At 72.8% G+C, this 114,634-nt stretch carries 95 protein-coding genes and 1 tRNA gene (1 of these 96 cut by a window edge); 48 read left to right on the forward strand and 48 right to left on the reverse strand.

Features of this window, described 5'->3' with window-relative positions; translation table 11 throughout:
- Positions 1-794: 794 nt before the first annotated feature.
- The 4 genes from ACFWEE_RS01645 to ACFWEE_RS01660 all read left to right on the forward strand — a co-directional run bounded on the left by ACFWEE_RS01645 (position 795) and on the right by ACFWEE_RS01660 (position 4,639).
- A complete protein-coding gene (locus ACFWEE_RS01645) occupies positions 795-2,075 on the forward strand; it encodes an MFS transporter (protein ID WP_386885434.1) in 1,281 nt (426 codons plus the stop codon).
- Between the two features lie 66 nt (positions 2,076-2,141).
- Positions 2,142-2,498, forward strand: a complete 357-nt coding sequence (locus tag ACFWEE_RS01650) for an FmdB family zinc ribbon protein (RefSeq protein ID WP_386885435.1) — start codon at positions 2,142-2,144, stop codon at positions 2,496-2,498.
- Positions 2,499-2,781: 283 nt separating this feature from the next.
- The gene (locus tag ACFWEE_RS01655; protein WP_386885436.1) at positions 2,782-3,675 is read left to right on the forward strand and encodes an S-methyl-5'-thioadenosine phosphorylase; all 894 of its coding nucleotides are present in this window, start codon (positions 2,782-2,784) and stop codon (positions 3,673-3,675) included.
- Positions 3,676-4,003: 328 nt separating this feature from the next.
- Positions 4,004-4,639, forward strand: a complete 636-nt coding sequence (locus tag ACFWEE_RS01660; protein WP_386885437.1) for a hypothetical protein — start codon at positions 4,004-4,006, stop codon at positions 4,637-4,639.
- Positions 4,640-4,713: 74 nt separating this feature from the next.
- On the opposite strand, the gene ACFWEE_RS01665 is transcribed toward ACFWEE_RS01660, so the two are convergent.
- From ACFWEE_RS01665 to ACFWEE_RS01690, 6 genes are all read right to left on the reverse strand, one after another.
- Positions 4,714-4,947: a hypothetical protein gene (locus ACFWEE_RS01665; RefSeq protein WP_386885439.1), complete on the reverse strand. Its 234-nt coding sequence runs from the start codon at positions 4,945-4,947 to the stop codon at positions 4,714-4,716.
- 110 nt (positions 4,948-5,057) lie between these two features.
- Entirely contained in the window at positions 5,058-5,438 is a 381-nt protein-coding gene (locus ACFWEE_RS01670) for a hypothetical protein (protein ID WP_386885440.1), read from the reverse strand.
- Complete coding sequence (locus ACFWEE_RS01675) at positions 5,435-6,244, reverse strand: Rieske (2Fe-2S) protein (protein ID WP_386885442.1); 810 nt, start codon at positions 6,242-6,244, stop codon at positions 5,435-5,437. Before ACFWEE_RS01675 ends, ACFWEE_RS01670 begins: the two co-directional genes overlap by 4 nt.
- Entirely contained in the window at positions 6,241-6,843 is a 603-nt protein-coding gene (locus tag ACFWEE_RS01680) for a 4Fe-4S dicluster domain-containing protein (protein WP_386885443.1), read from the reverse strand. The genes ACFWEE_RS01675 and ACFWEE_RS01680 overlap by 4 nt, the downstream gene beginning before the upstream one ends.
- Before the next feature lie 6 nt (positions 6,844-6,849).
- Complete coding sequence (locus ACFWEE_RS01685) at positions 6,850-9,207, reverse strand: molybdopterin oxidoreductase family protein (RefSeq protein WP_386885445.1); 2,358 nt, start codon at positions 9,205-9,207, stop codon at positions 6,850-6,852.
- Positions 9,204-10,373, reverse strand: a complete 1,170-nt coding sequence (locus ACFWEE_RS01690; protein WP_386885446.1) for an MFS transporter — start codon at positions 10,371-10,373, stop codon at positions 9,204-9,206. The genes ACFWEE_RS01685 and ACFWEE_RS01690 overlap by 4 nt, the downstream gene beginning before the upstream one ends.
- Before the next feature lie 331 nt (positions 10,374-10,704).
- On the opposite strand from ACFWEE_RS01690, the gene ACFWEE_RS01695 reads away from it, so the two are divergent.
- A complete protein-coding gene (locus tag ACFWEE_RS01695) occupies positions 10,705-11,451 on the forward strand; it encodes a DUF6227 family protein (RefSeq protein WP_386885447.1) in 747 nt (248 codons plus the stop codon).
- Between the two features lie 256 nt (positions 11,452-11,707).
- Here the strand turns inward: ACFWEE_RS01695 and ACFWEE_RS01700 are convergent, their stop codons facing one another.
- On the reverse strand, positions 11,708-12,706 hold the full coding sequence (locus ACFWEE_RS01700; RefSeq protein ID WP_327177369.1) for a sigma-70 family RNA polymerase sigma factor: 999 nt from the start codon (positions 12,704-12,706) through the stop codon (positions 11,708-11,710).
- A 148-nt stretch (positions 12,707-12,854) separates the two neighbouring features.
- Here ACFWEE_RS01700 and ACFWEE_RS01705 point away from each other — a divergent pair, with 148 nt between their 5' ends.
- A complete protein-coding gene (locus tag ACFWEE_RS01705; RefSeq protein WP_386885449.1) occupies positions 12,855-13,397 on the forward strand; it encodes a GNAT family N-acetyltransferase in 543 nt (180 codons plus the stop codon).
- Positions 13,398-13,407: 10 nt separating this feature from the next.
- Here ACFWEE_RS01705 and ACFWEE_RS01710 read toward each other — a convergent pair whose 3' ends face one another.
- Positions 13,408-14,190, reverse strand: a complete 783-nt coding sequence (locus ACFWEE_RS01710; RefSeq protein ID WP_386885451.1) for a dioxygenase — start codon at positions 14,188-14,190, stop codon at positions 13,408-13,410.
- 92 nt (positions 14,191-14,282) lie between these two features.
- Between ACFWEE_RS01710 and ACFWEE_RS01715 the strand changes: the two genes are divergently transcribed.
- A complete protein-coding gene (locus ACFWEE_RS01715) occupies positions 14,283-14,786 on the forward strand; it encodes a MarR family winged helix-turn-helix transcriptional regulator (protein ID WP_386885452.1) in 504 nt (167 codons plus the stop codon).
- Between the two features lie 159 nt (positions 14,787-14,945).
- Here the strand turns inward: ACFWEE_RS01715 and ACFWEE_RS01720 are convergent, their stop codons facing one another.
- On the reverse strand, positions 14,946-16,481 hold the full coding sequence (locus tag ACFWEE_RS01720) for an MFS transporter (RefSeq protein WP_386885453.1): 1,536 nt from the start codon (positions 16,479-16,481) through the stop codon (positions 14,946-14,948).
- 484 nt (positions 16,482-16,965) lie between these two features.
- Positions 16,966-17,622 carry a TetR/AcrR family transcriptional regulator gene (locus tag ACFWEE_RS01725; protein ID WP_386885455.1) on the reverse strand — a complete coding sequence of 219 codons (657 nt, stop codon included), beginning with the start codon at positions 17,620-17,622 and terminating at the stop codon, positions 16,966-16,968.
- 265 nt (positions 17,623-17,887) lie between these two features.
- Between ACFWEE_RS01725 and ACFWEE_RS01730 the strand changes: the two genes are divergently transcribed.
- Positions 17,888-19,165 carry a M6 family metalloprotease domain-containing protein gene (locus tag ACFWEE_RS01730; RefSeq protein WP_386885457.1) on the forward strand — a complete coding sequence of 426 codons (1,278 nt, stop codon included), beginning with the start codon at positions 17,888-17,890 and terminating at the stop codon, positions 19,163-19,165.
- Between the two features lie 57 nt (positions 19,166-19,222).
- Here ACFWEE_RS01730 and ACFWEE_RS01735 read toward each other — a convergent pair whose 3' ends face one another.
- Positions 19,223-19,873 (reverse strand): GntR family transcriptional regulator, encoded by a 651-nt coding sequence (locus tag ACFWEE_RS01735; protein WP_386885458.1) that lies wholly within the window; start codon positions 19,871-19,873, stop codon positions 19,223-19,225.
- Positions 19,874-20,245: 372 nt separating this feature from the next.
- Here ACFWEE_RS01735 and ACFWEE_RS01740 point away from each other — a divergent pair, with 372 nt between their 5' ends.
- From ACFWEE_RS01740 to ACFWEE_RS01800, 13 genes are all read left to right on the forward strand, one after another.
- On the forward strand, positions 20,246-21,226 hold the full coding sequence (locus tag ACFWEE_RS01740; RefSeq protein WP_386885460.1) for an LLM class flavin-dependent oxidoreductase: 981 nt from the start codon (positions 20,246-20,248) through the stop codon (positions 21,224-21,226).
- Positions 21,219-22,388 carry a daptide biosynthesis RiPP recognition protein gene (mpaB, locus tag ACFWEE_RS01745; RefSeq protein ID WP_386885462.1) on the forward strand — a complete coding sequence of 390 codons (1,170 nt, stop codon included), beginning with the start codon at positions 21,219-21,221 and terminating at the stop codon, positions 22,386-22,388. The genes ACFWEE_RS01740 and mpaB overlap by 8 nt, the downstream gene beginning before the upstream one ends.
- Positions 22,385-23,215, forward strand: coding sequence for a daptide-type RiPP biosynthesis methyltransferase (gene mpaM, locus ACFWEE_RS01750; protein WP_386885464.1), 831 nt, complete (start codon positions 22,385-22,387; stop codon positions 23,213-23,215). The genes mpaB and mpaM overlap by 4 nt, the downstream gene beginning before the upstream one ends.
- Positions 23,215-24,510, forward strand: coding sequence for a daptide-type RiPP biosynthesis aminotransferase (mpaD, locus tag ACFWEE_RS01755; protein WP_386885466.1), 1,296 nt, complete (start codon positions 23,215-23,217; stop codon positions 24,508-24,510). The genes mpaM and mpaD overlap by 1 nt, the downstream gene beginning before the upstream one ends.
- The gene (gene mpaC / locus ACFWEE_RS01760; RefSeq protein WP_386885468.1) at positions 24,510-25,715 is read left to right on the forward strand and encodes a daptide-type RiPP biosynthesis dehydogenase; all 1,206 of its coding nucleotides are present in this window, start codon (positions 24,510-24,512) and stop codon (positions 25,713-25,715) included. Before mpaD ends, mpaC begins: the two co-directional genes overlap by 1 nt.
- 133 nt (positions 25,716-25,848) lie before the next feature.
- The gene (locus ACFWEE_RS01765; protein ID WP_266707782.1) at positions 25,849-26,037 is read left to right on the forward strand and encodes a daptide-type RiPP; all 189 of its coding nucleotides are present in this window, start codon (positions 25,849-25,851) and stop codon (positions 26,035-26,037) included.
- Positions 26,038-26,131: 94 nt separating this feature from the next.
- Positions 26,132-26,311 (forward strand): daptide-type RiPP, encoded by a 180-nt coding sequence (locus ACFWEE_RS01770; protein WP_266707780.1) that lies wholly within the window; start codon positions 26,132-26,134, stop codon positions 26,309-26,311.
- Positions 26,312-26,613: 302 nt separating this feature from the next.
- Positions 26,614-26,811, forward strand: coding sequence for a hypothetical protein (locus ACFWEE_RS01775; protein ID WP_386885469.1), 198 nt, complete (start codon positions 26,614-26,616; stop codon positions 26,809-26,811).
- A 2-nt stretch (positions 26,812-26,813) separates the two neighbouring features.
- On the forward strand, positions 26,814-27,545 hold the full coding sequence (locus ACFWEE_RS01780; protein WP_386885471.1) for an ABC transporter ATP-binding protein: 732 nt from the start codon (positions 26,814-26,816) through the stop codon (positions 27,543-27,545).
- The gene (locus ACFWEE_RS01785) at positions 27,538-28,284 is read left to right on the forward strand and encodes an ABC transporter permease (RefSeq protein ID WP_386885473.1); all 747 of its coding nucleotides are present in this window, start codon (positions 27,538-27,540) and stop codon (positions 28,282-28,284) included. Before ACFWEE_RS01780 ends, ACFWEE_RS01785 begins: the two co-directional genes overlap by 8 nt.
- The gene (gene mpaP, locus ACFWEE_RS01790; RefSeq protein ID WP_386885474.1) at positions 28,281-29,945 is read left to right on the forward strand and encodes a daptide biosynthesis intramembrane metalloprotease; all 1,665 of its coding nucleotides are present in this window, start codon (positions 28,281-28,283) and stop codon (positions 29,943-29,945) included. The genes ACFWEE_RS01785 and mpaP overlap by 4 nt, the downstream gene beginning before the upstream one ends.
- Before the next feature lie 197 nt (positions 29,946-30,142).
- The gene (lanKC, locus tag ACFWEE_RS01795; protein ID WP_386885476.1) at positions 30,143-32,698 is read left to right on the forward strand and encodes a class III lanthionine synthetase LanKC; all 2,556 of its coding nucleotides are present in this window, start codon (positions 30,143-30,145) and stop codon (positions 32,696-32,698) included.
- Positions 32,699-32,724: 26 nt separating this feature from the next.
- Positions 32,725-33,873, forward strand: coding sequence for a glycosyltransferase family 2 protein (locus tag ACFWEE_RS01800; protein ID WP_386885477.1), 1,149 nt, complete (start codon positions 32,725-32,727; stop codon positions 33,871-33,873).
- Between the two features lie 5 nt (positions 33,874-33,878).
- Here ACFWEE_RS01800 and ACFWEE_RS01805 read toward each other — a convergent pair whose 3' ends face one another.
- Complete coding sequence (locus tag ACFWEE_RS01805) at positions 33,879-34,868, reverse strand: helix-turn-helix transcriptional regulator (RefSeq protein WP_386885479.1); 990 nt, start codon at positions 34,866-34,868, stop codon at positions 33,879-33,881.
- Between the two features lie 358 nt (positions 34,869-35,226).
- Here ACFWEE_RS01805 and ACFWEE_RS01810 point away from each other — a divergent pair, with 358 nt between their 5' ends.
- Entirely contained in the window at positions 35,227-35,883 is a 657-nt protein-coding gene (locus ACFWEE_RS01810) for a GPP34 family phosphoprotein (protein ID WP_386885481.1), read from the forward strand.
- Between the two features lie 39 nt (positions 35,884-35,922).
- On the opposite strand, the gene ACFWEE_RS01815 is transcribed toward ACFWEE_RS01810, so the two are convergent.
- The gene (locus ACFWEE_RS01815) at positions 35,923-36,684 is read right to left on the reverse strand and encodes an SDR family oxidoreductase (protein WP_386885483.1); all 762 of its coding nucleotides are present in this window, start codon (positions 36,682-36,684) and stop codon (positions 35,923-35,925) included.
- 197 nt (positions 36,685-36,881) lie between these two features.
- Between ACFWEE_RS01815 and ACFWEE_RS01820 the strand changes: the two genes are divergently transcribed.
- Positions 36,882-37,757 carry a helix-turn-helix transcriptional regulator gene (locus ACFWEE_RS01820; RefSeq protein ID WP_386885485.1) on the forward strand — a complete coding sequence of 292 codons (876 nt, stop codon included), beginning with the start codon at positions 36,882-36,884 and terminating at the stop codon, positions 37,755-37,757.
- 31 nt (positions 37,758-37,788) lie between these two features.
- Here ACFWEE_RS01820 and ACFWEE_RS01825 read toward each other — a convergent pair whose 3' ends face one another.
- Positions 37,789-39,213 (reverse strand): MFS transporter, encoded by a 1,425-nt coding sequence (locus ACFWEE_RS01825; RefSeq protein WP_386885486.1) that lies wholly within the window; start codon positions 39,211-39,213, stop codon positions 37,789-37,791.
- Positions 39,214-39,385: 172 nt separating this feature from the next.
- On the opposite strand from ACFWEE_RS01825, the gene ACFWEE_RS01830 reads away from it, so the two are divergent.
- The 3 genes from ACFWEE_RS01830 (at position 39,386) to ACFWEE_RS01840 (ending at position 44,606) form a co-directional block, all read left to right on the forward strand.
- Positions 39,386-40,306 carry a helix-turn-helix transcriptional regulator gene (locus ACFWEE_RS01830; RefSeq protein ID WP_386885488.1) on the forward strand — a complete coding sequence of 307 codons (921 nt, stop codon included), beginning with the start codon at positions 39,386-39,388 and terminating at the stop codon, positions 40,304-40,306.
- 176 nt (positions 40,307-40,482) lie between these two features.
- Complete coding sequence (locus ACFWEE_RS01835; protein ID WP_386885490.1) at positions 40,483-44,100, forward strand: AAA family ATPase; 3,618 nt, start codon at positions 40,483-40,485, stop codon at positions 44,098-44,100.
- 155 nt (positions 44,101-44,255) lie between these two features.
- Entirely contained in the window at positions 44,256-44,606 is a 351-nt protein-coding gene (locus ACFWEE_RS01840; RefSeq protein ID WP_386885491.1) for a hypothetical protein, read from the forward strand.
- 97 nt (positions 44,607-44,703) lie between these two features.
- Here ACFWEE_RS01840 and ACFWEE_RS01845 read toward each other — a convergent pair whose 3' ends face one another.
- The 7 genes from ACFWEE_RS01845 to ACFWEE_RS01875 all read right to left on the reverse strand — a co-directional run bounded on the left by ACFWEE_RS01845 (position 44,704) and on the right by ACFWEE_RS01875 (position 53,742).
- Entirely contained in the window at positions 44,704-45,663 is a 960-nt protein-coding gene (locus ACFWEE_RS01845) for a GNAT family N-acetyltransferase (RefSeq protein ID WP_386885492.1), read from the reverse strand.
- Positions 45,650-46,984, reverse strand: coding sequence for an MFS transporter (locus ACFWEE_RS01850; RefSeq protein WP_386885494.1), 1,335 nt, complete (start codon positions 46,982-46,984; stop codon positions 45,650-45,652). The genes ACFWEE_RS01845 and ACFWEE_RS01850 overlap by 14 nt, the downstream gene beginning before the upstream one ends.
- Complete coding sequence (locus ACFWEE_RS01855) at positions 46,981-47,937, reverse strand: fatty acid desaturase family protein (RefSeq protein WP_386885496.1); 957 nt, start codon at positions 47,935-47,937, stop codon at positions 46,981-46,983. The genes ACFWEE_RS01850 and ACFWEE_RS01855 overlap by 4 nt, the downstream gene beginning before the upstream one ends.
- A gap of 78 nt (positions 47,938-48,015) precedes the next feature.
- Complete coding sequence (locus ACFWEE_RS01860) at positions 48,016-49,281, reverse strand: lysine N(6)-hydroxylase/L-ornithine N(5)-oxygenase family protein (protein ID WP_386885497.1); 1,266 nt, start codon at positions 49,279-49,281, stop codon at positions 48,016-48,018.
- 216 nt (positions 49,282-49,497) lie between these two features.
- A complete protein-coding gene (locus tag ACFWEE_RS01865) occupies positions 49,498-51,162 on the reverse strand; it encodes an acetyl-CoA carboxylase biotin carboxylase subunit family protein (protein ID WP_386885499.1) in 1,665 nt (554 codons plus the stop codon).
- Positions 51,156-52,415: an argininosuccinate synthase-related protein gene (locus tag ACFWEE_RS01870; protein WP_386885796.1), complete on the reverse strand. Its 1,260-nt coding sequence runs from the start codon at positions 52,413-52,415 to the stop codon at positions 51,156-51,158. The genes ACFWEE_RS01865 and ACFWEE_RS01870 overlap by 7 nt, the downstream gene beginning before the upstream one ends.
- Before the next feature lie 55 nt (positions 52,416-52,470).
- On the reverse strand, positions 52,471-53,742 hold the full coding sequence (locus ACFWEE_RS01875; RefSeq protein WP_386885501.1) for a hypothetical protein: 1,272 nt from the start codon (positions 53,740-53,742) through the stop codon (positions 52,471-52,473).
- Positions 53,743-54,408: 666 nt separating this feature from the next.
- On the opposite strand from ACFWEE_RS01875, the gene ACFWEE_RS01880 reads away from it, so the two are divergent.
- The 4 genes from ACFWEE_RS01880 to ACFWEE_RS01895 all read left to right on the forward strand — a co-directional run bounded on the left by ACFWEE_RS01880 (position 54,409) and on the right by ACFWEE_RS01895 (position 58,370).
- On the forward strand, positions 54,409-55,077 hold the full coding sequence (locus ACFWEE_RS01880) for a dTMP kinase (RefSeq protein ID WP_386885503.1): 669 nt from the start codon (positions 54,409-54,411) through the stop codon (positions 55,075-55,077).
- Between the two features lie 493 nt (positions 55,078-55,570).
- Positions 55,571-56,395 (forward strand): class II aldolase/adducin family protein, encoded by an 825-nt coding sequence (locus ACFWEE_RS01885; protein ID WP_386885504.1) that lies wholly within the window; start codon positions 55,571-55,573, stop codon positions 56,393-56,395.
- A gap of 77 nt (positions 56,396-56,472) precedes the next feature.
- The gene (locus tag ACFWEE_RS01890; RefSeq protein WP_386885506.1) at positions 56,473-57,570 is read left to right on the forward strand and encodes a histidinol-phosphate transaminase; all 1,098 of its coding nucleotides are present in this window, start codon (positions 56,473-56,475) and stop codon (positions 57,568-57,570) included.
- Positions 57,570-58,370, forward strand: a complete 801-nt coding sequence (locus ACFWEE_RS01895; RefSeq protein WP_386885508.1) for a nucleotidyltransferase domain-containing protein — start codon at positions 57,570-57,572, stop codon at positions 58,368-58,370. The genes ACFWEE_RS01890 and ACFWEE_RS01895 overlap by 1 nt, the downstream gene beginning before the upstream one ends.
- 125 nt (positions 58,371-58,495) lie before the next feature.
- Here the strand turns inward: ACFWEE_RS01895 and ACFWEE_RS01900 are convergent, their stop codons facing one another.
- A complete protein-coding gene (locus tag ACFWEE_RS01900) occupies positions 58,496-60,157 on the reverse strand; it encodes a hypothetical protein (protein WP_386885510.1) in 1,662 nt (553 codons plus the stop codon).
- A 377-nt stretch (positions 60,158-60,534) separates the two neighbouring features.
- Here ACFWEE_RS01900 and ACFWEE_RS01905 point away from each other — a divergent pair.
- From ACFWEE_RS01905 to cyaB, 3 genes are all read left to right on the forward strand, one after another.
- Positions 60,535-60,607, forward strand: a tRNA-Arg gene (locus ACFWEE_RS01905).
- A 511-nt stretch (positions 60,608-61,118) separates the two neighbouring features.
- Positions 61,119-61,934 carry a helix-turn-helix domain-containing protein gene (locus ACFWEE_RS01910; protein ID WP_386885512.1) on the forward strand — a complete coding sequence of 272 codons (816 nt, stop codon included), beginning with the start codon at positions 61,119-61,121 and terminating at the stop codon, positions 61,932-61,934.
- Positions 61,935-61,949: 15 nt separating this feature from the next.
- A complete protein-coding gene (gene cyaB / locus ACFWEE_RS01915) occupies positions 61,950-62,504 on the forward strand; it encodes a class IV adenylate cyclase (RefSeq protein WP_386885514.1) in 555 nt (184 codons plus the stop codon).
- A gap of 250 nt (positions 62,505-62,754) precedes the next feature.
- Here cyaB and ACFWEE_RS01920 read toward each other — a convergent pair whose 3' ends face one another.
- The 3 genes from ACFWEE_RS01920 to ACFWEE_RS01930 form a co-directional block, all read right to left on the reverse strand.
- Entirely contained in the window at positions 62,755-62,946 is a 192-nt protein-coding gene (locus ACFWEE_RS01920; protein ID WP_386885515.1) for a hypothetical protein, read from the reverse strand.
- Positions 62,947-63,289: 343 nt separating this feature from the next.
- Positions 63,290-63,916: a response regulator gene (locus tag ACFWEE_RS01925; RefSeq protein ID WP_386885798.1), complete on the reverse strand. Its 627-nt coding sequence runs from the start codon at positions 63,914-63,916 to the stop codon at positions 63,290-63,292.
- 44 nt (positions 63,917-63,960) lie between these two features.
- Complete coding sequence (locus ACFWEE_RS01930; protein ID WP_386885516.1) at positions 63,961-65,301, reverse strand: sensor histidine kinase; 1,341 nt, start codon at positions 65,299-65,301, stop codon at positions 63,961-63,963.
- A gap of 189 nt (positions 65,302-65,490) precedes the next feature.
- Between ACFWEE_RS01930 and ACFWEE_RS01935 the strand changes: the two genes are divergently transcribed.
- Positions 65,491-66,072, forward strand: coding sequence for a VanZ family protein (locus ACFWEE_RS01935; protein WP_386885517.1), 582 nt, complete (start codon positions 65,491-65,493; stop codon positions 66,070-66,072).
- A gap of 85 nt (positions 66,073-66,157) precedes the next feature.
- Here the strand turns inward: ACFWEE_RS01935 and ACFWEE_RS01940 are convergent, their stop codons facing one another.
- Positions 66,158-67,843: an MFS transporter gene (locus ACFWEE_RS01940; RefSeq protein ID WP_386885518.1), complete on the reverse strand. Its 1,686-nt coding sequence runs from the start codon at positions 67,841-67,843 to the stop codon at positions 66,158-66,160.
- 546 nt (positions 67,844-68,389) lie between these two features.
- Entirely contained in the window at positions 68,390-71,074 is a 2,685-nt protein-coding gene (locus tag ACFWEE_RS01945) for a serine hydrolase (RefSeq protein ID WP_386885519.1), read from the reverse strand.
- A 191-nt stretch (positions 71,075-71,265) separates the two neighbouring features.
- Between ACFWEE_RS01945 and ACFWEE_RS01950 the strand changes: the two genes are divergently transcribed.
- The 4 genes from ACFWEE_RS01950 to ACFWEE_RS01965 all read left to right on the forward strand — a co-directional run bounded on the left by ACFWEE_RS01950 (position 71,266) and on the right by ACFWEE_RS01965 (position 75,979).
- The gene (locus tag ACFWEE_RS01950; protein WP_327177326.1) at positions 71,266-71,979 is read left to right on the forward strand and encodes a GPP34 family phosphoprotein; all 714 of its coding nucleotides are present in this window, start codon (positions 71,266-71,268) and stop codon (positions 71,977-71,979) included.
- 290 nt (positions 71,980-72,269) lie between these two features.
- The gene (locus ACFWEE_RS01955) at positions 72,270-73,127 is read left to right on the forward strand and encodes a helix-turn-helix domain-containing protein (RefSeq protein WP_386885521.1); all 858 of its coding nucleotides are present in this window, start codon (positions 72,270-72,272) and stop codon (positions 73,125-73,127) included.
- Positions 73,128-73,400: 273 nt separating this feature from the next.
- Positions 73,401-73,607: a DUF397 domain-containing protein gene (locus ACFWEE_RS01960; RefSeq protein ID WP_386885523.1), complete on the forward strand. Its 207-nt coding sequence runs from the start codon at positions 73,401-73,403 to the stop codon at positions 73,605-73,607.
- Between the two features lie 806 nt (positions 73,608-74,413).
- Positions 74,414-75,979, forward strand: a complete 1,566-nt coding sequence (locus ACFWEE_RS01965) for a sodium:solute symporter family protein (protein WP_386885524.1) — start codon at positions 74,414-74,416, stop codon at positions 75,977-75,979.
- 121 nt (positions 75,980-76,100) lie between these two features.
- Here the strand turns inward: ACFWEE_RS01965 and ACFWEE_RS01970 are convergent, their stop codons facing one another.
- Entirely contained in the window at positions 76,101-76,835 is a 735-nt protein-coding gene (locus tag ACFWEE_RS01970) for an alpha/beta hydrolase (RefSeq protein ID WP_386885525.1), read from the reverse strand.
- Between the two features lie 589 nt (positions 76,836-77,424).
- Positions 77,425-78,042: a TetR/AcrR family transcriptional regulator gene (locus ACFWEE_RS01975; RefSeq protein WP_386885527.1), complete on the reverse strand. Its 618-nt coding sequence runs from the start codon at positions 78,040-78,042 to the stop codon at positions 77,425-77,427.
- A gap of 85 nt (positions 78,043-78,127) precedes the next feature.
- On the opposite strand from ACFWEE_RS01975, the gene ACFWEE_RS01980 reads away from it, so the two are divergent.
- Complete coding sequence (locus ACFWEE_RS01980) at positions 78,128-78,748, forward strand: RNA polymerase sigma factor (protein WP_386885528.1); 621 nt, start codon at positions 78,128-78,130, stop codon at positions 78,746-78,748.
- On the forward strand, positions 78,745-80,259 hold the full coding sequence (locus tag ACFWEE_RS01985) for a maleylpyruvate isomerase N-terminal domain-containing protein (protein ID WP_386885530.1): 1,515 nt from the start codon (positions 78,745-78,747) through the stop codon (positions 80,257-80,259). The genes ACFWEE_RS01980 and ACFWEE_RS01985 overlap by 4 nt, the downstream gene beginning before the upstream one ends.
- Positions 80,260-80,295: 36 nt before the next feature.
- On the opposite strand, the gene purU is transcribed toward ACFWEE_RS01985, so the two are convergent.
- Both purU and ACFWEE_RS01995 read right to left on the reverse strand, forming a co-directional pair.
- Positions 80,296-81,195, reverse strand: a complete 900-nt coding sequence (purU, locus tag ACFWEE_RS01990) for a formyltetrahydrofolate deformylase (protein WP_386885532.1) — start codon at positions 81,193-81,195, stop codon at positions 80,296-80,298.
- A 28-nt stretch (positions 81,196-81,223) separates the two neighbouring features.
- Positions 81,224-81,670, reverse strand: a complete 447-nt coding sequence (locus ACFWEE_RS01995) for a hypothetical protein (RefSeq protein ID WP_386885800.1) — start codon at positions 81,668-81,670, stop codon at positions 81,224-81,226.
- 174 nt (positions 81,671-81,844) lie between these two features.
- Between ACFWEE_RS01995 and ACFWEE_RS02000 the strand changes: the two genes are divergently transcribed.
- The gene (locus tag ACFWEE_RS02000) at positions 81,845-83,167 is read left to right on the forward strand and encodes an ABC transporter substrate-binding protein (RefSeq protein ID WP_386885534.1); all 1,323 of its coding nucleotides are present in this window, start codon (positions 81,845-81,847) and stop codon (positions 83,165-83,167) included.
- Between the two features lie 129 nt (positions 83,168-83,296).
- Here ACFWEE_RS02000 and ACFWEE_RS02005 read toward each other — a convergent pair whose 3' ends face one another.
- On the reverse strand, positions 83,297-84,781 hold the full coding sequence (locus ACFWEE_RS02005) for a hypothetical protein (RefSeq protein ID WP_386885536.1): 1,485 nt from the start codon (positions 84,779-84,781) through the stop codon (positions 83,297-83,299).
- Positions 84,782-85,175: 394 nt separating this feature from the next.
- On the reverse strand, positions 85,176-86,558 hold the full coding sequence (locus tag ACFWEE_RS02010) for a transcriptional regulator (RefSeq protein ID WP_386885537.1): 1,383 nt from the start codon (positions 86,556-86,558) through the stop codon (positions 85,176-85,178).
- A 352-nt stretch (positions 86,559-86,910) separates the two neighbouring features.
- Here ACFWEE_RS02010 and ACFWEE_RS02015 point away from each other — a divergent pair, with 352 nt between their 5' ends.
- The 3 genes from ACFWEE_RS02015 (at position 86,911) to ACFWEE_RS02025 (ending at position 90,155) form a co-directional block, all read left to right on the forward strand.
- Positions 86,911-87,597: a bifunctional DNA primase/polymerase gene (locus ACFWEE_RS02015; RefSeq protein ID WP_386885538.1), complete on the forward strand. Its 687-nt coding sequence runs from the start codon at positions 86,911-86,913 to the stop codon at positions 87,595-87,597.
- 96 nt (positions 87,598-87,693) lie between these two features.
- Positions 87,694-88,506, forward strand: a complete 813-nt coding sequence (locus ACFWEE_RS02020; RefSeq protein ID WP_386885539.1) for an ABC transporter ATP-binding protein — start codon at positions 87,694-87,696, stop codon at positions 88,504-88,506.
- Complete coding sequence (locus ACFWEE_RS02025; RefSeq protein WP_386885541.1) at positions 88,503-90,155, forward strand: transporter; 1,653 nt, start codon at positions 88,503-88,505, stop codon at positions 90,153-90,155. Before ACFWEE_RS02020 ends, ACFWEE_RS02025 begins: the two co-directional genes overlap by 4 nt.
- 36 nt (positions 90,156-90,191) lie before the next feature.
- Here ACFWEE_RS02025 and ACFWEE_RS02030 read toward each other — a convergent pair whose 3' ends face one another.
- Together ACFWEE_RS02030 and ACFWEE_RS02035 are read right to left on the reverse strand one after the other, a co-directional pair.
- Positions 90,192-91,076, reverse strand: coding sequence for an alpha/beta fold hydrolase (locus ACFWEE_RS02030; RefSeq protein ID WP_386885802.1), 885 nt, complete (start codon positions 91,074-91,076; stop codon positions 90,192-90,194).
- A 916-nt stretch (positions 91,077-91,992) separates the two neighbouring features.
- Positions 91,993-92,685 (reverse strand): metal-dependent transcriptional regulator, encoded by a 693-nt coding sequence (locus ACFWEE_RS02035; protein WP_328721153.1) that lies wholly within the window; start codon positions 92,683-92,685, stop codon positions 91,993-91,995.
- Positions 92,686-92,959: 274 nt separating this feature from the next.
- Here ACFWEE_RS02035 and ACFWEE_RS02040 point away from each other — a divergent pair, with 274 nt between their 5' ends.
- Positions 92,960-93,715, forward strand: a complete 756-nt coding sequence (locus tag ACFWEE_RS02040) for an SIS domain-containing protein (RefSeq protein ID WP_386885544.1) — start codon at positions 92,960-92,962, stop codon at positions 93,713-93,715.
- 61 nt (positions 93,716-93,776) lie between these two features.
- Here ACFWEE_RS02040 and ACFWEE_RS02045 read toward each other — a convergent pair whose 3' ends face one another.
- Both ACFWEE_RS02045 and pdxH read right to left on the reverse strand, forming a co-directional pair.
- Positions 93,777-95,138: a PAS domain-containing protein gene (locus tag ACFWEE_RS02045; protein ID WP_386885545.1), complete on the reverse strand. Its 1,362-nt coding sequence runs from the start codon at positions 95,136-95,138 to the stop codon at positions 93,777-93,779.
- Positions 95,139-95,557: 419 nt separating this feature from the next.
- On the reverse strand, positions 95,558-96,193 hold the full coding sequence (pdxH, locus tag ACFWEE_RS02050) for a pyridoxamine 5'-phosphate oxidase (RefSeq protein ID WP_386885804.1): 636 nt from the start codon (positions 96,191-96,193) through the stop codon (positions 95,558-95,560).
- Positions 96,194-96,533: 340 nt separating this feature from the next.
- Between pdxH and ACFWEE_RS02055 the strand changes: the two genes are divergently transcribed.
- A complete protein-coding gene (locus tag ACFWEE_RS02055) occupies positions 96,534-97,643 on the forward strand; it encodes a citrate synthase 2 (RefSeq protein WP_386885546.1) in 1,110 nt (369 codons plus the stop codon).
- A gap of 138 nt (positions 97,644-97,781) precedes the next feature.
- Here ACFWEE_RS02055 and ACFWEE_RS02060 read toward each other — a convergent pair whose 3' ends face one another.
- The 8 genes from ACFWEE_RS02060 to ACFWEE_RS02095 all read right to left on the reverse strand — a co-directional run bounded on the left by ACFWEE_RS02060 (position 97,782) and on the right by ACFWEE_RS02095 (position 108,573).
- Positions 97,782-98,411 (reverse strand): TetR/AcrR family transcriptional regulator, encoded by a 630-nt coding sequence (locus ACFWEE_RS02060; protein ID WP_386885547.1) that lies wholly within the window; start codon positions 98,409-98,411, stop codon positions 97,782-97,784.
- Entirely contained in the window at positions 98,399-99,175 is a 777-nt protein-coding gene (locus ACFWEE_RS02065; protein ID WP_386885548.1) for an enoyl-CoA hydratase family protein, read from the reverse strand. Before ACFWEE_RS02065 ends, ACFWEE_RS02060 begins: the two co-directional genes overlap by 13 nt.
- On the reverse strand, positions 99,172-100,821 hold the full coding sequence (locus ACFWEE_RS02070; RefSeq protein WP_386885549.1) for an AMP-binding protein: 1,650 nt from the start codon (positions 100,819-100,821) through the stop codon (positions 99,172-99,174). The genes ACFWEE_RS02065 and ACFWEE_RS02070 overlap by 4 nt, the downstream gene beginning before the upstream one ends.
- 68 nt (positions 100,822-100,889) lie before the next feature.
- Positions 100,890-102,050, reverse strand: a complete 1,161-nt coding sequence (locus ACFWEE_RS02075) for an acyl-CoA dehydrogenase family protein (RefSeq protein ID WP_386885550.1) — start codon at positions 102,048-102,050, stop codon at positions 100,890-100,892.
- Positions 102,047-104,104, reverse strand: a complete 2,058-nt coding sequence (locus ACFWEE_RS02080) for a biotin carboxylase N-terminal domain-containing protein (RefSeq protein WP_386885552.1) — start codon at positions 104,102-104,104, stop codon at positions 102,047-102,049. The genes ACFWEE_RS02075 and ACFWEE_RS02080 overlap by 4 nt, the downstream gene beginning before the upstream one ends.
- 53 nt (positions 104,105-104,157) lie before the next feature.
- The gene (locus ACFWEE_RS02085; protein ID WP_386885554.1) at positions 104,158-105,756 is read right to left on the reverse strand and encodes an acyl-CoA carboxylase subunit beta; all 1,599 of its coding nucleotides are present in this window, start codon (positions 105,754-105,756) and stop codon (positions 104,158-104,160) included.
- 76 nt (positions 105,757-105,832) lie between these two features.
- Positions 105,833-107,470, reverse strand: a complete 1,638-nt coding sequence (locus tag ACFWEE_RS02090; RefSeq protein ID WP_386885805.1) for an acyclic terpene utilization AtuA family protein — start codon at positions 107,468-107,470, stop codon at positions 105,833-105,835.
- 224 nt (positions 107,471-107,694) lie between these two features.
- Positions 107,695-108,573, reverse strand: coding sequence for a TIGR03084 family metal-binding protein (locus ACFWEE_RS02095; protein ID WP_386885556.1), 879 nt, complete (start codon positions 108,571-108,573; stop codon positions 107,695-107,697).
- Positions 108,574-108,713: 140 nt separating this feature from the next.
- Between ACFWEE_RS02095 and ACFWEE_RS02100 the strand changes: the two genes are divergently transcribed.
- Positions 108,714-109,187, forward strand: coding sequence for a GNAT family N-acetyltransferase (locus ACFWEE_RS02100; RefSeq protein ID WP_386885807.1), 474 nt, complete (start codon positions 108,714-108,716; stop codon positions 109,185-109,187).
- 102 nt (positions 109,188-109,289) lie between these two features.
- Here the strand turns inward: ACFWEE_RS02100 and ACFWEE_RS02105 are convergent, their stop codons facing one another.
- Positions 109,290-109,883: a hypothetical protein gene (locus ACFWEE_RS02105; protein WP_386885557.1), complete on the reverse strand. Its 594-nt coding sequence runs from the start codon at positions 109,881-109,883 to the stop codon at positions 109,290-109,292.
- A gap of 207 nt (positions 109,884-110,090) precedes the next feature.
- Positions 110,091-111,086, reverse strand: coding sequence for a DMT family transporter (locus ACFWEE_RS02110; protein WP_386885559.1), 996 nt, complete (start codon positions 111,084-111,086; stop codon positions 110,091-110,093).
- 142 nt (positions 111,087-111,228) lie between these two features.
- On the opposite strand from ACFWEE_RS02110, the gene ACFWEE_RS02115 reads away from it, so the two are divergent.
- Positions 111,229-112,245, forward strand: coding sequence for a LysR family transcriptional regulator (locus tag ACFWEE_RS02115; protein WP_386885809.1), 1,017 nt, complete (start codon positions 111,229-111,231; stop codon positions 112,243-112,245).
- A gap of 17 nt (positions 112,246-112,262) precedes the next feature.
- Here the strand turns inward: ACFWEE_RS02115 and ACFWEE_RS02120 are convergent, their stop codons facing one another.
- Positions 112,263-114,634, reverse strand: partial view of an FAD-binding and (Fe-S)-binding domain-containing protein gene (locus ACFWEE_RS02120; RefSeq protein WP_386885561.1) — the 3' portion only. 607 nt of this gene lie beyond the right edge of the window; only the last 2,372 of its 2,979 coding nucleotides appear in the window; its start codon lies beyond the right edge, outside the window; the stop codon is at positions 112,263-112,265.

Raw genomic sequence — 114,634 nt, forward strand, 5'->3', positions numbered from 1 at the left:
CGCGGCGGGCGCGGCCCGCGCGGCGGACGGGTCGCGGGCGGCGGACGGGTCGCGGGCCGGGGACGGCTCCCGGGCCACGGATGCGGCGGGGCGTACGGAGAAGGGCGGGCGTGCGGAGAGGAGCCCGCGGAGGGAGAAGGCGGGACGGCCGACGACGAGTGGGCGCTCCGCGAAAGCGGCGCCCGCGGCGAACGACCGCGAGAGCCCGGAACGCGGCCCGGTGCCTCCGGAGCGCGCGGTGCCTCGGGAGCGCCCGGTACCTCCGGAGCGCGCGGGGGGCCTGGACCGCGAAAACCGCCACGGGGGCGGGGAGCGGCCCGGGGATCTCTCGGACGGGCCGACCGCACGACGCTGACCGGTGCGGGCCTCGCTCCGGTCACTGGGCTGGGCCCGCTCGCGGGAGCGGGGCGTCCGTGGGCGCGGGGTGCGGGGGCTGACGGGGTGCGGGGGGCTCACGGGGTGCGGGGGGCTCACGGGGTGCGGGGGGGGCTCACGCGGTGCGCGGCGCCGGAACGTATACGACCGGGCGGGCCGCGTACGGCTTCCCGCCCGTCGCTCCCGCGCCCCGGACCGCCGCGCATTCCGGCTGTAACATGAAGTCGATCTGATCGACCAACTCTGTCTGATGCAGAGCTGGCGCGACCGTATGGCGGTCGTGGCGTCGCTCCGCACTCCTTGAGCGGGACGCCCGGCATCTACCGCAGTTCCGCGCGAAGAGGACAGCTCTCGGCAGCCCCCGTACGCCTCCACGGCGTCCCGGGCGCGGTGCCACCAGGCGGCAGAAAGGCACGGCCGTGGCGTCCACGGTCCCCGTCCGTCCCGGATACGGACAACTGCTGCGCACCCCCGGTGCGTGGACCTTCCTGCTCCCGGGCTTCGCCGCCCGGCAGCCCTTCGCGATGCTGACCATCGGCATCGTCCTGCTCGTCCAGCACACCACCGGCTCCTACGGCAGCGCGGGCGCCGTCGCGGCCGTCTCCGGCGTCTCGATGGCCCTGTTCGCCCCGCAGAGCGGCCGGCTGGCGGACCGGTTCGGGCAGCGGACCGTGCTGCTGCCCGGCGTACTGGTGCACGCGGTGTCGGTGGGCGCGCTCACGGCGCTCGCGCTGGCGCACGCGCCCCTGTGGGCGCTCTTCGCCGCCGCCGTACCGACCGGTGCCTCGATTCCGCAGATCGGCCCCATGGTGCGCGCCCGCTGGGCGGCACTGCTGGGGGCGGCACCCGGCCGCCCGGCCTCCCCGCTGATGGCGACCGCCGCCGCGTTCGAATCGGTGACCGACGAGTTCACCTTCGTGCTGGGGCCGGTGCTCACCACGGCGCTCTGCACCGGCGTGCACCCGGCGGCCGGTCTGGTCACCGAGGCCGCGCTGACCCTGCTCGGCGGGGTGCTCTTCGCCGCCCGGCGCTCCACCCAGCCCGCTCCGCACTCCCCCGCCGCGCACTCCGGCCCCCGCACCTCCGCCCTCGCCGTGCCCGGGGTCCGGGTGCTCGCGGTCACCTTCCTGGGCATCGGCGCGGTCTTCGGCGGCATGCAGGTCTCGCTGACCGCGTTCGCCGAGGAGATCGGCCACCCCGGGGTGAACGGCCTGCTGTACGGGGTCTTCGCCTCCGGCAACATGCTGGCCGGGATCGTCTGCGGTGCCGTCGCCTGGAAGCACGGCCCGCGCCGTCGGCTGCTCGTCGGGTACGCCGCCCTGACCCTCACCGCGTCGGCGCTCTGGGCGGTGCACTCCGCGCCGCTGATGGCCGGGCTCGGCTTCCTGGTCGGGCTCTCCATCGCCCCCGCGCTGATCAGCGGGTACACCCTGGTCGACGCGCTGGTCCCGGCCTCCGCCCGGACCGAGGCGTTCACCTGGCTGACCGGCGCGGTGGCCCTGGGGCAGGCGGCGGCCGTCACGGTGGCCGGACGGCTGGCCGACGCACGGGGTGCGAGCAGCGGATTCGTCGTACCGCTGGTGGCCACGGTGCTCGCTCTGGCGACCCTGCTGGCCCTGCGTTCGCGGCTTCTTCCGGCCGCGTCCGGACGGACCGTGGCACGTGGGATCGGTCACCGGGAGCCGGTCACGGTGGACTGATCCCACGGAATACGTCAGTATGGAACGTCGTTAGCACTCACTGAGTGAGAGTGCCAGGAGGAGCAAGTGCCGACCTATCAGTACCAGTGCACCGAATGTGGCGAAGGCCTTGAGGCGGTGCAGAAGTTCACCGATGACGCCTTGACCGTGTGCCCGAACTGCAATGGACGCCTCAAGAAGGTGTTCTCCGCGGTCGGCATCGTCTTCAAGGGTTCCGGTTTCTACCGGAACGACAGCCGTGGATCGTCGTCGAGCAGCACGCCTGCTTCGCCGTCCACGAAGTCGTCCGACTCCGCTTCGAAGTCGTCCTCGACGTCGGGCTCCGACTCGGGCTCGTCCTCGTCCTCGTCCTCCACCGCATCGGCCTCCTCGTCGGCCGGTTCGTCGTCCGCCTCGACCTCGTCGAGCGGCTCGGCCGCCTGAGGCAGCGGACCGTACCCCGCACCACCGCTTCACCGCGCGACAGCTTCACGCTGACAGAGCTTCACCGGGACTCCGCCGATCACCTCGGCGGAGTCCTTGTGCTGTCCCGGACGTAACTGTGCTGTCCCCGGAGGTACCTGTGCTGCCCCCGGTCGTAGCCGTGCTGTCCCCGCTGAAGGCCGTCCCGTCATTCCCGGCGGTACAGCCTTAGCCTGAACCGCATGGTGAACGCAGGCACGATCACGATCACGGACGCGGCCACGCACGGGACCGGGGGAACGTCATGAGCGCTGGTACGGCTACGGGTCCGGCGACAGCAGCGGCAGGTACGGGCGGGGCCTCCGGGGCCCGCGCGGAGATCGGTGTCATCGGGGGTTCGGGCCTCTACTCCTTCCTGGACGACGTCGCCGAAGTCCGGGTGAGAACGCCGTACGGGGACCCCAGCGACTCCGTGTTCCTCGGCGAGATCGCCGGGCGCCGGGTCGCCTTCCTGCCCCGGCACGGGCGCGGCCACCACCTTCCGCCGCACCGCATCAACTACCGCGCCAACCTGTGGGCGCTCCGTTCCCTCGGCGTGAGCCAGATCCTCGGCCCGTGCGCGGTGGGCGGGCTGCGGCCCGAGTACGGGCCCGGCACGCTGCTCGTCCCGGACCAGCTGGTCGACCGCACCAAGGCGCGCGCCCAGACCTACTACGACGGCGAACCGCTGCCCGACGGCACGGTGCCGAACGTCGTGCACCTCGGATTCGCCGACCCGTACTGCCCCCGGGGGCGTGCGGCGGCGCTCGCCGCCGCACGCGGGCGGGCCTGGGACGCGGTGGACGGCGGAACCCTGGTGGTGGTCGAGGGGCCGCGCTTCTCGACCCGCGCGGAATCGCGCTGGCACGCCGCGATGGGCTGGTCCGTGGTGGGGATGACGGGCCACCCCGAGGCCGTGCTCGCCCGCGAACTGGGCCTCTGCTACTCCACGCTGACCCTGGTCACGGACCTGGACGCGGGGGCCGAGGCGGGCGAGGGCGTCTCCCACGAGGAGGTCCTCCGGGTGTTCGCCGACAACGTCGACCGGCTGCGTTCGGTGCTCTTCGACGCGGTGGCCCTGCTGCCCTCCGAGGAGAGCCGCGACTGCGTGTGCACGCGGGCGCTGGACGGGCTCGACACGGGGATCGTGCTGCCGTAGGGGTTCTCGGCGCCGTAGGGGTTCTCGGCGCCGTAGGGGTTCTCCGCGCCGTGGGGGTTCTCGGCGCCGTGGGGGTTCTCCGCGCCGTGGGCGTTCTCTGCGCCGTGGGTGTTCCGGCCCGCGGAGGCGGGCTCGGCAGCCGGTTCGAGATCGGGCGGCAGCCTGTTCGAGGTCGGCTCGGCAGTCTGTTTCACCCCTGCGGGTGGCGGAGTTTTCCACAACCGGTGGACGGTCCACAGGCCCCGGCGGGATCGGTGCGCACGAGGGATCGTGAGGGGGGCCGACCGGGACATCCGGCGGACTTCCGCGTCCAGATCGAGGTGGCGCCATGTTCACGAGCACGACGACCCGTCCGTCGTCCGTCCCCCTGCCCGCCCCCGGGTGGGCCCGGCCCGGCGGGACGGCCCGGCTTCCGTCGCCCGTGCCGCCCGGGTGCGCGGTCCCCCGGTTCGCGCCGCTGCGGGTGAGGGGCGGTGGCGGCGCGCTGCGTTTACGGCGAGCGCTGTACGGCCGGCAGCGCGCTCTGGCGGCCGGCTTCGCGCTGGCGGCAGCCGCTCTCGCCGCGTCGGGGCTCGGCGCGGCGGAGGGCAGGGCGGTGGGGGTGGCCGGTGCGGAGCGTGTGCGTCCGCCGGTGCGCCTGGTCTCCGCGCCGGTGCGGATCGCGGACGCGGCGACGGTGCGGCTGCTGCGCCCCGGCGACCGGGTGGACGTGATCTCCGCTCCGGCCTCCGGGGGTGACGCGCGGGTGGTGGCGCGCGACGTGCGGGTCACCCGCGTTCCCGGCACGCCCGCCGGGGTCGTGGCCGGGCCGGAGGCGGCGCGGACCGAGGGGCCGCCGGCCCCGGGCGTCGGCGATCCGGACGGCGGCGCGCTGGTGATGCTGTCGGTCTCCCGCGAGACGGCGGTGGCGCTGGCGGGAGCCCATGCCTCGGGCGAGCTGCTGGTGGCGGTGTCCGATGCGTGACGACACGGCCCCGGCCCGCGCGCGGCCCGGCGGAGTGCCGGGCGCCGTGGCCGGCCGGGCGCCGGGCGGGCGGCTCAGATGTGGTGCGGGGGCTTCTCGTCGAGGAAGCGGGCGAGGTCGGCGGCGCTGCCCCCGGCCGCGGGGCGCTCTCCCCACCCCTGGTCCGTGTCGTCGGACGACTGCTGGTCCAGCGGGTCGCCGAAGTGCAGCTTCGGCCGCGGCCTGGGCTGCTCCGGTGCGGTCTGCTCAGGCGCGGTCTGCTGCTCCGGCTGCGGCTCGCTGGGTCCGGGGGCGGGGGCGGTGCTCATGCCTCCAGGGTACGGCCGTCCCGCCACCGGCCCCGCCGGACCGTACGGGCGCGGCACCCGGCGGTCCGGCGGCGCCCCCGGCGATGATCCGCCGGAGACCACCTGGGCGTTCAGCGGTCCTTCGGGTCCAGCCACCACAGCCCGAGGACCACCAGGAACGACAGGCAGAGGAAGCCGGCGCCCCACCAGGCGGTGCCGGTGTTGCCCTCCATCCACTCGTCGATGATCACCAGCAGCCCCCAGAGCTGGCCGACGACCACGGTCATCGCCAGCACCAGGCGGGCGGTCAGCTTGGCGGACCGCTCGGGTTCCTGGTCGGTGCCCGCTCCGGGCCCGGGACCGGTGTGCCGGACGCGGGGGTCTCCGTAGCCGCTGGTGGGCCGGATCTGCGGATAGCGCTCCTTGACGGGCCGGTTCAGTTCGGGCCGGGCGCTTCCCGGGTGGTAGTCGGGGTATTCCGGGCCCTGCGGCGACGGTCGTTCCTCGGTCATGCCTGGTCACCTCCCCTGCCCGCGTCCTTCCCCGCGCCCCTTCCGGCGTCCCTTCCGACGCCCCTTCCCGCGCCGCTCCCCGCGCCCCCGCCCGGACCGGCGCGGTGCGCGGACGCGGTACCGGTGCGGGCGGGCTCCCGGACGCTGCCGCTGCGGCCCGGCGCTTCGACGCCGTCGGTGGCACCGGGACAGCCGAGGCGGCCGGCCACCCGGGGGTTGGTCTCCTCCAACTGGCGGCAGACGCCCTCCTCGATGGACTCGCCGGACCGGGTTGTGCCGATCGCCCACACGCTGCCGTCGGCCTCCTCGGTGATGACCACCTTGGGCAGCCCGCGCGGCGGCGGACCGGCCGTGACCTCGCCGGTGCGCGCGTCGAAGACGCCCTCGTGGCAGGGGCAGTACAGCTCGCCCTCGATACCCCGGTCCTTCCGCCACAGCACGGCGCAGGCGAGGTGGGTGCAGATGGCGGAGTAGCCGACGAGGGTGCCGTCGTCGAGCCGTACGGCCACCGCGCGGTCCTCCTCGCCCGGGTAGCGGAAGGCGAGGGATTCGCCGGGCAGGAGCTGGGAGGCGATCCTCTTGGGCTGGGCCGGCTTGCCGTCGTCGGTGTCGCCGTGCCGGTGCAGAATGCCCGCAGCCACCCCGATGCCGCCGACGGCGAGTCCCCCGGAGACGGTGGTGACGATCCGGAGGTAGTCGCGGCGGGTGGTGAGGGCATCGGCGGAGATCCGGTCGTGCAGGGCTTCGCGGGGGTCGCCGCCGGTGGGCTGCCGTTCGTTGCCCGGGGGCTGTTCGGTGACGCTCATCGGCGGACGTCCTTACCGTTGATCTCGACGACGGGCAGCCCGCCGGGGACGGGCCACTGGACCTTGTCCGCGGGGACGACCATGGCGACCCCGGTACGTACCTCGGTCGAGCCGAACACGAAGGTGTCGGCGACCTGGACCCCGGGGCGCTCGGCCCGGAGCTCCTCGACGGTCCCGTAGAAGAGGGCGCCGGTGGGGCAGACGGTGGCGCACATGGGGGCGAGGCCGTAGGCGGTGCGGTCGTAGCAGAGGTTGCACTTCATCTGGAGCTTCGCGCCGAGGTCGATCTTGGGTACGCCGAAGGGGCAGGCGTTGACGCAGTTGGCGCAGCCGATGCAGCGGGTGGTGTCGGCCTGCTGCACCACGCCGTCGGCCGTCACGAGGATGGCGTCGGCGGGGCAGACCTCGGCGCACGGGGCGACGGGGTCCTCACAGTGCATGCAGACGGTCGGAAGGGAGGCGACGGACTGGCCCTCGTCGGTGTAGTCGAGGTGGATCATCGACTTGCCCCGGTGCGAGTCGCATTCGCGGCAGGCCGAGACGCAGGCCTGGCAGCCGATGCAGCGGCCGGGATCGATGAAGATCGTTCTGCCCATCACGGGGCGTCAGCTCCTCTCCGAAGTGCCACGGCCCTGCGGGGACGTGGGGGGCAGCGGGTCGGTCCGGGAGACCTGGGTCTCCGGGTACGCGACGTGCCCGGGTGCGACGGGCGGCGAGGGCACGGTGTCGAGCTCGGCCGCGTGCTCGATGCGGCAGGCGCACACCTTGTACTCGGGGATCTTCGAACGGGGGTCGAGCGCGTCGATGGTGAGGGCGTTGGCCGCGGTGGGGACCGGCCAGTGGTACGGCACGAAGATCGTGTCGGGCCGGATCGCCTCGGTGACGAGGGCGGGGAAGACCTCGCTGCCGCGCCGGGTGACGACCCGTACGGGTTCGCCGGTGCGGAAGCCGTGCGACGGGTGGACCTCCGCCCAGGGGCGGGGCGTCTGCTCCACGAGGGCGCCCAGCCGGCGGGTCTGGTTGCCGGAGAGGAAGTGCGCGACGGTGCGCCCGGTGGTCAGGGACATCGGGAACTCGTCGCTGTACGGGTCCATCGGCAGGTGCCACTCCACGACCTGGAGGTGGATTTTGCCATCCTCGTGGTAGGTCCGGCCGTCCTCGAAGAGGCGCGGGGTGCCGGGGTGGTCGGTGGAGGGGCAGGGCCAGGCGATGCCCCCGGTCTCCTCCAGCCGTTCGTAGGTGATGCCGTAGTAGTCGATGACGGTGCCCCGGGAGGCGGTGCGCAGTTCGTCGAAGACCTCGCGCGAGTCGGCGAAGGCGAACTTGTCGCCGGCGCCGAGGCGCCGGGCGAGTTCGCACATCACCCAGGTGTCGGTGCGTACGCCGGGGGGCGGTTCCTGGGCCTTGTTGTGCTTGACGACTCGGGCCTCCGCGTTGGCCATGACGCCTTCGTCCTCGGCCCAGGTGGTGACGGGGAAGACCACGTGGGCGTTGGCGGCGGTCTCGGAGAGGAAGAAGTCGAACTGGGCGTGGAACTCGGTGGCGTCGTACCCCTCCTTGACCACCCGGTAGTTCGGGAGGGAGACGAAGGGGTTGTTGCAGATGCCGATCAGGCCGCGGATCTCGCGGCGCTGCATCTGCCAGACCATCTCCATCATGGAGGTTCCGGCGGTGGGGAGTTCGGACTCCTCGATGCCCCAGACGTCGCAGATCTGGCGGCGGTGCTCCTCGTTGAGGATGGAGCGTCCGCCGGGCAGCAGGTCGGCCTTCTGGCCGTGTTCCCGGCCGCCCTGGCCGTTGCCCTGGCCGGTGAGGGTTCCGTATCCGGCGCCGGGTCTGCCGATGTGGCCGGTGGCGGCGCAGAGGTTGATCACGGTGAGGCAGTTCTCGACGCCCTGCGAGTGGTGCTCGATGCCCCGGGCGTGCCAGGCCATGGCCTTGGGGGCGCGGGCGAAGGTCCGGGCGACCTGGACGATCTGTTCGGCGGGTACGCCGCAGACCCCGGCCGCGCGGGACGGCGGGTACTCCAGCGCCTTGGCCTTCACCTCCTCCCAGCCGGTGGTGTGCTCGGCGAGGTACGCCTCGTCGGTGAGCCCTTCCTCGACGATCACGCAGAGCAGCGAGTTGAAGAACGCCGAGTCGGTGCCGGGTTTGAGCGCCACGTGGATGTCGGCGGTGCGGGCGATGGCGGTCTCGCGCGGGTCGACCACGATGAGGCTCGCGCCCCGGTCCCGGGCGCCCCAGACGTACTGGGTCAGCACGGGGAAGCACTCGCCGACGTTGGAACCGGCGATGAGCAGGCAGTCGGTGAGGAGGATGTCGGAGAAGGGGTTGCCGGCCCGGTCGATGCCGAAGGCGAGTTTGTTGGCCCCGGCGGCGCTGACCATGCAGAGCCGGCCGTTGTAGTCGACGTGCTTGGTCTTGAGCGCGACCCGGGCGAACTTGCCGACCAGGTAGGTCTTCTCGGAGAAGAGGCTGGCGCCGCCGAGGAGGCCGAACGCGTCCTTCCCGTACATCTCCTGGATGCGGCGGACCTCGGAGACGGTGAAGTCGAGCGCCTCGTCCCAGGAGACCTCCGCGAACTCCTCGTCGCGCGAGCGGCGCATCAGCGGGGCGGTGAGCCGGTCGGGGTGGTTGACCTGCTGGTAGGCGTTGATGCCCTTGGGGCAGAGCCGCATCCGGTTGATGTCGTGGTTGCGGGGTTCGACGCCGAAGACCTTGCCGCCGCGGTCGACCCGCAGGTACATCCCGCACTGGACGCCGCAGAAGCAGCAGTGGGTGGGGACGAGCGTCTCGCCGTCCTGGTCGGCGTGCCACTGGTCGGCGGGGATGCCTCCGGCGTCGCGGAACGCGCGGGTGCCGGGCGGGGCGAGGGAGGGGTCGAGGGGAACGGCGTCGCGGTGTTCGGACGGGGCGGGCGAGGCGCCCCCGCCGTGGTCGGCCGCGCGGGGGTCCGCGGTCACTTGAAGCCCTTCTTCACATGGGTGAGGTAGGCGCTGCCGCGCAGCACCCGCTTGCAGCGCGGGCAGTACTCGGCCCACTCGTCGAAGTCGAGCCGCAGGTCGCGCATGGTGCCGCGCAGGTTCTCGACGTAGGGCTCGGTGTCGATGGGCTGTCCGCAGCGGCGGCAGGCGAAGACCTCGTCCTCCTGGCGGGCGGTGTACTTGAACAGCTGCATGCCGACGGCGGCCGGGCGCTGGACGATGTGGAAGAACTTCCCGAACGGGATGTAGATGAGGGTGAAGACCACCGCCACCATGTGGAGGACGGCGAGGAATTCGTAGCCGCCGCCGTGCAGGAAGATCGACGAGAAGGTGAGCAGCAGCCCGGTGACGGCGATGACGATCAGCGCGATCAGCGGGACGAGGTCGTAGCCGAAGCGCTGCCCGGTGCCGGCGCCGCGGTCCTTCATCCGGCGCCAGAGGAAGTACGAGGCGCCGGGGATGACGAGGACGGCCGCGAGGTCCAGGCCGTGGAACATCACCCAGCCGATGAAGCCGAGCGAGTCGAAGCCGAGGATCTTGAACCCCCAGATCCGCATCTCGTAGCCGGGGCCCGACCCCGTGCCCGAGGTGAAGGTGAACCAGCCCCAGGTCAGCGGGAAGGTGATCAGGGCCGCCAGGATGCAGCCCCAGAAGATCAGCTGGTGGGCGGCCCAGCGGGCGTGCGAGCGGGCGCCGAGGAACTTCTGGAAGCCGAGGTACGTGGCGATCATCTTCGGCAGGGCGGTGGGGGTCCTGCGGAAGTTCTCCGCGGAGAAGAGGCTGCGCCAGCCCTGCTTGAAGAGGCGCGCGGCGCCGGGGGCGGAGATCCAGACCGTGTAGCGGTAGGCGACGCCGAAGGCCAGGAAGACGCTGGCGACGGCGTAGGGCAGCAGGGCGGAGTCGAAGTTCACCAGCAGTCGGCTGCCGAGGACGATCGCGAGGATCAGCAGGGCCGAGACGGCCGCGCCGACCAGCGTCGCCCGCGCGTTGACGGACCGGGGAAGGGCGGCTGCCGCCTTGCGCAGGGCGCCGCCCGGACCTGAGGGGGCGGGCTCTTCGGTCGTCACCCGCGCCGAGACGCCGGAGGAGGAGGTCGGATCACCGTGCGTGGGTGGTTCGGCGGAGGCTTCTGGTGGCTCGGTCACCCGACCACCGTAGGTAGCTATGGGTATGTTCACCCTGTTTTACGCCTCGCCCGGGTGAGCACATCCCCTGCATGGCGGCGCCCACACCCCGCACCCCGGACACGGCCGGCCGGCCCGCGTGGAGCCCGTGGGAGACGGAGGCGGCGCGGGCGTCCACCCGGCGTCCGCCGACTCGCCCCGCCCGACGGGCAGTTCGGCGGAGCTTCGGGGCGGGAGCGGGAACTTTCCGTCGCCGTCCCACGTTTTTTCCAACCCCGGCGACGATGTCGGAGCCAGGGACTACGTTAAGCACGCACCACGTCACATGCGGCAACGGCCTGGAGAAAGCACCTTGAGCGATCCGTACGAGACAACCGAGCAGCACCTCGACCGACTCCTGCGACGGGCCCTCAACTCCTTCGACCTGCCCGACGGCACGGTCGAGCGGCTCGGCACGGCTCTCGCGCACAGCAGCACCCTGCACTCCTCGCACCACAGCGCGGAGCTGCACCGCGAGACGTACCGCCACACCTACCTGCTCGCCGACGGCAGCGCGCTGAGCCTCTGGGAGCTGGTGCACGGCGGCGGCCGGGACGCCCCCACCGCCAGGGAGCACGAGCTGTACGACGAGGAGGCGGACGCGCACGTCGCCGCCGCCCGGGTCACCGGCGTGTTCACGGACGCCCCCGCGTTCGCCGAGGACCTGCCCACCGTCGACCTGGACGCCCTGAACGCGCTGACGGCCGCTCACCCGGGCCCGCAGCCCCGGACGTACGCGCCGGACAACAGCGCCGACCACGCCCGCCGGGTGCTGCGCCGCGCGGAGAACCCGGACCGCCCGGGCGGGGCCACGGCCCGGCTGCTCCGCTCGGCCTTCGCCCACCACATCACCCAGATCTTCGGCCGGCAGTTCCGGGTGGGCGACCACGACGCCGGGTTCACCCTCTACGAGCACGCGTTCCTGCTCTTCGACGGCAGCGAGACCAGCCTCTGGGAGGTCGAGCACACCGCGACCGAGGACGGCCGCCACATGTGCGAGGTCTACACCGACGAACAGACCGCCCGCGACGCGATGGAGCACCGCGCCCGCATCTGCTGACCGCTGAGCCCTGCCGGGCGCCCGGGGTACGGGGGCCGGGTCCCTCTGGAAAACGGGGCCCGGCAGCACGGGCCGGGCACAAAGGAGCCGGACCCCGGAGAACCGCCCCCGAGCCCGTCCCCGCACGCCCCCGGACATGAGCGAGCCCCGACGCCGGGGGGGGGTGGGCGCCGGGACTCGGTTCAGGGGACCGGTGCGAAGACCGGTCGTCGGGCCGGTGCGAACCGGCTTGATGGGGAGATTACGGGTTATTGGCTCACGCCGCAGCGTCAAAGCCCGTGTCGCGCGCCATTCGCTTCAATTCGACCAACGCGTGCTTCTCGATCTGGCGGATCCGCTCGCGCGTCAGACCGTGTTCCTTGCCCACTTCGGTCAGCGTCCGCTCGCGGCCGTCCTCGATGCCGTACCGCATCCGGATGATGGAGGCGGTGCGGTTGTCGAGCTTGCCGATCAGCTCCTCCAGCTCCTCGCTGCGCAGCAGCGACATGACGGACTGCTCGGGCGAGACCGCGGAGGTGTCCTCCAGCAGGTCGCCGAACTGCGTGTCGCCGTTGTCGTCGACCGGCATGTTGAGGCTGACCGGGTCGCGGGCCCAGTCCAGGACGTTGCTCACGCGCTCGGGGTCGGAGCCCAGCTCCGCGGCGATCTCCGCGTGCTCCGGGTCGCGCCCGTGCTCGCGGTTGAACTCGCGCTGGACCCGGCGGATGCGGCCCAGCTCCTCCACCAGGTGGACGGGGAGGCGGATCGTGCGCGACTGGTCGGCTATCGAGCGGGTGATGGCCTGGCGGATCCACCAGGTGGCGTACGTGGAGAACTTGAAGCCCTTGGCGTAGTCGAACTTCTCGACCGCGCGCACCAGGCCGGCGTTCCCTTCCTGGATCAGGTCGAGCAGCGGCAGACCCGCACGGGGGTAGCGACGGGCCACGGCGACGACGAGACGGAGGTTGGAGCGGATGAAGACGTCCTTGGCGCGCTCGCTCTCGGCGAAGAGCGCTTCCAGTTCCTCGGGCTTCGCCCCGCCGGCGTCGCTCTCCACTTCACCGTCGAGGATCTTGCGGGCGTAGACACCCGCCTCGATGGTCTGCGAGAGCTCGACCTCCTTGGCGGCGTCGAGCAGGGGCGTTCGCGCGATCTCGTCGAGGTACATGCCGACCAGGTCGCGGTCGGCGATCTCTCCGCTTCCACCGCGAACACTGCGGGCCCGTTCGGTCCCACCGGTGGGTGACGAACGACGGGCGACGGCACGGGTTGCCATGCGTGCTCCCTTGCTGAGTAGGTCGCGACACCCTTTCGGGTGCCCTGCATCCGATGGAAACAACGACTGGAATCCGGACAGAATTCCCCAGCACCGGCTTCAGTTTCGCGATCATGCAGTACCCTGTCGGCCGCCGACAGGAGGACAGATGTCTCGCATACCCTCGGACGCGCAGGTCAGACCCGGTACGGAGGGTGATCTCGAAGCGCTCACGGACATCTACAACCATTACGTCCGTGAGACCGCGCTCACATTCGACGTCACCCCCTTCACCCCCGAGGAGCGCCTGCCCTGGCTGCGCGCCCACCCGGCGCACGGCCCCCACCGCCTGCTCGTCGCCGAGGACACCCGTACGGCGGAGGCGGGCGGGAGCCGGGTGCTGGGGTACGCCACCAGCAGCGCGTTCCGCCCCAAGGCGGCGTACGGGACATCGGTCGAGGTCAGCGTCTACTGCGCACCGGACGCGACGGGCCGGGGCCTCGGGACCCTGCTGTACGCGGCGCTCTTCGAGGCGCTGGCCGGGGAGGACCTGCACCGCGCGTACGCGGGCATCACCCAGCCCAACGAGGCGTCCGGGCGCCTCCACGCGGCCTTCGGCTTCCGCCCGCTCGGCACGTACACCGAGGTGGGGCGGAAGTTCGGGCGGTACTGGGACGTGAGCTGGTTCGAGAAGCCCCTGCGGGGGCGGTGACGCCGACGGCTCAGCCGAACTGGACCGAGCGCTTGGCCAGCCCCAGCCAGAAGCCGTCGATCACGCTACGGCCCCGGTCGAGCTCGCCCTCGGAGGCGCCGAGCGTCACGAAGAGTGGCGCGAAATGCTCGGTGCGGGGGTGGGCGAGGCCGCCGGCCGGGGACTTCCGCTCGAAGTCGAGCAGCGCGTCGACGTCCTGCGCCTGCAGGGCCCTGTTCCCCCAGTCGTCGAACTCCGCCGACCATCCCGGGGTGCCGCCCCCGGTGTGGCGAAGCGCGGCGAGGTTGTGGGTGAAGAAGCCGCTGCCCACGATCAGCACGCCCTCGTCGCGCAGCGGGGCGAGCTTGCGGCCGATCTCCATCAGCTTGCGCGGGTCGAGCGTGGGCATGGAGATCTGGAGCACCGGGATGTCGGCGCCGGGGAACATCTCCACCAGCGGGACGTACGCCCCGTGGTCGAGGCCGCGCTCGGGGATGTCCTGCACCGGGTTGCCCGCGGCGCGCAGCAGCTTGCGGACGTCCTCGGCCAGCTTCGGGGCGCCCGGGGCCGCGTACTCCACCTGGTAGTAGTGCTCGGGGAAGCCCCAGAAGTCGTGGACGAGCGGCACGGTCGTGGTGGCGCCGATCGCGAGGGGCGCCTCCTCCCAGTGGGCGGAGACGATCAGGATCGCGCGCGGGCGGGGCAGCTCGGCGGACCAGGCGGCCAGCTCGGCGGTCCAGACCGGGTCGTCGGCGAGCGGCGGGGCACCGTGCGAGAGGTAGAGCGCGGGCATGCGCTCGGCGGTGGTGGTCATGACGCTTCCCCATCCTTGAAACTTCAAGTTCCTACGGATACGACCGTAACGCGAGCTAGTTCAACTTTCAAGGAAAGTCGTACAGTGGGCTCATGACCACGGCACCCACGACCGGCACCCGGTGGCTCACCGACGACGAGCAGCGCGTCTGGCGTGCCTACATCCAGACCACCACGCTGCTGGAAGACCATCTCGACCGCCAGTTGCAGCGGGACGCGGGCATGCCGCACCTCTACTACGGACTGCTCGTCCAGCTCTCCCAGTCACCCGGGGGGCAGCTGAGGATGACCGAGCTGGCGAAGGACGCCAAGATCACCCGCTCCCGCCTCTCGCACGCCATCGCGCGGCTGGAGAAGAACGGCTGGGTGCGCCGGGAGGACTGCCCGACCGACAAGCGCGGCCAGAACGCGGTGCTCACCGAGGAGGGCCACGCGATGCTGCGGCGCTCGGCGCCCGGCCATGTCGCCGCCGTCCGGCAGGCGGTGTTCGACCGGCTCACCCCCGAGCAGGTGCGCGGGCTCGGGGAGATCATGCGGATCCTCGCCGCCGAACTGCAGCCGGACGGCTCGGCCGCGGACCTGCCCTGGCTCCGCTGACGCGGAGACGGCGCCGGCGGGTACGGACGGCGGGAGCGGATACGGATCTGCCCCGGCCCACCGCGGGAGCGGATACGGATCTGCCCCGGCCCACCGCGGGGGCGGCGGGACCGGGGCAGGAGTACCGGGCGCGGACCGGCCGGGCGGCCGGTCCGCCGATCAGTGCGCGATCACCGGGACCTTGAACTCTTCCTCATCGGCGTCACGCGTGCCGCCGCCCTGGCTCACCGGGCCCGTGCCGGGCTTGCCGGTGTTGATCAGGGTGAAGGCGATGGCGGAGGCGACGACGAGGATGCCGACCGCCCACCAGATCGCGCTGGTGTAGCCGTCCACCAGAGCCTGGAGCTGAAGCAGCTTCGGGTCGGTGGCGCCCGCCGCGTGGTCGGCGACGAACGCGGTGGTGGCGCTGGCGGCGATGGTGTTCAGCAGCGCGGTACCGATGGCGCCGCCGACCTGCTGCGAGGTGTTGACCATCGCGGAGGCGACGCCCGCGTCACGCGGCTCGATGCCGTGCGTGGCCATGGACATGGCCGGCATGAACGCCGTACCCATGCCGAGGCCGAGCAGGACCATGCCCGGCAGGATGACGCCGGCGTACGAGGAACCGACCTCCAGGCGCGTCAGCAGCAGCATGCCGACGGCGGCGAGCAGGAAGCCCGGCCCCATCAGCAGGCGCGGCGGCACGCGGGTCATCAGGCGGGCGCCGATCTGCGTGGAGCCCGTGATCATGCCCGCGACCATCGGCAGGAAGGCGAAGCCGGTCGAGAGCGAGCTGTACCCCTTGACCACCTGGAGGTAGTAGGTGAGGAAGAGGAAGAGACCGAACATGCCGATGACGGCGAGGCCCAGCGAGAGGTAGATGCCACCGCGGTTGCGGTCGGCGAGCACCCGGAGCGGCAGCAGCGGCGACTTCACGCGCGCCTCGACCACGATGAAGGCGGCGAGCAGCACGACGGCCGCGACGAACGAACCGACCGTCAGCGCGTCCGACCAGCCGGCCGACTCGGCGCGGGTGAAGCCGTAGACCAGCGAGACCAGGCCGAGGGTGGAGAGCAGCACGCCCGGGATGTCGAGCGAGGAGCGGTTGCGGGTACCGGCGGGCTCACGGATGTACAGGTACGCGCCGATCGCCGCGATGACCGCGAACGGGATGTTGACGAAGAAGGTCCAGCGCCAGTTCAGCGAGTCGGTGAGGAAGCCGCCGAGCAGCAGGCCGACCGCGCCGCCGCCACCGGCGATGGCACCGAAGATGCCGAACGCCTTGGCGCGCTCCTTGGCGTCGGTGAACGTCACGGCGAGCAGCGAGAGGGCCGCCGGCGCGAGGAGCGCGCCGAAGACACCCTGGAGGGCGCGGGAGCCGAACAGCAGCGCCTGGCCGGTGGCCGCGCCACCGAGCGCGGAGGCCAGCGCGAAGCCGATCAGGCCGATGGTGAAGGTGCGCTTGCGGCCGAACAGGTCGGAGATCCGGCCGCCGAAGAGCAGCAGCCCGCCGAAGGCGAGGGCGTAGGCCGTGATGACCCACTGCTTGTTGGCGTCGGAGATGCCGAGGTCCACCTGGGCCTTGGGCAGCGCGATGTTCACGATCGTCGCGTCGAGCACGACCATCAGCTGGGCGAGGGCGATGAAGGCGAGCGCCTTCCACCGCCCGGGGTCGGGAGCCGGGATTCCGGCGTTCTTCGGCAGGGTCTGGGACATGGGAGTGGCCACCTAAGGACATGCGCGGGATCGGCGGGACCGTCGCTCGCGAAGGGTTCGTGGGGTGCACGCGTGGGACGTGCGGGCGTGGGACGTGGGTGCGGTGCGGTGCGGGCGCGGTGGTGCCCGCGGCGCACGCGCAGCACCCGGTGGGCGCGCGCGAACGCACCCGTACACGGGTGAAGAAGGACGATTCGTCGGGGAAAGGCTGTCGGGACGGGCTCCACGGGGCGCGGGGTCGGGCGGTCGGACGCCCGGTGCGGCGGGCGGGCACGGGCGGGAGCGGCGCCGCGCGAGCGGACGCCCTCCCCCGGGGCGGGCCGTGCGGCCCGGTCCCGGTCACCGGCGACGTTGCCGGTCCCGTGGGAAGCGGAGAGAGATACAGGGAAGAACGGAAGGAAACAGGGGAAAAAAGTCGGGAAGCGGGAGAACTTCGGACACCGGGGGGTCCGGGTCAGCGGGTGGAAGGGGGGTGCGTGTGGCGTCAGCGCCGCCGCAGGTCCTCCAAGGTCGCTGCCGTACCGGGGAGTTCGGAGCGGGCCGGGGTCCGCAGTCCGTCCAGGAACAGTTGCAGGTGGCGGTGGGCGAACTGGTCGATGTCCACGCACGCGACACCGGGGAGGGGCCGGGTGAGCTGGGAGAGGGCGATCATCAGGTCACCGACCGCGATGTCGGTGCGCAGCCGCCCGGAGGTCATGGCCCGCCGCACGAGTTCTTCGACGGCCTCTTCGAGGTGCCGGCGTTCGGCGAGCAGTTCGGGGTGGGCTTTGTCGAACGTACCGGAGAGCAGGGGGCACAGGGCCCCGACGCGTTCGTCGGCCGCGGCGTGCACGAAGCGGCTGAGCGCGTCGAACGTGTCGCTCTCCTCGGCCATGGCCTCTTCGGCCCGGTCGGCGGTACGGGACAGGACCGCGAGGACGACCTCGTGGGTCAGCGCGGCCCGGTCGGGGAAGTTCCGGTAGAGCGTGGCGTTGCCGACGCCGGCCCTCCGGGCGACGTCGTCGAGGGGCACGTCCGGCCCGAGTTCGACGAACATCTCCCGGGCGGCAGTGACGATCCGCTCGCGGTTGCGCAGCGCGTCGGCCCGCGGGCGGGACGTACGGCGCCGGCACTCCGGTGCGGTTCGAGCGACGGTCTCCACGACGTGGACCTTCTCCGTGTACGAGTACGGGCGGCCCTCCGGTCACAACCGGGGACCACGTCCCCACTTCGCGAGGACACACGTTCAAACGGGGAAGCGGTCCCCGGTTATTTCGCCCGGTCGAGTGACCTGCGTCACAGATGCTTCCGGCGGGGAAAACCCTCCGATCGGCTTACCCAACGAGCGGGCCGGGGCCGCCGGACAGAGGCTGACGCCAGAGCGCAGTCCGGGTCGGCCGACTGCCGCGTATCCCGGAGGCGCGCCCATGCAGCACCCTCGCCGAGGGATACGCAGCTGTCGCCGCCCGCTCGCACTCGCGGGGGCGACCGCCCTGGTCATCGCCACACTGGCCTCCGCGAGCACCACCCTGCCCGACGCGAACCAGGCCTCCGCGGGCCCGGCCTCCCTCTCGCGCACGTCCGCGCTCGGCCCCTGCCGGATATCCGCCGCCCTGGGCGTGCAGATGTCGGAGGGCATGCCGACGCCGCCCGGATACGCCCACTCCACCGGCAGGGTGCGGGCTCTGAACCTCATGATCGACTTTCCGGACGCGCGGGGCAGCGGGAGCGCGGCGGACCGGATGGCGGAGTTCTTCCCGCAGACCTCGGACTGGTTCCGCCGGAGCTCGTACGGGCGGCTCGACTATGTGCCCGAGGCGCCGGTGAAGGGCTGGCTGCGGATGCCGCTGCCGTTCGCGGAGTACGGGATAGAGCGCGGCTCACCGTACGAACCGGGCTACCGGCAGCTGGTGTCGGACATCGTCCAGGCCGCCGACGCACGCGTGGACTTCTCCCAGTACGACCTGGTCAACGTGCTGGTCACGCCGAATGCGGGCCCCTCGGCCCTCGACACCGTGCTCTCCGTGACCTTCCCCGACAACGTCGACGCGCCGCGCGCCGACGGCGTGCCGCTGGCGAACACCTCGTTCGTCTACAGCCGCCAGGACGACGGCTCGGGCTCGTACGCCCGGACCGGCTACCGGGTGCTCCCCCACGAGAACGGCCACGTCTTCGGCCTGCCCGACCTCTACACCGCGGAGGGCGGCGGCTCGGTCGGGCACTGGGACATCATGTCCGAGGACTGGGGCGCCAACAACGACTTCCTCGGCTGGCACAAGTGGAAGCTGGGCTGGCTCGACAACGGGCAGATCGTCTGCGCCTCGGAGTCCGGCACCACCGAGGAGACGCTCGAACCGCTGGAGACCGACGGGGGCACCAAGCTCGCGGTCGTACCGCTGAGCGAGGAGTCCGGGTACGTCGTCGAGGTGCGCACCCCCGGCGGGAACGACGAGGCGGTCTGCCGGCCGGGGGTGCTGATCTACCAGGTGGACTCCGGCGTGGAGACGGGCCAGGGACCGGTCTCCGTCGCGGACAGCACCGACGACAGCGGCGGCTGCACCCGTCGGCCCAATGTGCACGCGGAGCTCTCCGACGCGCCGTTCCAGCCGGGCGAGACCTTCACCGACCGGGCCAACGGCATCCGGGTGTCGGTGCTCGGCAAGGACGGCGACGGCGAGTACCGGGTCCGGATCACCCGTTCCTGACCGGCCCGGGCGGGCCGCCGCACGGAGGCGGACCCGGCGCGCCGAACACCCGGGGCGTCAGTCCCGCAACACGTCGATCACACTGCTGAGATGGGCACGGACGGCCGCCTCGGCCGCCTGCGGCTCCCCGGCCACGATCGCCTCGATCATGGTCAGGTGCTCGTTCAGGGACTGCTGGGGACGACCGGGCCTCAGGGCCAACTGGAACTGGTGGCGCACCAGTTGGCCGTTGAGGCGTTCCAGGAGCTCCACCGCGGTCCGCTGGCCCGAGAACTCCCGTACACAGGTGTGGAGTTGGTGGTTCAGCTCCGAGTAGGTGAGAGGGTCGCCGTCCGCCACCGCCTTGGCCATCGCCTCGCCCAGGCCCGTCAGCTCCTCGCGCTGCGCCCCGGTGGCCAGGACCGCCGCCTTGGCCGCGCACAGCCCTTCGAGCGCCATGCGGCACTCGGTGATGGCCACCGCCTCCTCCACGGTCACCACGCGCACCCGGGACCCCCGGTTGCGGATCCGCTCCACCAGCCCCTCCGCGGCGAGGTCGATCAGCGCCGCACGGATGCTGGCCCGCGTCACACCGAACTGCTCGGCGAGTTCGTTCTCCACCAGGCGCTGGGCCGGTGCCATCTCGCCCCGCAGAATCGCCTGCCGGAGCCGGGACAGGGCCAGTTGCTTGGCCTGCTCCCCGCTGCCCGGACTGGCTTCCTTCGGCATTCGTGCCCTCCCTGGGTGAGTGCTTGTCGTCGCCCAATCTAAGGGCTGTGCCGCGGCCAACAGGATTGTCGCCAATTTTGTCCCCGATGGTGCGGGCCGGGGAGGCACGGACCGGGCGACCGGGGCCACGGGCTCCGGTCCGGGATCCCGCCCCGGCGCCTCGGCCTTCCGGGCCGGGCGCGAACCGGCCGCACCCGCCCCGGAACACCTCACGAGCGCGCCCGCACCGCCTGGGAACAGGGAAAAGACCGCCGGAGAAGGAAATGCAGCTTGCTGCAGCGGGCCCGTGCATGAAGCTGCAGCAACAGCCCCTCCCCGGAACCGCCGGCTCCGTGAAACTATCCAGCACATTACGAAGGGGGGCGAGAGAACGTGGACTATTCCGTACTGATTCCTTTTCTGCCGCGACGCACCGAGCAGGTCCTTCCTTATGCGGCCCTGGTCGAATGGACGGGGGCCCGGAGACTCTGGCAGGGACAGAGTCTCCTGATGGAGCCATTCCAGACTTTCTCCTCCGTGGCGGGTGCGGGATTCCGGGTTCCGACGGGCCTCGGGGTCACCTTGATGCCCCTGCGGCACCCCTTCGAGGCCGCGCACCTCGTCAAGTCCCTGGCGATGGCCACCGGCGAGAGCGTGCTGGCCGGATTCGGCCCCGGCGGCAAGACCTTCCAGCAGAGCCTGCTCGGCGCGCCCTACCGCAGCCAGCTGGGTGCGGTACGGGAGTACCTGACGATCGTGCGGGAGCTGCTCGGCGGTGACCCCGTCGAGGTGAAGGGCGAGTTCTACAGCTGCCACGCCCGGATGGGACCGTCCATGTCCCCGGAGGTCCGGCTCGGACTCGGCGTACTGCGGCCCGGCATGGCGCGGCTGGCCGGCGAGGTCGCCGACACGGCGGTCACCTGGCTGACACCCGCCGCCTATCTGGACGGTGTGGTGCGCCCGGCGCTGCGCGAGGGCGCCGACACGGCGGGCCGGCCGGAGCCGACGGTGACGGCGATGGTGCCCGTGGCACTGGAGCGCCCGGGGCGGGACGTATCCGATTTCGTGCTCTCCAGCAATTCAGGGCACATGGTGGCGCCGCATTACATCGACATGCTGGGCAAAGCAGGGATCGACTATTCGACGATGGACCCGAAATCGGCGGGGCGACTCATGGCCGATGCCGGCGCATTCATTCACGGGGACATCGAAAGTGTCGTCAAACAACTCGATGAATACCGCCTCGCCGGGGTCGATGAAATCGTCCTCAATCTGACCGGTGTGGCCAATCTCTATGGCCCGAAGGCCGCCATGGAAGATCTGAAGAAGATTCTCACGGCGGTCGGCGCCGATCGGAGGGAAACCCATGCATGAGGCTCTGATCGGCCGTGCCGGTCTGCATCTGCGGTCCTGGGTCACCGGGCGCGGACTGCTGGGCGACGCCCCCGGGGGCGGTACGGCGACCGTCGTCCTGGAGGACGCCGTCCATCTGCCGGCCCTGCTCGCCTCGGACGTCGTGGGCCCCCGGACCCTGGTGCTCGTGCCGGTGGGAGCGGGGGAGACGGCCGACGCGGAGGAGTCCTCCGGCACGCCCCACGAGTCGGGCGCCGTCGTCGTGGGCTTCGAGGGCTCGCTCAGCGAGCCGGGCGGCGACGCCTCGATCGGCGGCGCCCTCTTCCTCCAGGTGCAGGACTACGGCACCAGCCCGTACATGTCCCTCCTGGGCACCACCCTGGTCCGGGTCGCCGGCGAGACGGACTTCGAGGCGTTCCTCGCGGACGCCGACCGGGCCCGGCTGGAGGGGGAGTTCGCCGCCTTCGCGGTGAGCCCCGCGGTCCAGCTCGCCGATCTGCCCGCGCTGGGCAGCGGCGAGACGGGCGACGGCCCCCGCACCCGGCTCTGGGTGGCGGCCGACGGCGGCGTCTGCGTCTCCCCGCTGGGCGCCCGACTGGGCACCGTGGGCGACTCCGCCGCCGCGCTGGACGCCCGGTGGGCCGCCCTCACCGCCGACGACACGACCGGCGCCGCGCTCTGTCTCACCACCGCCGTCCCGGAGGACGCGCGCGTCTCGGACATCGCCGAACGCCCTTGGCTGGCCCGGTACATGGCCGCGCTGGACGTCCTGCGCGACCTCCATGTGCACGGGGTCACCGATGTGCGGGTCTCCGGGTTCGGCGGACGACTGGTGGACACGCTGGAGCAGGTGGACGCACCGCGCGACGCCGACGACCCGCGCGCGCCCTTCCTGGCCTGGACCCCGGAGGCCGCGTACGTACGGGTGCCGGGGCTCGACCGGACCTTCCGGCTCGGCCGCCCCGCCGCCCAGGTCGCCGAACGGCTGCTGGTGCACGGCTCCGCCGGGGCGGCGCTGGAGCACGCGCGCGCCGAGGCGGGTCCGGACGCCCCGGCGCCGCTGACCGAGGCGGCCGTCGCGACGGTGCTGGCCTTCTTCGCCGAGCGGGGCGTCCCCCTGCTTCCGGAGACGCGGCCGGAGGAACTGCCGGACGCGTCCGCGGCGGAGGTGACCGGAGCGTGACCACGACAGCGACAACCAGGGAGTACCCGCCCGGACTCGCCGGTGAGGTCCTGGCCGGGTACGGCGACCGGGTGGTGCTGCACGACCTCTACGACGCGGTCGGTGCCCCCGTCTACCACGACCTCGCCGCGGCCGACACCAGCGAGATCCGCGAAGTCCTGCGGGTGGCGCGGAAGGTGGCCGGACCGGTGCTGGAACTCGCTTCCGGATCAGGTCGGTTGACCCTGCCCCTGCTCGGACTGGGCCGCCGTGTGACGGCGCTGGAGCTCAAGGCAGAGATGCTGGACCTGCTGCGGGAACGGCTCACGAAGGTCCCGCCGGGGGTGCGGGCGCGCTGCGTACCCGTACAGGGCGACATGGCCGCCTTCGACCTGGGCCGCGCCTTCGGTCTGGTGGTGCTCGGCACCACCTCGGTGTCGCTGCTCGACGACGCGGGCCGGGCCGGGTTGTTCGCCTCGGTACGGGCCCACCTCGCTCCGGAGGGGCGGTTCCTGCTCTCCACCGTGGACATGGTGGACCCGGTGGACGGGTCCGCCAAGGACGCGGACCTGGACATCGAGGGGCAGGGCGGGAGCGGCCGGCGGTACCGGATGATCGAGCACTGGCCCGAGGGTGCCCCCGCCCGGCGCGTCACGATCCTGCCGCCCGCGGCGGAGGCCGACGCGTCCGACCGGATCGAGGTGCTCACCACGTCGATCCGGGTCCTCCCGGCCCTGCGGCTGGAACGTGAACTCGCCGGTGCCGGGCTGCGGATCACCGCCCGGCACACCCTTCCGGCGAGTGGTCCGAGACACCGTGACGTCCTGCTGGAAGCGGAGGCCGTGTGATGGGAACCGAACTCTGGCCCTCCCTCCAGGCCCCGGCGCTGCACGGCGACGACGAGCTCTGCACGGTCTCCGCGCACGGGGTGCGGGTCCGCTTCCTGGACGGCCGCGAGCTCCTGTGCGGCACCAGCGGCCTGTGGAACGCGAACCTCGGGTACGGCAACGAGGCGGTCGCGGAGGCCTGTTCCGCCGCGCTGCGGGACGCCTCGTTCCTCTCGGTCTTCCGCTACGAGAACGTCTACGCCCGGCGCGCCGCGCGGGAGCTGGTGGAGGCCGCCGGTGCGGACACGTACGCACGGGTGCTGTTCTCCACCTCCGGGGGCGCCGCCAACGACCTGGTGATGAAGCTGGCCCGGCACCACCACGCGCTGCGCGGCCAGGGGCAGCGCAAGCTGGTGGTGGGGCTCCGCGACAGCTACCACGGGCTGACCTTCGGCGGGTTCGCGCTCACCGGCGAGAACCTGGGGCAGCCGGTGTACGGGGTCGACCAGCGGCTGGTGCGGCACGTGTCGCCGAACGCCCCCGAGGAGATCCGTACGCTGGCCGCCCGGCAGGGCGCGCAGATCGCCGCCGTGGTGGTCGAACCGGTGCTCGGCACGGGTGCGGTGGTGCTGACCCCCGAGTACGTGGACACCCTGCTGGAGCTGCGCGAGCGGTACGGGTTCCTGCTGGTCGCCGACGAGGTGGCCACCGGGTTCGGGCGTACCGGCAGTCTCTTCGCCTCCCAGCGGTGGCCCGCTCCCCCGGACGTGCTGATCACGTCGAAGGGGCTGACCAACGGCACCAGCGCGGCGGCGGCGGTCCTGGTGTCCGGTGCGGTGGCCGAGCCCTTCGACGCCACCGGGGACGTGCTCGTGCACGGCGAGACCCAGGCGGGCACCCCGGTGACCTGCGCGGCGATCTCCGCCACGCTCGCCGAGATGCGCCGGCTGGACGCGGTCGCCTCGGCCCGCCGCCTCTCGGCGCGGCTGGACACCGCGCTGGACGCCCTGGTGGCCCGCCACCCCCGGGTGAGCGCGACCACCGGAGCGGGCTGCTTCCGGTCGATCCGGCTCTCCGCCGCGGGCGACGAGGGCACCCCGCTGCCGCCGGAGGAAGTCCCGGCGCTGGTCGCGGCGGTCCGACGGGCGGGCGCCCTGGTCCACCCCAGCGTGTCCGGGGTGCAGATCCTGCCCGCGCTGACCTACACCGACGAGGACCTCGACGAACTCCTGCTCCGCATCGAGGCCGGGATCGACGCCCACACCGCGTCGGACGCGGCGGCGGTCGGTGCGGCGGCGGGGACGGGGGCGGTCTGATGGAGGTGGTCTGGAGTCTCAGCAGGCACCCGCTGACCCGGGTGGCGTACGGCCTGGACGGCCTGTCCAGGTGGCTGCCGCAGCACGAGGGCCGGCGGCTGACCGTCCTCGCGGACGCGGCCGTCGCCGAGGGCGAGGCGGTGGCCCGGGTGCGGGAGCGGGCGGTCTGGGCGGGCTGGGACACCGAGCGGACCGTCCTCACCGGCCCCGGCGACCTGGACAGCGTCCAGGAACTCGCCGGACGGCTGGCGGGCAGCGACCTGGTGGTCGCCGTGGGCGGCGGTTCCCTCCTCGACCAGGCGAAACTCGCCGTCCTGCTGCACTCCGACCCGGACGTGCGCGACCGGCTGGCGGTCCGCCACCGCAGCGGGCTCATCCTGCTGTCGGCGGGCTCGGTCCCGCGTCTGCCGCTCGTCTCCGTACCGACCACGGTGGGCACCGGCAGCGAGCTGAGCGGCGCGGTCTGTCTGGCCACGCCCACCGGGAAGCGGCTGGTGCTGGGCAACGGGCTCCAGCCCGAGGTGGCGGTCTACGATCCGGCCGCCACCCGGACGCTGCCGCTCGAACTCCTCGCCGAGGGGGTGCTGGAGGTCTTCTTCCGGCTCTCCGGGATGTACGCCGGGGATCTGCGGGAACTGCCGGTGGAGGACGCCTTCGCCCGGACGCTGCTGGGGCTGCTAGTGGGCCTCGGCGACCGGGTGGCGGCGGCGCGGGCGACCGGTGCGGGGGCGGACGACACGCTGCGCCTGGAGATCGCCAAGCTGAGCGGGCTGAGCCATCAGCAGTGGCTCAACCTGGGCCGGGAACCCGCCGCCTGCAAGGGCTGGTACCTCGCCAACGAGCTCTCCACAGCCCTCGGGGTCCGCAAGATGACGGCCGCCGCCGCGCTGCTGCCGCCGTTGTGGCGGCGGATCGCGGACGGCGACACCCGCTGGGGTTCGGCGTCCCGGCTGGCCCGGCTCTGGCGGGCGGTCGCGGACGGGCGGTCGGTGCCGACGCCCGAGGACCCGGTCGAGGGCGTCACCGCCCTGCTGGACGACTGGTCCATCGCCCGCGAGCTCCGTGCCACGCCCGAGCGGACCGCCGAGGTGGCCCGCGCCACCCTGCGGGCCTGGGGCGACGGGCTGCCGACCCTCGGCGCGCTCGCCCTGCCCGACGTGCGCGCGGCCCTGACGGAGGCGGTCCGCACCCCCGTCCCGTCCTGAGGACCGGCCCCCGCGGCGTGGCCCCTGCCCCCGGGCGGCCCCCGCGGTGCGGCCCCTCACCCACAGACTTCCGCCGGCACCCGCCGGCGGACGCACCACCAGGAGATCAACACCTCGGAAAGGAGGAGAACCCATGCAGAACACGGACACCAAGGCCCCTCTGGAGCTGGCTCTTCAGGAGCTGGAGGCGCACGAGCTGGACATGCAGGAGCTGGAGGCGCTCGACGCGCCCTTCGGCTGGAGCGACGTCCTCAGCTTCGTCGGCGGTCTCAGCGCGGGCGCGGTCGTTTCCTACGTCTCGCTGATCACGCTGGCCACCTGATCCACTCCCGGGGTCCGGCCCACCGGGCCGCCCCCGCCGAGCGCGATCCCCGTACGACCCACGCGGTACCCACACAGAGATTGAGGTGAAAGCAATGCAGGAGAACAACAACTCGGCTCTCGAACTGGCCATGCAGGAACTGGACATGGAGGAGCTGGAGGGCATGGACGCCCCCGACTGGTGGAACAGCTTCCTGGTCAGCTTCGGAGTGTCGGCGGCCGTCAGCACCACCTACGCCTCGCTGGTCATCACGTCGGTCGTCGTCGCGACCTGACCGGTCCGGCACGCCGAGGGTCCCTGTTCCGGATGCAGGACTGGTGCATCCGGGACAGGGCCCCGGCGAGATCGTACGTGCGGCCGGGCCGTGTCCCGACCCGGTACCGCGCCGCCGTGCCCGGGGGACCCCGGCGCGGCGGCGCGCCGTTCCCGTATCTCCGAGTATGCCCAGAACCCGCCGGACGACTCCGCGCGTCGCGGCGGCGCACCCCACCACCGCACCCCGACGGCACCGCACCGCCGGGCCGCCCCTCCGATCCGAAGCGCAGGACCCCGCACGACCGAAGGAGAGTTCCCTCCATGTCCCAGACTGCTTCCCGCGGCTTTCCGTGGGCCCTCGCGGGCTGCTGGCTGGTCGCCGTCATGGCCGCCCCCGGCATCGTCTCGGCACTCACCAGCGGCCGTACGCGGACCGTCGCGCTGCTGGTCTGCGTGGGTGTCGAACTGCTGATGATCGCCGGCTTCGGCCTCTGGCTCCGCGCGCGGGGAAGGTCCTGACCATGACCGACACAGTCGTCGAGGTCGAGGGCCTCACCAAGCGGTACGGCGAGCTGACCGCGGTCGAGGACGTCTCCTTCCGCGTCGCGTCCGGCAGGGTCGTGGGGCTCCTCGGGCGGAACGGGGCCGGCAAGACGACGACCCTGCGCATGCTGCTGGGCCTCGCCCGGCCGACCTCCGGACACGCCACCGTCTTCGGGCTGCCCTACGGCGAACTCCCGCGCGCCGCGCACCGGGTGGGCGTCTCCATGGACGGCATCGGCCCGTCCAACGCGGCCACCGGCCGGGGCGACCTGCGGATCTGGGCCAGTGCGCTGGGGCTCGGCAGGAAGCGGGTGGACGAGGTCCTGGAGCGGGTGGGCCTGGAGGGCGACGCGCACCGCAGACTGCGCGGCTACTCCACCGGCATGCGCCAACGCCACGCCCTGGCCACCGCGTTGCTCGCCGACCCCGAACTCCTCATCCTCGACGAACCGGCCAACGGCCTCGACCCGGACGGCATCCGGTGGCTGCGGGAGTTCCTGCGGTCCCTCGCCGACGAGGGCCGGACCGTGCTGCTCTCCAGCCATCTGCTCGCCGAGGTCGAGCAGATCGCCGACGACATCGTCATCCTGCAACGCACCCTGCGGTACAGCGGTACGGCGGCGGACCTCACCCGGGACGGCTCGGTGAGCCTGGAGGACCGCTTCTTCGAACTCGCCGGCACCGCGGGCAAGGAGCCCAGCCATGCGTGATCTCATCGCCTCCGAATGGCAGAAGGTGTGGACCGGCAAGGCCTGGTGGGCGCTGGCCCTCGCGGCGACGCTGCTCTGCGTCCTCGCCGACGCCGGGTTCCTCACCCAGGCTCTCGACGAGCTGGACCAGGGCACCACCACCGTGGCGCGGACCACCGCGTCCCTGGTGCAGGGCTGGTTCATGGTGGAGCTGGTCGCCGCGCTCGCCACCATGCTCGCGATGACCCGCGAGTTCTCCAGCGGCTCGGTCATGCGGACGACACTGCTCGGCGGCAGCCGCCTGCGGGTCCTCGGCGCGAAGCTCACGGTCGCCGCGGCGACCGGCGCGGTGTTCGCCCTGGGGGCCGGGGTCCTGGCGGCCGTCAGCCCCTGGGTCTTCCTCGCCGGTCAGGACTTCGGCCCGCAGTGGACGGCGGAGGCGACCCGGACGCTGCTCGGCGTGATGGGAGTCGTCGTGGCGGGCGCCCTGTGGGGCTGCCTGCTCGGCCTGATCATCCGTCAGCAGGTGGTCGCGGTGGTCGTGATGCTGCTGAGCACCTGGCTGGTCAGCGGTGGACTCCAGCGACTCGCCCCCGACGTCGGCAGGTTCACCATCGACGAGGCGATGGCCGCCGTCTACCAGGACAGCTCCACCGCCGGGCTGCTCTCCACCCCTTGGGCGATCGTCGTGCTCGCCGCCTGGATCGCCGCCGCCGCCGTGGCGGGCCGCGCGCTCTTCCTCCGCAGGGACCTGCCGTGAAACTCGCCCTGAAGCGCCCGGAGCCCGCGGCGCCCGCACTCCCCCCGCTGCCGGAGCGCCCCGCGCTGGCCGACGAGGTGCTGGTGCACGAGCCGGCGGGCGAAGGCGCCCCGTGGATCGTGCAGTTCGGCGCCGGGCGGTACCTGCGGGTCGGCGCCGGGATGGCCCGGCTGCTGCGCTCGGCGGACGGCACGAACACCGCCCAGGACATCGCGGAACACCTCGGCCGCCCCTGGACCGCCGAGCTGGTGGGTGAGGGCCTGCTGCGCGCCCAGAAGATGGAGCTGCTCCAGGACCCGGCCCGCGAGCCCGTGCGGACCCGGCGTTTCGCGTTCGTGCCGCCGCTGACCTTCCAGTACACGGTGGTGCGCCCGGACCGGCTGCTCGCCCGCCTGAGGCCGCTGACCGCACGGCTGGCGCGCCGGGCCTGGGCGGTGGCGCTGGTGGCGCTGGTGGCCGGCGGGCTGCTGAGCGCCGCGTTCCAACTGCCGACGGCCACCGACGCGTTGAGCGGGCCGCTGCCGGTCTCCGCCCTGGTCGCGCTGGTCGTCGTCACCTACCTCGGCACCGCGCTCCACGAGATGGCGCACGGGGCGGTGCTCAGCCACTACGGCGGCAAGCCCAGCCGGATGGGCGTCATGCTCTTCTACCTGACCCCCGCGTTCTTCTGCGACGTCACGGACGGCTGGCGGCTCCCGAACGGCGCCCAGCGGGTCCGCATCGCGCTCGCGGGCATCACCGTGCAGGCCGCGATCGGCGGGGCGGCCGGTCTCGCCTCGGCGGTCGTGGCTCTGGCCGGGGGCAGCGGGACGGTGCGCGAGCTGCTGCTCCTGCTGACCGTGACCAGCTTCCTCTCCGGCTTCTTCAACGCCGTCCCGTTCATCAAGCTCGACGGCTATCTGGCACTCATGAGCCACCTGGACGTCTCGCACCTGCGCGACCGGTCGATGGCCGACGCCCGGCGCTGGGCCGCGAAGGTGCTCTTCGGCGGGCGGTACGAGAAGACGCTGCCCGAACTGGGCTGGGCCCCGCTCTTCGGCCTGGCCTGCATGGTCTTCCCGCTGTACGTGCTGGGCACCGCGTTCACGCTCTGGCGCTCGATGCTGGAGAACATGGGCTTGGTCGGCGCGGTCGTCGTGTCGCTGGCGCTGCTCGCCCTGCTGACCCGGTGCTGCACGGGCGCCCTGCGCCTGGGCGCCGAGGCGCTTGCCGCCGGGGCGGCCCGGTGGCGGATCGCGGTGGTGTCGCTGGCCGCGCTCGCCGCCGTCGCGGCCGTCGCCGTCGGGGTGACCCTGCCGTACACGGTGACCGGCGGGTTCGTGAACGAGCACGGCCGGGTGGTGTTCGTGGCGACCGGCGCGGCCGACCTCGACGCGGTCGCCCCGGGCGCGAAGGTCCGCCTGCTGGGCAGCGGGATCGTGCTGCACGAGGAGCTGGGCGCGGCCGAGGTGGAGTCCACCCGGCCCACCGACGTCTCCGCGCCCTTCTCGGTGTTCGCCCCGGTCACCGGGCTGGACGCGATGGCCCTGCCGGCCACCGGCATCCCGCTGCGCGCCGACGCACCGCCGTCCCGGTCCACCGGGCTCGCCGAGATCGACGCGGGCCGCCGCAGCCTGGGCGCATGGCTCTACCTGCGGTACCTCGCGCCGTTCTGGCGCTGACGCGGCGGTCCGGACCGGTCCGGACCGCCGCGGACCGACCCGACCCGACCAGGTCCGGTGCGGTCCGGTCCGTAAACGACGAAACCCGTACGACGACCTCCCGTACGACGACACCCGTACGTCGTCCCCGCACACCCTCCACCTCGCGACGGCCGCCCGTCGACCGCGCCTCCTCCCTGCTCCCAAGGCGGTTGATCATGGACATACTTCGGCATCTGGCGCACTGCCCGCCCGGCACGCCGTTCTTCGACCGGGACGACGCGGACAGCACGGCCCCGGACGACTACCCCGCCGTGTCGGCGCCGGTACCGGAGGGCTGGTCGCTCCACACCGGGCCGGACTGGGCGATGCTGACCCCGCCGGACCACCGGCTCCCCCCGCAGGGCTGGAAGATCCACGTGTCGGCGGTCGCCTCCAACGCCGAGGAGATCCTGGAGCGCTGCCGCGCGTACCTGGTGCCGCAGGGCATCGCGTTCAAGTTCATCCGGAGCCGGAAGGTGCTGCTGCGCCGCAACGGCAAGTACGGCGACCGCAGCGCCTCGGGCAAGTTCGTCACGGTCTACCCCCGGGACGAGGAAGTCCTCGCCCGCGTCCTGGACGAGCTGGGCACCCTCCTGGACGGCGAGGCGGGCCCGTACATCCTCAGCGACCTGCGGTGGCGCTCCGGGCCGCTGTACGTCCGGTACGGCGGGTTCGTCGCGCGGACCATGAAGACGGCGACCGGCGAGACCGTCCACTGCATCGAGGACCCGGACGGGAACCTGGTGCCCGACAAGCGGCTGCCGGCCTTCCGGCCGCCGGAGTGGGCGACGCTCCCCGCCTGCCTGGAGGAGGCGCTGCGGGACCGCAACTCCGGCACCCTGGAGGACTTTCCCTACCGCGCCGAGAAGGCCCTGCACTTCTCCAACGGCGGCGGGGTCTACCGGGGCAGCGACCTGCGGACCGGGGAGCCGGTGCTGCTGCGCGAGGCCCGCCCGCACTCCGGGATCGACACCCACGGCAACGACGCCGTCGCCCGGCTGGAACACGAGCACGCCTGTCTGGAGAAGCTGTCCGGGCTGCGCTGGTTCCCCCGGCTGATCGAGGCCCGCAAGGGACACGAACACCACTTCCTGGTGCGGGAGTTCGTCGAGGGCGACACGCTCGCCGCAGCGCTCACCCGCCGTCTTCCGCAGGCCCCGGAGGCCGACCCGGAACGGACCGCCGCCTACACCCGGTGGGCCCTCGACGTCCTCGCCGACATCGAGCGGGGCGTCACCGCGATGCACGGGCGCGGCGTCTTCTTCGGCGACCTGCACCCCGGCAACGTCCTGGTGCGCCCCGACGACACCGTCGTCTTCATCGACCTGGAGACGGCGACGACCGACCCGGACACCGCGCAGATCCACGCGGCCCCCGGCTTCGGCGCCCCCGCCGGACACCGGGGCCCGGACATCGACCGGTACGCCCTCGGCTGCCTGCGGGTCGCCCTCTTCGCCCCGCTGACCACCCTCATGGGCTGGGGCCCGCACAAGGTCGAGCAGCTGATCGCCCACATCGCCGCCCGCTACCCGCTGCCCGAGGACTGGGGCGACCGGGTCCGCGCCGACCTCACGCCCCTCGCCCCGTCGCCCACGCCCACCGGCGCCTCCGTCCCCCCGCAGGGCGCCTCCGCCCCCGCCTCCGGCGTGACGGCCGTCGCCGAGGGCATCGAGGCGACCGCGACGCCGGACCGCGCGGACCGGCTCTTCCCCGGTGACGCGACGCAGTTCCTGCTGCCCGGCGGCGGTGCGAACCTCGCCTACGGCACGGCCGGGGTGCTGTGGGCCCTCGCCGAGTCCGGCCGGGACGTGCCCGAGGCACACGCGGACTGGCTGGAGCGTTCCGCCGCCGCCACCGCCGACGCGCTGCCCGGCCTCTGGACGGGCCTGTCCGGTACCGCCGGTGCGCTGCTGCGGCTCGGCCGGACGGACGCGGCGGCCGGGCTGTTCGCCCGGGTCCGCGCGATGGACCCGCCCAACGACAGCTACTTCGACGGGCTCGCCGGCATCGCGCTCGCCCAGCTCCACCTCGCCCGCGCCACCGGCGACGAGGACGCCCTGAAGTACGCGACGGCCGCGGGCGAACAGCTCACCGCGCGCGCCGCCGCGGCCCCGCCCCGCCGGGGGCAGTCGGGCCTCATGCGCGGCCGGTCGGGCGGTGCGCGGCTGCTGCTCGCGCTGTACGGGCAGACCGCCGACACCGCATGGCTGGACGCGGCCCGGGAACTGCTCGCCACCGACGTTTCGGCCCTCGGCTGGACGGCGGACGGCGGTACGGACTCCGCTGCCGGAACCGGCTCCGCTACCGGCACCGGTCCCACGGCCGGCACCGGGGGGTGGGCGCCCAACGCCCCCGGCAGCCGCCCGCTGCTGGCCGCCGGCGGCGCGGGCACCGCCCTGGTGCTGGCCGACTACCTGGAGCACCGCGAGGACCCGCACTTCCGCCCGGTCGTGGAGAGCGTCCGGGCCGCGGCCCGGGAGGCCATGCCCCGTACCGCCGGGCTCTTCCACGGCTGGGCCGGTGCCGCGCTCACCCTGCGGCGGCTCGGCGAGGAGCCGCCCCCGCGCCTGCTGGACGTGCTGGACCTCTACCGGGTCGAGTACGCCGGGCGGCCCGCCTTCCTCGGCCACGAGAACCTGCGGCTCTCCACCGACCTGGCCACCGGCGGCGCCGGGGTCCTGCTCGCCCTGGGCGCGGCGGGCGAGGGGCCCGCCGCGCTGCCCTTCTGGTGACCGCGCGCGAGGGAGGGCACACGTCCGTGGACCACCGCACCGCACACCGCCGCGCACCCCGGGTGACCGTGGTCTGTCCGACGTACAACCGGTCGGAGGCGATCACCCGGACCATCGACTCCGTCCGGGCCCAGACCGTCGAGGAGTGGGAGCTCCTGGTCGTCTCGGACGGCTCCGACGACGACACCGAGGCGTGGGTGGCCCGGGCCGCCCGGGAGGACCCCCGGGTGCGGCTGGTCGCCCTCTCCCGGACCGGCCACCCGAGCGGCCCGCGCAACGCCGGACTGGCGGAGGCCCGCGGCGCGTACACCGCCTATCTCGACCACGACGACACCTGGCACCCGCACCATCTCCGTACCGTCCTCGAACTGCTGGAGGGCGGCGCCGACCTGGCGGCCTCCGGGTGCGAGTACCGGGACGCGACCGGGGGTGTCGCCGCCGGGCTTCCGCCGCTCTCCTGCTGCTGGCATCCACAACTCCAGCTGATGGGGCCGATGTTCGAGCCCTCCCGGGTCGCGCACCGGAGCGGGATCGTGGAGGCGGTGGGCGGCTGGCGTACGGGGGCGGGGCTGGAGGACTGGGACCTCTGGCTGCGCCTCGCCGACGCGGGCCGCACCTTCGCGACCGCGCTGGAGCCCACCGCGGTCCTCCTCACGGACGGCGGGACCCGCCGGCACCGGATGGCCCGCCCGCACCGGATGCCGCTGGTCCACCTCGACGACGCGCGGGCCGCGCACGCGCTGCTGGGGGAGCTCCGCGCGGGAAGCCACGACGAGACGTTCCGCGCCTCCTGCCGGGAGGACATGCGGGAGTGGTACGCGGGGATGGTGCGGGACGGCGGTCTCGTACGCCCCGTCGACTGGCACGGCGACCTGGGGGACGAGATCGACCGGGTGGTCGGGGGGACGGGCAGGCTCTTCGAGGAGCTGGTCCTCGTGCCCGACCGGGGCCGTTTCGCCCTCGCCCGCAACCTCCTCTGCGCCCGCCCCGAACACGCCCGCCGTGCCACCGCCCTGCTGCCCGCCGTCCAGCCCCGCCAGCTGCGGCTGCTGAACGGGCTGGCGGAACGGGCGGGGCGGGCAGGACAGGCAGGACAGGCGGAACGGTCAGGACGGGCGGGGCGGACGGAACCGACGGCTGGACGCGTGGAAGGAGCCGTCCGGCAGGGGGTCTGAACCGCTCAGATCCAGCCCTTGTCCCGGGCCAGCAGCGCGGCCTGGAAGCGGGTGGCCGCGTTCAGGCGGTGGAGGAGTCGCGCGACGTGGCCCCGGTAGGTCCGCACCGAGACGCCCAGCTCGCGCGCCCCGGCCTCGTCCTTGTCGGTACGGGCCATGATCTGGAGCACCTTCAGCTGGAACTCCTCCAGCCGGTCGCGCTCCGTGCCGCCGCCCAACAGCGGTACGGCGTCGACCGCGTGGGCCCAGGACCGGTCGAAGAACGACCGGAGCGTCTTCACCAGTCCTTCCTGGCGGATCAGCAGCGCACGCTGGTCCGGCGCGTCGGGAGCCGACTGCACGACGGCGGTGCCCCGGTCGAAGATCAGCACCCGCTCGAACGACCCGTCCAGCACCCGGAACTCGGCCCCGTGTTCCACCAACTCGCGGTAGTGCCCGGCCGCCACGGGGTCCCGCAGGGCCGATCGGTGCACCAGAGCGCGTACGGTGACGCCCCGTCTCAGGCATCTCAGGTCGGACTCGCGTGCCATGGCAGCGCACTCGGGAGTCAGGGTGAGCGAGGGCTGCATCGCGAGCAGTTCCTGCCGGGCGAAGTAGGCGAGTTCCCCCATCCGTTCGTAGACCAGGCCGGCCCCTTCCAGGGTCTCGACCTCCTCGTGCACACCCTCCTGCCCCTGCCAGTGCAGGACTTGGCGCACGAGGGAGTGGCTGGTGGACAGGATCTCGCGCTGCTCGTCCTGGAGGGCCCGGATGCGCTGCTCGGCGAGCTTGCCCACCCCGATTCCCGGATCGACGGGGAACGCCTCCCCGTTCGCGCCGATGTGGACCATGCCCTGCATGTCGAGGCGCTTCAGCGCGAGCTGGAAATCGTGCTCGTCCAGACCGAGCGTCGGACGCAGGTCCTCGGCGGTGATGCCGGGGCACCGCAGCAGCGCCCTGTACACGGATTCGTCGACGGGAAGCACGCCCAATACGGCCAGTTCGGACCCATCCATACGTTCCCCCGTAAAAAGATGATCTCTTGCGCACACCTGGAACATGCGCACACCTGGAAAAATCATCACATTCACCCTTTGATCGCGTCAATGATCATGAGGTTCCTGTGAAGACATTGCACACTGTGCCCCTTGGGACAGGTGAGTACTCGCGAAACCGGCAAGTAGCCGACCAGGCAGGCCCTGACAAGGCGGCACAACTGTCGCTTACGGGTTCACCACAGAGTCTCCGCTGACGGAATCCATACGCGGCCCGTGGTGACACGTGTGGGAACCGGGCGCATGCGCGAGGCGTGATGAGGGAGAGTCGGAGGCAGGGCGCGGACACGTCGCGGATGACGAGGGAAGAAGGGGTCCGATGGACACGGGACTGACGGTCGGCGAGCGGATCGCGCTGCTCGGGCTGGACGAGCGGGACGGCACACCGCACGACCCGCTGCGGGTCGGCGCCGCGGTCGCGGCGGCTCCTCTGCTCCAACTCGTACGCTGCGGCGGGGTGGTGGCCGAGGACGGCAGGCTCGTCGCCGCCGACCGCCCGGCCCCCCGGGAACCGCTCGCCGCCGCGATGGCGGCCCAGGTGCGCGAACACCCCGAGGCCCGGCCGCAGGCCTGGCTGCTGGCCGTGCGCGACCAGGCACTCACCGCCGCGTACGACGGGCTCCAGGCCAAGGGCGTGGTCCGCCGGGAGGGCCGCAAGCTGCTCGGCGCCTTCGGCTCCTACCGCTACCCGGTCACCGACGCCTCGGTGCCCGAGGCCCTGCGGCGCGAGCTGGCCGGGGTGGTGCTCGACGGGGCACCGGCCGGACCGGAGACGGCGGAGCTGATCACGCTCCTCCACCACGCGGGCCTGCACACCCGCGCCCTGCCGGACGCCGATCCCGCCGCGGTGAAGGAGCGCATGGGCGAACTGGCCGCCAGGACCGGCGCGTCCGGAGCGGTGGGCGAGGCCGTCTCGGCGGCGCTCGCCGCCCTGACCGTGCTGCTGGTGAGCGTCCCGGGCATCGCCGCGGGCTGACCCGGCGGCGGGGCGGGCCGACGGCCCGCGCGGAAGGGCTCAGCCCTGGCGTCCGGGGAGCATGGCGAGGGCCCGGGAACGCTGTGCGACGAGGTCGTCGTACGTGCCGTCGCGCTCGGCCCAGCGGTGCGTGAGGACCCGCTCGACCAGGATCTCGTCGGGGGTGGGGTCCTGCGCGAGCAGCCCCATGACCTCGGTGACGAAGGCGTCGAGCGGCAGCGCCTGCGGGTTCACCTTCTCCTGCCCCGCCGTGGCGACGGCCGGGGGGACGAGCTCGACGACACCGACGCCGGTTCCGTCCAGCTGCGCGCGCAGCGCCTCCGTGTAGGCGTGCACCGCGGCCTTGGAGGCGGCGTAGCTGGGCATCGGCGGGAACGGCAGGAAGGCGATGCCGGAGGTGACGGTGACGAAGGTACCGGCGCCCCGGCCGACCAGGTGCGGGGTGAAGGCGTCGACGACCCGAATGGTGCCGACCAGGTTGGTGTCGATCGTCGTCCGTGCCGCCTCGAAGTGCGCCGGGTCGCGCAGGTCCTCCAGGAGCATGACGCCCGACATGGTCACCACGGTGTCCAGCTCGGGGTAGCGGGCGAGAACGGCGTCGCGGGCGGTCGCGACGGAGTCACCTTCGGTGACGTCGACGGGGAAGGTGCCGAAGCCCTCGCCGGAGAGTTCGGCGAGCGCGTCCGCGCTGCGGCCGGCGACGGCCACGGTGCTGCCCGCCGCGGCGAACCGCCGGGCCAGTTCGCGGCCGATGCCGGACGTTCCGCCGACGACGAGAACGGTGCGCTGGGAGAGGTCCATGAGGTCGTCCTTCGGTTCGGGGCACCCGCGGTGTCATGAGGGCAGAGCACCTGCGGGGCCGTTGAGCAGCGGCCCTGTCCTCGCGGACCGTGCTGGTACGAGTCTTCGCGCCGCCCGCCGGGCGGGGCAGTACCCCCGTCCTCCCTGGTCCTGCCAGGGCCCCCTCAGGGACGGGCGCCCCGCATTACGGTGGATTCATGAAGGACGAGGAATCCGGCAACCGGCTCGGCAGCTACCTCCGCGCCCGGCGTGAGCTGGTCTCCCCCGAGCTGGCGGGAATTCCGCCCGGCGGCAACCGCCGGGTACCCGGCCTGCGCCGCGAGGAGGTCGCCCTGCTCGCCGGGATCAGCCCCGACTACTACCTGCGCCTGGAACGGGGCCGCGACAAGAACCCGTCACCGCAGGTCCTCGCGTCGCTCGCGCGTGTCCTGCGGCTCGACGACGTCGAGCGGACGTATCTGCTCGGGCTCCCGGCGGACCGCCCCAGGGCGCCGCGCCGCAAGCGCCCGGAGCACGTACCGGCGCGCGTGCACCAGCTCCTCGCGCACCTCACGGTCCCCGCGTTCGTGGAGGGGCGCGCCTTCGACGTACTGGCCTCCAACCCCATGGCCGTCGCCCTCTCCCCACGCCTGCGGCCCGGCCACAACCGGCTGCTCTCGCTGCTCCTGGACCCCGAGGAGCAGGCGTTCCAGCAGGACTGGGCGAAGGCCACCGCCGACTTCGTCGCCACCTTGCGCACCACCATCGGGGACGACACCGACAACCCCCGGTTCGTCGAACTCGTCGGGGAACTCGCGCTGTCCAGCGCGCGGTTCCGCACCCTGTGGGCCCGGCACGACGTCCGCGTCCTCGACGGGGGCACCACCACCGTCCACCACCCGGTGGTCGGTGACCTCCGCCTCCACCGCGACAAGCTCCCCGTCGACGACGTGATCCTCGTCGTCCACTACCCCGACAAGGACAGCGAGAGCGACGAGAAGCTGAGGCTCCTCGCCGCTCTCGCCCACGAACCCGCCGGACCCGCCGGGCCTGCCCGACCCGCCGGACCCGCCGGACCCGCCGGACCCGCCTGATCCTCCGGACCCGCCGAACCCGCCTCCCCGTTCAGCTGCACTCGCCGTCCACCACGGGCTTCCGGGTCCGGGTCCGCAGGAAGAGGAAGGAGGTCAGGATTCCGAGGACCACCACCGCCGTGTTCACGATCACCGCGGTCGTGATTCCGTCGTGGATGTCCGTGTTCGCCGCGGCGACGGCCGACATGACCGGGGTGCCCATCGTGATGCCGATCTGCTGGGTCATCGTCGCCAGACCGGTCGCCATGCCCTGCTCGTGGTCGGCGAGGCCGGTGGTGGCCGTGACCATGAACCCGACGATCACCAGCATGTTCCCCACCCCGCCGGCGAAGGTCGCCGCCAGCAGCAGCCCCATCGAGCCGCTGGTCTCGCCGAGGCCGACCAGGGACAGGGTGGCCACCGCCTGGAGGACACCGCCGATCAGCAGCGTCGAACGGGTCGAGGTCGCGCCGATCACCCGGGGGGCGATCGAACCGCCCACCACCGTGCCGACACCCAGCACGCCGAACGACAGGCCGGCGGTCAGCGGTGAGAACCCGAGGACGTCCTGGAGGTGGAGCGTCATCAGGAAGACCAGGCTCGTCTCCGTGAGGAAGGCGATCACGCCCGCCACGTTCCCCCAGACCACCGTCGGCTTCTTCAGGACCGACACCGGCACCAGCGGGTTCGACGCCCTGGACTCCACCGCGTAGAACACCAGCAGCAGCACCACGCCCGAGGCCAGCCAGCCGAGCGCCGCACCCGAACCCCAGCCGTGCTCACCGGCCTGCGTCAGCCCGAACACGAGCGCCAGCAGCCCCAGCGTCACCGAGACGGCGCCGGGCACGTCGAGCTTCGGGCGGACGGCCGGACGCGACTCCTTGACGACCGTCGGGGCGATCGCCAGCACCGCGATCGCCACGGGCACGTTGATGAAGAACGACCAGCGCCAGGAGAGGAGGTCGGTCAGGACTCCGCCCAGGATCGCGCCCGTCGTGAACCCCGCCGACATCAGCGCGCCGTTCAGCCCGAGCGCCTTCTGCCGCAGCGGCCCCTCGGGGAACGAGGTCGTGAGCAGCGAGAGGCCCGCCGGTGTCACGGCGGCCGTCGCCAGGCCCTGGAACACCCGGGCCACGATGAGCATGCCGGGGGTCTGGGCCAGCCCGCCCACCAAGGACGAGAGCCCCAGCACGGCGAGGCCCGCCAGGAACAGCCGTCGTCGGCCGAAGAGGTCCGCGACCCGGCCGAACAGCAGCGTGAACCCCGCGGCGGCCAGCGCGAACGAGGTCGCGATCCACTGGAGGCCGGACAGTGAGAAGCCCAGCCCGTCGCCGATCACCGGCAACGCCACGTTGAGGATCGAGAAGTCCACCGCCAGCATGAACTGGGCGACCAGCAGCACCACCAGGACGAGGCGGAGCCGCCCGTCCGGACGGACCGGCCCCTCCCCCGCCCGTACACCCTCGGCTACGGCCATCACGCACTTCCCTCCGTCACGGACCGCCGTCGGTGGCCCTTCTGGAGATCGACTCTGGCCCTGCGCAAGGGAGTTACCCAGCCCCCTGGTCCTGCTGGCGTCGCGGAAGGTATCACCGGCAGGGCCACCTTGGGAGCACCGCCGCGGCGGCCGGGCGGGCACACTGGGACGCATGGACACTCCCACGGCCCTGGGCGACTTCCTCCGCAACCGCCGCGCGCGGCTCCAGCCGGAGGACGTCGGCCTGCCGAGCCATGGCACCCGCAGGCGGGTTCCCGGGCTGCGGCGCGAGGAGCTCGCCCTGCTGGCCGGGGTGAGCATCACGTACTACACCCATCTGGAGCAGGGGCAGAGCTCCAACGCCTCGGACAGCGTCCTCGACTCCCTCGCCCGCGCCCTGCGCCTCACCCCCGACGAGCACGCCCATCTGCGCGACCTGGCCCGCCCGCCGAAGGCGAAGCGGGCCGCGCCGCACCGCCCGGAGTTCGTACGCGCCTCCACCCGGCGGCTGATCGACTCGATGCCGCAGGTGCCGGCCGTGGTGCTGGACGGCCGCAACGACGTCCTCGCCTGGAACGCGCTCGGCCACGCCCTGCTCGCCGGTCACCTGGACGTACGGAGTCCGGACAGCCCGGCAGGCCGCCCCAACCTCACCCGGATGCTCTTCCTCGACCCGCACACCCGCGAGCTGTACACGGAGTGGGACAAGGAGGCGCGGGTGGCGCTGGCCGCGATGCGCCTGGTCGCGGGCCGCAACCCCGAGGACAGCGCGCTCGCCGGACTCATCGGCACGCTCATGCTGCAGAGCCCCGACTTCGCCGGCCTCTGGTCGAAGCACCCGGTGCGGGACTGCACCGTCGGGACCAAGGCCCTGCACCACCCGGTGGTGGGCGCGATGACCCTGGACTTCGAGAACCTCCGCCTCTCCGACGACACCGGCCACCGGATGCTGCTCTACACCGCCCCCGAGGGCTCCCCCTCCGAGGCTGCGCTGAGCCTGCTGTCGAGCCTGACCGCCGAGACGGTCCGCGCCCGCCGCACCGCGTCCCGGCGGGCGGACACGACGGGGACGGGCGCGGACGAGCTGCGGTAGGTACGGGCGACGGCCCGGACACCGGACGGGCGCGCGGCGCTCCCGGCCGCCGGGCCCCGTGTCCGGTAATCGCCACTCAGACTGTTCGTCACCGTACGGTCTCTGGTAGGTGTGTCCCCGGGGTACGGGCGCAGGCCCGTAGCGGGGCCTCATGTGCTCCGCAAGGGAGGATGCACATGAGCACCACCACGCGCGAAGAAGTCCTCGCCGGGGAGCAGAAGGCCGTCGACCACGCGTACGACTGCTACACCACGCGGCTCGCCGAGATGACCGGCACGTCGGCCGCCACCGCCGCGGCGACCACCAAGGACGGCATCGCCAACCGGAGGGAAGCGGAGGCGCGCGCCGAGGCGTACGGCGGCCTGGGGGACGAGGCGCTCGTCTTCTCCCGGGTCGATGCCCCCGAGGAGCCGGGGGGTGCGCCCCGTCCCTGGTACATCGGGCGGCGCGGCGTACGGGACGCCGAGAACGAGCCGGTCGTGCTGCTCTGGACCAGTCCGCTGGCGAAGAAGTGGGCGGACGCGCGGCCCGAGGACCCGGGGGAGGTGGAGCTGAGGCGTCAACTGCGGTGTGTACGGCAGGTGGTGGAGGACTACTTCGACGACATCGCCCCGGCGTTCGCGGCCGGTCCCGTACGGGAACCCGCGGGCCTCCCCGGACAGCGGGACGAGCCGGAGCGCGACGGGGCTCCGGCGGAGGAAGCGGAAGAAGAAGAGGCGGCGGCCGAGGAGTCGCCGCTTGCGGAGGAACCCCACGACGGCACCGCACCGCCCGCCCCGCACATCCCCCACGTCCCGGTCCCCCGACGGAAGTTGCGCACCCCGCCGGTCACGCCCGGCGACGTCGCGCGGGCCCGGCGGCGCAAGCCCGCGCAGCCCGACGAGTTCCTGCTCCGCGAGCTCCAGCGCTCGCGCGGCGGCCGGATGCGCGACATCGTCGAGACGATCCGCCGCGACCAGATGGACCTGGTCACCGGGTCGCCCTCGGACATCCTGGTCGTGCAGGGCGGGCCCGGTACCGGCAAGTCGGCGGTCGGCCTGCACCGGGTCACCTGGCTCGTCAGCAACGACCACTTCAACGCCCGGGACGTCCTCGTCATCGGCCCCCACCAGCGGTTCCTGGAGTACGTCGGCGAGGTCCTGCCGACCCTCGGCACCCGGGACGTCAACGCCGTCCAGCTCTCCCGCCTCTGGGACGGCGAACTCCTCGGCACCGACAGCCCGCAGGCCCGCGCGGTGAAGGCCGACGAACGCATGGCGGCCGTGCTGCGGCGGCGCGTCGAGCACGAGTGCCGCCCGGAGGCGATCGACGGCCAGCTCACCCCGCCGTCCTTCGAGGGCGACGAACCCGCGTTCACCGTCACCGCCGGAAGTGCGACCCTGCGCATCGCGGGTTCGGAGGTACGCGCCCTGCTCGCCGAGGCCCGGAGCGGCGAAGCGGCCTACCGCGAGCGGCGCGACCGCTTCCGCAGCCTGATCGTGGACCGGCTGCTGCGGGAGCTCACCGCCATCGCCCCGCGCCGGGGTGCCGACGGCACGATCCGCCGCAGCCTGGAACGCAACCGCCGGGTGGAACGCCTCATCGACCGCGTCTGGCCGTCGCCGGGCGCCCGCGAGTCGCTGCGTACGCTCTACGACTCGCCCGAACTGCTGCGCGCCTGCGCCGAGGACGTGCTGGGCGAGGACGAGCGGCGCGCCCTGCACCGCCCCCGCGCGGCCCGCGCCGACGGCGACCCGTGGACCCTGGAGGACCGGGTCTGCCTGGAGGAACTCCGGTACCTCATCGCCGGGGAGATCCCCCGCCGGTACGGTCACATCGTCGTGGACGAGGCCCAGGACCTCACCCCGATGCAGGCCCGCGCCCTGCGCCGCCGGGTCGCCCGGGGCGGTTCGATGACGGTGCTCGGCGACCTCGCGCAGGCCACCGGACCGGTTCCGTACACCGCCTGGGACCGCCTGGGCACGCTCCTCTCCGACCACGGCGACTGGCGGGTCGCGGAGTTGAACACCAGCTACCGCGTACCCGCCGAGATCATGGAGTTCGTCGCCCCGCTGGCCCGCGTGGTCGCCCCCACGCTGCCGTACCCGCGCGCGGTGCGCGAGGCGGGCGCCGACGCCGTACGCACCCTGTCGACCGAGCCCTGGAAGCTCCTCGACGACACGGTGGCCCAGGTGACCCGCCTGGTCGGGACGAACGACGGCCGCACCCTGCGGTCGGTGGCCGTCGTCGTCCCCGACGACTCGCGCTGGCTGGAGGAGATCGGCGGCCGGCTCGACCGCAGCCCCGAGATCACCGGTCCGGGCCGTGCGGCGGTGTCCGTGCTGGCCGCCGCGCAGGCCAAGGGCATGGAGTACGACCACGTCCTCGTCCTCGAACCGGCCACCATCGCCGACACCGGCCCGGCCGGGCTGCGGCAGCTCTACATCGCCCTGACCCGCGCCACCCAGAGCCTGACCGTGCTGCACACCTCCCCGCTCCCGGATGCCCTCACGCGCGCCGACGACCCCGCCGGCACAGAACCGGCACCGGACCCCTCGGCACCGGGTACTCCGCCGCCCGGCGCCCCGCCGGTCCGTACGGCCCCTCCCGGCGAGGTCCCCGAGATCGGCTCCGACATCCGGGTACGGGTCCTGGGCCCCGGCCCGGGAGGCCGCTACCGGGTCAAGGCGCTCGCCCCCGCCGTCGACCGCCCGCTCGTCCTGACCGTCCGGCACGGTTCCGCGCCGCCGCGTCCCGGCCAGGAACTCGACACCTGGGTCTTCGCCAACGAGACCGGACACAGCGTGCTGACCGCCGACGAACGCGGCCGTCTGCCCATCTCCCCGCGCATGGCCGACCGTTACCTGGGCGCTGTCACCGTGCTCGCCGAACTGCTCGCCCCTGACGTGGACGTGGCGTCCGTGCCGGACGCCCGCGCCCGGCTCTCCGAACTCCAGGGCATGGCCAACCGCGTCCTCCGCCGCGACCAGGCGGACTGGGTGGACGTACGGCGCGTCCTCGGTTCACCGGACCGTGAGCGGCTGGGGGTGCTGCGCGACCTCGCGGCGGGCACCAACCGCGCGCTCAAGGACGACACCCTGAACACCGCCCGGCTCTCGGCCGAACTGACCGGCTCCGGCTGGCTCGACGCCCTCGCGGAGGCGCGGGAGACGCTCCGTACCCGCGGGGCGGGGGCGACCGGCGCCCCGGCCCCCGACGGAGAGCCCGCCGCGGAACCCGCCGAGGAGCCCGCCGCCGCGGCACCTCACGCGGAACCCGCCCCCGCGCCCCGGCCCGAACAGCCTCCCCGGAAGGAAAGCGACCCCGTGACCCCCGTGACGACCACCGCCGAGGACGCCCCCGCCGCACCCGCCCCCGCGCCGGTACCGGCGCCCCAGGAGGGCTTCCTCCAGGCACTGGTGACCTCGGCCGCCGCCGACCGCACCTGCAAGAAGCACGAGGCGGTGCGCCTCGCGCTGATGTCGGCCCTGCTGTGGGCGGACATCCAGCCGACCGAGTCCGAGCTCGTCGACGTCAGCTGCGTCACCGACCGGGGACTCTTCCTCTACGAGGTCCTCGGCGCCGGCCGGGCCGGGTACGAGGACCTCCGTTCCGGGGCGACGCGCCTCCTGGAGATCAACCACACCCTGCCCGCCCCGGCCGTCGCCCGCTACCTGGTCCTCTGCGAACCGCCCACCGAGGACTGGTCCGCCGGCACCGTCCGCGACATCTTCGGCGTCCACGTCCTCTGGCGCACCCCCGAGGGCTGGGGCGGCGAGGACACCGCGACCGCCCTGGGCTCCTTCGGCGGGTAGGGCGGGGCAGCGTCTCCGTCTCTTTCACCCCCGGAGGAGCAACGCACCGTGACCCGTCAGGCGTGCGGGCGTTCTACCGGTCGCCAGGGTTTCCGGAATGCGACGGGCCGCCCGTCTCCCGATGAGGACGCCGGCGCGAGGTGGGAGTGGGACACGTGCGACAGAAGTGCTGCGAGCGTTGCGAGTTGGTCATCGGACTGGGCTGCTCCTGCCCGCCCGACGGCTCCCCGCCGAAGGAGCGCCCGGTCGTCTCGCCCCGGCAGGAGTGGCGGACCTTCCCCGCCGACACGATCCTGATCTCGCCGAGGCGGTACGCGCACCTGCCCGGCGCGTGCGCCCACCTGACGGAGGAGCTGGTGACCGCCCCGCGCTGGGGCTGGATCCCCGATCCGCCGGCGGGGCTCTGGGACCGCTTGAGCAGCAGCTGTCCGGCGACCGCGACGGAGGGCAACACGGACCGGCAGGCGATCCGGCGGTGCGAGGAGTGCGAGGCCGCGCTGGGGTGAGGCGTCACCGGGGGCCCTGGAGCCCTGCTGCCCCAAGGCCCTGGAGCCCTGAGGCAGGGCGTCACCGGGGCCCGGGGCAGTGGTCGGGAACCCGTGGTCAGGAACCCCCCACCACCACCGACCGCGTCTCCCGGAAGCCGCTCGTGCGGAACCGGCCCGTCAGGGCCTCGTCCGGTGCGGCCGACAGGATGAGGAGATCGTGGCCGGGGGCCTGGGCGGCCTGTGGCCAGGACGGTGCCGCGCCCCGGTGGTGCCCCCAGGTCACCACGAGGGCGGGGTCGGAGAGCGCGCGCAGGGAGAGGAACCGGTCGGCGTGTTCGCCCGCGAGTCTCGGGTCGAGGACCTGGGACGGGACGGGGACGAAGCCGAGGCGGCTCTTGAACGTGAACAGGCCGGGCTGGACGACGTGCCCGAAGAGGGAGGGGTCGTTGCCGAGGGACGCGTGGACCAGCCCGTTGTCCCGGGCGAACTGGAACGCCTCCGTGTAGGCGACCCGCATCACCCGGCTCGCGCGCGCGTCGGCCGAGGCCGCCGAGAAGCGCATCTGGAGGACGGACGGCTCGGGGCGCATCCACCACAGCGAGCCCACGATCATCCGGTCTCCGTCGTACACGCAGACGCTGACGAGCTCGTCCCCCACGGCGAGGAGGCGTTCGCGCGAGCGGCGCGCGTAGTTCTTGCCGCGCGGCATCGCCTCGATCTGGCGGTCGTACACCGCCAGGAACTCGTCGAGGAGTTCCGGGGTGAGTCCGGCCCGTACGCCGACGCGCAGTCCTTCGTCCTGGACGTGGCGGCGGCCGAGGCGGATGTTGCGCCGCTCGGTGCCGGGGAGCGCGGCCTCGAACTCCGTCGCGGAATCCCGTACGGGAGCGCACCAGTTGATCCACTGCGGGCGTGCCACGAATCCCAGCTCGGCCAGGGTCGCCCCGTCGATGTCCTCGGAGCCTGCCAGCCGGACGACGTCGACCGGGGTGTCCGTGTCCTTCCAGGCGTGCCGCTCGGCCTCGTCGCGGTCCAGGGTGGCGACGACGAGGTGGTCCTGTTCAGTGATCTCCACGGGTGGTGACTCCTTCGGTGTCGTCCGCCTGCTCTTCGTCCACCTGCGGGCCGTTCACCGGCTGACCGGCCGCCCGCGGGGCCTCCGCCCGCGGGGCCTCCGTCCGCCGGGCCTGCCCTCCGCCGGCGCGGGTGTAGACGGCCCAGATCACGATCGCGGCGAGCCAGAGGGCCAGTGCGGGCAGCCAGTACCAGAAACCGTCGAGCCGGCTGGCCCAGGCGAAGAGGAACCCGGAGAGGGGGGAGGCGCCCGTGATGAACATGCGGATCGTGGCGTTGGCCCGGCCCGCCACCTCGTCCGGGATCGTCTCCTGCCGGTACGTGATGGAGGCGACGTTGCTCACGGCGACGGCGAAGCACTCGACCATGAACCCGGCGAGCCGCAGCCAGAGCGGCGGCGTCGCCACCAGGACCAGGCCGGCGAAGGCGATGATCTGGGCGGCCAGGATGCGCCGTTCGGGGCTCAGGGCGGGGGCGAGGGAGGGCGCCAGCCGGCTGGCGAGCGCGCCCATGAGCAGTCCGACGGCCATGACCACGGAGATCACGGTGGTGTTCATTCCCTGGTCGCCGAACTCGGTGATCAGCACGGGCTCCAGTTGGCCGATGGCGAGATTCGTCATCGACATGGTCACCACGAGCCAGAGGATCTCCTGGCGGCCGACCCAGCGGAACCCGATCGCGAGGTCCCGGCGGATGTTCATCTTCTGGCCGCTGGACGCCACCTTGGGCAGCAGCAGGGCGACGGCGCCGGAGAGCAGGTACAGGAGCGCGATGAAGAGCGCGGCGGAGGCAGGCCCGAGGACGCCGAAGGCGGTGCCGCCCATGACCAGCCCGACCACCTTGGACAGCTCGATCGCCGAGTTCAGCTTGGCGACGGCCACGGGGCGGGCGGGCGGGCTGATCAGTTTCGGGATGAGCACGAACTGACCGGTGATCGTGCTCGCGACCCCGCCGATGCCCGAGAGCAGCACCAGCGCGGCCACCGAGACCCGGCTGTCCAGCAGACCCGCCAACAGAACCATGCAGACGGCCTGCTGGAGCTGTGCGAGGACGTAGATCGCCCGCTTGTCGAAGCGGTCGATGAGGGCACCCAGGAAGGGCGAGCCGACGTAGGAGACACCGCGCAGCGCGAACGAGACGAGGGCCAGGGCGACGGAGTCCGACTCCGCGAGCACCGCCAGCGGGATGACGATGCCCATCTGCCAGTCGGCGATCTTCGAAAGCATCGCGGAGCTCACGAGCACGCGCATCACACGCGTGTCCCTGAGCGCCACCCGCTCCGTGACGGCCGCCTGCTCCGGGGGCTCGGGGGGCGCGGTCACGAGTCCGCCTCGACGGCAGTGCCCAGCGCGCGGCGCTGCCTGCGGTTGCGGTTCGCCTCCCTCATGATCTTCGCGTAGAAGGTCACGTAACTGTCGTCCGTGTGCGTGGCGTACTCCTTCGCCACCGGGTGACGCTCCTGGAGGCGGTTGATCGGGACCACCATCGACGCGTGGTGCTCCACATGGAAGTTGTTGCCGTTGGTGAACCACTGGCTGAACCAACTACCGCTGATGGTACGGGTGTTGAGCAGCACATCGGTGCTGTCGTTGTCGCACAGCACGTGCTCCGGCAGTTCGAGGAAGAAGTGCACCGGTATCGACAGCAGCAGCGGCACGACCCACAGCACCAGGACGGCGTGGCCGAATCCCGCGAGGGAGAGGACCACCGCCCCCACGACCCACAGGGCGAACGCCCGGTATTCGGCAATCACTTGACGGCGGGACTTGTCGGCGATCTGGCCCATGGTGTACGTCCAGGTGCCCCGGCAGCTCTTGAGGACGTTCACCGCGACCTGGCCCAGTCGTGCCGGGCTGAGCGCGCCCCGCAGGAGGGCTCCCCAGGTCAGCGGCGCACGGGTGTCGAAGCCGAAGAACTCGGAGTCGTCGGGCGTACCGAGGTACTTGTGGTGCTGGAGGTGCTGGACCCGGTAGTGGCTGTACGCCGAGAGCAGCGGCAGCCCGAGCAGGAACCCCACGGGCCGGTGCAGTGAGCTGCGGCGGAACGCGGAGTGGTGCAGGCACTGGTGCTGGAGCTCCACCATGTGCGTGTACATCGCGGCCAGCAGGAGGACGCCGACGGACGCGCCGAGCGGGCCGGACGTCAGGGCGAGGAACCCGCCGAGACAGCTGAGCAGCAGGGCCACGCCCAGCTTCGCCACGAAGACGAGCTCGTCGTTGCGTGAGACTCTCGTCCGTTCGAACAGCGTCTTTACTGCGGTGCTACCGGTACTCATGATCTCCCTCGTGACAACGACTCACAGAACCGCCCGGCCGTGCGCCGCCCGCTCGCTGTGGGCGGGCGGCCCGCCTCTTCAGCGCCAGGCCACCGTGGTGGTGCCCGCGTCGACGCGGTACTCCTCGCGGCCGAGCACGGAGTTGACGATGCGGGCACTGCGCCAGGAGGCGAGGCTGAGCAGGGTGTCGTTGATGCCGTGACTGCTCTCCGCGAAGCCCTGGACGTAGATGCGGTGGTCCCCCGGTGCGTCGAGTTCGAGGGAGTAGTCGGGCCGTACCTGGAACGCCCCGTCGGCGATGGACAGTTGGTCCTGGATCGGCTTGAGGTATCCGGGCACCGGGTTGTGGTAGCCGGTGCAGAAGATGACCAGGTCCACCGGGAGCCGCTCGACGTCCCCGCGGTTCACGTCGAGCAGGTCGACCACGATGTCGGAGCCGTTCTGCTCCAGGCCGACCGCCCGGCGGGACACCAGGAGCTGGTGGCGCAGCTCGGACCGCAGGACGTGGTCGAGGTGGTACAGGCGCCGGTAGACGGAGCCCAGCAGTTCGTCGGTGATGCCGTCCCCGCCGGCGTCCTGCTGCTCGCGGATGATCTCCGCCCTGCGCGCGGCGGGGAGTCCGTTGAAGTAGCCGACGTAGGTGGAGGAGAACCACTCGTTGGTGAAGGGCGAGTCGTCCAGCGGCTGGAAGCCGATACGGCTGGAGGTCCAGGTGAGGGACGCGGGGAGGTTGTTCTCGTCGGAGATGAGGTGGTTGACGACCTCGGCCCCGCTCTGGCCCGACCCGACGACGAGGACCCGGCGCCCCTTCCACTCGGGCCGGGTCACGGTCAGGTTGCTGCTGTGCACCACCCGCGCGCCTTCGAAGGGCTTCGCGAAGTCGGGCAGCCGGGGTTCGGCCCCCGACCCGAGGACGAGGTTGCGGGCCGTGCGGGTGGCGCCTCCCTCGGAGGTGATCCGGAAGCCGTCGTCGGTCAGGGACACGGACTCGACGCGCTTTCCCCACTGGAGGGACGGGAGCTGTTCGGCGGCCCACTGGAAGTACTGCTCGAACTCGCGCCGGGAGCAGCTCACCCCGTTCGCCTCCAGGAACCTGAACGCCCGGCCGGTCTCGACGAGGAAGTTGAGGAAGGAGAACCGGCTCCGCGGGTCGACGAGCGTGACGAGGTCCCTGAAGTACGTCACCGTCAGCTGGGAGTCGGGCAGCATGAGGCCGGGATGCCACCGGAACTCCGGTTTGGCGTCCAGGAACTGGGAGCGGATCTCGGGGAAGGGCTCGGACAGCGCGGCGAGGCTCAGGTTCGCCGGCCCTATGCCGATGCCGATCAGGTCGAAGTCAGGCATGTCACATCTTTCGCTCATCGGTCGGGGCACGCCGCTGTCGCGTCGTACGCGGACTGGCCGCTCCCCCACGTGCTGGTCACGTCGCGCGCGTGCAGGACCCGCGGCGGCGCGGTCACCGGCTGTCGTCCCGGTGCGTCGCCGCCGGTCGTCCCGGCGCGGTCGCCGCAGGTCGTCCGGGTGCCGTCGCCGCAGGTCCTCGCGGTGCTCGCGGTGCCGTCACCGCCAGTACTCGTCCTGGATGGCGGCGATCCGGCGCGTCAGCTCCTCGTCGTCGGCGGCCTTGATCACGTACGAGTCCAGGAAGTCCGTGGAGTGCCTGACGCCTCCGCGCCCGTTGCCGGCGCCACGGTGGGTGAGGTGTTCCACGACGCCGAGAGCGCTCAGCCGGTCGGGGTCGATGCCCCGGGATTCGCCGCCGCCGGGATAGAACGCCAGGAATCCGGCGGTGCCGGTGCCGTCCACGGGCTCGGGGGCGGTGCCCAGGGAGACGTCGAGTCCGGCGTCGATGCGGATCTGCGCCTCGACGATGTCGAAGCCGTACTGCGCCTGGATGACCGGGGGGATGATGCCGCCCGGCGGCCGTCCGGCGACCTCGCAGAAGACCAGTTCGTCCGCTTCGGTGTGGAAGAGTTCCAGGTGGGTGGTGCCGTCCTTGAGCCCCAGTGCGGCCAGCACCCGCGTGTTCAGCGCGGTGATGCGCCGGACCAGTTCGCTCTCGCCCACGAGTACGGTGCCGAAGATGGATCCCGGCCGGTAACTGGCCGGGTCGGCGAGGTACTTGCCGACGCTGCTGAAGACGATCCCGCCGTCGCGCACCACGGAGTCGCAGTGGTAGATCTGGCCCTTGACGAACTCTTCGACCTCGTAGTGCGAGCCGGAGAGATCAAGGCCGCCCACGACGCGGCGAGCCTCCTCCAGCGTCTCGACGATGTAGAGGTCCTTCGCCGCGAGCCCCGTACGGCTCTTGATGACCTTGCGGCCGGTGCTCCAGTCGACCTTCTCCAGGTCCTCGACGGTGTCGAGCGGGGCGAAGTCGGGGACGGTCGCGGCGTCCGCCGCCCGTACCGCGTCCTTCATCCGCACCTTGTCGCGGAAGCGCGTCGCCGTGTCGAGGTCCATCCCGGCGAGGCCGAACTTCGAGCGCATCTCGGCCGCGAGGAGCACCGCCCGCTCGTGGACGGCGATGACCCGGCTGATGGGGTGGTTGCGCAGGATCCATGAGCAGATCTCGCGCCAGCGGTCCTCTTCGTTGGCTTCGCACAGGGCGACGTGGTCGAGGGGGTGGTCGGCGAATCCCGTGACCCCGCCGTCGATCTGGGTGCGGGCCGCCATGTGGATGTCGATTTCCGAGGTCGGCAGGGTGTAGACGCCGCCGCGGTTGAAGTTGGAGTACGGGTGGTTGTTGATGAACAGGGCGACGGGCCGCCCGGAGGAGGACGCCGCCCTCTCCCCACGCCCCTCGGCCTCACCGGCCTCACCGGCCGCACCGGTCTCACCGGCCGCACCGGACTCCTCGTACACCTCACCGGCGGACGCGTCGGCCAGGAGACGGCGCGCCTCGTCGACCCGGGTGGCGTCGGTGCCCAGCAGGGAGTTGGCGAGCGTGGCAGCCCGGGCGCCCTCCTCGCTGAGCGAGACCACGGCCGTGGGAGCCAGCGGGGCCAGGATCTCCCCGACGAACTCAGCGAAACCCTCACCCGCGAAGTCGACGGTGTAGTAGCCCGAGAAGTCGTCGACCAGTTCGTCCGCGCGGGAGCCGGGGCGCTGCACGAAGACGAGGGGCCGGCCGAGGCCGTGCGCGGCGCGGGCGGCGCGCACGTCCGCGTCGATGACGACCAGGCGCCCGGGGCCGGGCTCCGTGTTCCGCTGGATCCCTACCACTGTCCGCTCCCGCTCTCTTCGGTCGACGCTCCGCCCAGGTGGGACAGCTCTTCCCTGATGGATGCCTGCTCCCAGTCCTCACGGTTGCGCACGTACATGGGCTCGTCGGCGACGATGGAGACCGTGGACGTCCTGCTGCCGGCCAGCCGCCAGCGCACGGTTCCGCAGACCGGCTCCGCGAGCGAGGTGACGAAGGCCTGGCAGGCGGCCCGCAGACCGGCGAACCAGCGCCCTTCGAGCGCCTCGCGGACCCAGATCTGCTCGATGTGGATCTTCTCCCGGAGCGCCTCCGCGTCGAGCACCGCCGTTTCCAGGTGGCGGCGCGACGCCAGCAGGAGCCAGGCGGCCGGCATCTCCCGTACTTCGAGGACCTTGGTTCCGCCCGCCAAGTGCTCCAGGCCGGTGTAGCGGCCCAGGCCGTGGGCCCCGACCGTCCGGTTCAGCGACTCGATGACGTCCGCGAGCGGAAGCTCGCGCCCGTTGACGGCGACGGGGACACCGGCGCGGAAGCTCACGTCGAGCTCTTCCGTGTCGGGCGTCCCCCGGTTCGCGCTCCAGCGGTAGTAGGACTCGGGCACCGGGTGGTTCTCGGGGTCGTCCAGGATTCCGGACTCGAACTCGCGGCACCACAGGTTGGAGTCGCCGCTCGCCGAGCGCTCGGCCATCTCGTCCAGCCCGATGGCCCCCAACTCCTTGATCTTCATCTCCCGGTCCACGGGATCGAGATCGTAGGGAGTGCCGAAGTACCCCTGGAACCCGAGCTGGTCGAGCGCGCCGTTCAGCCTGCGCAGGGTGTTCTGCGAGCGGTTGGCGGTGTGCAGGATCATCCCCGCGTCCAGCTCCCGCGCCAGCTGTACGGCCGTACGGGCGATGAGCGGCCGGCTCAGCGACGAGCTGACGGGGTGCGTGTCCAGGTACACGCCGTGGGCGGCGATCGCGGGCTTGACGAACTCCTCCACGAACACGGACCGGCCGTCGACCAGGTGGAGGCGTACCCCCAGCCGGTCGGCGATCCGCTGGATCTGCTCCGGCCTTTCGTCCCCGCCGACCCCCACGCTGAGGGCGTGCACGTCGGTGGCACCGGCCTGCACCAAGCGGTGCAGGAGGTAGGTGCTGTCCAGCCCGCCGCTGAACAGCGTCACGATGGGGCGCCTGACGTCGACATCGCTCCGTGCGATGTCGCGAAAGGACCGGATCCCCCTTCTGCTTGTGGTCACGCCGCACGTCCTTAACGTTCCAGCCGGATGCTGCATGCAGGGAAGGGCGGTCACGGCCGCCGCGATCTGCCCCGCGGCGGGTCCGTGGCCGTCAGAGCTCGGCGGATCGCGAGCTGTCGCGCAGGAAGGACAACTTCGAGTACAGGCCGCGGTCGGCGGCGATGCCGAGTCCCGCCAGGTGCGCCTCGACCAGGCCGGTCAGCCGGCTCAGCTCGGAGTCGATCGTGGTCCCGTCCATGCCGAGGTGCCGCCGGGTCTCCAGGTACTCCGTCTCCACCTGCCGCATCTTGCGCCCGGTGCCGTCGCTGAGGGTGATCTCGTCCGTCTCGATGCCGAAGCAGTGCCCGGTGGTGGCCGACTGGACGTTGATGTCGAACTTCGTGCGCCGCAGCCCCGGCAGCCGCCTGAAGCTCAACTCGGGGAACTCCCGGGCGAGGTAGCCCTCGAAGTCCTCACCGGGAATGTCCAGGCCGTTCCGGAAGGTCTCGATGCGCCGCAGTGAGTCCTTCGCGAACTTCTTCATCTTGAGCCGGTACGTGCCGTCTGCACGCGACTGGAATGCGTAATGGCCGACTTCGTCTTCCGGGGCGAGCACCTCGAAGTTGTACTGGACGAAGTGCCAGCGGCTCAGCTCGTATCCGGGATCGGTGAAGAACCCGGGGAAGTTCCCCTTCTCGACGGCTGTCCACAGGCTCTTGGTGAGGGGCCAGATGGCGGCGTCGTCGACGAGGGTGATCTTCTCCTCGATCTCGATGTCCTTCTCGTACCCGACGTAGGCGTTGCCCTCGACGCGGACGAAGTCCTCCAGCTCGGTGCGGTACTTGAACGCCGAGGTGACGAGCTCGGCGACGTCCGCGTCGGCCGCGTGGTCGAACTGGGCGACGCGGACGAACACCGCGCCGATGCTCCGTATACGGGTGCACATCAGCACTTCCGTACAGGGCTGCGGTTCACCCGCGTGGGTGCGGAGCAGCATGACGGGGCCGAGCGCCGCGAGTGCCGCGTCCACGGAACCGGTGTCCCGCACCTGGCCGGCGGACGGCAGGGCGGTGCGCAGGTGGTCCACGAACGCCTCGTCGAGCCCCGTGCCCGCCCAGGCCGCCAAGGGCTCGGCCGGTACGGCGAGTTCACCGACCCCGCCGTCGGCGTCCACCACCGCGATCGCCCGCGCGACGGTGTCCTTCTGGCGCAGGTACTCCGCGGCGCGGGTGCCGGTGCCTTCCTCCGGTGCGAGGTCCACGACGAGCACCGGGGCGTCGGCGACCGGCGCGAGCGTGTACTGGTAGGCGGCGTCCGCGAGCACGAGACGCCTGGCGACGGCCGTGCCGATTCCCCCGCCGTCGGCGGAGAACTGCGCTGTCAATGCGACTCCTCATGAATGGGTCGGACACGGAAAAAGGCGATCACGGACCGACGGACTGGGATTTACGGGAATTCCCGAGCAGCCCGGAATCCGAGGACTGGGGCCGGTCCCGCGACGCTGCGAGAATTCGGAAGGGAGAACCCGTGCCGACTGGCGGCAAGACGGAAATCACGCGCCCGGCCACCATCGGGATAATCAATGAGGGAGCACACTAGGCAGCCCGGGCATTGGTCGTCAACACCCGGCAAGATCCGGCGCGCCGACCGCAGTTCGATCACTGCACTCCAGCAACTAAGTGCGGATGACGACGAGTTCCCCCCATGGGGCTTCTGTCCCCACATGGCCCACAACCCCCTGTTCGACCGGCGCCGACGCTAGCACGCGCTCCGTTTCAGGCCATCGGTTTTCGGGCGGCGATCCAGAACAAATCGGATCGATGCACGCTTCTCACCCCCGCCCGTCTCATTACCCGAGACGCGATCGAAGAAGCGGTTTACAACGTGGCTGATACGGACCTAGGTTCGCTCAGGTGTCGGCGGGGGGTCACGACTTCAGAACCATGGATTCATCTCCATGGTTCGGCATCTTTGATTCTCGCGTTCCCCTACGAAAGCCGCACGACAGGCGTCAACTTTTCGGTGACGGAACGATTTCTAGGCGGTACAAGTGCGCGCACAGCAAAACCCTGCCGGGCAGGAGTCCAGAACCGGGCGACTCGTCGCCGTGGTGGGACTGGACGGAGCCGGCAAGTCGACCCAGGTGCGCATGCTCGGTGAATGGCTCCGCGCCCAGGGCATCCCGGGCCAGGCACACCGGAGCCTCACCATGGCCCCCGTCCGCAAGGCGCTCAACGCCATCGCCGAAGAGGAGGGCGTGGCCGACCACTTGGAGCTCATCGGCGGCGAGACCATGCGTCTCATCTCCTCCTGCTCCCAGCTGGCCCGGGTCACCTTCCTCGCGGAGCCCCTCACGACCTCTCCGGACGTCGTGATCGTCGACCGCTACGTCTACTGTCAGTACGCCCTGGCCAAGGCCGAGGGTGTCGGCAGCGTCGACTTCCTGCGCAGGCTGCTCGGAGGAGCCCCCAAGCCGGATCTCACGATCTTCCTGGACGTCTCCCCGGCCGAAGCGGTGCGCCGCATCAACGTGCGCGGGATCGACGAGGAGGACCCGGACTTCCTGGAGTCCTTCCGGGCCGCCTACCTCGGCCTCCCCGAGTTCGCGGACTTCGTCTCGGTGCCGGGCGACGGCGACTTCGACACCGTCCAACTGGCCATGCGACAGGCCCTCGTCGACGCGTTCCCCGACATCTTCGCGAACGCCTCCCTCACCTGAGCAGCCCTTCGGGCCGGGCCGAGACCCCGCCCGAAGGCAGGCACGCCTCGCCCGACCGCCTCGCCCGACCGCCTCGCACCGACGGCGGTCCGACGCGCGGCACCTCCACGCCCACCGTGGTGCCGACGCCGAGCGGTGCCGGCGCCACGGTGACGGCCTCACGGCGGCACCACGGGTGACGGCACCTCGGCGGCACCACGGGTGACGTCACCTCGCTGGCGGTGAACTCCCGGCTGCGGGACGGCAGTCCGCGTGCGCAGCCGCATACGGGGCCGGGCCCACGACGGAGACACAGGTGCCCCCGGGCTCCCGACCCGCACGCCCCGCACGCCCCGCTTCCCCCAGAACCGTCCTCGCTCCGGCGGGAACCCGCACCCCGGACCCGCCCCGTGGGGTCCGTCCCGATGCCCGCAGCTGCGGTGACCAGGGACGTTCCACCTCGGTAATCGGTAATCGGTAATCGGCAGACAATCCAACAACGACGGGATACACGATGAAGGGCTCGATCGTCCTGGTGAACGACTCCGACGGTCCCGAGATCATTCGGTCGACCGCTGAGGAGCGGCAGCACCGGCTGACCCAACTGATCGCCGCGCTCCGCCTCTTCTCGCGGTGGGGCTACGACGAGGGCGAGGGTTTCGCCGGGCACTTCGCGGTCCGGGACCCCGAGGTGACGAACGCGTTCTGGGTCAACCCCGTCGGGGTCCACCTGTCGATGATCGACGTCGACGACCTCGTGCTGCTCGACTACGAGGGCAATGTGCTGGTGGGACACCACCCGGTGAATATCGGCGCCCTGGTGCTGCACTCCAGCGTGCAGGCCGCGCGGCCGGACGTGGTGGCCTCTTCGCACTTCCACTCCCCGTACGGGCGCATCTGGGCGAGCACCGGCAGGATCCTTCCGATCACCAGCCAGGACACCTGCGCGTTCTACCAGGACCAGGCGGTGGACCACGAGTTCGGCGGTCTGCCCCACACCTTCGAGGACGGCCGGGCGACCGCCGAGGCGCTCGGCGGGTTCAACAACCTGATCCTCAAGTACCACGGCCTGCTCACCGTCGGCGCTTCGGTCGAGGCCGCGGCCTGGCGCTACCTGACCCTGGAAAGGGCCTGCAAGGCGCAGGTGCTGTCGGCGGGGCTCGGGCCGCTGGAGCCGATCCCCCACGACGTCGCCCTGAAGACGCAGCGTTATGTCGCGTCCGAGGACAGCGCGCGCGAGCAGTTCCAGCCGCTCTACGACTTCATCGAGCACGTCGACGGGGCATGGACCACCGAAGCCTCCCGCATGCCCGTGGTGCCCGTGCCCAGCCAGGTCTGATCCCCCCGGCCGACCCGATCCCCGACGGCGTCAGCACCCCGCCGTCGCACCGGAGTTCACCCGTCTCAGGAGGACCGTTGAAAGCGCAGCTCACACGGCCGGAACTGGATGCCCTGCCGTCCTACCTGCCAAGCCCCATCCCGCTCGACAGCAGCGGCGCCCCGCAGGCACCCGACGCCGCCAGACTCGCGCTCAACGAGCTTCCCTTCGGCCCGCTGCCCGGTGTCGTGGAAGCCGTCGTGGCCGCCGCCGGTGACTCCAACCGCTACCCGGACATGGCGGCCGTGGCCCTGCGCAACGCCCTGGCCCACCACCACGGCGTGACCTCGGACCGGATCGTGACCGGCTTCGGCTCCGTCTACCTCCTCGAACTGCTGCTGAAGGCGGTGTGCGAGCCCGGCCAGGAGTTCGTCTTCCCCTGGCGCTCCTACGAGGCGTATCCGGTCGCCGCGGTGGGCGGTCACGTACGCCCCGTACAGGTGCCCTGCACCGACGGCTTCCGCCAGGACCTCGACGCGATGTCGGCGGCGATCACCGCCGACACCCGCGTGGCCCTCGTCTGCAACCCCAACAACCCCACCAGCACCGCCGTCACCCGCGCGGAGCTCACGCGGTTCATCGACTCGGTGCCCGAATCGGTCCTGGTCGTCCTGGACGAGGCGTACGGCGACTTCGTCACCGACCCCGACGTCCCGGACGGGCTCGCCGAGTACGGCGACCGGCGCAACGTGGTCGTCCTGCGCACCATGTCGAAGGCCTGGGGCCTGGCCGGCGTACGCCTGGGGTGGCTGGCCGCCGCCCCGGAAGTGGCCACCGCCATGCGCAAGCTGCTCGCCCCCTTCGCCACGAGCGTCTTCGCCGAGGCCGCCGCGCTCGCCGCCCTCGAACAGGAGAAGGAGGCGCGCCGCCGCGTCGACTTCGTCACCGCGGAACGCGCCCGGATGTACCCGGTGCTGAAGGCGCTCGTGCCCGCGACCCCGGTGTCCCAGGCGAACTTCTTCTGGCTCCCCATGGCCGAGCCGGCCGCCTTCGCGGCGCACTGCAAGGCGGGCGGGGTCCTCATCCGCGACTTCCCCGAGGCCGCCCGCGTCACGGTGGGAACCGCGGCGGAGAACGACCGGTTCCTCGAAGTGGCCGCAACGGCCGGCAAGTTGCTGAGAGCGAGGAACGACTAGTGTTCATTCCCCTCGATTCCCACGGCCATCTGATCAATCTCGCCGACGCCGAAAAGGTGGGCCCGCAATGGCGCCCCCTGATCGAGACTCTGGTGGACGAATGCAGGTCGCGCTACGAAGACCTCGCCAGCGTCTATCTCAGGGGTTCGGTGGCGACCGGAACCGCCCAGTGGGGCCGTTCGGACCTCGACCTGATAGCCGTGACGTACCAGGAACGCGGTTTCGACCGGGCGTGGATTCAGCAGGCAGTGGAACGCACGCTCAGCCGGCACTCGGTCGTCGTCGACATCGATCTCGCCATCACGTCCGCGACGGCCGTCCTCACCGACCGGAAAAGTGGCTTCTACATCAAGACGCAGTCGGCCCTGGTGTACGGAGAGGACTTCGCGCCGCGGATCGCCCCGTACCCGATCGACGCGGAAGCCTTCAGCCATTTGTTCAATCTTGAACTTGACCTCAAAACGGTCACGGGCGCCCTGGCGGGCGCCTCCGACGCCCTCACGCGGACGCTCATCATGCGTCTCGTGAAACGCGTGCTCCGCGCCTGCCTCGAACTGGTCGCCGAGCGGCATCAGGCATACACGCGCGACCCGGAAATGTGCTGCGAGGTATTCGAGAAATACCACCCCGAAAGGGCGGACGCGGCACGGAACGTGCTCGGCCTCATGACCGAGTTCACCGATCCCGACGACGCGCTCGAATCCATCGAGTCGTTGATCCAGTGGATCGCCGTCGAGAGGTCGCGGATCTATCCGCTGGAACTGCCGAAGATCGCCTTCATCGACGACCTGGGCATCTGACGGCGGTGGCCGAAGGGGGTGGTCCGCGCGCCGGCCCGGCGGGCGAGCCACCCCCTTCGGCCACGCCCCCTTGGTCACGCCCCCCTTCAGTCACCACCCTTCGGTCACACCCTTCGGTCACCACCTCAGTCGGTCACCACCTCAGACGGTCGCCGCCTCAGCCGGTCGCCACCTCCGTCGGCCGGGCCGACGTACACCCATAGGCCGCCCAGCCGGTGCGGGGCCCAGGACCGGGCGTAGCCGGGAAGTCGGCCGCCCGGTGCCACGAGCACGGCGGTGGGCAGCCGCTCGGCGGTCCGCCGGAGGCCGGCCGCCGTGGTGTTGGCGTCGTGGCCGCCCGCCGCCGCGGAGGAGCAGCCCGCGTAGAAGGCGATCGGGACGTACTCCTTGCCGGTCACCAGGCACGGCGGGCGGACGCCCAGCCGGTGCAGCCCGTCGGCGACGGCCGCCCACTCCTGCCGGGCCGCCGTGGTGCGGCGCACGGTGTTGTGCAGCACCACGAGCTGTGCGGTCAGGTGCCCGGCCAGTACGAGGACCAGCAGCGCCACGGTCAGCGGCCTGCCCGTCCGCCCGGACGCCCGCACCGCGTGCACCACGAGTCCGGCGACCGGGACGGCGAGCAGCGCGTAGGCGGGCATCAGGAAGCGGGGCGCCGCGTAGCCGATCAGGAAGAGGTACGGGAAGGCCGCCGAGGCGGCGCAGGCCAGCGGCACGAGCGTGACGGCCGGGCGCCCCGCGCGGACGGCGCCCCTGACCGCGAGGGCGGCGAGCAACGGCAGGGCCAGCCACCACAGCGTCTCCGTGACCGGGGGCACCGCACCGGCGCACGGGCGGCACAGGGTGCGCCCGCCCAGCGCGCGCAGCTGGTCCACGACCGCGAGGTTCCAGCCGAGGCCGCCCTGGATACGGGACGCGTCGGCCAGGCGCTGCGCGAGTCCTCCGTAGGCGGCGTAAGCCTCGATCACCCACTCCGCCGCCCCGGCCGCGAGACCGCCGCCCAGCGCCACCAGGAGGGCCGGGCGGCGCCACCTCCGTACGCACACCACCAGGACGAGCAGCGGCAGGACCGCCCACACCGCGTCCATGGGGCGCATCCAGGCCATCAGCGCGGCGCTCAGGCCCACGCCCCGGAGGGCAGCGCGGTCGGAGCGGTCCGCCGCGGCGCGCAGGAAGCAGCCCGTACCGGCCAGGGCGCCGACGGCCACCCAGTAGTTGGGCATGGCCTGCGGACCGTAGAAGAGCGTCACCCACAGGCCGGCGAACAGGGCGCCCGCCGTGGCGAGCACCCGAGCGGGAAGGACGCCCCGCCAGGCGCGGAGCGCGAGGAAGAGCCCGAGGCCGGACAGCACGGCCAGGTAGACGCGCAGCAGCGCGGTCGACGACGACCAGGCGGCTACCGGCGCCACCAGCAGCGGAACGCCACGGGCCCGCGGGGCGCTGAAGAACGAGGCGGGCGCGTGCCCCGCGACCTGGCTGACGTAGACCGACTCGTCCCAGCCGAGCCCCATCCCCGGCCGTACGAGGAGAAGTTGGGCCAACGTGAACGCACCGGCCACGACGGCGACCGCCGCCCAGCCCCGGGGCGGCCGGCACCACCGGGACCGCTTGGTCGGCCGGGGCCACTCGGTCCACCGGGCTGCACGGGCGGTGGCCGACGGAACGGTGTCGGCCGACGGGACCGTCCCCAGCCCTTCTTTCTGCCCTTTCCGCCCTTTCTGCGAGGCCGGGCCGCCCAGGCCGTCTGCGACCCGCACGCCGTCCGTGGTGGTCTGCGGACCGTTGCTCATCGCTCTCCTCTTGACCCTGCGGACTGCGGGTTCCGCCGAAACGTCCGGAACCTCCGGAACTCCGCCCGAGAATCCCCCACCCTCCGTGAGGTTTCGCGCGTGGCCGACGCGGGTCCGCGGGGACGAGCCGAAAGGCGTAACGCCGACGTGCCCGGGACCGCCTCCCCCGGGCTCACCCACCACAGGTCACCCGCCCCCACCGCCCCGGACACCGTCCAAGATCCCCGGCAACGCGCATCCCCGGAACATCGGGCACGCCACCCGCTACACTGGCGGCGGCGAACCGGCCCTCACCGGCCGACCGCCAGCCTGTCCGAAGCGTGTCAGCAACGGTCTCGCGTGCGGAACCGTTCAGGCACATGTACGGACAGATCCCCGCCTTCGTAGCTCAGGGGATAGAGCACCACTCTCCTAAAGTGGGTGTCGCAGGTTCGAATCCTGCCGGGGGCACAGCGTCAAACAGGCAGTTGTCACCAAAGGGCCAGGCCAGGGCATACGCCCAGCCTGGCCCTTCTGCCTGCCCTCCCTGTCCAGCGGCCGTGAGCAGGCGCGCCGGCTCGTGCCCGACGACCGCGTCCTGGCGCGCCGTGGAGCTGTCGGCGAGGAGGAGCAGGACAGAAGAGTGCGTCCCGGCCCGTCGGCAGGCCGGGACGCACTCAGGTCAGGACTCAGGGTGGACCACGACGAACCCGCGTACGGGCCCCCCTTCCTCGCGCTCCATCGCGGCGATGAGTTCCGCTTACCGGGGATCGAGCCCGGACGTCCACGAGCCGGGCCCGGTGAGCAGGTCTCGTACGCTCAAGGTGATCTCCTTCTCATCGGGTTGGGGATCGCCCGCCCGGTCGCCGTCCTTCCAGGGAATCTGCGGTCGGGCTTGGAATTGGTCCCACCAACGGTCGTCGCGAGACATCGACCGCTGGCGGCAGTTCTCGGCGGCGCGGCTGGCGCGTGAGGGCGATCGGTGGCGCGTCGCGGGCTTGGTGAACACGTCTCGGCGGTGGGGCGCGTCAGCGGCGGCCAGTCGGTGGGAGCGCAGCAGTACGCAGGCGCGAGCCAGTCCCGCATCGCCGTGGCCACCGGTATGACCCAGGCCCGGGTCAACGAGATCATCAACAGGCGCCGGGATGTGGGACGGCTGGACGTGTACGAACGCATCGCCGATGGACTGGCCATGCCTGACGACGCCCGACACCTCCTCGGCCTGGCAGCCAGCCGGGAAAAGCGGGTGGGTGGCGCAGCCTTCGACCTTGCGGCCTTTCCCGAGGTAGTCCGGGTGTACGACGCGCAGGGATCGGCAGCGGCGGAGATCCAGCAGATGACCCGTGAGGCGACCGAATTGGACGTGCTGGCGGTCAGAGGACTCGGTCTGATCGGACTGAACGATTCCCTGCTGCGCGCCTGTCTGCCGCGCGAGCAGGGAGGCAGAGGGCTCCGGGTCCGGGTGGCGCTCCTCGACCCGGACAGCGATGCCATGGCCCGGCGGGCGACCGAGATCGGCGAGTCCGCCGAGTCCCTCGCGAGTGGGGTCCGGCTTGCAGAAGCACGCCTGCGCGAACTGGCGGGCACTTGCGACATCGGCGTCTGGCGGTACAGCATGCTGCCGACCTGGCGGGTCATCAGGACGGATTCCACCATGTTTGTCGGCGCGTTCGACGCGGGCTGGGAAGGGCATGAGTCCGCAACGTACAAGGTCATGGCTACGCCCCACGGTCCACTGTTCCGGGGGTTCTCCAGGATGTTCGAAGCAATCGTGGCCGGTGCCGAGCGCACGGTGTGAGAAGAGGGAGACGGCGTGATCGAAGCAGAGCTGAAAGCCCGGGTGCATTCGCCGGAGTCGGTGATGCGACAGCTGGACGAGCGCGCCACCGCCCGGATCGAGGTGTACCGGGACACGTACTACGACCGCCCGGACGGCTCACTGGAGGCAGCCGGCCGAGAGTTGCGGGTGCGCACCGTTCACGGCGTGGATTCCACCAGGACCGTGCTGACGTACAAGGGCGCCGTGGTCGACGAGGCGTCCGGGTCGAAGCCGGAGCAAGAGACCGTCGTGGAGGACGCGGAGGCTACCCACGAGATTCTGCGAGGTCTCGGGTACGTGGTCCACATCGCCTTCGAGAAGCGGTGCCGCAACTACCAACTGAAGGCGCGCGGCCGACAACTGCTCGCCACGCTCGTCCGGGTGCCCGAGTTGGACGACGTCTTCCTGGAGGTCGAGACGATCGTGGCTGAGGACGAACTGGGATCTGCGCTGGAGGACGTGCGTGCTGTGTTTGCGGGGCTGGACATCGGCCCGGAGGACCTGACCACGGAGACATACACAGGGGCGGTCGCCGCGCGGCGCGCCTGAGAGCCCCGCAACATGACGAATCGCCCTCGCCCGGCGCGAACTGACAGCGGGCGTCCGCACCGACCAAAGTCGGCTGCGCCGCGCGCCCGTTGCCCGCCGTCTCGACTTGCCGTACGTACGGCGGTCTGCGCGTCCTTGATCAGGTCGGGCCGCAGGGTGTCGACCACGTGCAGGGGGCTTGCCCAGTCCTCGGCGGTCCCGCCCGATGTGTCGCCCCGGAGCCTCCGAACCCATTGCCGACTCCTACGGCTTACCCCGCCGACGCAGACCCCTCGGACCGCTCGCCAAGATCCTGGAGCTGCGGGCGGATGCGCCGCCATGCCTCCATCGACGCCTGGATCTCCTCGGGTGAGCCGTCCTCGTTGCCCCGCGCGACGACGACCACGCGCCCGCCGCCCGACAGCCGGATCACCACCGTGTCGAGCAGGCGGCCGGCGGTCATCTCTTCAGCGACGCTGCTCCTCACCGGTACGACCGGCACCGGCAATACGTACGAGGCGTACGGCGCGCTCCGCCGTGTCGCCGAAGCCGGTCCCCGCGTACGTACGAGGTCGTCGCGATCACCGCCGCCGACCTGTACGGCCCTCTGCGCCCCCAGGGCTCGGAGCGGGGAGCGGAGGAGGAGTTGCGCCGTCTTGGCCGAGTCCCGCTGCTGCTCCTGGACGACCTCGGGTCCGCGAAAGCCGGCGCGTGGACGGAGGAGGTGACGTACCGGCTGGTCAACGAGCGATACAACGCCTGCCGGCCCAGCGGCTGTCCGGGCTCCGGTCGGGACGTGGCCCGGTTCACCCCACCACCCCGCCCAGCCGGTTGCGCCAGGCCCAGGCGGCGATCTCCACGCGGTTGCGGGCCGCGAGTTTGCCCTGGACGTTGCTCAGGTGGGTCTTGACCGTTCCGGTGCTGATGGAGAGGGCGGAGGCTATCTCGGCGTTGGTCAGGCCGTCCGCGAGGAGCACGACGACCTCCTGCTCGCGCGGGGTGAGCGGCGGAGTCAGCGGCTGGGCAGGCGCGCCGGTCCCCCTGGTGATGGCGCCGGGGCCGGTGTGGCGGCGCAGGAGGCGGAGGGTGAGGGAGGGGCTGACGAGGGCGTCGCCGGAGGCGGCGGCGCGTATCGCCTCGGTCAGGAGGCGGGGGCCCGAGTCCTTGAGGATGAAGCCGCAGGCACCGGCCTCGATCGCCTGGTTCAGGTAGGCGTCGTCGTCGAAGGTGGTGACGATGACGACCTTCGGGGGGTTCAGGGTGCCCGGCCGGTTGATGAGGCGCAGGGCGTCCAGTCCGTCGAGCCGGGGCATGCGGATGTCCATCAGGACGACGTCGGGGCGGTGTGCCGCGGCCTGTTCGACGGCGTGCAGCCCGTCGTGGGCGTGGGCGACCACCTCGATGTCGTCCTCGGCCGAGAGAATCATGGCCATACCGGTGCGGACGATGGCCTGGTCGTCTGCGAGGAGTACGCGGATCACGCGGACAGTGCCCTTCCGGGGAGCGGGAGTCGGGCGCTGACGCACCACTGCCCGTGGGAGTCGGTACCGGCGGCGAACGTGCCCCCGGTGGAGGTGACGCGTTCGTCGAGACCGGTAAGGCCGTAGCCCCGGCTGTGGGCGGGCCGGGAGGCTCCGTCGTTGGTGATGACGGCGGTGGCGCGGTCGGCGTGGGCGCTGAGCCGGACGGTGATCTGGCGCGCGTCCCTGGCGTGTTTGCGTACGTTCGTCAGCGCCTCCATGACCAGGTGGTGGACCACCGTCATGGTGTCGGTGGGGAGCCGGTCGAGCGGTCCCTCCTCGACCAGCCGGGCTTCGGCGCCGGGCAGGGTGAAGTCGGCGACGAGTCTGCGGATCCGGGTGAGATCGGCGTGCGGGGTGTGTTCCTCGGCCGTCCCGGCGGACCGGAGGCCGCTGACCATGCGGCGCAGGGCGGCCAGCGCGTCGGTTCCGGCCTGTTCGATCTGGGCCAGGGCGGGCGGGACCATCTCGGGGCGGGCGGCGGCGACGGCCTGGGCGCCCTGGGCGTGGACGACGATGCCCATCACGTGGTGGGCGACGTAGTCGTGCAGGTCGCGGGCGAAGGTGAGGCGCTGTTCGAGACGGAGTCGTTCGTCGCGGTGCCGCCGGTCGGCCACCACCAGACGGAGCCCGAGGGCCACCGTGGCGACGGCGCCCGCGATCAGCCCGGCGAACAGGGTGATGGTGAGGCTGCCTTCGCTGATGTCGACCGCGACCGGCCGCAGCACGAGCGCGGCGAGCAGGAGGGGTGCGGCGACGGCGGAGGTCCTCGGCGCGCCGTGGCGCAGGGTCAGGGCCAGGACGAGGACGAGCGCGCTGATCTCGAAGAGGGCGTAGGCATCCGTGCGCTCGACGGGTTCCCCGGGCCGCTCCCCGAGGACGCGCAGCACCCCGGTGACCCCGAGGGAGAGGACCGCCACGGCCATCGCGAGCGCGGCGAGCGCCCCGGACGGCAGCCGGTCGCGGCCGAGTGCCCGTACGAGGAGCAGCAGGGCGGGCGCGGCTCCGGACACGGCGAGGTACGGGGCCGCCGCGCTCTCGTCGAGGCCGCCGAGGTGGTCGACGTACAGGGCGGCGCCGAGCCACAGGAGCACGGTGGTCACCGCGAGGACGCGGAGGCAGGCACGGAGGGCGGGGCGCGCGAACGGGGAGGACCGGGGACGGGCTTGGGCGGGGCGCGCGAGCAGGGAGGACGGACGGCGGGACTGGGCGGGGCGCGCGAGCAGGGAGGACCGGCGGCGGGACTGGGCGGGGCGCGCGAGCAGGGAGGACCGGCGGCGGGGCTGGACGGGGGACATGAGCGGCAGCCTATGCAGCGTGCGGGGCGGTCGGCCTCTGCCGAAAGTCGTAGGCGCGGGCCCGGGAATCTGCTGTTCGGCCGATCCGCGCACCGGGGCGCTCCGGGGAATGTGGGGCCGTCGCCGCACCACTCGGGCACATCACCCGTCCGCGCCGCCCGTCGGCGCCGAGCATCCCCGGAGCACCCCATGAGCACGCAGTTCGAGATTCCCGCCCTGTACGTCGAGGGCCCTGCCCTGGCGGCGTTCGCCGTCCACGCGACGGTGCGGCGGTGGCGGAACGCGCCGGGCTGGAGCGGCCGGCCGCTGGCGACGCGGGTGGCCGCCGCGCTCTACGCCGCCGCCGTCGTGTCGATCACCGTGTTCCCGCTCTGGGTGTACACGGGTGACTACCGCAACCTGAGCCCGTGGACCAGCCAGATCAATCCGGTTCCGCTGCTGACGGCGGACGTGACGATGATCGCCAACCTCATCATGTTCGTACCGTTCGGCTTCCTGCTGCCGCTGTTCGTCCGGTGCGACCGGGTCGGCCGGATGGCGCTGTCGGCCGCGTCGGCGAGCCTGCTCATCGAGGGGACCCAGCTCGCGCAGTACATCCTCTTCAGCTCCGGCCGCTCCGTCGACATCAACGACGTCATCGCCAACACCCTTGGCGCGCTCATCGGTTACGCGATCCTGCGCCGGGCGTTCCGCGGCGGACCGGCCGCGGCGGCCGACGGAGCGGCCGGTACCGGCTGGATCGACCACGGCCGCACCGCCGCGAACCGATAGTGATCCGAGTCGGCAATCCGCAGTCGGCCGGGGAACCGCGCTGCGGCCAGGGCGCACGCCGGCCGCTCGGACCCCGCCACCCGCGTCAGCGCATCTCCTCCGGGCACGGGGTGCCGGGGCTGAAACGGTACGGCGCGGCCAGCCGGTAGACGCCCGCCTTCGGGGCGACGAGTTCGGTCCACTGGTCGCCGTGGGTCTCCTCGTCGACCTTCAGGAGGCACCCGTTGACGTTGTCGAAGGTCTTGGGGGCGTTCTCGTCGTCCTTGGTGCGCTCCTTGGACTCCGCCGTCTCCTCGGGGCGGTCCAGGCCCTTGCCCTCCTCGTCCACGAGGGAGAGCCAGCGGGTGTAGGGCACCCGGATGAGGACGCGGCCCGCCTGGGCGACCCGGAGGGTGATCTCGTCGGCCTCCGCGTTCAGGACGGTGGCGGGCGGGTCGGCGAGCGGGGTCGGGTCCTCGACGCGGTAGAGCTTCCAGTTGGCGTCGGCCCAGATCTGCTTCAGGTACGGCAGGCCGTCGCCGACGAGGGTCGCCTCCTGGGCGGCCCCGCTGTCCGGGTTGCCCTTGGGCAGCACGACGTAGTGGACGGCCCAGCGGTCGAGCCACTCGCGGTAGTTCGTCCCGTCGAGGGTGTCGTCGTAGAAGAGCGGGTTGCGCTTCATGTCGGCCTGGCGGTTCCAGCCCCGGGCGAGGTTGACGTACGGCGCCAGCGCGGAGGCCTCGCGGTGGCTGCTCGCGGGGACCACCTCGATCCGGCCCCGTGTCGCGTCGACCACCTGGAGCTGGTTGACCAGGGGCGCCAGCTCGCGCGCCCAGGAAGCGGTCGGCGCGGTACGGACGATGTCGGCGACGCTCTTGAAGCCGATCCAGACGTTGAGGCCGACGATCGCGATCACCAGGGCGTACCAGCGGCGGGTGCGCGGCGCGGTGAACGGCAGCGCCGCCAGCAGCACGACACCGGCGAAGAGCATCGCCATGCGCGTGATGTTGGAGCCGATCTGGGAGTCCACGAAGTAGGTGGCGAGCGTGCCGAGGCCGTAGAGGGCGGACGCCGTGCGGACCGTCTTCCAGTCGCGCGGTACGAGCACGAAGACGAACACCGCGAAGACGAACGGCAGCGACAGCGTGCCCACCGACATCGGCTGGGTGCCGGAGAACGGGAACAGCCACGAGGACAGCCCGACCACCACCACCGGCGGCAGCCCGATGGCGTACGCGCCGGGGCGCCGCTTGTGCAGGAAGAGCGCGGCGGCCACCACGCCCAGGAAGAGACCGGCGACCGGGCTGGAAGCGGTGGCGAGACCGGCGAGCGGTGCGGCGACCCCCGCCTTCGCCCAGCGCCGGTACCGCCAGCGGTACGGCCAGCAGAAGACGGCGGCGACGGCCCCGACCGCGAACATCATGCCGAGCCCGAACGTCACCCGGCCCGACAGCGCGTTGCACAGGTACGCGAAGACCCCGGCGAGCGAGCAGGCGAGCGGGTTCCGCACGGCCTTGACCCGTACCAGGATCATCGCGGTCAGCCCGGCGGAGACGGTGCCCGCGAGCATCATCGTCGACCGGACGCCGATCACGGACATCAGGTACGGCGAGACCACGCTGTACGAGACGGGGTGCATGCCCCCGTACCAGGCGAGGTTGTACGCGGTGCCGGGGTGCTGGCCGACGAACTCGGCCCAGGCGTCCTGCGCCGCGATGTCGCCGCCACTGTTGGCGAAGAAGAAGAACCAGAGGACATGGGTGACGGCCGCGGCGGCCGTCGCGATCGTCACGGGGTGGCGGGTCAGCCGGTGCAGCAGCGTCCGGGTGGTCCGCGTCCCGGCCGGAGCGCCCGGGTGTTCGCGCGAGCCGTCGAAGGACGGGCCGGATGGTCCGGATGGTCCGGGACGGTCGTGGTCGGCGTGCGGTGCCGTTTCCGGTTCTGGTTCCGGTGCACGCTGGGTCGGCAGGAGGCCGACGGCGGCCGGGTCCCCGGCGTCCGCGGGAATGGTCGAACCGCCGGTCCCGCGGCCGTCGGGCTGCCCGGGTGTCCGGTCTCTCTCGCTGTCCGCCTCGCGGCCGGGTCTCGGCTCCGCGGTGGTCACTACGGCTCTCCCCGTCGTCCGCCGGCCCGGTGTGTCCTCCGGCGACCGCCGTTCGGCTTTCCGGCTGCTGTTCGTCTGCTCGTCTGTTCGGTCTGTTCCGGGACGCTAACACGTACCAAGCGGACAGAAGAGGGACGGGGGGCACCGGATCGGTACCCCCCGCCCTCCTGCCCCGAGACTTCCCCCGGGCTTCCCACGGCCTTCCCGCGGCCTTCCCGCAGGCCGGACCGGTCGTCAGCCGATCCGGGTCAGCTTGGCCCCGAATCCGGGCTCGCTCAGGTCCTGCTCCAGGGCGACCGGAACCTTGACCTGACTGGTGCCCTCGCCGACCGTCAGCGTGCCGACCTCGGTACCGGCCTCCGCCTCGTGCGGGACGGTCTTGCCGCCGTCGGTGAGCTCCAGCTTCACCGTGAGACCGCCCCAGCCGACCGCCTTGACGTCCTTGGTGGCGACGACCGGGGTGGTGGTGCCGAGCCCGTCGTCCACGACCCCGACGACCTGGCCCTTCTTCACGATGGTGGCGCCCTTGAGCGCGTCCTCGGTGGCCAGCATGACCGTCTTGCTGACCCGGTTGACCTCGTCGATGATCGACTGGCTGTCGTACTGGCCGAGGATCGCGCCGACGATCAGCTGGTCGGTCCCGTCGATCATCTTGTGGGCCGCGAAGAGCAGGTTGCCGCCCGCCTTCGTGGTCGACCCCGTCTTGATGCCCAGCGCCCCGTTGAAGGGGACCAGGTGGTTGTAGTTGGGCCAGAGCTTGCCCTTGGGGTCGGTCCAGCTCGGCAGGATGGTGATCTCCATCAGCGCCGGGATCTCGACCAGCTTCTCCCCGAGCTTCACCAGGTCCTCGGCGGTGCTCACGGTGGTGGCGTTGAGGCCGGAGGGGTCGGTGTACGTGGTGTTCGTCATCCCGAGCTCCTTGGCGGTGGCGTTCATCTTCTCGACGAACGCCTCCTCGGAGCCCGCGTCCCACCGCGCCAGCAGCCGTGCGATGTTGTTGGCGGAGGGGATCATGATCGCGGAGAGGGCGTCGCGCTGAGTGAGTACGTCCCCCTCCTTGACGGTGTCGAGCGTGGACTCGCCCTCGGAGGAGAGCTTGCCGTCGGACTCGCCCTTCGCGTCGACCTTGATCGACGCCCCGTCCTCACCCTTCTTCATCGGGTGGTCCTTGAGCACGATGTACGCGGTCATGGCCTTCGCCACACTCGCGATCGGCACCGGCTTCTGCTTGCCGAACGAGCCGACCTTGCCCAGGCCGGTCGCCGCCATGTAGCCCTGGCCCTGGGACGGCCACGACAGGTCGGGAGTGGCCCCGTCGAACGTGTAGGTCGGCGTCGTCGTCACCGAGAGCGTCGGGTCCGGCAGCGGCCTCACCATCTGTGCGACCGCAAAGATGATCAGGACGAGCAGGACGAGCGGCGTCCAGATCTTGACCCGCCGGACCGCCGTACGCACCGGGGTCTCCGGCGGCGGCGGCGTGTTCGTCAGCTCGGCGAGCAGGTCCAGCGGCGGCTTCGGCGGCAGCGGCATCGACCGGGTCCGGTCGGGCTCGCCCGTGGTGGACGTACCGAGGGCCGGCGTCACCGTGGGCCCGACGACCGGCCCCTGCGGCTCCGGACGACGCGGCGCGGGCGCCGCCCGTACGTCGTCCGAGCGCAGCGGTACGAAGGTGCTGGTGCGCTCCGCGTCGCTCTCGGACTCCGGCTCGGCGTCCTTGCGGTCCTTGGCGGCCGTGGCGTCCTTGGTGGCCTTCGCGTCGCCCGGCGCCGGCTTCGTGTCCTGCTTGGCATCCTGCTTGGCGTCCTGCTTGACCAGCGCCTCGCGCTTCGGGATCTTCAGCGCGGTCGTGGGCTGGTCGATCCGGGGACGGACCGACGTGAACACGGCGGTGGGCTGGTCGATACCGGTGTCGTCGGCGTCGGCACTGTCGCCCTCGGTGTCGGCGTCCGCGCCCGTGCCGGCCTTCGCCTCGGAGGGCTCGTCGGCGGGCTCGTCGGCGGGCTCGTCGGTCGTGCCGGAAGCGCCGGAGTCCTTGGCTGCCGACGCCGGTTCAGGGGTGGGCGCGGCCTCCTCACGGGTACGGGGCACCTTGGCGCCGGCCGTGTCCGCGTCGGCCGTTTCCGCGTCGGCCGTTTCCGGGTCGGCCGTTTCCGGGTCGGGCTTCCCGTCCTCCGAGGACTCGGGCTTCCCGTCCTCCGAGGACTCGGGCTTCCCGTCCTCCACGGCTTCGGCGGAGTCCGTGGCCTCGGCGGAGTCCGTGGCCTCGGTCGGCTTTTCGGCTGCGGCGGGGCCGTCGCCCTCGGCGACCCAGGCGGCGACCGCGCGGCGCAGCCGCTTGTCGCCGTCACCCTCGGCCGCCTCGCCCTCGGCCGCCTCGTCATCCTCCGTGTCCGCGTCCGCGTCCGCGTCGGCGGTGGGGGCGCTCGTGGGGCGCTCCTGCGCGCCGGAGGCGCCCGAGGGCGCCGAATCGGCCTCCGAGGGCTCTGTGGGGCCTTCAGCGGCCTCTGCCGCCCCGCCCTCGGCCGCGTCGGTGCTCGTGGCGCTCTCGGTGGCGTCCGCCTCGTGCGCGTCCGCGTCCGCCGCCCCGTCCGCGTCGGTCGCCCCGTCCGCCCCGTCCGCGTCGGGCGCCGGGGGAACCGGGACGCGGAAGCGGAACACCGCGGTGGCGGTGTCCTCCCGCGCGCCGTCCTCGGGCGCCGCGTCCGTACCCGGCTCGGCGTCCGTATCCGGCTCGGCGTCCGTCGCGGGTCCGGGAGCGGCGTCCGTGGAACCGGGAGCGGCGTCGGCCGCGTCACCGATGGTGTCGTCACTCGGTCCGGCGGGTTCTTCACGGAACACGGAGAGCCTGGGGTCGCGTTCCTCCGGAGCCGTCCCCGAGGACTTCGACCGCTCCGACTTGCCGGGGGACTCGCCCGCCACCAATGCCTCCTCATAGCTGCGGGGACTGCCCCCGCTGTCCGAACCGTGTACCAGTGTCCTGTGTGAACCCTTGCTTCAGCTGCTAGACGAGAACGACATACCTACTGGTTCCCGTACAAAGCTGGCAGGCGCTCTCGACAGACAGTTGTGAGAGGGGTCACCCTGTCACTCATCCACGCGGGGAGGCATGGATGGGCAGGAGCCGCAGAACAATTCCGGAAGAGCTTTTGCTGCTCGCTCTGGACCCGACCACGGGTACCACGGCGCAGCCGCAGTCGCTCGACCTCGGCCTCGCCGGAGCACAGCTAGTGGAGCTGGCTCTGGCAGGACGGATAGCCCCTGACGGGGATCGTATCGCCGTGGTGATGCCACGGCCGACTGGAGATCCGACACTGGACTCCGCACTGGAACTGCTGCGCAGACGCGGCAGCCCGGTACGGGCGGTCCACTGGATCGGCGGACCCCGACTGGGGCTCCGTCAGGTCTATCTCGCTCATCTGGAGCGGTGCGGCATGGTGCATGCCGTGGCGGGCCAGATGTGCGGAGTGCTGCCGACGACTCGCTACCAGGCGACGGACACGGCAGTCAGCAGGGACATCAGGTCCCGGCTGGACAGTGCGATCCGCACCGGTGTACCGCCGGACCCGCGGACCGCGGCGCTTGCCGCGCTGGCCCACGCGGTCGGACTCGGCAAGCACCTGTACCCGGGGAACGAGGGGCGTTCATCACGCTCCCGCCTCCGGGACCTGATCAGGCACGACCCGATGGGCGGCCTCGTGGCGCATGCCGTGATGGACGTCCAGAGCGGCGCGGGCGCACAGCCCCGTCGCAACCAGCAGGCAGCGGGAGTGCCGTTGCAGCCGCAAGCACGTCGCGGCAGCATGGCGCAGACCGCGGCGAGCTGAACGCAGTGACCTGAACCGCGGTGCGCCGCGCGGACATCCGCGCTGCGCACCGTTTCGGAGCCGTGCGGGAGACCGCCCGGAAACCGTGCGGGAGACCGCGCGGAGAATCACATACCGCCGTGCCGACGTCCGCGAAGACCCGGTTCGGGAGCCGCACCACACGCGGGGCAGCCGGTCTTCCGGCTGCCCCGCGTGCTTGCGTTCCCCGTTTTCCAGCGAAGCGCGGGCCAAGGGTGGCAATCTGCTGAGAAGTAGATACGCACAGCTACATAGCCGGAGGTGCCGTTTCCGTGCCGTCCACCGTCAATCCCACCGTCAGGCGACGTCGGCTGGGCCAGGAATTGCGCCGCCTGCGCGAGCTCAAGGGCATGACCGCCGAAGAGGTCGCCGACCGCCTGCTGGTCTCCCAGTCGAAGATCAGCCGGCTGGAGAACGGCCGCCGTTCCATCAGCCAGCGCGACGTCCGCGACCTCTGCGGGGTCTACGAGGTCGAGGACCACCGCATCGTCGACTCCCTCATGCAGATGGCGAAGGACTCGCGCCAGCAGGGCTGGTGGCACGCGTTCGGCGACATCCCGTACAGCGTCTACATCGGTCTGGAGACCGACGCGGAGTCGCTGCGCGGATACGAGCCCCAGGTCATCCCGGGGCTGCTCCAGACGCGGGCGTACTCCGAGGCGCTGATCACGGGCGCCCTCCCGGAGGCGCCGGCGGCCGACATCGAGAAGCGGGTGAACGTCCGGGCCCGCCGCCAGGACCGGATCAACGATCCCGAACGCCCGTTGCGCCTGTGGGTCGTCATAGACGAATCCGCGCTGCACCGGACGGTCGGCGGCAAGCAGGTGATGATCGAGCAGCTGGAGCACCTGGTGGCCTGCTCGAAGCTGCCGCACGTGACCGTGCAGGTCCTGCCGTTCGACATGGGCGCGCACCCGGGCATCAACGGGCAGTACGCCATCCTGGAGTTCCCGGACACGGCCGACTCCAGCGTGGTCTACATCGAGGGCGTCACCAGCGACCTCTACCTGGAGAAGGCGAACGACGTGCAGCGGTACAGCGTCATGTACGAGCACCTGCGGGCCCAGGCGCTCAACGTGGAGCAGAGCCGCCACTTCATCGACGAGATCGCGAAGAAGTACACGGACTGAGCGGGGGCAGAACCGGGCCGGCACCCCTGAGGGCGAGGGCTCGGACCCGTCGCCCCGCCATAGCGGGTCATGTGCGACATGCGGCGATGCGACGTGAGGGGCGACGGCACGATACACCGTCGCCACCTCACCGGGTAAGAGTTCATTGGCAATTGCCATCCGGTCGAGTGAACGGCAATTTCAGCCGGGGGAGTTGGCGAGTAGCGTCGATCACGCCAGCTGAAAGCAGTCTGGTGCGAGGCTCACGACCAACTCATCGAAACCGGAGTGAACATGGCTATCATCCAGGGTGCTACGGACATGTGGACCAAGTCCTCGTACTCCGGCGGCAACGGCGCCTGCGTCGAGGTCAAGTCCCCCGTCGCGCTCTCCATCGCGGTCCGCGACTCGAAGGTGACCGAGGGCCCCTCGATCACCTTCGTGCCCGGCGCCTGGAACGCGTTCGTCCGGGACGTCGCGGAGAGCACGCTCGACGTCTGAGCCCGGTGAACTCCGCCGGCCCGCTCACGTGCCGCTCATCCGGCCCTCTCGACCGGCCCGCCGTCCTGGCCGAGAGGGCTCGGCCCCACCCGCTCCGTACGGGGTGACCGAGCGGTACGCGCGCCTCACCGGTACGCCGCGGGACGGCACGGGCGGTCATCCGCCCCGGACACCGCCCGTGCCGCGTACGGACCCCGCCGCACGGCACGAACCGTCGGCACACCCGGGTGGGAACCGGCGTTCGCACCGGCTCTGCTCCGGCATCGCCGGATGTCGACCGACCAAGTTCCCCCCTCCTCGACCGCACGGGACCCGCATCCCGTGCGGTCTTGCCGTGTGCGCGCCGCACGCGGATCGGGAGACCCTTTCCCGGGCCCGCCGCGCACCGCGGCCGGGACCGCGAGGACGTGACGGCGGTGGTGTTTCCCGGCGGTGCGATCGCGAACCCGGTTGCCCGGGAAGCTGATTGACGCCCGCTCGTCGCCGATTCCCGTCTCCGCACGGGCCGTTCACCGCGTCGCGCGTATCGCGTGCGTCGCGCGCATTCAATGTTTCGGACAGCCTGACGAAGTGCCCGCCCATCGTGTGGCCGCCGCCATGTCCGCACAACGCCCCGCCAGGTCAAGAACAGGCAAAATCGTTCGGGTTACTGATTCGCGTTCACACTCATGGACGACCATGCCTTGACCGCGTACACGCGGAAGCGGTTCAATCCCCCAAGTCCCCGTTACCCGCGCGGGGTACCGCTGAACGGCCGTACTGACGAAGAGCGTTCCCGTTCACAAGGCGGACCCCTGGAGGGGTACATGAACAGTCTCGACTGGACCGTACTCATCGGCTACTTCGGTGTGATGGTCGCGATCGGACTCTGGTCGCACAAGCGCGTGGACACCGTCGGCGACTTCTTCACGGCCGGCGGCAAGATGCCGTGGTGGCTGTCCGGCATCTCCCACCACATGTCGGGATACAGCGCGGTGATGTTCACCGGTTACGCCGGTATCGCCTACACGTACGGGGTCACGTCCTTCGTCACGTGGTCGCTCCCGATCGCCATCGGCATCTTCATCGGCGCGAAGCTCTTCGCGCCCCGGCTCAACCGGCTGCGCTCGCGCCTGCGGGTCGCGTCGCCGCTGGAGTACCTGAAGAACCGCTACAACGTGGAGACCCAGCAGGCGCTCGCCTGGTCCGGTCTGCTGCTGAAGATCGTGGACGTGGGCGCCAAGTGGGCCGCGATCGCCACCCTGTTGTCGGTCTTCACCGGGCTGACCATCACCCAGGGCATCCTCATCACCGGCGTCATCACCGCCATCTACTGCACGGTCGGCGGCCTGTGGGCCGACGCGCTCACCGAGCTGGGGCAGTTCATCATCCAGCTCTTCGCCGGGCTCGCGATGCTGATCGCGGTGATGGGCAAGCTGGACGGTTTCTCCACCCTGTGGACGGTCTGGGACAAGCTCCCCGACGGCCACGCCGACCCGACCGCCGGGCCGTACACGGTGACCTTCCTGCTCGCGTTCCTCTTCATCAAGACCTTCGAGTACAACGGCGGCATGTGGAACCAGGCCCAGCGGTACATGGCCACCGACTCGGCCCGCTCCGCGACCCGTTCGGCCCGCCTCTCGGCCGTCCTCTGGTTCGTCTGGCCGCTGGTGCTGTTCTTCCCGATGTGGTGCGCGCCGCTGCTCGTCCACGCGCAGAAGCCGGACGCCTCGGACAGCTACGCCCTGATGACCGAACAGCTTCTGCCGCACGGACTGTTGGGCCTGGTCATCGTCGGCTTCTTCTCCCACACGATGGCCATGTGCTCCTCGGACGCCAACGCCATCGCCGCCGTCTTCACCCGCGACATCGTGCCGACCTTCGCCAAGTCCGCGCGCGGCTGGAACGAGCGGGCCGGCCTGATCGCGGCGCGCTGGACCACGATCGCCTTCCTCGCGCTGTCGATGGCGGTCGCCACGCAGGTCAACTCCCCCACGTTCAAGGACATCATCACCGTCGTCATCAAGTGGGTGGCCGGTCTGATGGGCCCGATCGCCATCCCGTTCATGCTCGGACTGCTGCGTCCGTTCCGGAAGTCCGGGCCGACCGCGGCGCTGGTCAGCTGGGCGCTGGGCCTGGTGGCGTTCTGGCTGGTCAACTACCCGATCAACTGGGCCGTGGACGGCGGTGTCCCGCTCCAGTACCAGGTCTCGGTGCCGCTCGCGGTCTCCCTGGTGCTGTACGTCGTGATCGGGTTCGTGAAGCCGGAGGACACCCCGGAGCGCGACGCGGTGCTCGCCCGCATCAACGAGGACGGCGACGACGGTTCGGCCGCCGCCTCCCTCCCCGCCCAGGGCGGCCCGGCCACGGACACCGCTCCGGTCCGGGACTGACGCCCGGCGGCACCCGGGGGTGGTACAGGCCCACGGGCCGGTACCACCCCCGGTGCGACTCCGGCGACCACCGGCCCGTGGACGGGCCCGGGGCGGGGGCAGGGCCGCGCCGGGACCGCCCTCAGCTCAGATGCCGGGCGAAGAACCTCTCCGCCTCCTCCCCCGCGAACTGCGGGACGCCGGTGTGGCCGCCCAGGTTGGCGCTGAGGGTCTTCTCCTCGGAGCCGAAGGCGTCGAACAGGTCCAGGGACGCCTGCCGGTCGTTGCCCGCGTCGTCCCACTGCAACAGGACGTGCAGCGGAATGGTGACCCGGCGGGCCTCCTCGAAGGTGACGCGGGGGACAAAGCTCCCGGCGAAGAGAACGGCGGCGGAGAGGCGCGGTTCGACCGCGGCGAGCCGGGTGCCGATGGAGATGACTCCTCCCGAGTACCCGACCGGGCCGCCGATCCCGGGCAGATCCAGCAGGGCGTCCAGGACGGCCTGCCACTCCGGGACCGCCCTGTCGACCAGCGGGAGGACGAGGGCGTCGATGATCTCGTCGGTGACCGGCTCACCGGCCGCCATGGCCCGGCGCAGGTCGGCGCCCGCCTGCTCGGCGCCGGGCAGCCGGGGCCGGTCGCCGTATCCGGGGAGCTCGATGGTGGCCGCGGCGAAGCCCTGCGCCACGGCGCTCCGGGCCCGGCCCACCAGCCGCGGATAGGCCCGGCTCAGCCCGATCGGAGGGGGGCTGAGCAGGATCGGCGGCACCGGAGCCGACGCGGACGCGGGCGTCCACAGGATGCCGGGGATCTCGCCGAGGGTGAAGTGCCGCTCGACGACACCGTCGTCGAGGAGCTGTTCAGAAGTGACCTGCATGGTCGTGCCTTTCGGGAGAGCACAGAAACGGCGCTCCCGGACGACGACCTATCGCCCGACCGTGACCCCTGAGGAGAGCACCCACGTCGTTACGTTCACGGGTACCACCTCCTCGGTCTCTCGCACGGCCTCCGAGAGGATAGCAAGCCGTCGCGTCCGGGGGAGTCACATCTCCCGTCCGGTCCGTCCTGTCCGAGAGGGGTCACGCCTCCCGTCCTGTCCGAGAGGGGTCACGCCTCCCGTCCGGTCCGAGGAGGGTCACGCCTCCGCCAACCGCCGGACGCAGTCGCCGCCCGAGCTCCTCTCACGCGTCATGGCCACCGTCCGCTTCGTCTCCTGGGGCGCACGGCCGCTCGGCGCCCTCGGCGCCGGACTTCTCGCCACGTACGCGGGAACGCACACAGCCCTGTGGACGGTGTGCGCCGCCGCGCTCCTGCCGCCGCTGTACCTGCCGACCGTCCCGGTGGGCCGCCGCCGGGACCCCGTCCGACGCCGCCCGGAGACGAACCGGCTCGCCGTCCGGCGCCTGGCCGCTCTCCGGGGCAGGCGTCACGCGGGGCGCGGACGCGCGGCGCGGCGGCCGTGGCCGTCAGTTCCCGGCGCGGGCCCGGAGCGCGTCCAGGACGAGGTCGAGGACCCGGCCGGTCCGGTCGGGGGTGCCGTCGTCGGCCACGGGGTGGAAGACGCCGAAGACCATGGTGGTGATGTCGCCGGGCTCGACGTCCGCGCGGAGGGTGCCCGCGCGCACTCCGGCCGCGAGGATGTCCGCGATCGCGGCGGTGAGGCGTTCCCGGGTGGCCGGGGTGGCGATGGCCCCGGAGGCCCAGCCCGCGCGGAGGGTGCCCAGCATCCCGCGCTTGGCCGCGACGAACGCGGCGTAACGGTCCATCCAGACGCGCAGCGCGACCTCCGGCGGGAACTGGGCGAGCAGGCCGGGGGCGCTGTCGGCGACGGCGTCGAGTTCGGCCGCGAAGACGGCCTCCACCAGCGCCTCGCGGGTCGGGAAGTGCCGGTAGAGCGTGCCGATGCCGACACCGGCCGCGCGGGCGACGCCCTCCAGCGGGACGGTGTCGTCGGCCGCCGCGAACGCCGAGCGGGCGGCATCGACCAACTTCTCGCGGTTGCGCCGCGCGTCGGCGCGGGCGGGGCGGGCGCCCCCGGACCCGGGGGACCGTGCGTCCGGCGCTTCAAGGTGCACGAGGGGCACGGGGGCACGTTTCAGGACCGACCGCAGGGCGCAGGACCGACCGCAGGGCGCAGGACCGACCGCAGGGCGCAGGGCTGGGGGTTTCATGGCGTACGGCGCACCTCCCCGCTGGGACCGCAGGATGCAGCAACGGCTGGCCCGCGGCGAGGCGGCGGCCCTCGGCGAGCTGTACGACCGGTTCGCCGCCCTCGTCCACAGCCAGGCCCACCGGATGCTGGACGACGACGACGCCGCCGACATCGTGACCCGCGAGGTCTTCACCCATGTCTGGGAGAACCCGGACGCCTACGACCCCCGGCTCGGCTCCATGCGCTCCTGGGTGGCCCGGCTGGCCCACCGGCGGTCCGTGGCGCGGCTGCGCTCGGAGGAGGCCGAGGCGTACGAGGACGAGGACCGCCCCGGGGCGGACGCCGGGGACGACCCGGGGCGCACCCCGCCGGAAAGCTCCGACCTGGACGAACGTCTGCGCAAGGCGACCGCGGCGGCCCGCGCCGACTACATCGCGGCCACCATGCCCGAGCCGCTGCGGGCCGCGCTGGAACTCGCGTACATCCAGCGCCGCGACTACCGGCAGACCGCCGCCGACCTCGGGGTGACCGAGATCGAGGCGCGCCGCCGGCTGCGACTCGGACTCCAGCTGCTGTCGAGCGCCAACCTCGCCCCGGTGGACGGTTTCTCGCCGCCCGGCTACGGACGTGCGCTGTGAACGGCCACGACGACGGAAGCGGCGGTACCGGCGACGAGGTCCGGCGCGCACGGCGCATACCGGGGCCGCGCAGCGCCCCGGACGACCTGGCCCTCGGCTCCGTGCCGCGTCCGGTGCTCCCCTCGGACCTGGCGGATCTCGCGGACCTGACGGACGTGGCGGACCTGCCCGGGGCCGAGGGCGCGGCGGACCAGCCGACGACGGAGGCCGGGAAGGCGGCGGAGACGGAAGCGGAGACGGGGGACGAGGCCGTGACCGCGGCGGGGGACGAGGCCGGGACCACGGCGGGGGCGGAGTCCGGGGCCCGCCCGGAAGCGGAAGCGGAAGCGGTGCCGCGGCCCCGTCGGCGGCCGGAGGAGCCGCCCCCGTTCGTGCTGCCGACCGTGCCGGTGCCGGTGATCCCGATGCCTGAGGCCTCGCACTCCGTGCTCCGGTCCCTCCTCGGCGCGTGGGCGCTGGCCGCCTGCTCGGCCGAGGAGAGCGCGACCGTCGAGGAACACCTCACCACGTGTCAGCCCTGCCGCGACGAGGGGACGCGCCTGCGGGACGCGGTGGGACTGCTGCACACCGACCGTTCGCTGGACCTCGACCCGAAGCTCCGCTCCCGGGTCATCGAGGGCTGCCTCGAACGGCGTCCGGCCGGAATCCCCCTGCCGGAGTGGGCGGCGCCGTACGACGCGGAGACCGCCCGGCTCGACGCGCTGCTCCGGGACATCGGCGACGCCGAGTGGCACGCGCCGGTACGGCTGCGGTGGTTCGAGGACGAGAAACCCGCCACCCGGAAGACGACGGTGGCCGGGGTGATCTCCCATCTGCTGGCCGTCGACGGCATCGTGGCCGAAGCGCTCGACGTGCACGACCCGTCGGGCCCCAAGAACCTGCCGCGTACGCCGACCGCGCGCACCGAGGCCGTCTGGGCGGAGTCGTCCCGGCCGGTGACCCGGTCCATCCGCACCCCGTGGCGCGACCTGAACCACACCCTGCTGCGGACGGTCTCGTTCGCCGAGCACGCGGTGGCGGACGACTCCGTCTCGTACGGCAGCTTCTCGCTGTCGGTCCGCGACTCGCTCCTGGAGCGGGCCTTCGAGTGCTGGGTGCACGGCTGGGACATCGCGCGGGCGGTCCACTATCCGTACGACCCGCCGGCCGCCGGGCATCTGAACCGGATGGTCGACCTCGCCGCCCGGCTGCTGCCCGGCGCGCTCGCGGTACGGCGCCGGGCGGGGCTGGCCGCCCCGGCGAAGGAGCTGGTCGCGGCGGGTTCGCCGGGACGCTCGCTCCACCTCGAAGTGGAGGGCCGGGGCGGCGGGGACTGGTACATCCCGCTGGACTCGCCCGCCGCCGTCGGTTCGGCCGACCGCGCGGTGGCCCAGATCGCCCTCGACGGCGTGGAGTTCTGCGAGCTCGTCGCGGGCCATGTGGAGCCGGTGGAAGCGGCGGTGGGGCAGGTCGGCGACCGCCAGGCCATCACCGACGTGCTGTTCGCGGCGGCCTCGCTCAGCCGGCTGTGACACGGGGCGTACCGGCCGGGCGAGGACGGGAAGCCGTCAGGCGAAGATCACCGTGCGGCGGCCGTTGAGCAGGATGCGCCGCTCCGCGTGCCACTTCACCGCGCGCGCCAGCGCCTGGCACTCCACGTCCCGGCCGATCGCGACGAGTTGGTCCGGGGTGACGCCGTGGCCGACCCGCTCGACCTCCTGCTCGATGATCGGGCCCTCGTCGAGGTCGGCCGTCACGTAGTGCGCGGTCGCGCCGATCAGCTTCACGCCCCGGGCGTGCGCCTGGTGGTAGGGGCGGGCGCCCTTGAAGCTCGGCAGGAAGGAGTGGTGGATGTTGATGATCCGGCCGCTGAGCTCCTTGCAGAGGTCGTCGGAGAGGACCTGCATGTAGCGTGCGAGGACGACGAGTTCGACGTTCTGCGCGCGGACCAGTTCCAGCAGCTCCGCCTCGGCCTCGGCCTTGGTCTCCCGGGTGACGGGGATGTGCCGGAAGGGGACGTTGTACGTGCCGACCAGTTCGGCGAAGTCCTCGTGGTTGGAGACGACGGCCGCGATCTCCACCGGCAGCGCGCCGATCCGGGACCGGAACAGCAGGTCGTTCAGGCAGTGCCCGAACTTGCTGACCATCAGCACCACCCGCATCCGCTCCGACGCGAGGTGGATCTGCCACTCCATGTGGAAGGAGTCGCCGATCGCGGCGAAGCTGGCCCGCAGCTTCTCCAGCGACACCGGGGAGGACGCCGAGAAGTGGACCCGCATGAAGAACAGGCCCGTGTCGTGGTCGCCGAACTGCTGGCTGTCCTCGATGTTGCACCCGGTCATGAAGAGATAGCTCGACACGGCGTGCACGATGCCCTGTTTGTCGGGGCAGGACAGGATGAGGACGTACTGCTCGGAGTCGGCGTCCGGGGCGTCCGGGGCGGGGGAAGCGGGCTGCGGCGCGGTCATCCCCGTAGCCTGCCACACCCTCCCGGTCTCAGGCCGATCTGGTCATGATGCGGAGGACGTCCAGCGAACGCGGCGGGACGTCCGGGTCGTCGCCGTCGTTGGCGGCGAGCAGCACGTGGGCCTCGCGGGCGGTCTGGACGGCTTCCGGCCAGCCCGCGTGCTCCAGGTAGGCGGAGACGGGGGCGTCCGCGCCGACCTGGTGCATGATGCGCAGCACCCGCAGCACGGCGGCGTCCACGGCGGCGGCCTCGGCCGGGTCGCGGAAGATCGTCCCGATGTACTTCTCGGCGGACCAGTTGTCGAGCCAGGTGTCCTCGACCAGGCGGTACACGGCGTCGGTGACGTCGCCGTACCCTTCCCGGCCGGCCAGCCAGCACTCCTGGTGGAAGACGGGGTCCGAGAGCATGTGCAGCGCCGAGCGCACGTTGCTGCGCCAGCGCCACCACGGCATGTCATTGAGCGGCATGCCGTCCATGGTGGTGGAGCGGCGGCCTCGACGGGAAGAGTTCTCCGAACCTGGGTGCACGGTTGTCGATCGTACGTTCCCTCTCGTCGGGTTTGTACGGGCCCCCGGAGTTCACCGTCCCGCCACGCGGCGTTGTCTTTCGCACACAGCTCCGTTACCCGGGGCCCGGCAGGCTCCGTCTCCATGACCGGACGGCGACGCGCCCCTCTTCTCGGCTCCCTCGGCTCTCTCGGCCCCTTCCGTTCGCCCGGGGCCCCGGGCGCGCGACGGCTCCTCGTCGGGGCGGCTGCGGCAGGGTCCCTGCTGCTGACCGGCTGCGGGGCGCTCCCCGGATCGGCCGCGGACTCCGGGAGCACGGTCACGGTGATGACCTGGGCGCCGGGCGCCTCCGACGACGCGGACTCGGTCACGATGGCCGGGGTGACGGCGATCGCCTCCACCTACGCGAAGTGGATCAACGCGCGGGGCGGTCTCGGCGGCCACGAGCTGAAGGTGCTCACCTGCGACGAGGAGGACTCCCTCGCGGGCGCCGAGACGTGCGCGCGGGAGGCGGTCGACCGGGACGTCGCGGCGGTGGTGGGCTCGTACAGCCGGCACGGCCAGACCTTCATGGCGCCGCTGGAGGCCGCGGGCATCCCGTACATCGGCGGGTACGGCGCCTCCGACGAGGAGTTCCAGAGCTTCGTGTCCTACCCCGTCAACGGCGGTCAGGCGGCGCTCCTGGCGGGCAACGGCAGGCAGCTCGCGGGCCCCTGCGACAAGGTGTCCCTGGTCCGTCCCGACTCCATCGTCGGGGACAGCATGGCGGCGCTGCTCGACGCCGGGCTGGCCCTCGGCCACCGGCACGCCGCCGCCGACGTGGTCGCCCCCGAGTCGGCGACCTCGTACGACTCCGAGGCCGCGAAGGCGCTCCAGGCGGCGGGCGACGGCTGTGTCACCGCCGTCCTCGGCGACCGCACCGGCACCTTCTTCGACTCCTTCCGCCGCCTCCCTTCGAACGACGGCGGCGTCAGGATCTCCTCGGTGCTCGGCAGTGTCGGCCAGCCGCTCATCGACAGCACGGGCGGCCGGAACAGCCCCTTCGAGGGGGCGTACGTCACCGGGTGGTACCCGGTGTCCTCGGACGCCCGATGGAAGGAGATGCGCGAGGCGATCCGGAAGTACGCCTTCGAGGACGACACCATCGACCCGGCGGACTCGGCGGTGCAGACCACCTGGGTCGCGTACACCGTGCTGACGGCCGCCGTCGAGGCGCTCGGCGACGGCGAGGTGGGCGCGTCGGCGGTCACCTCGGTGCTGAACCACGGGCTGAAGGTGGACACCGGCGGCCTCACCCCCGAGCTGCGCTGGCGCTACCAGGACATGCTCGGCTCGGCCGCGTATCCCCGGATCGTCAACGGCACGGTCACCTTCCAGGTGGTCCGCGGGGGCCGGCTGGTGTCCCAGAAGACGGGGTTCACGGACGTCACGGAGACCCTGTCCGACGCGAAGGCCGTCCGGGGCTGAGCGGCGCCGAAAGCCCCGGGCTCCGCACGCGCGAGGTGCGGAGCCCGGGGCTTCGGGGGGTCGGGCTCCCGGGGGCTTCGGGGCCCGGGGCTGGGCTCCCGGGGGCTTCGGGGCCCGGGGCTTCGGGGCTCAGAGCTCCGTGTAGCCGCGGCTGGTGAGGCCGTACTTCTCGGCGATGGTGTTCCACAGGCGGGACGCCTGCTTCTTGGCGGTGGTCGCCTCGCCGCTCTTCTCGCCCGCCTTGCTCGTCTCGTTGGTGGTGGCGGCCTTGCCGCCCTTGCACGTCTTCTTGCCCTTCGCCTGGTGCGCCCAGTTCGCGTAGTGCTCGTCGGCCGAGGCCGAGGCCTCCCAGGCGCGGGTCAGCGAGGAGGCGAGCGCGGCGTTGTCCGGCAGCTGGTCGATCGCCACGCTCTTCAGCCGGGTCACCAGGTCACGGCGCTGCTGGGCGGCGTCCTTGAGGTCGGAGGCCGCCTGGTCCAGGTCCTTGCAGCTCTTGATGTCCTCGACGGCGCCGATCACCGTGTTCCGGCTGTTGTTGCTGTCGGCGAGCAGCTTGTCCAGCTCCACCGCCTGCGGCTTCGCCGGGTCTTCGGCGGCGGGCTCCGAGGAGTCGGCGGCCGGTGAACTCGCCGAGGCCACCGGCTGCTTGTCGTCCTTCGACTCGCCGCCGCTCAGCAGCGCACCGGCGCCGAGGCCGACGACCGCGCAGCCGATCACCACGGCCGCGATGAGCGGGATGTGCGCGGACCTGCGGCGCGGCGCGGGCTCGGGCTCGTACGCCTGCTGGGGGCTCTCGTAGCCCTGGGGGCTCTGGTAGCCGGGCGCGTACCCCTGCTGCTGCGCCTGGGGCGGGAGTTGGCCGCCGGGGTAGCCCTGGGGCGGTCCGGCGGGCTGTCCCTGGGGGTGGCCGCCGTAACCCTGGTGGGCGGGCTGCTGGTGGTGCGCGGGGTCGACCCGGGGCATCTGCGTGGTGGCGCCGGCCGGTTCGTCGTTGCGGAAGAGGTTGTCGAACTCCGCGGGGGGCCGCCGGTCCTCCGGCGCCCCCGGGCGTATGCCGTACGGGGCGCCCGCGGGGGTTGGCGGGATGTACTGGGTCGCGTCGCCGTCCTGCCCGGCCGGGACCGGTGCGATGAACTGCGTGGCGTCGGAGTCCCCGCCCGGCGCACCCCCGGGTACGGCCTCCGGCGGCAGCGGCTGCGCGAACGGCTGCGGCTGGGCCGGGGGCATCGGCCCGCCCTGCTGCGGCGGCTGATACGGGTTCGGCTGTCCGCCCTGGTAGCCGCCGGGCGCCGGGAGGTACTGCGTCTGCTGACCCTGCTGGTACGGGTCGGGGGCGCCGTACCCGCCCTGCTGCGGGTACCCGCCCTGCTGCGGGTAGGGGGACGGCTGCTGCTGGCCCTGCGCCGGGCCGCCCGGGTGCTGCTGCTGTGGCGCCTGGGACCCCCACGCCTGGCCGTCCCACGGGGAACCCCCCGCCGGGGCGGACTCCTGCGGGCGGCCGTTCGCCGCCGCGGGGTTCCAGGGGGCGCCACCGTCCGCGGGCAGCACGACACCTTCGTGGGCGGGCCGTACAGCAGGAAGCTGCTGATCGTCACCCTGTCCGCTCTGCGTCACCGGGACTCCTACGTGTCAACCTACGGAATCGTCGGCTCACGCTATCGGGTGGTTGCCCGGCTTCGCCAAGCGCGTCCGCGGCCCGCACCGTCCCTTCACGACCCGTACGGCCGCGCGAGGCCCCCGGGAGCGCCGGGCGGCAAGCGGCGAACGGGCCCCAGGGCACCGGAGGAACCCGCAGCTCAGGAGCGTGGGAACGCCGGGGCCCGCGCCCGTCCGGCTCGTGCGGGACGGCATCCCGCGCGGGACGGACGGGCCCGCACCGAGACATCCGCCACGTCGTCGGGGCACCGGCGCACGCGCACGTACCGGAGTGCGGTCGGCGCACACCTTCCCGTACGGCGCGTGCGGTGGCACCCGGTCCCGGACGCCCGCGCGCCCGGCCGGCCGGCCGTCAGGCGGCCTGGAGGTCCAGACGCGCGCTGAACTCGCGGACCGACGACTCCTCCCCGTACGGCAGCAGCCGCTGCTGGAGGTCGTCGAGGTACTCCGCGCCGCGGCTGGAACGCACCGTCTCCAGCAGCTCCACCGCCCGCAGGCCCGTGTAGCAGGCCTGTTCGACCTCGCGCTGCTGGACCTGCGCGGAGGCGAGCAGCACCAGGGCGATGCCGCGCCGGCGGGCCCTGGTCTCGGGGAGCACGGCGAGCGCTTCCTTCGCCCGGCGGGCGGCGGCGGTGCCCTGGCCCAGATCGCGGTGGCAGTGGGCGAGTTCGTCGGCGAGGTACCCCTCGTCGAAGTGCGCGATCCAGGACGGGTCGTCGCCGGAGGACGCGTCGGCCCGCTCCAGCGCCTCCACCGCCCGGCCGGCCACCTCCTCGCAGGTGCCCGCGTCGCCCAGGGCCGCGTGCCCGCGCGCCTCGGCGGCGAGGAACATCGCCTCGGCGCGCGGCGTCACCTGCCCGCGCGCGCCCTCCTGCGCCGCGCGCGCGAGCTGCGCGATCTCCCGGGGGTTGCCGAGCTGGGCGGCGAGATGGCTCATCGACGCGGCCAGCACATAGCCGCCGTAGGCACGGTCGCCCGCGGCCTGGGCGAGGCGCAGCGCCTGGATGTAGTAGCGCTGGGCCAGGCCGGGTTGGCCGGTGTCGATCGCCATGTAGCCGCCGAGTTCGGTGAGTCGGGCCACCGCGCCGAACAACTCCCGCCCGACCGACTCCCGGTACGCCCCCGAGAGCAGCCCGGAGACCACGCTGTTGAGGTAGTGGACCAGCACCGGGCGGACGTGCCCGCTGCCGAACCGGTGGTCGAGGTCGACCAGTGCGGCGGTCATCGCGCGGACCGCCTCCACGTCCGAACGCCCCACCCGGGCCCCGGCGTTCCGCGCGACCTGGGAGTCCGTCCCGGTGATCAGCCAGTCCCGGCTCGGCTCGACCAGGGCGGAGGAGGCGACGGTGGAGCCGGAGAGGAGGTCCCGGCGGCCCACGTCACTGCGCCACAGCTCGCAGACCTGCTCGATGGCCCCGAGCACGGTCGGGGCGAACTGCAGGCCGACGCCGGAGGCGAGGTTCTTGCCGTTGGCCATGCCGATCTCGTCGATGGTGACCGTGCGGCCGAGCTTGCGGCCGATGGCCTCGGCGATGATCCCCGGCGCCCGGCCCCGGGGCTGCTGCCCGCGCAGCCAACGGGCCACGGAGGTCTTGTCGTACCGGAGATCGAGTCCCCGTTCCGCGCCGACCATGTTGACCCGGCGGGCCAGGCCTGCGTTGGAACACGCGGCCTCCTGGATGAGCGTCTGGAGCCGTTCGTTCGGCTGTCGGGCTACGAGTGGTCTGGCTGCCATGGACTCCCCCTGGAGAACGCGGTGACAGGTGAACAGGTGGTGGCATCGGACGGGCAGTGGCATCACTGCCCGTCGCCGGCTCAAGCAATGCGCTCATTCCTCTGTATTCGGTACGACCGGCATGAGTGCTGCTGTTTTCGGCCACTTCACGCAAAAGACCCGTGCGTCCCGCCCCACGGCCCCCGGGACAGCCCGAGGACCGGGCCGACGCACGGCCCTGGCCTTCCCTACCCACCCGTCGGCGCCCGGCCCCGCACGCGCCCCCGCCCGTGCATCCGTGCGCCCCGTATGCGGTGCCGATGCACCGGCACCGCGGTCCGGCGCACCGTAACCCCCGGTGGCGCGAGGAGTTGTGCTGGACGTGGAAAAGCCGATCACAGTCACGGGAAACGCCCCGCTCCCCCCGCAGCGCCGCGAGCAACTGCTCGACGCCGCCGTCCGGTACACGGAGGAACGCCACTGGGACGTGTTCCCGGGCAGCTGGCTGGAGGCGGTGGACGGACACGAGCGGTGCTGCTGCGGCGACGCCCACTGCGCCCTCCCCGGCGCGCACGCCCTGCGCCCCGACTGGGCGGGTCAGGCGACCGGCAGCGGGGCGGCGGCCCGCCGGATGTGGTCCAAGCAGCCGGGCTCCTCCATCCTGTTGCCGACCGGCCGCAGCTTCGACGTGATCGACGTGCCGGAGTCGGCAGGCTTCCTGGCGCTCGCGCGGATGGAGCGGATGGAGCTGACCCTCGGCCCGGCCACCTGCACCCCCGACCGCCGCATGCTCTTCTTCGTCTCCCCCGGCGCCGCCGCCAAGGTCCCCGACCTCGTCATGCACCTCGGCTGGAACGCCGCCTCGATCGACCTCGTCGCCCGGGGCGAGGGCCATTACGTCGCCGCCCCGCCCACCCGCGTCGGCGGCCGGGGCGCGGTCCAGTGGGCCCGCCGCCCCACCACCGCCAACCGCTGGCTGCCCGAAGCGGAGGAGCTGGTCAGCCCGTTGGCGTACGCCTGCGCCCGCGAAGCGGCGGACGCGCGCACCCGCCCCGCGTAGGGCCTGTCGTCGAGGTGCCGTCGGCCGGGCGGTGCCCCGGCCCGCACGCGCGGCCTACGCTGACCCCCACGAACGGGGAGAGCGGGAGGTCGTGCCATGCCTGACCGGAGCGAGACGGACACCACCACGGAGGCGGTGCAGGCGCCGCCCGCCGTGCGGGTGCGGGGGCTGTGGAAGCGGTTCGGGGAGCAGGTGGCCGTCTCCGGGGTCGACCTGGACCTCCCGGCGGGCCGGTTCGTCGGCCTGGTCGGGCCGAACGGCGCGGGCAAGACGACCACGCTCTCCATGGTGACGGGGCTGCTGAGGCCCGACCTGGGGAAGATCGAGATCGGCGGCCACGACGTGTGGACCGACCCGGTCGCGGTGAAGGCGCGGATCGGGGTGCTGCCCGAGGGGCTGCGGCTCTTCGAGCGGCTCTCCGGGCGCGAACTCCTCGCCTACAACGGCCGCTTGCGCGGCATCCCCGGCGCCGAGACCGACAAGCGGGCCGCCCAGTTGCTGGACGTGCTCGACCTGACCGGGGCGCAGCACAAGCTGGTCGTCGACTACTCGACCGGGATGCGGAAGAAGATCGGGCTGGCCGCGGCCCTGCTGCACAATCCCGAAGTGCTCTTCCTGGACGAGCCGTTCGAGGGCGTCGACCCCGTCTCCGCGCAGGCCATCCGGGGTGTGCTGGAGCGCTACACCCGCTCCGGGGCCACCGTCGTCTTCTCCAGCCACGTGATGGAGCTGGTCGAGTCGCTCTGCGACTGGGTCGCGGTGATGGCGGCGGGCCGGATCAAGGCACAGGGCCCGCTCGCCGAGGTGCGGGGCGCGGCGCCCTCGCTCCAGCAGGCGTTCCTGGACCTGGTGGGCGCGCGGGCGGCGGACGGCGCGGACGGCCTCGACTGGCTGGGCGGCGGGCGATGAGCGTCCTCGACGGCCGGCCGGGTGCGGTCGCCCCCGCCCCGGAGGCCGGGGCCGGGGGGCTCGTCCCGCTCTTCGTGACGCTCAAGCTGGCGCTGCTCCGCAACGGGCTGCGGCAGTCGGCCGGGCGGCGGGCGGCGTTCGTGGTGACCCTGGTCGTGGTGGTGCTGATCGCGGCGGGGCAGGTGCTGGGGCTGGTGCTGCTGCGCGGTGAGGGTCGGGACGCGGCGACCGTGGTGGTGCTGGCCACCGCGGTGCTGGCGCTGGGGTGGGCGGTGCTGCCGCTGTTCTTCCCGAGCGGGGACGAGACGCTGGACCCGAGCCGGCTGGTGATGCTGCCGCTCCGGCCCCGCCCGCTGGTACGGGCCCTGCTGGCGGCCTCGCTCGTGGGCGTGGGACCGCTGTTCGCGCTCTGCCTGCTGGTGGGTTCGGTGCTCGCGGTGGCGCACGGGGCGGGTGCGGTGGCCGTCGGCGTGGTCGCCGTACCGCTGGCGCTGCTGATCTGCGTGGCGCTGGCGCGGTCCGTCGCCACGGCCAACATCCGGCTGCTGACCTCGCGCAGGGGCCGTGATCTCGCGGTGCTGAGCGGGCTGGTGATCGCTGTGGGCATCCAGTTCGTCAACTTCGGGGCCCAGAGCCTCGGCCGGGCGGGCGGGCTCTCCTCCCTGGAGCCGGTCGCCGACGTGGTGCGGTGGCTGCCCGCCGCCTCGGCGATCGGTGCGGTGGACTCCGCCTCGGGCGGGGCGTACGGCGAGGCGGTGGCGCAACTCCTCGTCTCGGTGCTGGCGTTGGCCGGGCTCCTGTGGTGGTGGCAGCGCGGTCTGGTGACGCTGATGACCGCCCCGGACGGCTCGACGATCGCCGCCGCCGGGCCGTCGCGCGAGAAGGCGCGGGGCGGCGGTGGCGGAGGGCTCGGCCGGCTGCTGCCCGAGGGGCGGACCCGCACGGTGATGGGCCGCAGCCTGCGGTACGTGCTGCGGGACCCGAAGACGAAGGGCGCCTGGATCACCTCGCTGGCGGTCGGCCTCATCGTGCCCGTGTTCAACGCCCTGCAGGGCGCCGGTTCGGCCTACTTCGCCTGCTTCGCGACGGGGCTGCTCGGGATGCAGATGTACAACCAGTTCGGCCAGGACACCTCCGCCTTCTGGATGGTGGCGCAGGCCATCTCCTCGCCCCGGGACGCGTACGAGGAGCTGCGGGCGCGCGCGCTGGCGCTGGCCGTCGTCATCGTGCCGTACACCCTGGCCGTGGGCGTGGTGACCGCCGGGCTGCTCGGCTCCTGGGGGTCGCTGACCGGGGTGTTCGGGGTGTCGTTCGCGCTGCTCGGCGGGATGCTCGGGCTGGGCGCGCTGGCGTCGGCGCTCTTCCCGTACTCGATCCCGCAGGAGGGCGGGTTCAAGAACGCGGCGCCGGGGCAGGGCGGACTGGCCTGGGTCTCGGGGATCGGCGGCATGCTGGGCTCGGTGCTGGCGGCCTCGCCGGTGGTCGTCCTGACGGTGGTGCTGACCGTGACGGACCACCGGTCGCTCTGGCTCGTGGTGCCGGTGGGCGCGGCGTACGGCCTGCTCGTCGCCTGGGCGGGGCTGCGGCTCGCGGCGACGCGGACGGCGGCCCGGCTGCCGGAGATCCTCGCGGCGGTCAGCAAGGGGTGAGCCGCGTGCGGGGCCGCGGGGCCCCGCACGCGTCGGTCAGGACACCGCCCGCGCCGGGGAGGCGTCGGCGAGGGCCGCCAGGAAGGGTTCGACCGCGGCGCGCCAGGCGTCCGGCCGGTCGTAGTGGACGAGGTGGCCGGCGTCGGGCACCTCGGCGTACTGCCCGAGCGGCAGCACCCGGACCATCTCCTGGGCCTCGGCGCGGCCCAGCTGGGCGTCCGTCCCGCGCAGCACCAGCGTCGGGCAGCGGACCTGCGCCAGCTCCTCCCAGTGCGCGTCCAGGACCCAGGTCGCCCGGGACGCCAGCATCTGGCGGCGGGAGAAGACGGGCCGCCAGCCGTCGTCGCCCTCGGCCATGACCTCGGCGAAGAACTCGCCGCGTGCGGGGTTGGGGCGTTCCACCCACGGATCGTCCTCGCCGAACCACTTGCGGACGGCGGCGAGGGTCGCGAAGGGGAGCGGCCAGGAGTCGAGCCAGTCGCTCCACTCGCGCTGGGTGGCGGCGCCGGGCGCGGAGGCCCGCATGTCGCAGATGACCAGCGCCCGGACGAGGTCGGGGCGTTTGGCGGCGAGCTGCCAGGCGGTGAGGGCGCCCATGGCGTGCCCGACGAGGGTCACCGGGCCGAGGCCGAGCTGTTCGACCGCGCTCTCGACGTCGTCCACGTACGCGTCCCGGGTGTACGGGCCGTCCGCGGGCTTCTCGCTGCGGCCGTGGCCGCGCTGGTCGAGCCCGACCACGCGGTACCGCTCCGAGAGCCACTGGGCCTGGGCGGCCCAGTGGGTGGCCCGGCCCATCAGTCCGTGCAGCAGTAAGACTCCCGGCGCACTCGCTTCCTCCGCGCGCCCCTTGGGCGGATCGGTGAACTCCCAGGCCGCGAGCCGGACGCCGTCCGAGCCCGTCACATCGATGCGCCGCACCATATGTCCTGGCATCCCCTTCTGGTTCTCGATCACGGGTGGCCTCGCCGCTCACACTATCGAACCTTTATTCGAAAACGGCGGGTCCGACGGTCAACACCGCTCGTTCGGGTGACTACGTTCCATGATTGGCCGCCGCCGACCTGGGGAGATGTTCAGCGGGGAGCGGGCCGCTCGGGGATGACGGTCCGCGGAAACGACCCTGGGAGCTCGGGGCTCCGGGTCGACACCGGGGAGGACGGGTCCCGGCGCCTTGGAGCGCCGGGGTCTTTGGCCTCCCGGCCACCGCCTCCGCCGCGCTCGCGACCGCGGCGGGGGCGCGTGCGCCGTCGCACGCCCCCGGGGCGGCGCCGACGCGCTCCACGCCCCGGCGCCGACGGCCGGAGGACGACGCGACGGAGTCCGCCGGGCGAACCGGGCCGCCTCGCGCGGTGCCCGGTGGAGGCGTACGTGGGCGCACGGGGGGCGCGTACCGCTGCACGTGCTGGTACGACGGGCGCATTCCCTGCTCCTCCCCTGCCGCACGGCCCACCCGGCCGGCGACCTCAGGTCATATGCCTGGCTCAAGCCTGGCACGCGAGCCGCCCGGCCGCTGCAATTCCGTACGGAAAAGAGAAAGCGGACGTCACGGTTGGATGACCGTGACGCCCGCTTCCGCGGTCCCGTGCGGTGGGACGCGGGGCGTGGCGGGGGTTTCGCCCCTGCTCAGAGCGTGCGCCGCGCGCTCGCGCCGCTCCCGGGCGCTCCTCGGCACACCGGCGGGGCTTCCCGGCGCGCGGGGCGCGGGTCCACCGCGCGTGCTCCCTCGTGCTCCGGGCCGTGCGCACCCCCGCTCCGGCGGATGCGCCCGCACCCGCTCCGTTCTCGGCGGGCCGGAGAGCCGGTCGCTCCGTTCTCGGCGGGACGGAGAGCCGGTCGCTCAGCGCTTGGCGACGAAGACGTGCGAGGCGACCTCGCTGTCCAGCTCCGCCGCCTCCCCGCCCGAGCCGACCAGCACACCGCCCGCCGCCGCCGTCACGCTGACGACGGCGCCCGGCTGGACCCCGGCGCGCCGGAGCGTGTACATCAGCTGGGCGTCGGTCTGGATGGGCTCGCCGATCCGGCGCACCACGACGGTCTTGCCGTCGCTGCCCGGGTCCAGCTCGGCCAGGCTGACCATGCCCTGCTCCAGGAACGGATCGGCCTCGGCGTGCTCGCCCAGCTCCTCCAGGCCCGGGATCGGGTTGCCGTACGGGGACTCCGTGGGGTGGCGCAGCAGCTCCAGCACCCGCCGCTCCACGGCCTCGCTCATCACGTGCTCCCAGCGGCAGGCCTCGGCGTGCACCTGCTCCCACTCCAGGCCGATCACGTCGACGAGCAGACACTCGGCGAGGCGGTGCTTGCGCATGACGCGGGTGGCCAGGCGCCGGCCCTCCTCGGTCAGCTCCAGGTGGCGGTCCCCGGCGACCTGGACCAGTCCGTCGCGCTCCATCCGGGCCACCGTCTGGCTGACCGTCGGACCGGACTGGTCCAGCCGCTCAGCGATACGGGCGCGCATCGGGACCACGCCTTCCTCTTCCAGTTCGAGGATGGTGCGGAGATACATCTCCGTGGTGTCGATCAGTCCGGACATTCGTGCCCCTCATAACTGTGACGGTGAAACGTCATGCTGCCGTGTTGCCGCCGTGCTGTGGCCCTCGTCCAATTCTGACGCATCGCGCTGTCAACCGTGCCGCGCCCGTCGGCAGGGCCCGTCGGCGAACGGCCGGGGACGGTCTTGACAGTGCGGTGGTCCGGACCGCAACGTGATCGGCACCCAGGTCGTGACCGATCCTGCGCGCCCGACGGGAACGGTCGGACGGGGCGCCGCGGACCGGTCGCCCACCCCACGCCGAAAGGGCCCCCCGATGAGCGAGAGCAAGCTGGCAGGCCAGTTCTTCGACGCGGCCATCGGGCTGCTGGCCCGGGTCCGCGACGAGGAGTCCGCCTCCGTCGCGGCGGCCGGGGCGGCGGTCGCCGACACCGTCGCCGCGGGCGGCCGGCTCTTCGCCTTCGGCGCCGGACACTCCTCGCTCGCCGCGCAGGACGTGGTCTACCGGGCGGGCGGCCCCGCCCTGATGAACCTCCTCGCGGTGCCGGGCACCGTCGGGGTCGACGTGATGCCCGCGACCCTCGGCTCGGCGCTGGAGCGGGTGGAGGGGCTCGCCACCACCGTGCTCGCGGCCAGCCCGGCCAGGGCGGGCGACCTGCTGGTGATCGTCTCGCTCTCCGGCCGCAACACCCTGCCCGTCGAGATGGCCCGCGAGGCACGGGCGCGCGGCCTCACCGTGATCGGGGTGACCTCGGTGGCGTACGCGACCGCCACCTCGTCCCGGGCGGCCACGGGCGGCTTCCTTCTCGACCACTGCGACATCGTGCTGGACAGCAAGATCGCGGTGGGCGACGCGGAGCTGACCACCGACGGGGTCGGCGCCCCGTTCGCCCCCGCCTCCACCGTCGTGACCAGCGCGCTGATGCAGGCGACGATGGCCGCCGCCGCCGAGGAGCTGGCCGCCCGCGGCATCGAGCCGCCGCTGCTGCGCTCGGGCAACGTCGACGGCGGCCACGCGTGGAACCGGCGCGTGTTCGACGAGAACCGGGACCGGATCTTCTACCAGCACTGACCGGCCGGCAACCGGCGCCGGCGCGCCCCCGGCGCCGCCCCGGCAGCTCCGTCCCCCGGGGTCAGCCGCCCAAACGCCCGTCGAGCAGCAGCGCCAGGTCCACCGCGGAGGCCACCCGGACCGCCGCGCTCTCCGCGTGGGCCGCGTCCTCCCGCTCGAAGGCCGGGCGGTCCGCCGTCCGCAGGAAGGTCACCACCCCGAGGGTCCGGCCCCGGCTGCGCAGGGCCGCGCAGAGGGCGTGCGCAGCGTGCCGGGGCCACTGCCGGTCGGTCGCCCAGGACTCCCCGGCGGGGCCCGCGCTCACCCGGACCGGGGCGATCCGGTCCAGCGACTGGAGGGCCGGGTGGCCGGAGTCGTAACGCGCGGGGAGCGAGCCCCCGGCCACCAGCAGGCAGGGGCCCGGGGCGTCGGCCGGGGTGGCCGCCGTGCGGACCAGCCGCTCCCCCGCCACCAGGTCGAGCAGCGCGTGGTCGGCGAAGCCCGCCAGCGAGAAGTCGAGGGTGGTCGTCGCCGCCTCCCACGGGTCCTCGCACTCGGCGGCGGCCCTGGCCGCCCGGTGCAGCTGGGCGGAGCGGAACCGCAGCCGGGCCGAGGCCTGCTCGGCGGTACGCGCCTCCGTCACGTCCTGGAACAGCCAGGCGACGCCGAGCGGCACCGCCTCCTCGGTGAGGGGCGAGCAGAGCCGGAGGAAGCCGCTGCGCCAGCAGCGCCGCCGCTCGCCCTCACGGCTGCGCAGGGTCAGCCAGAGTTCGGCGGGGGCGGGCGGCGCCCCGGCGGCGAGCACGTGGTGGAAGGCGCCTTCGAGGTCCTCCACCCCCTGGAGGACGACCTCGCCGAGGGGGCGGCCCAGCAGGGAGGTCCGGCCGCCGCCGAGCGCCCGCGCGGCGTGCGCGTTGACGACGGTGGGCCGCAGATCGGCGTCGACCAGCACCACGCCCCAGGGCCCGTCCCGGAACAGCGCCTCGCTCATCGCGATGGAGCGTTCCAGGTCGATCTGGGCGTGCGCCTCGCTGAACGCGCAGTAGACCCCGGCGGGTCCGCCGTCCCCGCCGCGCATCCCCGCGGCCTGCATCCGGACGAGGACCCGGCCGCCGTCCTTGCGGACCAGCGCGAACTCGTGGACCTGGCGGCCCGCGGAGTCCTGGATCGCCATCAGCCGTCGCCGCACCTCGTCGGCGTCGGGCCCGCGCACCGCCCACCCGGCGAAGCCGTCCCGGCCGACGACCTCGGCGGCGGACCAGCCGAGGACGCGTTCGGCCTGGCGGTTCCAGTGGGTGACGGTGCCGGCGGCGTCGAGGGCGAAGAGCGCGGTGTCCATGCCGTCGAGGAGCGCGGCGAGGAGTTCGGCGCCGGGTCCGGCCGCCGGGGCGCCGGTGGCACCCGAGGCGTCCGACGCGGACTGGCCGGCCGTACCGCTGCCCATGGAAGGACTCATTCCGTACCCCCGCAGAACGTGCCGTCCCCGCTGTACGTACCGCGCCTGCCGGCGGTACGCCTGCCGGCGTGCGTTTGCGCACGTCAGATACCCATTGAACTCGACCGTGACGCGGCGCACAGCCGCTTCCGAGAAATAGGTTGTGCGGCCCGGACGAGGTTTCTAGGCTTGGCGCACACGCTGAAAGGAGGTGATCCGAAAAGTGCAGTCTTATCGGATTCGTGAGGTGGCTGCGGGCTGACAGCCCGTCGTCGCACATCGTGCACCTCGGCAGGCTGTCTGCCGAAACCCAAGCAGTCACCGACCCGCAGGCTCGCCGGTAGATCCGGCCGGCTCCTCCGCACGGAGGGACCCGAGCCTGCGGGTTCTGCTTTTCCCGCTTGCGTGACAGCCCTGACGCCCGGGCCTCAGGGGCAGAGGCGTTCCACGCGCCAGCCGGTCCCGGCCGCCGGGGGACGTACGTACCGCAGCCGGTCGTGCAGCCGGTTCTCGTGGCCCTGCCAGAACTCCACCGTCTCCGGCACGACCCGGAACCCGCCCCAGTGCGGCGGTACGGGCACCTTCTCGCCCTCCGGGTAGCGGGCCGCCAACTCCTCGTACCGCTCGGTGAGCTCACGGCGGGAGCCGATGACCGTGGACTGGGCGCTCGCCCACGCGCCGAGCTGGGAGCCGTGCGGGCGGGTACGGAAGTACGCCACGGTCTCCTCGCGGCTCACGCGCTCCGCGACTCCGGTGACGACGACCTGGCGGGCGAGCGGGTGCCAGGGGAAGAGCAGCGAGACGTAGGGGTTCGCGGCCAGCTCCCGGCCCTTGCGGGACCCGTAGTTGGTGTAGAAGACGAAGCCGCTCGCGTCGAAGCCCTTGAGCAGCACCGTGCGGGAGGACGGGCGGCCGTCCGGCGCGGCGGTGGAGACCACCATGGCGTTCGGCTCGTGCAGGATGCCCCCGGCCGCGACCTGCCGGAACCAGCGGGCGAACTGGTCCATGGGATCGGGGGCGAGATCCTGCTCGGCGAACGCCTCGGAACGGTACTGCTCGCGCATCGCCGCCGGATCGATGGTGCAATCGGAGGACGGGGACACGGCCGGACGGGAAACGGACGGAGGTGTCGGGTCAGCTGTGGGCACGGGCTCATCCTGCCGCAGGAGGCCGGGGCCGGACGAGCCGGGAGCGGCGCCGTCTCGCGTCGAGCGACGCCGTCGCGCGTCAAGCGGCGGTCCCGCGCGACACGCGGGGGTGCTGTGCGAGACATCACCCTTCCTTGCCCCGGGGGAAGCCGCCACTATCGGGGGTCAGGCCCCGTCGAGGGCCTTTCGGGGCTTCGGGCTTCGCAGCCGGGGTCCTCACCGACACAGCTCGCAGCCGCACAGAGGGAGCCGCCTGATGTCCGCATTCGTACCCGGACTTGAGGGAGTCGTCGCGTTCGAGACGGAGATCGCCGAACCGGACAGGGAAGGCGGGGCGCTCCGTTATCGCGGGATCGACATCGAGAACCTCGTCGGTCACGTGTCCTTCGGCAACGTCTGGGGGCTGTTGGTGGACGGGGCGTTCAACCCCGGCCTGCCGGCCGCCGAACCGTTCCCCATCCCGGTCCACTCCGGTGACATCCGGGTCGACGTGCAGTCGGCGCTGGCGATGCTCGCTCCGGTGTGGGGCCTGAAGCCGCTGCTCGACATCGACGCGGCGACGGCCCGCGACAACCTCGCGCGGGCGGCCGTGATGGCCCTGTCGTACGTGGCGCAGTCGGCGCGCGGGCAGGGGCTCGCGATGGTGCCGCAGAGCGAGATCGACAAGGCGGAGTCCGTCGTCGAGCGGTTCATGATCCGCTGGCGCGGCGAGCCGGACCCCAAGCACGTCAAGGCCGTCGACGCCTACTGGACGTCGGCCGCCGAACACGGCATGAACGCCTCCACGTTCACCGCCCGGGTCATCGCGTCGACCGGCGCGGACGTGGCGGCGGCCCTGTCGGGCGCGGTCGGCGCGATGTCGGGCCCGCTGCACGGCGGCGCCCCGTCCCGGGTCCTCGGCATGATCGAGGAGATCGAGCGGACCGGCGACGCCACCGCCTACGTGAAGCGGGCGCTGGACAAGGGCGAACGTCTGATGGGCTTCGGCCACCGCGTCTACCGCGCCGAGGACCCGCGCGCCCGGGTGCTGCGGCGCACCGCGCGCGAACTGGCCGCGCCCCGCTTCGAGGTGGCTCAGGCGCTGGAGAAGGCGGCGCTGGAGGAACTGCACGCCCGGCGCCCGGACCGGGTGCTGGCGACGAACGTGGAGTTCTGGGCGGCGATCGTGCTGGACTTCGCGGAGGTCCCGGCGCACATGTTCACCTCGATGTTCACCTGTGCCCGCACGGCCGGCTGGTCGGCGCACATCCTGGAGCAGAAGCGCACGGGACGGCTGGTGCGGCCCTCGGCCCAGTACGTGGGCCCGGCGGCGCGGGACCCGCGCGAGATCGACGGGTACGACTCGATCACGCCGGTCACGGGCTGAGACGGCGGGCCGGGGTCCCGGGTGCGCACGGCAACCACCGCGCGCACCCGGAATCGTCCGTGCCCCGGAATCGCCCGTGCCCCGGAATCGTCCGGAAACAGCCGTTCCCCTGCGGCTCGCGTCCGGGTCGGGTGCGCCTCAGTCCAGCGCGCCCTCCACCAGCGCCGCCCACTGGGCCACGACCTTCCGGCGGCGGGCGGTGTCGTCGGTGAGGAGGTTGGCGAGGCCGAGTCCCCGGGCCATGTCCAGGAGGCCCTGGACCGTCTCGCGCACCCCGGGCCCGCTCTCGTCGGCCCCGAGCAGGGCGACGGCGATGCGGTGGGTCTCCCGGCCGACGCGGGCTTCGAGTTCGGTGACCCGGGGGCGCAGTTGGGGCTCGTTGGAGGCGGCCACCCAGAGCTGGAGCGCGGCGCGGAAGAGCGGCCCGGTGTACAGGTCGACGAGCGCGGCGACGACCTCCGCGCGGCCCTGCACGGGGAGCGCCCGCAGCGCGGCGGAGCGCTCCTCCGCGACGTACTCGACGGCGCCGGTGAACAGGTCCTCGCGGGTGGGGAAGTGGTGCTGGGCGGCACCCCGGGAGACCCCGGCCCGTTCGGCGACGACGGAGACCGTGGAGCCCGCCCAGCCGTGGGCGGCGAGGCAGGCCACGGCTGCCTCCAGGAGCCGCTGCCGGGTGGCCCGGCTGCGGTCCTGCTTGGGCGACTTGGCCGCGCCCGCGGCGGCCGTTCCGGAGCGGGGCGTGTCGTTCGGGGGCGTCACCACACCCATGCGGGGTCCCGTCGTTCGAGGAAGGCCGTCATCCCCTCCCGTGCGTCGTCGGAGGCGAAGAGCGCGGTGGACAGGGCGACGAGGTCTTCGGCGTGTTGGTCGAAACTCTCCAGCACGGTAGCCGTGACCAGCTGCTTCGACGCCATCAGCCCCTGCGGGGACGCCTTGCGCAGTCCGTCCAGTACGGGTTCGAGCGCCTTGTCCACCTCGTCCGCGCCCTCGCCCGGGGCGACGGCTCCCGCCGGGTCGCCCGCGGCGAGGGTGACCAGGGAGATGCGGGCGGCCTCGACCGCGTCGAACCGTTCGCCGGTGAGGAAGTAGCGGGCGGCGGCGGAGCGTTCGAGGCGGGGCAGCAGGGTCAGCGAGATCACCGCCGGGGCGAGCCCGAGCCGCGACTCGGTGAGCGCGAAGCTCGCCCCGGGCCCGGCCACCGCGATGTCACAGGCCCCGAGCAACCCCAGCCCGCCGGCCCGGACGTGTCCGGTGACCCGGCCGACCACCGGCTTGGGCAGGGCGACGATCTTCCGCAGCAGGGCCACGAACTCCCGGGGATCGGCGGGTGACGTGAGGTCGGCCCCGGCGCAGAAGGTGGTGCCGGTGTGGGTCAGTACGACAGCCCGCACGGCGGCGTCCGCGGCGCAGGCGTCGAGCGACCGGGCCAGTTCGCCGACCAGTTCGGCGGAGAGGGCGTTGCGGCGGGCGGGGGCGTCCAGGGTGAGGGTGGTGATGCCCCGGTCGTGGACGGGTGCGGCGAGGCTGCTCATGCGGGGCTCCCTTCGGCGCCGGCGGCCTGCTGCCCCGACTGCCCTGCCTGGTCACGGAGTTCGCGGTCCCGGAGTTCGCGGTCCCGGAGTTCGCGGCGGAGGATCTTGCCCGAGGTGGCCCGGGGCACCGCGTCGATGAACTCGGCCCGCCGGATCTTCTTGTACGGGGCGACGCGCTCGGCGACGTAGGCGAGCACGTCCTCGGGCGTGAGCTCCAGGGCGTCCGGGGACGGTGAGCGGACCAGGAACGCCTTGGGGATCTCGTTGCCCGCGTCGTCGTACACGCCGATGACGGCGGCGTCGGCGAGGTGTTCGTGGCCGAGCAGCAGGGCCTCCAGTTCGGCGGGGGCGACCTGGTAGCCCTTGTACTTGATCAGCTCCTTGACCCGGTCGACGACGTACAGCCAGCCGTTCCCGTCGACCCGGCCGACGTCCCCGGTGTGCACCCAGCCGTCCTCGTCGATCATGGCGGCGGTGGCGTCGGGGCGGCCGAGGTAGCCCTTCATCACCTGGGGGCCCCGGATGAGGATCTCGCCCTCCTCGCCGGGCTCCGCGTCCTGCCCGGGGTCGGTGAGCCGCACGATCCGCATCTCGGTGCCGGGGATCAGCTTGCCGGCCGTGCCGTCCGGCGGGTTCTCCTCGGAGAGCGGCACGACGTGGGTGCCCGGGGAGAGCTCGGTCATGCCGTACGCCTGCCGTACGGGAGGTAGCCCGAGCCGCTCCGAGCAGGCGCGGGCCAGGTCGGCGTCGAGCGGGGCGGCGGCGGAGACGATGTAGCGGAGCGAGGAGAGGTCGTAGCGGGCGACGGCCGGGTGCTTGGCGAGGGCCAGCACGATGGGCGGGGCCACGTACAGTCCGGCGATCCGGTGCTTCTCGATGGCGGCCAGGAACTGGTCCAGGTCGAAGCGGGGCAGCACCACCACGGTCGCCCCGTGCCGGAGCGGCCCGTTCATCAGCGCGGTGAGCCCGTAGATATGAAAAAAGGGCAATACGGCCAGAACTGGCTCATCCTGGACGAGAGGGGCCAACGGCTGGAGCTGCTCCAGGTTGGTGGCGATGGAGGTGTGGGTCAGCATCACCCCCTTGGGGGCGCCGGTGGTGCCGGAGGAGTACGGCAGCACGGCGACGTCCTCGTCCGGGTCGATCTCCACCCGCGGTTCGGGGGCGGTGGAACCGAGCATGTCGAGCACCGAGGTGTACCCCTCGGCGGCGTCGCAGACGAAGATCTGCCGTATCCCGCCCGCCCGTTCGGCAGCCCGGCGGGCGGTGTCCAGGAGCGGGGAGACGGTGACGATCCAGCGCGCGGAGGCGTCGGTGAGCTGCTTGGCGAACTCCTCGGCGGTGGCCAGCGGGTGGACCGTGGTGACGGAGGCACCCGCGCGCGTCGCCCCGTAGAACACGGGCGGGTAGGCGATGGTGTTGGGGCTGTGCAGGGCGAGGACGTCGCCCTTGCGGAGCCCGGCCTCGGCGAGCGCGGCGGCGATCCGCCGGTGAAAGTGGTCGAGTTGGGCGTAGGTGAGGGTCATCCCGTTCGTGCCGTCGACCAGCGCGGCGGTCTCCCCGAACTCGGCGGCCCGGCCGAGGACGGCTTCGTGGATGGGTGTGCTGAGGAGGGCGACGTCTGCGTACTCGCTGCGGAACACCATGGCGGTCCCCTGTCGACGCGGTGGGCGGCTGGAAGCGGTACTTCTCGGCGCGGATCTTCTGGCGGGGGTCAGTACGACTTCGGCAGGCCCAGCGACTGGTGGGAGACGTAGTTGAGGATCATCTCCCGGCTGACCGGGGCGATCCGGGCGACGCGGGCGGCGGTGATGAGCGAGGCGAGCCCGTACTCGCGGGTGAGGCCGTTGCCGCCGAGAGTGTGCACCGCCTGGTCGACGGCCTTCACGCACGCCTCCCCGGCCGCGTACTTGGCCATGTTGGCGGCCTCGCCCGCGCCGATGTCGTCGCCCGCGTCGTAGAGGGCGGCGGCCTTCTGCATCATCAGCCGGGCCAGTTCGAGTTCGACATGGGCGACGGCGAGCGGGTGGGCGACGGCCTGGTGGGCACCGATCGGGGTCTTCCACACCTGGCGGGTCTTCGCGTACTCGACGGCCCGGCCGAGCGCGTACCGGCCCATGCCGATACCGAAGGCGGCGGTCATGATGCGCTCGGGGTTGAGCCCGGCGAAGAGCTGGAGCAGCCCGGCGTCCTCGTCGCCGACGAGCGCCTCGGCGGGCAGCCGTACGTCGTCGAGGACCAGCTCGAACTGCTTCTCCGGGGCGTGGAGTTCCATGTCGATCTGCGAGCGCCCGAACCCGGGGGCGTCGCGCGGGACGATGAAGAGGCAGGGCTTGAGCTTCCCGGTACGGGCGTCCTCGGTGCGGCCCACGACGAGCGTGGCGTCGGCGATGTCGACGCCCGAGACGAAGACCTTCCGGCCGGTGAGCAGCCAGTCGTCGCCGTCGCGGCGGGCGGTGGTGGTGATCCGGTGCGCGTTGGATCCGGCGTCCGGCTCGGTGATCCCGAAGGCCATGGTGACGCTGCCGTCGGCGAGCCCGGGGAGCCACTGCCGCTTCTGCGCCTCGGTGCCGAAGCGGGCGATCACCGTGCCGCAGATCGCCGGGGAGACCACCATCATCAGCAACGGGGCACCGGCGGCCCCCAACTCCTCCAGCACGATGGAGAGTTCCGCCATCCCGGCGCCGCCACCGCCGTACTCCTCGGGGAGGTTCACGCCGAGGTAGCCGGACTTGGCGGCATCCGACCAGAGTTCGTCGGTGTGCCGGCCCTCCGCGACGACGGAGGTCAGGTAGGCGCGCCCGTAGCGCTTGCCGAGGGCGGCGACGGCGGCGCGGAGCGCCTGGTGCTCGGCGGATTCGAGGACGGTGCTCATGGCTGCGGTTCCTCCTGGGCGTGGGGTTCCTCTTCGGGCGTGTCCTGGACGTGGGGCGTGTCCTGTACGACGGCGAGCAGTGCGCCGACCTCCACCTGGAGGCCCGGCGCGGCGTGGAGCGCGGTGAGGGTGCCGGTGGCGGGGGCGAGGATGCGGTGCTCCATCTTCATCGCCTCCAGCCAGATCAGCGGCTGCCCGGCCTCGACGGCGGACCCGGCCGCCAGCCCTTCCGCGAGGCGGACGACGGTGCCGGGCATGGGGGCGAGCAGGGAGCCGGGTTCGCTGCGGGTGGCGGGATCGGTGAAGCGGGGCAGGGCGGTGAAGGCGTGGGAGCCGTCCGCCGTGTCCACGTACACCTGGTCGCCGTGGACGGTGACGGCGAATCTGCGGGTGACACCGTCGAGTTCGAGGGCGACCCGGTCGGGGCGGACCTCCGTCACGCGGATGCCGGGCGCCTCGTGCGGGACGGGGCCCGTGCGGGTGGCCCGGTAGGCGGTCTCGTACTCCCCGGCGTCGGGCTCGGCGCGGTGGCGCTTGGTCTGCGGCTGGGAGGGGAGGTTGCGCCAGGCGCCGAAGCGGGCGGGTACGGCGGCGTGCGCCGGGGTCCGTACCGCTTCCCCCGCCGTACGGGCCGCCGCGTCGGTCGTCCGTACCGCTCCCCCCGCCGTACGGGCCGCCGCGTCGGCGAGGGTGGCGGCCAGGGCGGCACGGCGGACGGCCGCCTCGTCGGGGGCGGGGGTGAGGGCGGCGAGGTGGCGGTCGTAGAAGCCGGTGTCGAGGCGGGCGGCGAGGAAGTCGGGGTGGCGCAGGGAGCGGACCAGCAGGTCCCGGTTGGTGACCGGGCCGTGGACGCGGGCGCGTTCCAGGGTGCGGGCGAGGAGGCGGACGGCCTCGGTGCGGGTGGCGGCGTGGGCGACGACCTTGGCGAGCATCGGGTCGTAGTGCACCCCGATGGTGTCGCCGCCGGTGTAGCCGGTGTCCAGGCGGACCCCCGGTTCGCCGGGCAGGTCGAGCGCGTGCAGGAGCCCGGTCTGCGGGCGCCAGTCGTGGGCGGGGTCCTCGGCGTAGAGCCGGGCCTCCACGGCGTGCCCCTCGGGGGCGGGCGGCCCGGCGGCGGGCAGCGGCTCGCCCTCGGCGGTCCGCAGCTGGAGGGCGACCAGGTCGAGGCCGAACACCGCCTCGGTGACGGGGTGTTCGACCTGGAGGCGGGTGTTCATCTCCAGGAAGTACGGCCGCCCGTCGGCGGAGACCAGGAACTCCACGGTCCCCGCGCCCCGGTAGCCGACGGCCCGTGCGGCGGCCACCGCCGCGTCGTGCAGCCGGGCCCGCAGCTCCTCGCCGAGGCCGGGCGCGGGGGCCTCCTCGACGACCTTCTGGTGGCGGCGCTGGAGGGAGCAGTCGCGGGTGCCGAGCGCCCAGACGGTGCCGTGGTCGTCGGCCATCACCTGCACCTCGACGTGCCGGCCTCGCTCCACGTACGGTTCCGCGAACACCTCGCCGTCCCCGAACGCGGACTCCGCCTCGGCCCTGGCGGCCGTCAACTCGGCGGGCAGCGAGCCGAGTTCCCGCACGATCCGCATCCCGCGGCCACCGCCGCCCGCCGCCGCCTTGAGCAGCAGCGGCAGGTCTTCCTCGGTCGCGGCGGCCGGGTCGACGGGGGCGAGCAGCGGGACCTCGGCGGCGGCCATCAGCTCCTTGGCGCGGGTCTTCGACGCCATCTGCTCGATCGCCTTGACCGGCGGGCCGACCCAGGTGAGCCCGGCGTCCTGCACGGCGGCGGCGAAGGGGGCGTTCTCGGAGAGGAAGCCGTACCCGGGGTGCACGGCGTCGGCCCCCGCAGCCAGCGCGGCGGCGACGATCAGGTCGCCGCGGAGGTAGGTGTCGGCGGGCGCCGCGCCCGGCAGCCGTACGGCGAGGTCGGCCTCGCGGACGTGCAGGGCGCCGGCGTCCGCGTCGGAGTACACGGCGACGGTGGTGATGCCGAGCGCCCGGCAGGTGCGGAAGATCCGGCAGGCGATCTCGCCGCGGTTGGCGACGAGCAGGGAAGTGATCACGTCAGTCCTCTCAGTCCTCTCTGTTCTCACGGCGCTCCTGGTCCTGCCGCGGCTCACATCCGGAAGACGCCGAAGCCGCCGCGGGCGCCTTCGACGGGGGCCGTGTGGATCGCGGACAGGCACATCCCGAGGACGGTCCTGGTGTCGCGGGGGTCGATGACCCCGTCGTCGTAGAGCCGCCCGGAGAGGAAGACCGGCAGCGACTCGGCCTCGATCTGCTGCTCCACCAGGGCGCGCAGCCCGGCGTCGGCCTCGTCGTCGTACGGGCGGCCCTTGGCGGCGGCCGAGGCGCGGGCGACGAGGGAGAGGACGCCCGCGAGCTGCTGCGGGCCCATCACGGCGGACTTGCTGCTGGGCCAGGCGAAGAGGAAGCGGGGGTCGTAGGCGCGTCCGCACATGCCGTAGTGGCCGGCCCCGTAGGAGGCGCCCATCAGCACGGAGAGGTGCGGGACCCTGGAGTTGGAGACCGCGTTGATCATCATCGCGCCGTGCTTGATGATGCCGCCCTGCTCGTACTCCTTGCCGACCATGTAGCCGGTGGTGTTGTGCAGGAAGAGCAGCGGGATGTCGCGCTGGTTGGCGAGCTGGATGAACTGGGCGGCCTTCTGCGACTCGGCGCTGAAGAGCACTCCCTGCGCGTTGGCGAGGATGCCGACCGGGTAGCCGTGCAGCCGCGCCCAGCCGGTGACCAGGCTGGTGCCGTAGAGCGGCTTGAAGGCGTCGAAGTCGGAGCCGTCGACGAGCCGGGCGATGACCTCGCGCGGGTCGAACGGCACCTTCAGGTCGCCCGGCACGATGCCGAGCAGTTCCTCCTCGTCGTACTTCGGCGGTTCGGCGGGGCCCGGATCGACGTGCGCCTTGCGCCAGTTGAGGCGGGCGACGATCCGGCGGGCCTGCCGCAGCGCGTCGTGCTCGTCCACGGCGAAGTGGTCGGCGAGCCCGGAGGTGCGGGCGTGCATCCCGGCGCCGCCGAGCGATTCGTCGTCGCTCTCCTCGCCGGTCGCCATCTTCACCAGCGGCGGCCCGCCGAGGAAGACCTTGGACCGGTCCTTGATCATGACGGTGTGGTCGGACATCCCGGGGACGTACGCGCCTCCGGCGGTGGAGTTGCCGAACACCACGGCCACGGTGGGGATTCCGGCGGCGGAGAGCCGGGTGAGGTCGCGGAAGAGCGCGCCGCCGGGGATGAAGATCTCCTTCTGCGAGGGCAGGTCGGCGCCTCCGGACTCCACCAGGCTGACGCAGGGCAGCCGGTTGGCGAAGGCGATCTCGTTGGCCCTCAGCGCCTTCTTCAGGGTCCACGGGTTGGAGGCGCCGCCGCGTACGGTCGGGTCGTTGGCGGTGATCAGGCACTCGACGCCCTCCACCACCCCGATCCCGGTGACGAGCGAGGCGCCCACGGTGTAGTCGCTGCCCCAGCCGGCCAGCGGCGACAGTTCCAGGAACGGGGTGTCCGGGTCGATCAGGAGCTCGATCCGCTCGCGGGCGGGCAGCTTCCCGCGCGAACGGTGCCGCGCCACGTACTTCTCACCGCCCCCGGCCAGCGCCTTCGCGTGCTCGGCCGCGAGGTCGTCGAGCTTGGCGAGGAGGGCGGCCCGGTTGGCGGCGTACTCGGGTCCGGCGGTGTCGAGCCCGGTGGGCAGGACGGTCATGCGGTGACCTCCGGTGCGATGGATCGGTACGGGGGTACGGGCGATCGGTGCGGGATTACGGGCAGCGGAGGCGGGCTCAGGTCGCCGGGTCGAGGAGTGAGACCGGTACGGCGAGGTGGCGCGAGCGCAGCCACTCCCCCAGCGCCTTGGCCTGCGGGTCGAACCGGGCCTGCGCGGCGACCCCTTCGCCCAGCAGTCCGCGGACGACGAAGTTCACCGCCCGCAGCCGCGGGAGCACATGCCGTTCGACCTCCAGCCCGGCCGTCTCCGGGAGGAGTTCGCAAAAGCGCTCCACGGTCAGCTCGTGCGCGAGCCACGGCCAGGCGCGGTCGTCGCGCACCCACACCCCGACGTTCGCGTCCCCGCCCTTGTCGCCGCTGCGCGCCCCGGCGAGCAGCCCGAGCGGCACGCTCCGGGTCGCCTCCGGCTCCGGCGCGGGCGGCAGCGGGACCTCCACCGGTACGAGGTCGAGCACCCGGGTCAGCGCGGGCGCGGGCACCACCTGCCGTGTCCCGTCCGGCAGCACGGCGGTGTGCTCGACCTCGGAGGCCGGTACGTGGGCCGCCTCGAAGACCCCGTACGGGGCGCCCTTCCCGGGCGGGGCGGTGACGTGGAACCCGGGGTAGCTGCCGAGGGCCAGCTCCACGGCGGCCCCGGAGACGGCCCGGCCGACCGCCTCCGCGTCCCGGTCGCGCACCACGAGCCGGAGCAGCGCGCTGGCGGTCTCCTCGGTGGGCGCGTCGGGGTGGTCGGTGCGGGCGAGTTCCCAGCGGACCTCGGCGGGCGGTTTCCCGGACCGGTCGAGCGCGTCGGCGAACTGCTCCCGCACCAGACGGGACTTGGCCTCGATGTCGAGTCCGGTGAGGACGAAGACGACCTCGTTGCGCCAGCCGCCGAGCCGGTTGAGCCCGACCTTCAGCGTGGGCGGCGGCGCCTCGCCCCGTACCCCGCTGATCCCGACCCGGTCCTGGCCCTCCTGGACGAGCCGTACGGTGTCGAGGCGGGCGGTGACGTCGGGTCCGGCGTACCGGGCGCCCCCGGTCTCGTACAGCAACTGCGCGGTGACGGTGGAGAGATCGACCACCCCGCCGGTGCCGGGGTGCTTGGTGATGACGGACGAGCCGTCCGCGTGGATCTCGGCGATCGGGAAGCCGGGGCGGCGTACGTCGTGGTCGCCGAAGAAGGCGTAGTTCCCGCCGGTGGCCTGGGTACCGCACTCCAGGACGTGCCCGGCGACGACGGCCCCGGCGAGGGCGTCCAGGTCGTCGGGGCCCCAGCCGAAGTGGGCGGCGGCGGGCCCCGTGACCAGGGCGGCGTCGGTGACCCGCCCGGTGACGACGACGTCCGCGCCCGCCCGCAGGCAGGCGGCGATCCCGGCGCCGCCGAGGTACGCGTTGGCGGTGAGGAACCCCTCGGGCACCGGCCGGCTGTCGCCCTCCACGTGCGCGACCCGCACCGGAATGCCGAGCTTGTCGGCCAACTCCCGCACAGCGTCAGCGAGTCCGGCCGGGTTGAGGCCGCCCGCGTTGGTGACGATCTTCACCCCGCGCTCGTGTGCCAGCCCGAGCGATTCCTCGAGCTGCCGCAGGAAGGTGGTCGCGTACCCGCGCGAGGGGTCCTTCAGGCGGCTGCGGCCGAGGATGAGCATGGTGAGCTCGGCGAGATAGTCGCCGGTGAGGACGTCGAGCGGGCCGCCGGTCACCATCTCGCGCATCGCGTCGAACCGGTCGCCGTAGAACCCGGAGGCGTTGCCGATGCGGAGCGGGGTGGGCGCGGGCGGATCGAGCGGGTGGGTGCGGGCGGGCTCGGTGACGGAGACGGGGATCTCGACGGCGGGCGCCAGGGTGACGGGGGCGGGGCCGGGGAGGGCGGGTGCGTCGACGGGGCCGGGCGGCGCGGCGGGGGTCTGCGCGGAGGTGGACCGTGCGGGCGGGATGGTCATATGGCATCGCTCCCAGAGGCGTTCGAAGGACCGGACTCGCCTTCTCGTCTGCCCCCGCCCGCGTCCTTGCCCCCGCCCGTGCCCTTGCCCCCGCGCGGGGCGCGCCCCGCGCCAGGCAGCCCGGCGAAGGCCTGCGCGATGTCCAGCCAGCCGTCCGCCCCGTCACCGACCGCCCGCAGCGCGAGATCGTCCCGGTGGGCGCGCCGCGTCACCAGCAGGCAAAAGTCCAGCAGCGGCCCGGTCACCCGCTGCGCCGCGCTCTCCGGCCCGAACGCGACCAATCCGCCGTCCGGAGCTTCGAGTTCGACCCGGAACTCCTCGCCCGGCGGGGTGGCCCCCCGCACGAAGTAGGCGTAGTCCCGGGCGCGTACGCCGATCCTGGCGACATGCCGCAACCGCCCGGTCGGCGCCCGGACGACCCCGAGCGCGTCGGCGACGTCCTGCCCGTGCGCCCAGGTCTCCATGAGCCGGGCGGTCGCCATCGAGGCGAGGCTCATCGGCGGCCCGTACCAGGGAATGCGGGTACCGGGAACGGCCTCCCGCAACACCTCCTGCAGCCGCTCCCGCCCGGCCCGCCACCGCCGCAGCAGCTCGGCGGGGGACGCGGCGGCGACAGCGGCCCCGGCGGCCTCGTCCACGAAGCTCTCCGGCGCGGCGAGCGCGGCCTCCACCTCCGCCCCGAACGCCCCGGGGTCCGTCGCGGCGGTCACGGCGACCCCGTCGGTCCAGGTCAGATGCGCGATCTGGTGGGCGATCGTCCAGCCGGGTGCGGGGGTCGCTCTCGCCCACTCCTCGTTACTCAACTCCGCTACCAGAGCGTCGAGTTCTTCGCTCTCGTCCCGCAGATCGTCGATCACGGCGATGGCATCGGACACGTGCGCTCCCCTCGGGGCATGGCGTGGTGCCCCGGAGCATGGCAGCGGCCGGAGAAACAAGCAAGCGTGCTTGCATGATTTTCTGACACTGGCGCCCCAGCTCCTTCCGCCGAGTGGTCAGGGTCGGGCCCATGACCTCCATGGACGTCTCCCTGCGGCCCGTGCACCCCAGCGATCTGCCCGTGTTCTTCCGGCACATGAGCGACCCCGAATCGAATCGGATGGCGGCCTTCACCGCCGAGGACCCGACGGACCGGGTTCACTTCGACGCCCACTGGAAGCGCGTCTCCGCCACGCCCGACGTGGTCACCCGCACCGTGCTCGCGGACGGCGACGTGGTCGGGCACGTCGCCGTGTACGGCGAGCCGGACCAGCGGGAGGTCACCTGTGTCGTCGATCGCTCCTACTGGGGACGGGGCATCGCGACCGCCGCGTTGCGGATCCTGCTCGAAGAGGTCGCCGAGCGCCCGCTGTTCGCCAGGGCGGCGGCCGACAACACCGGATCGGTACGGGTCCTGCAGAAGTGCGGCTTCGAGGTCGTCCGCGGGGAACGGGGCTTCGCGAACGCGCGGGGAGAGGAGATCGACGAGCTGGTACTGCGGTTGGCCGGATGACGTCGCCGGCCCCGCCGACGCGTCGGTGCCGGTGTCCGCGCGAGGCAGCGGCCGGCGGCGCCACCGCGCGCGCCGCACCGGCGCGCCGAGGCGGCCCCCGGTTCAGGGGATGAGCCCCGCCACCGTCCCCGTTCCGGCGGCGCGCCCGCGGTGGCGGAAGGCGAAGTGCCACCCGCTCTCCAGGGCCACGACCTCGTGCAGGGCGACCGTCGCACGCGCCGTGTGCAGCGGGCGGAGTACGTCCGTCCCGGACGGCAGCGCCACGGTGCCCCGAACCCCGTCGGAGCCGAAATAGAAGGTGCACGCGTCACCGTCGTGGATCTCCGCGCCGCCGTGCTCCCCCGCCTCCATCTCCACCTCCGCCGACAGGACGATGTCCGCGGTGAAGGTGTCGTACACGCCGATCGACCCGGGCCGGGCGAGGACCTGCCCCCGCTCGATCGTGTCCGCCACGGAGTGGGGCAGCAGGAGGCCGACGTTCCAGCCCGCCTCTCCGACCGGCACGGGCTTGCGACCCGACCCCTCGATCCCGGCGACGCGGACGGTCGTGCCGCCTCCCGCACCGACGGTCTCCACCTCGTCGCCGACGAGGACCCGGCCCCGCTCGATCCGGCCGGTGGCGAGGAGCGAGCGGCCCTGGCTATGGGTGAACACGTCCTCGACCCACATCAGAAACGGCTCCGGCCGGTCCTCCATCTGTCCCCACTGCTCCTTCGCCGAACGGGCACGAACCGGTCGGTGCGGGTCCCGAAGGGCGCGTCGGCCGCGTGAAGCACAAGGATCTCAGGGGGGTCGCCGGGCATCCTCACACGCCCCACCCGCCCCACCGACAGCGGGCCGGGCGTCCCGGGGGTGCCACCGCACCCCGGAACGCCCGGCCCGCTCCGCTCCTCGCCGAGGCCGTTACGCCTCCCGCCGCTTCCTCTTCCGCGCCCCGCCACTCGGTCCCCGTACCGCCCCGACGCTCGCGCCGATGACGAGCGCGATGGCGAGGGCGTCCGTGGTGGAGAGGGCCTGGTCCAGGATGAGGAAGCCCGCCAGCGAGGCGATGGCCGGTTCGAGGCTCATCATGACGGCGAAGGTGGAGGCGGGCAGGCGGCGGAGCGCCATCATCTCCAGGGTGTAGGGGAGTACGGAGCTGAGCAGGGCGACCGCGGCGCCGAGCAGGACGGTGGTCGGGACGGCCAGCTTCGTACCGGACTCCGCGATGCCGAGGGGCAGCGAGAGGAGGGCGGCGACGGCCATGGCGAGGGCCAGGCCGTCCGCCTTCGGGAAGCGGCGGCCGGTGCGGGCGCTGAAGACGATGTACAGGGCCCACATCACTCCGGCCGCGACGGCGAGTCCGGCGCCGAACAGGTCGAGCCGGCCGAAGCCTCCCGCGCCGCCGAGGAGGGCCACTCCGACGAGTGCGAGACCCGCCCAGAGAAGGTTGATCAGGCGGCGGGAGGCGATGACGGAGAGGGCGAGCGGGCCGAGCACTTCCAGGGTGACCGCGATGCCGAGGGGGATGCGGTCGAGCGCCTGGTAGAAGAGGTTGTTCATCGCGCCCATCGCGACGCCGAAGGCCACCACGGTGCCCCAGTCGGCGCGGGTGTAGCCGCGCACCTTGGGGCGGCAGACGGCCAGCAGCACCACGGCGGCGACCAGCAGGCGCAGGGTGACCACGCCGAACGCACCGGCCCGGGGCATCAGCAGGGCGGCGACCGCCGAGCCGAACTGGACCGAGACGACGCCGCCGACGACGAGTCCGACCGACACGAGCGCTCCGCCGCGCCCCGTCGGCTGCCCGGAGCCGTGCGGACCGCCGGTGGGGGCGTCGGGTGCTCCGTCCAGGGCGGTCACCGCCTCGGGGACGGTGACGGCTGCGGCCGGCTCCACGGCGCTGCGCTGGTCGTTCACTGGGTTGGCCTTCCGGATGGTGCGGGAGGGGCAGCGGAACACATCCCCTCGGTACAATGTAATGCACCACGAAGTGCATTGCACGGGACTATGCGGGCGCAGCCCAATGCGCCACCGTAGGCAGCCGCGCGCCGCGCGTGAAATGCCTTCTGCGCTCCGGTTATGCTCCGCACGCATGAGCAGGGAACAGCAGGACGGCGACGGTACGAGACGCCAGGACGCCCGCGCGGAGCGGCGGGCCGCCGGTGCCGACCCCACACGGACCGGAACCGGTCGCCCCATCGAGCTGCGCCACCTGCGGGCCTTCCTCGCCGTCGCCGACGAACGCAACGTCACCCGGGCCGCCGAGCGCCTAGGCCTCACCCAGCCCGCCGTCTCCCGGACCCTCGCCTCGCTGGAGGCCCACCTCGGCACCCGGCTCGTCGACCGCTCCACCCACCACCTGGTCCTCACCCCGGAGGGCGTCGCCTTCCGGGACAAGGCGGCTCTCGCGGTCAGCGCCTTCGACGACGCGACGGGCACCGGGCGCCCGCGGCGCAGGCCGCTGCGGCTCGGGCACGCATGGTCGGCGTTCGGCCCGTACACCACACCGCTGCTGCGGACCTGGCAGGCGCGGTATCCGGGAACCCCGCTGGAGCTGCTGCGCATCGACGACCGTACGGCCGGGCTCACCCGGGGCGAGGTGGACGCGGCGCTGCTGCGCGGCCCGGTGGACGCGCCGGGGCTGGTCACCGAGGCGCTGTTCAGCGAGGACCGCGTCGCGGCGGTCACCGCGGACGGCCCGTACGCCGGTCGCGCCGCGCTCTCCCTCGCCGACCTGGCGGCGGGGCCGGTGGTCTTGAACACGGTGTCCGGCACCACCACGCCCGGCCTCTGGCCCCCCGGCGCATGCCCCGCCGCCACCCTGACCGTCGCCAACACCGACGACTGGCTCACCGCCATCGCCGCCGGACACGGCTCGGGCGTCTCCGCCGCGTCCACCGCCGACATGCACCCGCACGCGGGGGTCGTCTTCGTCCCGCTGACCGACGCCCCGCCGCTGCCCGTCCTGCTCGCCCGCCGCGACGGCCCGGGGCACCCGGCGCTTCCGCGGCTCGTGGCGCTGGCGCGGGAGATCGTCGCGGGCGGGGGCGGCCACGAGGAGGAGCAGCCCGGCTGAGAACACGGGAAGTGCCGCTACCCCTCGTGCACGCCGCCCTCTCCTTCCAGCCCCTCCGCCAGCCCCTCCGCGAGCAGCTCGGCGAGATGCTTGGCCCGCACCCCCGCCAGCTGCTCCAGCTGGGTGCGGCAGGAGTAGCCGTCCGCCAGGATCTCCGTACCCGGGGCCGCCGACCGTACGGCGGGCAGCAGCCGCTCCTCCGCGCAGGCCACCGAGACGTCCCAGTGGCCCTTCTCGAAGCCGAAGTTGCCCGCCAGGCCGCAGCAGCCGCCGGTCAGCCCGCCGTCGAGTCCGGCCCGTTCGCGCAGGCGGCGGTCGGCGGCGTCGCCGAGGACGGCGTGCTGGTGGCAGTGGGTCTGGCCGGTCACCGCGCGGTCCAGCCGGGGCGGCTCCCAGTCGGGGGCGTACTCCTCCAGGTACTCGGCGAAGGTCCGTACGGATGCGGCGAGTTCGGCGGCGCGCGGGTCGTCGGGGAGGAGTTCGGGGAGGTCCGTGCGGAGCGCTGCGGCGCAGCTCGGTTCGAGGACGACGAGAGGGCGGCCGGACGAGCCCCCGAGGGAGGGGCCGAGCCGGTCCAGGGTGCGCCGCATGACGGTACGGGCGCGGTCGAGGCGGCCGGTGGAGACGTAGGTCAGCCCGCAGCAGAGCCCCGGGCCCGGGTGGCGGACGGTCCGCCCGGCGGACTCCAGGACGCGGACGGCGGCGTGGCCGACCTGCGGGGAGAGGTACGTGGTGAAGGTGTCGGGCCACAGCAGGACCTCCCGGCCGCCGTCCGCACCGGCCCGGTCCGCGCCGGTCCGGTCCGCGTCGGCCGCGTCCCCACCGGCCCCGTCCGCACCCGCCCCGGCCGCACCGGCCCCCGCCGCACCGGCCCCCGCCCACCGTGTGAACGGCTCGCGCGCCAGCGCCGGGATCGGGCGCTCGGGGGCGATGCCCGCCAGGCGCTTGGCGAGCGCGGCGAGCGGGCGGATCCGGGCGAGGGTGTTGAGCAGGGGGGCGACGGGGGCGGCGAGGCGCAGCCAGCGGGGCAGCGAGCCCAGGGCGTAGTGGGCGGCGGGGCGGATCCGGCCCCGGTAGTGGTGGTGGAGGAACTCCGCCTTGTACGTGGCCATGTCGACGCCCACCGGGCAGTCGCTGCGGCACCCCTTGCAGGAGAGGCAGAGGTCGAGCGCGTCGCGGACCTCCGTCGAGCGCCACCCGTCGGTGACGATCTCGCCCGCCAGCATCTCGTGGAGGAGCCGGGCCCGGCCGCGCGTCGAGTGCTGCTCCTCGCCGGTGGCGCGGAAGGAGGGGCACATGACGCCCGCGCCGGGCGCCGCCGTCGTACGGCACTTGGCGACGCCCACGCAGCGGCGCACGGCGGCGGTGAAGTCGCCGCCGTCCTGCGGGTATCCGAAGGCGACGTCGACCGGGCGGCGGGGCAGGACGGCGAAGCGGAGATTGGTGTCGAGCGGGTCCGGGCGGACCAGCATCCCGGGGTTCATCCCGCCAAAGGGGTCCCAGAGGTCCTTGAACTCGGCGAAGAGAGCGACGAGTTCGGGACCGTACATGAGGGGGAGGAGTTCGGCGCGGGCCTGTCCGTCGCCGTGTTCGCCGCTGAGCGATCCACCGTGGGCGGCGACGAGGCGGGCCTGGTCCTCGGAGAAGCGGCGGAAGCGGGCGGTGCCGTCGGGGGTGAGCAGGTCGAAGTCGATGCGGACGTGGATGCAGCCGTCGCCGAAGTGGCCGTACGGGGTTCCGCGCAGCCCGTGTTCGGCGAGCAGGGCGCGGAACTCGCGGAGGTAGGGCCCGAGTCGGGCGGGCGGCACCGCGCAGTCCTCCCAGCCGGGCCAGGCTTCGGTGCCGTCGGGCATCCGGGTGGCGGTCCCGGCGGCGTCCTCGCGGATGCGCCACAGGGCGCGCTGTCCGGCGGGGTCGGTGACGACGGCCGCGTCGAGGGCGTCGGCCGCGCGCACGATGCGGATGGCCCGGTCGTGGGCTTCGGCGGGGGTGGCGCCGCCGGTCTCCACGAAGAGCCAGGCGCCGCCCCGGGGCAGCCCGGCGAGCTCCCCGCCGCCTCCGGCGGACGGGCGGACGAGGTCGGCGGCCATGCCCTCGACGGTGAGCGGGCCGTGGGCGAGGAGCCCGGCGGCGGCCTCGGCGGCGGCGGCCTCGTCCGGGTAGCCGAGAACGGCGAGGGCGCGGGCGGGCGGGGCTTCGACCAGCCGGACGGTGGCCTCGGTGACGACGGCGAGGGTCCCCTCGCTGCCGCAGAAGGCGCGGGCGAGGTCGGGTCCGCCGGGGTGTTCGGGGAGCAGGGCGTCGAGGGCGTAGCCGGAGATGCGGCGCGGGAGGTCGGGGAAACCGGTACGGAGCGGGGCGAGGTGGCGGTCGGTGAACTCCCGCAGCC

It is taken from the genome of Streptomyces sp. NPDC060184 (assembly GCF_042728795.1).
Lineage (GTDB): Bacteria > Actinomycetota > Actinomycetes > Streptomycetales > Streptomycetaceae > Streptomyces.

Excerpts from the sequence above, each read along its gene's own strand:
- ACFWEE_RS01995 (WP_386885800.1), bottom strand. The coding sequence starts at position 81,670 with ATGGACGGCATGCCGCTCAATGACATGCCGTGGTGGCGCTGGCGCAGC.
- ACFWEE_RS01675 (WP_386885442.1), bottom strand. The coding sequence starts at position 6,244 with ATGAGCGTCACCGAACAGCCCCCGGGCAACGAACGGCAGCCCACCGGC.
- ACFWEE_RS02025 (WP_386885541.1), top strand. The coding sequence starts at position 88,503 with ATGAGCGTCCTCGACGGCCGGCCGGGTGCGGTCGCCCCCGCCCCGGAG.
- ACFWEE_RS02030 (WP_386885802.1), bottom strand. The coding sequence starts at position 91,076 with ATGGTGCGGCGCATCGATGTGACGGGCTCGGACGGCGTCCGGCTCGCG.
- ACFWEE_RS01735 (WP_386885458.1), bottom strand. The coding sequence starts at position 19,873 with ATGCCGAAGGAAGCCAGTCCGGGCAGCGGGGAGCAGGCCAAGCAACTG.
- ACFWEE_RS01780 (WP_386885471.1), top strand. The coding sequence starts at position 26,814 with ATGACCGACACAGTCGTCGAGGTCGAGGGCCTCACCAAGCGGTACGGC.
- ACFWEE_RS01705 (WP_386885449.1), top strand. The coding sequence starts at position 12,855 with ATGTCTCGCATACCCTCGGACGCGCAGGTCAGACCCGGTACGGAGGGT.
- ACFWEE_RS01730 (WP_386885457.1), top strand. The coding sequence starts at position 17,888 with ATGCAGCACCCTCGCCGAGGGATACGCAGCTGTCGCCGCCCGCTCGCA.
- ACFWEE_RS01855 (WP_386885496.1), bottom strand. The coding sequence starts at position 47,937 with ATGAGTACCGGTAGCACCGCAGTAAAGACGCTGTTCGAACGGACGAGA.
- ACFWEE_RS01815 (WP_386885483.1), bottom strand. The coding sequence starts at position 36,684 with ATGGACCTCTCCCAGCGCACCGTTCTCGTCGTCGGCGGAACGTCCGGC.
- ACFWEE_RS01770 (WP_266707780.1), top strand. The coding sequence starts at position 26,132 with ATGCAGGAGAACAACAACTCGGCTCTCGAACTGGCCATGCAGGAACTG.
- ACFWEE_RS02040 (WP_386885544.1), top strand. The coding sequence starts at position 92,960 with ATGAGCGAGAGCAAGCTGGCAGGCCAGTTCTTCGACGCGGCCATCGGG.
- ACFWEE_RS02090 (WP_386885805.1), bottom strand. The coding sequence starts at position 107,470 with ATGCGCGAGATGGTGACCGGCGGCCCGCTCGACGTCCTCACCGGCGAC.
- ACFWEE_RS02070 (WP_386885549.1), bottom strand. The coding sequence starts at position 100,821 with ATGGTGTTCCGCAGCGAGTACGCAGACGTCGCCCTCCTCAGCACACCC.
- ACFWEE_RS01860 (WP_386885497.1), bottom strand. The coding sequence starts at position 49,281 with ATGCCTGACTTCGACCTGATCGGCATCGGCATAGGGCCGGCGAACCTG.
- ACFWEE_RS01900 (WP_386885510.1), bottom strand. The coding sequence starts at position 60,157 with ATGAGCAACGGTCCGCAGACCACCACGGACGGCGTGCGGGTCGCAGAC.
- ACFWEE_RS02055 (WP_386885546.1), top strand. The coding sequence starts at position 96,534 with ATGTCCGCATTCGTACCCGGACTTGAGGGAGTCGTCGCGTTCGAGACG.
- ACFWEE_RS01700 (WP_327177369.1), bottom strand. The coding sequence starts at position 12,706 with ATGGCAACCCGTGCCGTCGCCCGTCGTTCGTCACCCACCGGTGGGACC.
- mpaC (WP_386885468.1), top strand. The coding sequence starts at position 24,510 with ATGGAGGTGGTCTGGAGTCTCAGCAGGCACCCGCTGACCCGGGTGGCG.
- ACFWEE_RS01935 (WP_386885517.1), top strand. The coding sequence starts at position 65,491 with ATGAGCACGCAGTTCGAGATTCCCGCCCTGTACGTCGAGGGCCCTGCC.
- ACFWEE_RS01805 (WP_386885479.1), bottom strand. The coding sequence starts at position 34,868 with ATGGATGGGTCCGAACTGGCCGTATTGGGCGTGCTTCCCGTCGACGAA.
- pdxH (WP_386885804.1), bottom strand. The coding sequence starts at position 96,193 with ATGCGCGAGCAGTACCGTTCCGAGGCGTTCGCCGAGCAGGATCTCGCC.
- ACFWEE_RS02115 (WP_386885809.1), top strand. The coding sequence starts at position 111,229 with ATGCCTTCTGCGCTCCGGTTATGCTCCGCACGCATGAGCAGGGAACAG.
- ACFWEE_RS01660 (WP_386885437.1), top strand. The coding sequence starts at position 4,004 with ATGTTCACGAGCACGACGACCCGTCCGTCGTCCGTCCCCCTGCCCGCC.
- ACFWEE_RS01930 (WP_386885516.1), bottom strand. The coding sequence starts at position 65,301 with ATGTCCCCCGTCCAGCCCCGCCGCCGGTCCTCCCTGCTCGCGCGCCCC.
- ACFWEE_RS02020 (WP_386885539.1), top strand. The coding sequence starts at position 87,694 with ATGCCTGACCGGAGCGAGACGGACACCACCACGGAGGCGGTGCAGGCG.
- ACFWEE_RS02075 (WP_386885550.1), bottom strand. The coding sequence starts at position 102,050 with ATGAGCACCGTCCTCGAATCCGCCGAGCACCAGGCGCTCCGCGCCGCC.
- ACFWEE_RS02060 (WP_386885547.1), bottom strand. The coding sequence starts at position 98,411 with ATGGGTGTGGTGACGCCCCCGAACGACACGCCCCGCTCCGGAACGGCC.
- ACFWEE_RS01970 (WP_386885525.1), bottom strand. The coding sequence starts at position 76,835 with ATGCAGGTCACTTCTGAACAGCTCCTCGACGACGGTGTCGTCGAGCGG.
- ACFWEE_RS02105 (WP_386885557.1), bottom strand. The coding sequence starts at position 109,883 with ATGGAGGACCGGCCGGAGCCGTTTCTGATGTGGGTCGAGGACGTGTTC.
- ACFWEE_RS01710 (WP_386885451.1), bottom strand. The coding sequence starts at position 14,190 with ATGACCACCACCGCCGAGCGCATGCCCGCGCTCTACCTCTCGCACGGT.
- ACFWEE_RS02100 (WP_386885807.1), top strand. The coding sequence starts at position 108,714 with ATGGACGTCTCCCTGCGGCCCGTGCACCCCAGCGATCTGCCCGTGTTC.
- ACFWEE_RS01835 (WP_386885490.1), top strand. The coding sequence starts at position 40,483 with ATGAGCACCACCACGCGCGAAGAAGTCCTCGCCGGGGAGCAGAAGGCC.
- ACFWEE_RS01980 (WP_386885528.1), top strand. The coding sequence starts at position 78,128 with ATGGCGTACGGCGCACCTCCCCGCTGGGACCGCAGGATGCAGCAACGG.
- ACFWEE_RS01965 (WP_386885524.1), top strand. The coding sequence starts at position 74,414 with ATGAACAGTCTCGACTGGACCGTACTCATCGGCTACTTCGGTGTGATG.
- ACFWEE_RS01765 (WP_266707782.1), top strand. The coding sequence starts at position 25,849 with ATGCAGAACACGGACACCAAGGCCCCTCTGGAGCTGGCTCTTCAGGAG.
- mpaB (WP_386885462.1), top strand. The coding sequence starts at position 21,219 with ATGCATGAGGCTCTGATCGGCCGTGCCGGTCTGCATCTGCGGTCCTGG.
- ACFWEE_RS01785 (WP_386885473.1), top strand. The coding sequence starts at position 27,538 with ATGCGTGATCTCATCGCCTCCGAATGGCAGAAGGTGTGGACCGGCAAG.
- ACFWEE_RS02035 (WP_328721153.1), bottom strand. The coding sequence starts at position 92,685 with ATGTCCGGACTGATCGACACCACGGAGATGTATCTCCGCACCATCCTC.
- ACFWEE_RS01920 (WP_386885515.1), bottom strand. The coding sequence starts at position 62,946 with ATGACCGCCGGCCGCCTGCTCGACACGGTGGTGATCCGGCTGTCGGGC.
- ACFWEE_RS01870 (WP_386885796.1), bottom strand. The coding sequence starts at position 52,415 with ATGCAGCATCCGGCTGGAACGTTAAGGACGTGCGGCGTGACCACAAGC.
- ACFWEE_RS01825 (WP_386885486.1), bottom strand. The coding sequence starts at position 39,213 with ATGGCCGTAGCCGAGGGTGTACGGGCGGGGGAGGGGCCGGTCCGTCCG.
- ACFWEE_RS01925 (WP_386885798.1), bottom strand. The coding sequence starts at position 63,916 with ATGGCCATGATTCTCTCGGCCGAGGACGACATCGAGGTGGTCGCCCAC.
- ACFWEE_RS02010 (WP_386885537.1), bottom strand. The coding sequence starts at position 86,558 with ATGGCAGCCAGACCACTCGTAGCCCGACAGCCGAACGAACGGCTCCAG.
- ACFWEE_RS02085 (WP_386885554.1), bottom strand. The coding sequence starts at position 105,756 with ATGACCGTCCTGCCCACCGGGCTCGACACCGCCGGACCCGAGTACGCC.
- ACFWEE_RS01810 (WP_386885481.1), top strand. The coding sequence starts at position 35,227 with ATGGACACGGGACTGACGGTCGGCGAGCGGATCGCGCTGCTCGGGCTG.
- ACFWEE_RS01655 (WP_386885436.1), top strand. The coding sequence starts at position 2,782 with ATGAGCGCTGGTACGGCTACGGGTCCGGCGACAGCAGCGGCAGGTACG.
- ACFWEE_RS01715 (WP_386885452.1), top strand. The coding sequence starts at position 14,283 with ATGACCACGGCACCCACGACCGGCACCCGGTGGCTCACCGACGACGAG.
- ACFWEE_RS01960 (WP_386885523.1), top strand. The coding sequence starts at position 73,401 with ATGGCTATCATCCAGGGTGCTACGGACATGTGGACCAAGTCCTCGTAC.
- ACFWEE_RS01775 (WP_386885469.1), top strand. The coding sequence starts at position 26,614 with ATGTCCCAGACTGCTTCCCGCGGCTTTCCGTGGGCCCTCGCGGGCTGC.
- ACFWEE_RS02045 (WP_386885545.1), bottom strand. The coding sequence starts at position 95,138 with ATGGGCAGCGGTACGGCCGGCCAGTCCGCGTCGGACGCCTCGGGTGCC.
- lanKC (WP_386885476.1), top strand. The coding sequence starts at position 30,143 with ATGGACATACTTCGGCATCTGGCGCACTGCCCGCCCGGCACGCCGTTC.
- ACFWEE_RS01670 (WP_386885440.1), bottom strand. The coding sequence starts at position 5,438 with ATGACCGAGGAACGACCGTCGCCGCAGGGCCCGGAATACCCCGACTAC.
- ACFWEE_RS02065 (WP_386885548.1), bottom strand. The coding sequence starts at position 99,175 with ATGAGCAGCCTCGCCGCACCCGTCCACGACCGGGGCATCACCACCCTC.
- ACFWEE_RS01830 (WP_386885488.1), top strand. The coding sequence starts at position 39,386 with ATGGACACTCCCACGGCCCTGGGCGACTTCCTCCGCAACCGCCGCGCG.
- ACFWEE_RS01665 (WP_386885439.1), bottom strand. The coding sequence starts at position 4,947 with ATGAGCACCGCCCCCGCCCCCGGACCCAGCGAGCCGCAGCCGGAGCAG.
- ACFWEE_RS01950 (WP_327177326.1), top strand. The coding sequence starts at position 71,266 with ATGGGCAGGAGCCGCAGAACAATTCCGGAAGAGCTTTTGCTGCTCGCT.
- mpaD (WP_386885466.1), top strand. The coding sequence starts at position 23,215 with ATGGGAACCGAACTCTGGCCCTCCCTCCAGGCCCCGGCGCTGCACGGC.
- ACFWEE_RS01820 (WP_386885485.1), top strand. The coding sequence starts at position 36,882 with ATGAAGGACGAGGAATCCGGCAACCGGCTCGGCAGCTACCTCCGCGCC.
- ACFWEE_RS02000 (WP_386885534.1), top strand. The coding sequence starts at position 81,845 with ATGACCGGACGGCGACGCGCCCCTCTTCTCGGCTCCCTCGGCTCTCTC.
- purU (WP_386885532.1), bottom strand. The coding sequence starts at position 81,195 with ATGACCGCGCCGCAGCCCGCTTCCCCCGCCCCGGACGCCCCGGACGCC.
- ACFWEE_RS01885 (WP_386885504.1), top strand. The coding sequence starts at position 55,571 with ATGAAGGGCTCGATCGTCCTGGTGAACGACTCCGACGGTCCCGAGATC.
- ACFWEE_RS01720 (WP_386885453.1), bottom strand. The coding sequence starts at position 16,481 with ATGTCCCAGACCCTGCCGAAGAACGCCGGAATCCCGGCTCCCGACCCC.